Origin of the sequence: Streptomyces goshikiensis, assembly GCF_014650555.1 — a bacterium.
Lineage (GTDB): Bacteria > Actinomycetota > Actinomycetes > Streptomycetales > Streptomycetaceae > Streptomyces > Streptomyces goshikiensis.
The window spans coordinates 168,810-282,879 of record NZ_BMVE01000005.1 but is presented as its reverse complement, the minus strand read 5'-3'; the positions used below and the strand labels follow the sequence as shown (position 1 = coordinate 282,879).

The window sequence follows — 114,070 nt, the reverse complement described above, 5'->3', positions numbered from 1 at the left end:
GTACGTGACGCCGGGGTGCGCGGCCACGGCCGTGTTGGAGACCAGGGTCCAGGGGGTCGTCGTCCAGACCAGCAGGGCGGCCTCGCCCGCGAGGGGGCCGGAGGTCAGCGGGAAGCGGACGTAGACGGAGGGGTCCACGACCGTCTCGTAGCCCTGCGCCAGCTCGTGGTCCGAGAGGCCGGTGCCGCAGCGCGGGCACCAGGGGGCGACGCGGTGGTCCTGGGTCAGCAGGCCCTTGTTGAAGATCTCCTTGAGCGACCACCACACGGACTCGACGTACTCGGGGTCCATGGTGCGGTAGGCGTCGTCCAGGTCGACCCAGTAGCCCATCCGGGTCGTGAGATCGGTGAACGCGTCGGTGTGGCGGGTCACGGACTCGCGGCACTTGGCGTTGAACTCGGCGATGCCGTACGCCTCGATGTCCTGCTTGCCGTTGAAGCCCAGTTCCTTCTCGACGGCGAGCTCGACGGGCAGGCCGTGGCAGTCCCAGCCGGCCTTGCGGGCCACGTGGTAGCCGCGCATGGTGCGGAACCGGGGGAAGACGTCCTTGAAGACGCGGGCCTCGATGTGGTGCGCGCCGGGCATGCCGTTCGCGGTCGGCGGGCCCTCGTAGAAGACCCACTCGGGGCGGCCCTCGGACTGCTCCAGGGTCTTGGCGAAGGTCTTGCTCTCGCGCCAGAAGTCGAGGACGGCGTGCTCAAGGGCAGGCAGGTCGACCTGGGCGGGTACCGGGCGGTACTGCGGCGGTGTGGTCATGAGGCTGAACTCTTCCTCCGGCGGGATGTCACTTCCGTCCGGAGGGACGAGAGCCGCCCCCGATCAGGGACGTGCTGCTCCCGCGGTACCACCCTCCTTGGCCTCCGGACGGGTCCGGGGGCCCCCTCATTGGGGCGCGAAGCCGGTTCTACTCGCCCGACGGGACTCCGTACGGACTTTCTTCCGGCGGCTCCGGGGTGATCCTTCACATCGCGCTCGCCCCCGGGCTCTCACCGTCCCCGGGTCGCTCCTGGCCGCGTACGACGCTACTCGTCCCCATCCATGCCTTTCGCTGGGCCCAGTGTACGGGCCGGGGCGCCGCTCGGCAGACCGGTTTTCCGGCGCCGCGGGCGTGGCGCGGGAGGGGCGCGGGCCCGGCCGGGCCGTGACCCGAATGGGCCGACGGGCCGGTACGGGATCCGGTGGGGCCGGTGGGGCGGGTTACCGGGCTTCCCGCTGGGCACAACGGATGCAGGTTCACGGTGAGGGACGCGTGCCCCGTTGCCGCCGGGTCGGAGGCGATTTATCGTTCCGGCACGATTCGCGAGCAATATCACAGTATGTGAAGGGGCCGCGGCCATGGTGGCGAAGAAGACCGCCGGGAGTACTGCCGGGAGGACTGCCAGGAAGGCCGTCGGGAAGGCTGACGGGGAGCCCACCGGGGTTCCGGCCGCGGTGAAGGAGACCGTGGTGAAGGAGATCGTGGCGCAGGAGACCGCGGCGAAGCGGGCCGCGCCGAAGAAGGCGGCGACGAAGGCGACGAAGGCGACCAAGGCGGCGAAGGCGGCGAAGAAGGCCCCGGCCGTCAAGGACGCCGCCGCGAAGGCGGCGCCCGCCAAGACGGCCGCCGTCGCGAGGAAGGCCCCGGCGAAGAAGGCGCCGGCCGTGAAGAAGAAGGCGACCGCCGTCGGCAGGACGACCGCGGGGAAGGTCACGGCCAAGGCGGCCTGGGCCGAGGGGGCGGCCCAGGCCGCGCAAGAGACGGGAGCCGGGAAAGTGGTTGCCAAGAAGAGCACGGGTACGGCCAGGAAGACGGCGGCGGTCGCCACCAGCGGGCTGCCCAAGACGGCCGCCAAGGCCGCGGGCAAGACCGCCGGCAAGGCGGCGACGGCGGGCCTCGCGCCCGGCGAGCTCGCCGTACGGCCGGGGGAGGACCCCTGGACCCCGGCGGAGGTCACGGAGGCCCGTACCGAGCTGTACAGCGAGGTGCTGCGGCTGCGCGCCGAACTGGACGCCTCCGAGCAGGCCATCGCCGGCCTGATGCGGGACTCGGGCGACGGCGCGGGCGACGACCAGGCCGATACGGGCACCAAGAACATCACCCGGGAGTCGGAGCTGGCCCTCGCCGCGAACGCCACGCTGATGCTGGAGCAGACCGAGCGGGCCCTGGAACGGCTGGACGCGGGCACGTACGGGCTGTGCGAGAACTGCGGGCAGCCCATCGGCAAGGCCAGGATGCAGGCCTTCCCGCGGGCCACGCTGTGCGTGGACTGCAAGCAGAAGCAGGAGCGGCGCCACTAGCGCGGGCGGGGCGGCGGGGGTACTGGGCAGGCGCCGGCCGGGCGGCCTGACGTACTCTCGTGTCTCGTCAGGGTCCAGGAACCTGGCACGGCTGACTTCGGCAACCTGGTTCGAGCTAGTTCGAGGGACTCACGTGGCAGAGGCGGAGCGCATCATCGGTACGCCCGAGGTCGGGGACGACACCCAGCCGGAGCCCGCGCTGCCCAAGGGGCGGCGGCGGATCGTGGCGCTGCTGGTGGTCGCGGTCCTCGCGTACCTGCTGGACCTCGGCAGCAAGATGCTGGTCGTCGCGAAGCTGGAGCACCAGGCGCCGATCGAGATCATCGGCGACCTGCTGAAGTTCGAGGCGGTCCGCAACCCCGGCGCCGCGTTCGGCTTCGGCGAGGCCTTCACCATCATCTTCACCTGCATCGCGGCCGGCGTGATCGTGGTGATCGTCCGGCTGGCGCGGAAGCTCTACAGCCTGCCGTGGGCGATCGCGCTCGGTCTGCTGCTCGGCGGTGCGCTGGGCAACCTGACCGACCGGATCTTCCGTTCGCCGGGCGTGTTCCGGGGCGCGGTCGTGGACTTCATCGCCCCGGCCCACTTCGCCGTCTTCAACCTCGCGGACTCGGCGATCGTGTGCGGCGGGATCCTGATCGTCCTGCTCTCCTTCAAGGGCCTGGACCCGGACGGCACCGTCCACAAGGACTGATCGCGGGCCCTGAGCGGCCTTGAGCGGGCCTTGAGCGGGACGGCTCCTCCGTCGAGTCCTGCATACTCGACAGGTGAGTACGATTCCCGAGATCCGCACCCTGCCCGTTCCCGATGGCCTTGAGGGCGAGCGCGTCGACGCCGCCATCGCCCGTATGTTCGGATTTTCCCGGACGAAGGCGGCCGAACTCGCGGCCGCGGGGAAGGTGTCGGTCGACGGCAGCGTCGTCGGGAAGTCCGAGCGGGTGCACGGCGGCGCCTGGCTCGAAGTCGAGATGCCCGCGCCGCCGCGGCCGGTCGAGCTCGTCGCCGAGCCCGTCCCCGGCATGGAGATCGTCCACGACGACGACGACATCGTCGTCGTCATGAAGCCGGTGGGCGTCGCCGCCCACCCGAGCCCCGGCTGGACCGGCACCACCGTCATCGGTGGCCTGGCCGCCGCCGGCTACCGGATCTCCACCTCCGGCGCGTCCGAGCGCCAGGGCGTCGTGCACCGCCTCGACGTCGGTACGTCCGGTCTGATGGCGGTCGCCAAGTCGGAGCGCGCGTACACCTCGCTGAAGAACCAGTTCCGCGAGCGGGTCGTGGACAAGCGCTACCACGCGCTGGTGCAGGGGCACCCGGACCCGATGAGCGGCACCATCGACGCGCCGATCGGGCGGCACCCGAACGCGGACTACAAGTGGGCCGTGACCCAGGACGGCAAGGCGTCGGTCACCCACTACGACCTGATCGAGGCCTTCCGCGCGGCCTCGCTGCTGGACATCAAGCTGGAGACCGGGCGTACGCACCAGATCCGCGTGCACATGTCCGCGCACCGGCACCCGTGCGTCGGCGACCTCACCTACGGCGCCGACCCGACCGTCGCGAAGCGGCTGGGGCTGACCCGCCAGTGGCTGCACGCGGTGCGGCTGGGCTTCGAGCACCCCGCGGACGGCAGCTGGGTGGAGTTCGAGAGCACCTACCCCGCCGACCTCCAGCACGCGCTGGATGTGATCCGGGCGGAGAGCGAGTGACCGCCTTCACCGTCAGGGTCGCGGCCGGCGAGGCCGACCGGGCGGCGTGCTTCGCGGTGCGGACCGAGGTGTTCGTGATCGAACAGTCGGTGCCGGAGTCGATCGAGTACGACGCGTACGACGCGGTGGCGGTGCACGTGCTGGCCGAGGGGCCGGACGGGGCGCCGCTGGGCACCGGCCGGCTGCTGTACGGGCCGGAGGCCCTGGCCAAGACGGGGTCCCCGGAGGTCGGCTCGCTGGGCCGGCTGGCCGTGACCAAGGCCGCGCGCGGGCTGGGCGTCGGAGTGGCGCTGGTGCGGGCGATCGAGGCGGAGGCCGGGCGGCTGGGGCTGGCCGCGGTCGACCTCGGCGCGCAGACGCATGCGCTGGGCTTCTACGAGCGCCTCGGGTACGAGGCCTACGGGCCGGAGTTCCAGGACGCGGGCATCCCCCACCGCTCGATGCGGCGGCGCCTGCCGTAACCCTGGCCGGGTGACCGAAGGCCCCGCCGACGCCGCGGCGCGGGGCGGAGCCGCTGGAGCGGCGGGGCGTTGGTGTCCGCGGCCGGTGGTACGGCAGGGTGGTGGAGTGGATCAGCTCGCTCTGCTTTTCGTACTGCTGCTCGGCGCGGTCGTCACCGTCCCGCTCGGGGACCGGCTCCGGCTGCCCGCGCCGGTGCTCATGACCATCGTCGGGGTGGTGCTCGCGCTCCTCCCCGCCGTGCCGAACGTCGACATCCCGCCCGAGTACATCCTGCCGCTCGTGCTGCCGCCGCTGCTGTACGCCTCGGTGCAGCGCACCTCCTGGCGCCAGTTCGCGGCGAACGTCCGGCCGATCCTGCTCCTCGCCGTCGCACTGGTCTTCGTGACCACCGCCGCCGTCGCCTTCGCCGCGAACGCCGTCGTGCCCGGGCTGCCCGTCGCCGCCGCCGTCGCCCTCGGGGCGCTCGTCGCGCCGCCCGACCCCGTCGCCGCCACGGCCGTCGCCGGATCGCTCGGGCTGCCGCGGCGGATGGTGTCGATCCTGGAGGGCGAGGGCCTCTTCAACGACGTCACCGCCATCGTGCTCTACCACGTGGCCATCGCCGCCGCCGTCAGCGGGAGCTTCTCCTGGCCCGGCGCCCTCGCGGAGTTCGTGCTGTCGGCCGTGGTCGCCCTCGCCGTCGGCCTCGCCCTCGGCTGGGCCACGAACCGGCTCATGGGGCGGCTCGGCGACGCCACCCTCCAGATCGGGCTGACGCTGCTCGTGCCGTTCGTGGCCTACGTCGTGGCGGAGGAGCTCCAGGGGTCGGGGGTGCTGGCCGTGCTGACGACGGCCCTGTTCCTCGCCGAGTACGCCAACGACGCCGACGACGTCCTCGGGCGCCTCGCCGGGCACACCTTCTGGGAGGTCGTCGACACGCTGGTCACCGGCGTCGCGTTCGGCCTGATCGGGCTGGAGCTGCACAACGTCTTCGGGGTCGCGCGCGGCCGCGAGTGGGAGATGGCCGGCTGGGCCGCGATCGTGACCGCGGTGGTGATCGGCGTCCGGCTGCTGTGGCTGCTGCCCGCCGGCTGGCTGGCGAAGAAGCTGCACGACCGGCGCGACTACGACGAGGAGATCCCGCTGAGCTGGCGGGAGTCGGTGGTCATGTGGTGGGCCGGGATGCGCGGCGTGGCCTCGGTGGCGCTGGCGCTGGCCATCCCGCTGCGCACCGACGCCGGGGACCCCTTCCCCGGCCGCGACCAGATGGTGTTCATCGCTTTCGCGGTGATCATGGTGACCCTGGTGTGCCAGGGGCTGACCCTGCCCTGGCTGGTGGGGCGGCTCGGCGTCGAGGCCGACGTGGACGCGGACCGGGAGACCGAGCGGCAGCTGGCGATCCGCGCCGCCAAGGCCGCGAAGCGGCGGCTGAAGGAGATCGAGGGGGTGGAGGACCTCCCGGAGGACCTGGTCGAGACCCTGTACCGGCGCGCGTACGACGTGGGGGCCAGGATCAGCCCCGAGATGGTGGACGAGGAGCGCCGCGAGGCGTACGCGAAGCGGGTGGAGCGGATCCGGGACATCCAGCGCATCCAGCGGGAGATGATGTCGGCCGCCCGCCACGAGGTCCTCTCGGCGCGCAGCGAACCCGGCGCGGACCCGGAGATCGTGGACCGGGTGCTGCGCCACCTGGACGTGCGCAGCCTGCGCAGCTGACCCCGGCCGGGGGTGATTCCCGTCACATGCGGGGCGGGCTGGTGGCCTCCGAGGTGGCGACGCGGGGGAGGGCGTACGGGTGGTGTTCCACCAGCCAGGCGATCATGCGCTCGCGGACCAGGCAGCGCAGGGTCCAGAGGTCGTCGGCGTCCTTCGCGGTGACCATCGCCCGGATCTGCATCGTGTTCGGGGTGGTGTCCGTGACGACCAGGCCGGCGGCGCGGCCGTCCCACTCCGGGGTCTCCTTCAGGAGGTCCGCCAGCCACTCCCGCAGCAGCGCGACCGGCGCCGAGTGGTCCAGGTGCACGAACACCGTGCCCGTCAGCTCGGCGCCGCCGCGCGACCAGTTCTCGTACGGCTTGCTGGTGAAGTACGACACGGGCATCGTGATGCGGCGCTCGTCCCAGGTGCGCACCACCAGGAAGGTCAGGGTGATCTCCTCGACGGTGCCCCACTCCTTGTCCACGACCACCGTGTCGCCGATCCGGACGGTGTCGCCGAAGGCGATCTGGAGCCCGGCGAACAGGTTGCTCAGCGAGGACTGGGCTGCGATGCCCGCCACGATGCCGAGGACGCCGGCGGAAGCCAGCATCGAGGCGCCGACCGCCCGCATCGCGGGGAACGTCAGCAGCATCGCGGCCACCGCCACCACGGCCACGGCGGCCGTCACCGCCCGCTGGATCAGCGCGACCTGGGTGCGGACCCGGCGGACGCGGGCGGGATCGAGGGCGCCGGCGGCGTAGCGGGCGTACGCGGAGTCGACCACGGCCGCCGCGATCCGTACCAGCAGCCAGGCCGTTCCGGCGATCAGGACGAGGGTGAGGGCGCGGCCGACGCCGACCGGATGGTCGGGCAGCACCCGGGCCTGGCGGTACGAGCCTCTCAGCAGGAACGTGCACAGGGTGACCTGGAACGGCAGGCGGCACCGGCGCAGCAGCCCCCACAGCGGGGTTTCGCTGTGCCGGGCGTCGGCGCGGCGCAACAGCAGGTCGAGCAGCCATGCCGCGAGCAGCGTGACGACGACCGAGCCGCCGATGACGGTCAGCGGGCGCAGGACGGACTCCATCTCCATGGGTATGAACGTAACCGGAAGGGGCGTCCGGAAACTGGCACGATGGGATCCATGAACATCATGCTTTTCCACTCGACGTACGGGCTGCGGCCCGCGGTGCACGCGGCGGCCGACCGGCTGCGCGCGGCCGGACACCAGGTCCAGGTACCGGACCTCTTCGAGGGGCGCACTTTCGAGACCGTCGAGGAGGGCATGGCCCACCGGGACGAGATCGGCCGCGACGAGCTGCTGAGGCGCGCGGTGCTGGCCGCGGCCCCCTACTCGGACCGGGGCCTGGTGTACGCGGGCTTCTCCTTCGGCGCGTCCGTCGCGCAGCACCTGGCCCTGCACGACGAGAAGGCGCGCGGGCTGCTGCTCCTGCACGGCACGTCGGACCTGGAGGAGAACGCCTCGGCGGACGAGCTCCCGGTGCAGCTGCACATCGCGGACCCGGACCAGTTCGAGCCGCACGACTGGCTGACGGCCTGGTACCTGCGGATGCGGCGGGCCGGGGCGGACGTGGAGGTCCACAGCTACCCGGGCGCCGGGCACCTGTTCACCGACCCGGACCTCGACGACTACGACGCGGAGGCCGCCGAGCAGACCTGGAAGGTCGCGCTCGGCTTCCTCGACAGTCTGTGACCTGAGCGGGAAACGGGGGCGCGGCCCGGCGGATTCGCCGGGCCGCGCCCTCCTGCGTTGACGTGCTGACGTGCTGACGTGCTGACGTGCTGATGTGTCCGTGCGTGCGCGTCAGGCGCGGTAGGAGCTCCACATGGTCTTCATGCGGGACACCTGGCCGGCCGTGAACTGGTACATGCAGGAGTCGTACGTGTAGTCCATGAAGTTGTGGATCGGGTCGACGCCGGACTGGGCGGTGCAGGAGTCGCGGCCGGTCGGGCACTCGAACGCGGCGGTCTTCTCGGCCGGGGTGTCGGCGACGGAGTCACCGCTGCCCGTGCAGCCGCCCTGGAAGGTGTGGTAGAGGCCGAGCCAGTGGCCGACCTCGTGGGTGGCGGTGTCGCCCTGGTTGTAGTTGGCGGAGGAGCCGCCCGGCAGCGAGCTGTTGAGCACGACCACGCCGTCCATCTTGGGCTGCGAGGCGTAGGAGCTGGGGAAGGTGGCCCAGCCGAGCAGCCCGCCGCCGAGGTTGGCGGTGTAGAGGTTCAGCGCGTTCTTGCCGCCCTTGCGCAGGGCGGTCTTCATGTCCTTCTCGGCCTTGGTTCCGTCCGAGAGGTTGTACCAGGCGGCGTTGTCCGTGTAGTCCGTGCCGGCCAGGGTGAACTGGAAGCCGGAGTTCACGTTGCCGGTGCCCTGGCCGCCGTACGCGGCGTTCAGGACGGCCAGCTGCTTGCTGACGTCGGTGGCCGTCAGCTTTCCGGTGCTGCCGGAGTGGATGACGTGGACGTAGACCGGGATGCTCGTCGCGGCGGCGCTCTCGCCGGCGCGCATGAGTCTCTGTGAGCCGATCTGGCCGAGCTTCTTGCTCAGGTCGGCGTCCATCGCCTTGACCTGGGCGTCCGTCACCTCGTTGGGGTCGGCTGCCGTGGCGGCCTGGGGGCGGGCGACGCGCGCGGCGGCGGAGGCGGAGGCCGTGGCGGCCTGTTCGTTGCAGACCTCGGCGGGGGTCTTGGCCGCGGCCACGGTCGTGGGGGCCGCGATCGGGGCGAACGCCAGGGTTCCGGCCAGGACGGCCGTACCCATGAGGCGGCGGCGGAGCAGGGGGGATATGCGGGCGGAAGCGCGCACGTTGACTCCTCGCGAAGCGTGGTGTGGGGGGTGAGGTTCTCCTCACGCTGGCGCGAAGCTTACGTGTCCATGTCAGCCGATTGGCAAGATCCCGTAGGTAAAAGATTTGTTGCCGAAGCGACTGAAGGGGCGTCTGGTGTGAACCAAACGCCCCTTCTCGCAGTCGAATTGACGGTATGTCAGCGCACCGGCTGAGTCACCCGCTCCACCTTCTGCGTGCCGCTGAGCGTGCGGTACGAGCGCGCCCACGCGGCCGTCGCGTCCTGGCGGCGCTTGTCCGAGACCACGTAGTAGTCCATCTGCGAACGCTCGGCCGTGACGTCCAGGACGCCGTATCCGTGGGCGTCCATGTCCAGCCACTTCACGTGCCAGTTCGCGGCCTTGATGGCCGTTTCGGCCACCAGCGAGGCGGTGTCCGCCGGGACGTGCAGCATCTCGTCGAGGTTGTCGGAGGTCACCGAGGTGACGACGAACTCGGTCGCCGCCGTGCCCGAGCCCGGGTAGGTCGCCATGTTCACCGGGACGTCGTTGGCCCACGCCATGTGGATGTCACCCGTCAGGAACACCGTGTTCTTGATGTTCCGGTCCTTCAGGTGGCCCAGCAGCTCCTTGCGGTCGTCCGTGTACCCGTCCCACTGGTCCACGTTGATCGCTATGCCGCCTTCCGGCAGCCCGAGCAGCTTGGTGAGGGGCTTCAGCAGGTGCGCGGGCAGCGAGCCGAACGCCACCGGCGAGATCATCACCGAGGTGCCGACCAGCTTCCAGGTCGCGTTCGAGCTCGCCAGGCCCGACTTGAGCCAGTCCAGCTGGGCGCGCCCGGTGATGGTGCGCTCCGGGTCGTCCACCGAGCCGCTGCCCACCTTCGCCTGCTGCGAGCGGAAGCTGCGCAGGTCCAGCAGGTGCAGGTCGGCGAGGGTGCCGAACTGCAGCCGCCGGTAGACGGTGCCGGCGACGGAGGGCCGCACCGGCATCCACTCGAAGTACGCCTGCTTCGCGGCGGCCGCGCGGGCCGCCCACTCGCCCTCGGCGCCGGGGGTGTGGTTCTCCGCCCCGCCCGCCCAGGCGTCGTTGGCGAACTCGTGGTCGTCCCAGATGGCGATGATCGCGTGGGCCGCGTGCAGCGCCTGGAGGTCGGCGTCCGTCTTGTACTTGCCGTGCCGGACGCGGTAGTCCGCCAGCGAGACGATCTCGTGCTTCGGCTCGTGCTGGCGCACGACGTACTTCGCCTCCGGGTAACCCCCGCTCTGGTACTCGTAGATGTAGTCGCCCAGGTGCAGGACGGCGGTCAGGTCGCTGCGGGCGGCCAGGTGGCGGTACGCCGAGAAGTAGCCGGACTCCCAGTTGGCGCAGGAGACCACGCCGAACCGGACCCCGGCGGTGCTCACGTCGTGGGCCGGGGCGGTCAGGGTGCGCCCGGCCGGGGAGACGGTGTCCCCCGCGGTGAAGCGGTACCAGTACGGGGTCTGCGGGCGCAGGCCGCGCACGTCCGCCTTGACCGTGTGGTCGGCGGCGGCGGTCGCGGTCACCGAGCCGCGCGCGACGACCCGGGAGAAGGCCTTGTCCTCGGAGACTTCCCAGGCCACCTCGGTGGCCGGGCCGAGGCCGGAGCCCGGCGCCGCCTCGGGAACCGGGGTGACGCGGGTCCACAGCAGGATCCCGTCGGGCAGCGGGTCGCCGGAGGCGACGCCGTGCAGGAAGGCGGGGGCGGGGGCGGCGGCCGCCGCGTGGGCGGCCTGGGCGCCGAGTCCGGCGAGCGGGGCCAGCGCGGCCGTTGCCGCGGCTGCCAGGACGACCGTACGGCGGCGCGGAGCAGCCGGGTTGGCCGGAACGGGGGAGAGATGACTGGTCACGGGCGATGATATTACTGCCGGGTATAACCGCCGGTACATCCCTGGGAAGGCAACGGGCGGACGAACTCTGAGAGTTCGCCCGCCCGTGAAGCGGTGGCCGGAAGACGGTCCCTGGCGGACCGTCAGCGTCCGGCGCCGGTCAGCCCTTCAGGGCCGCGTCGATCGCCGTCGTGAAGGCGTCGGGGGTGGAGGGGGTGTCGATCTTCTTGCCGTCCATCTTCAGCGTCGGAGTGCCCGTCACCCCGGACTTGTCGAAGGACTTCGACATCTCCATCGCCCACCGGTCGTACGTGCCGTCCTCGACGGCCTTCTTGAACTCGGCGTTCCCCTTCAGCGCCGGGACGGTGTCCGCGACCTTGATGAGGTAGTCGTCCTTGGCGAAGCTGTCGACGGTCTCCTCGGGGTGCAGCTCCTTGGAGTACAGGGCCGCCTTGTAGTCGAGGAAGGCCTCCGGGCTGACGTTCAGCGCCGCGCCGAGCGCGCTCAGCGCGTTCTTCGAGCCCTCGCCCTTGGCGGCGTTGTCGATGAAGGTCGCGCCTATGTAGCGCAGCTTGTACTTGCCCGCGTCGACGTCCTTCTTGACCTGCTCGCCCACCGCCTGCTCGAACGCCGCGCACGCCGGGCAGCGCGAGTCCTCGTACAGCTCCAGGGTCTTCTTCGCGTCGGCCTTGCCGAGCACGACGGTGGTGCCGTCGTCGCCCGTGGTGTTCTTCGGCTTGACCAGCTCGGCCTTGGCGGCCTTCTCCCAGTACGTGGGCTCGTTGGCCTGCTTGACCAGGTAGGCGACGCCGCCGACCACGGCCAGCAGCAGGACACCCGCGCCGGCCACGATGACCTGGCGGCGCACCCGGTCCTTCTTGGCCTGCCGCTCGCGCTCCGCGCGCAGCTTCTCGCGGGCCGCCGCCTTGTTCGCCTGGCTGTTGCGTGAACTCATGGTGATCTCCGTGACGTGTGAAAGAGGGGGGACTGCCGTACGTACGCGTCTCAGGCGCTCGCGAGCGCCGCGCGTACGGGAGGTCCCCGCCGTCCCACGGAGTGTGCGGGGAATCGGGTACGGGCCCCCGTGCCCGGGCGGACCGGCGACGGCATCCGCCGCGCCGGGCCCGCGACCGCCGTCACCGAGGCCGCCACCAGCAGCAGCGGCCGGAACGCGAAGGCGGCCACCGCGCGCACCAGCCGGCCGAGCGCCCGCTCCCCGTGCCGCAGCCACAGCGCCGCGAGCAGCCCGACCGAGACGTGCGCCCCCAGCAGCAGCCAGGGGGTCCACGGCCCGGGCGCGACCGCCAGCGCGGCCGCGGGACCGCCCGCCGGCGCCGTCAGCGGGCCGCCCACCGGGGTCCCGCCGCACAGCTCCGCCAGGCCCAGGGCGCGCAGCGGGCCGGAGACCGGGCCGCCGGCCGGGCCGTAGCAGACGTGCTGCCCGGCGGTGAAGACGGTGTCGGCCGCCAGCTCCAGCGGCACCAGCAGCCCGGCGATCGGGCCGAAGCCCCGCTCCCGGCCGGCCAGCGCGTAGGCGATCAGGAACACCCCGGCGAAGGCCCCGCCCACCATGGCGGGCGGCAGCGGTGCCTGGGACATCAGCACGTGGGAGCCGGCCGAGAGCAGCACGACGAGCGCGCCGAACAGCGCGGCCCGCAGCCCCCGAAGCCCTACAGCTGATATGTCCATCGCCGCGAGTGTGCCACGACTCCCTGTGAAACCCGGCCCTGGGCCCCGGAGGGCCACGGAATCACGCCAGGGCGCGCTCGTTCATGATCCGGCCGTTGCGGAACAGGTCCACGAAGATCTGGTGGTCGGCGCGCGCCCGGGCCCCGTAGGCGTGGGCGAAGTCCACGAGGAGCTCCGCGAAGCCCGCCTCGTCGGCCGCGATCGCCGCGTCGATGGCCCGCTCGGTGGAGAACGGGACCAGCGTCTGCCCGCTCTCCGCCGCGTCGGCCGCGCCGTGCATGGTCGCCGTCGCCCGGCCCAGGTCCGCGACCACGGTCGCGATCTCCTCCGGGTCGTCCAGGTCCGACCAGTCCAGGTCCACCGCGTACGGGGAGACCTCCGCCACCAGCTGCCCGGAGCCGTCCAGCTCCGTCCAGCCCAGCCACGGGTCCGCGTGCGCCTGCAGGGCCCGCTGGGAGATCACCGTGCGGTGTCCCTCGTGCTGGAAGTACTCCCGGACCGCCCGGTCGGTGATGTGCCGGGACACCGCCGGGGTCTGCGCCTGCTTGAGGTAGATCACGACGTCGTTCTCCAGGGCGTCGCTGTGCCCCTCCAGCAGGATGTTGTACGAGGGCAGGCCGGCCGAGCCGATCCCGATGCCCCGGCGGCCCACCACGTCCTTGACCCGGTACGAGTCGGGGCGGACCAGCGACTCCTCCGGCAGGGTCTCCAGGTACCCGTCGAAGGCGGCCAGCACCTTGTACCGGGTCGCCGCGTCCAGCTCGATGGCGCCGCCGCCCGAGGCGAAGCGGCGCTCGTAGTCCCGGATCTCCGTCATCGAGTCGAGCAGGGCGAAGCGGGTGCGGGAGCGGGCCGAGCGCAGCGCCCCCAGCAGCGGGCCCTCGGCGGTGTCCAGGGTGAAGGAGGGCACCGCGTCCTCGTAGCGGTCCCCCGCGCCGGTCGCCAGGGCGTGGATCCGCTCCCGGTAGGCGGCCGCGTAGATCCGCACGAGCTCGCTGATCTGCTCGTCGCTGAGGGCCTTGGTGTAGCCGATCAGGGCGACGGAGGCGGCGAAGCGCTTCAGGTCCCAGGTGAAGGGGCCGACGTAGGCCTCGTCGAAGTCGTTGACGTTGAAGATCAGCCGGCCGTTGGAGTCCATGTAGGTGCCGAAGTTCTCGGCGTGCAGATCGCCGTGGATCCAGACCCGGCCGGTCCGCTCGTCCAGGTACGGGCCGCCGTGCCGGTCGTGCTCCAGGTCGGCGTAGAACAGACAGGCCGTACCGCGGTAGAAGGCGAACGCGGAGGCCGCCATCTTGCGGAATTTGACCTGGAAGGCAGCGGGGTCGGCGGCGAACAGCTCACCGAAAGCGGTGTTGAACACATCGAGTATCTGCTCGGCGCGCTGTTCGTTCGACGTCTCGGGAACCGCCATGGCGGGTGCCTCCTGGTGGCGCTTGTCTGGATCTTCTGCTGACCGGATTCCGGACAGGTGTCCTTGGGTCTGCAACGGATGACCGTACCCGTCGGTGCCCGGTTCCTGTCACTCGCCCGACGTAGACTTCGGGGCTGCCCCCCCTCTCTCCCCGCCGGAGGACTCCCACCGTGACCAAGACGCCGTTCACGCACCTGCACGTCCACACCCAGTACTCGCTGCTGGACGGTGCCGCGCGGCTGAAGGACATGTTCAACGCGTGCAACGAGATGGGCATGACGCACATCGCCATGTCCGACCACGGCAACCTGCACGGCGCCTACGACTTCTTCCACACCGCGCAGAAGTCGGGCGTCACGCCGATCATCGGCATCGAGGCGTACGTCGCCCCCGAGTCCCGGCGCAACAAGCGGCGCATCCAGTGGGGCCAGCCCCACCAGAAGCGGGACGACGTCTCCGGTTCCGGCGGTTACACCCACAAGACGATCTGGGCGGCGAACTCCACCGGCCTGCACAACCTCTTCCGGCTGTCCTCCGACGCCTACGCCGAGGGCTGGCTCACGAAGTGGCCCCGCATGGACAAGGAGACCATCAGCCAGTGGTCCGAGGGGCTCATCGCCTCCACCGGCTGCCCCTCCGGCGAGCTCCAGACCAGGCTGCGCCTCGGCCAGTTCGACGAGGCCCTGAAGTCGGCCTCCGAGTACCAGGACATCTTCGGCAAGGACCGGTACTTCCTGGAGCTGATGGACCACGGCATCGAGATCGAGCGCCGGGTCCGCGACGGGCTGCTGGAGATCGGCAAGAAGCTCGGCATCCCGCCGCTGGTCACGAACGACTCGCACTACACGTACGCGAGCGAGGCCACCGCCCACGACGCCCTGCTCTGCATCCAGACCGGCAAGAACCTCTCGGACCCGGACCGCTTCCGCTTCGACGGCACCGGCTACTACCTGAAGTCCACGGAGGAGATGTACGCCATCGACTCCTCGGACGCCTGGCAGGAGGGCTGCGCCAACACGAAGCTGGTCGCGGACCAGATCGACACCGAGGGCATGTTCAAGTTCCGGAACCTGATGCCGAAGTTCGACATCCCGGAGGGTCACACCGAGGTCAGCTGGTTCCGCGAGGAGACCATGCGCGGCATGCACCGCCGCTACCCCGGAGGCATCCCGGACGACCGGCTGAAGCAGGCCGAGTACGAGATGGACACGATCATCTCGATGGGCTTCCCCGGCTACTTCCTCGTGGTCGCCGACTTCATCATGTGGGCCAAGAACCAGGGCATCGCGGTGGGCCCGGGCCGAGGCTCCGCGGCCGGTTCGATCGTCGCGTACGCCATGGGCATCACCGACCTCGACCCGCTCACCCACGGCCTGATCTTCGAGCGCTTCCTGAACCCCGAGCGCGTCTCCATGCCCGATGTCGACATCGACTTCGACGAGCGCAGGCGCGTCGAGGTGATCCGGTACGTGACCGAGAAGTACGGCCAGGACAAGGTCGCCATGATCGGGACCTACGGCACGATCAAGGCCAAGAACGCGATCAAGGACTCCGCGCGTGTCCTGGGCTACCCGTACGCCATGGGCGACCGGCTCACCAAGGCCATGCCCGCCGACGTCCTCGGCAAGGGCATCCCCCTCTCCGGCATCCTCGACCCGCAGCACCCCCGCTACGGCGAGGCCGGCGAGATCCGCGGGATGTACGAGAACGAGCCGGACGTCAAGAAGGTCATCGACACCGCCCGCGGCGTGGAGGGCCTGGTCCGCCAGATGGGCGTGCACGCCGCCGGCGTGATCATGTCCAGCGAGACGATCACCGACCACGTGCCCGTCTGGGTACGGCACACGGACCAGGTGACCATCACCCAGTGGGACTACCCGAGCTGCGAGTCGCTCGGCCTGCTGAAGATGGACTTCCTCGGCCTGCGCAACCTCACGATCATGGACGACGCCGTCAAGATGGTGAAGGCGAACAAGGGGATCGACATCGATCTCCTCGCCCTCCCGCTCGACGACCCCAAGACCTTCGAACTGCTCGGCCGCGGCGACACCCTCGGCGTCTTCCAGTTCGACGGCGGGCCCATGCGCTCCCTGCTGCGCCTGATGAAGCCCGACAACTTCGAGGACATCTCCGCCGTCTCGGCCCTGTACCGGCCGGGCCCGATGGGCATGAACTCGCACACGAACTACGCCCTGCGCAAGAACAAGCAGCAGGAGATCACCCCGATCCACCCGGAACTGGAGGGACCCCTCGAAGAGGTCCTCGCGGTCACCTACGGCCTGATCGTGTACCAGGAGCAGGTGCAGAAGGCCGCCCAGATCATCGCCGGGTACTCGCTCGGCGAGGCCGACATCCTGCGCCGCGTGATGGGCAAGAAGAAGCCCGAGGAGCTGGCGAAGAACTTCGTCATCTTCGAGGGGGGTGCCAAGAAGAAGGGCTTCAGCGACCAGGCGATCAAGGCGCTGTGGGACGTCCTGGTGCCCTTCGCCGGCTACGCCTTCAACAAGGCGCACTCGGCGGCGTACGGCCTGGTCTCCTACTGGACCGCCTACCTCAAGGCGAACTTCCCGGCCGAGTACATGGCGGGACTCCTCACCTCGGTCAAGGACGACAAGGACAAGTCCGCGATCTACCTGAACGAGTGCCGCCGCATGGGCATCAAGGTGCTCCCGCCGAACGTGAACGAGTCCGAGCCGAACTTCGCCGCCCAGGGCGACGACGTGATCCTCTTCGGCCTCACCGCCGTCCGCAACGTCGGCAACAACGTCGTCGACTCGATCATCAAGACGAGGAAGGCCAAGGGGAAGTACTCGACCTTCCCCGACTTCCTCGACAAGGTCGAGGCCGTGGTCTGCAACAAGCGGACCGTCGAGTCGCTGATCAAGGCCGGCGCCTTCGACGAGATGGGCCACACCCGCAAGGGCCTGGTCGCCCACCACGAACCGATGATCGACAACGTGGTCGCGGTCAAGCGCAAGGAGGCCGAGGGACAGTTCGACCTCTTCGGCGCGATGGGCGACGAGGCCGGCGGCGACGAGCCGGGCTTCGGGCTCGACGTCGAGTTCTCCGACGTGGAGTGGGAGAAGTCCTACCTGCTCGCCCAGGAGCGCGAGATGCTCGGCCTCTACGTCTCGGACCACCCGCTGTTCGGCCTGGAGCACGTGCTGTCCGACAAGACGGACGCCGGTATCTCCCAGCTCACCGGAGGCGAGCACTCCGACGGCGCGGTCGTCACCATCGGCGGCATCATCTCGGGCCTCCAGCGCAAGATGACCAAGCAGGGCAACGCCTGGGCGATCGCCACCGTCGAGGACCTGGCCGGCTCCATCGAGTGCATGTTCTTCCCGGCGACCTACCAGCTCGTCTCCACCCAGCTCGTCGAGGACACCGTCGTGTTCGTCAAGGGCCGCCTCGACAAGCGCGAGGACGTGCCCCGCCTGGTCGCCATGGAGATGATGGTCCCCGACCTCTCCTCGGCCGGAACGAACGCCCCCGTGGTGCTCACCATCCCGACCGTCAAGGTCACTCCGCCGATGGTGACCCGACTGGGGGAGATCCTGCGCCACCACAAGGGCAACACCGAGGTGCGGATCAAGCTCCAGGGGCCCCGGACCACGACCGTGCTGCGGCTCGACCGGCACCGGGTGCAGCCCGACCCGGCGCTGTTCGGTGACCTCAAGGTGCTCCTCGGACCGTCCTGCCTGGCCGGATAACGGCCACGACGGCGGCCGCCGCACGGCCGCCGCACCCACGGAAGGGCGCACCCGGCAGCCGGGTGCGCCCTTCCGTGCTCGTGCGGGGAAGGTCAGTTGTGGCCGAACTTCTTTTCCTTGCGCTTGTGTGCCATGTCCATGGGACTCGGCGACGACGACGAGGACATCGACTCGGTTTCCGTCGAACCCTTGGCCGGCTCCTGCGCGGAGCGCGGCTGCTGCTTCGCGGGCTGCTGGCGGTTCTTGTTCTTGGCCATGGTGGAGCCTCCGTGAGGGTCTAGGTGCCAGGACCGCCTTCACACTCACACAGCACCACAAAACGCGCATTTTGGATCATTACTGCGCGTAGCCGGGGGACTCTTACCGGCCCCGTCGTGAGATCCGCCACGCCGATGATCGAGTTCCGGCCGTCAACACCCTTGCGGTCGGGCAGACTCGGGGAAAACCAGAGGACCCCCACGGAAGAGGGTGGAACGCGTGGACCGCTGCGTCGTCCTGGTGGACGCCGGCTATCTGCTGGGCGCCGCCGCAAGCCTTCTCGCGGGGGAGCCCTCACGCTCCCGCATCACCGTCGACCATGCCGCCCTCATCCAGGGCCTGCGCGAGCGGGCCGAGGCCGACACCGAACAGCCGCTGCTGCGGATCTACTGGTTCGACGGCGCCCCCGACCGGGTGCCGCAGCCCGAACACCGGCGGCTGCGCGTCATGCCCCGCGTCACCGTCCGGCTCGGCGCCCTGACCCGCAGCGACGGCCGCTGGGCGCAGAAGGGCGTGGACGCCGCGATGCACGCCGAGCTCACCGAGCTGGCCCGCAACCGCGCCTGCTCCGACGTCGTGCTCGTCACCGGCGACGGGGACCTGCTCCCCGGGCTGATGTCCGCGAAGGAACACGGGGTCGCCGTCCACCTCTGGGCCGTCCAGGCCGCCGACGGGGACTACAACCAGTCCGAGGACCTCGTCGCCGAAGCCGACGAACGCCGGGTCCTGGACCGCGCCTGGATCACCCGGGCCGTCCGCGCCAAGGACCTCTCCGGACTCTGCCCGCCGCCCCCCGCGCCCCGCCCCGAGATCGCCGCGATCCTCTCCGCCCCGCTCCCCGAGGCCGCGCTGGCCGAGGCCGCCCGCAACGGCTCCTCCGCCCCGGCCGCGCCGGACACCACCGAGCACGGGACCCCCGTACCGGCGCCCGCGAACGAGGGGGCCAAGCCCGTACCCACTCCCAAGGACCTCGCCACCCTGCGCGCGCCCGGGCAGCCGCTCACCCCCGCGCAGCCCTCGCACGCCCCCGCCGGCAGCAGCGCCCTGCGCTGGTCCTCCGACAAGGGCTGGATCGACCGGGCCGGGCCGCTGGGAGAACCCGCCGAGACCGCCTCCCTGCCCACCCTCGCCCAGCTCACCAGCGCCGAACAGCGCTGGGCCGACCGCGAGGAGGACATCACCACCGTCGGCGGCGACCCGTTCGAGGTCGGGCAGGTGTTCGCCAGGCGCTGGATGGAACGCCTCCCGGAGACCGTCCACCTGCAGAAACTGGCCACGATGTACCCGCGGATCCCGCACCGCATCGACGGGGAGCTGCTGCGCTACGCCGCCCGCTTCGGGCTGCTCGCGCACAAGGACGACCAGATCGACGAACACGATCGCTACGCCATCCGCGCCGGGTTCTGGCGGGAGATCGACGTCCGCGCCGCGGCCGAGCACGTGGGCGGTACACCGGCCCCCGTACCCGGAGCGCCGGGAGACCCCGGCGGCCGGGTGAGGGTGGAAGACGCGTAGGCTGCTCCCTCGTGAGTACGGGCACAGCACCAGCGGATCAGCACACGGCAGCGGCCGCGGAAGCGGCCTCGGACGTGGTCTGCGCGGTACGTGACCTGGTCAAGACCTACCCCGCCGTACGGGGCAGGCGCGGGGCTCCGGCCATGCCCGAGACCCGCGCCACCGACGGGATCTCCCTGGACGTCCGGCGCGGCGAGATCTTCGGCCTGCTCGGCCCCAACGGCGCCGGCAAGTCCACCCTGGTCCGCCAGCTCACCGGGCTGCTGCGGCCCGACACCGGCTCCGTGACCCTGCTCGGCCACGACCTCGTGGGCCACCCCGAGCGGGCGTCCCGGCTGCTCGCGTACCTGGGGCAGGAGTCCACCGCCCTGGACGAGCTCACGGTGGCGCTGGCCGCCGAGACCACGGGACGGCTGCGCGGGCTCGGCGCCCGGCAGGCGCGGGCCGCGCGGGACGCCGTACTGGAGGAACTCGGACTGACCGAGATCGCCGGGCGGCCCCTGAAGAAACTTTCCGGCGGGCAGCGGCGGCTGGCCTGCTTCGCCGCCGCGCTGGTGGGCGAGCGGCCCGTCCTCGTCCTCGACGAACCCACCACCGGCATGGACCCCGTCGCCCGGCGAGCCGTCTGGTCGGCGGTGGACCGGCGGCGCGAGCGGCACGGCGCCACGGTCCTGCTGGTCACCCACAACGTCATCGAGGCCGAGACCGTCCTCGACCGGGTCGCCGTCGTCGACCAGGGCAAGGTCATCGCCTGCGACACCCCGGCCGGACTCAAGGCCAAGGTCTCCGGCGAGGTCAGGCTGGAACTGGTGTGGCGGACCGGCGCGCCCCGGGAGGTGCCCGAGGTCGCGGCGCTGGCCCCGCTGGCCGTCGCGTCGGGGCGCCGGTGGGTGCTGCGGCTGCCGCCGGACGAGGCGAGGGCGGCCGTGGCGGCCGTCACGGGGGGCCCGGCGTTCGCCGCGCTCGACGATTTCACGTTGGCCACGCCCAGCCTGGAGGACGTGTACCTCGCGCTGGGCGGCCGTATGAAGGGGCTGGTCAAGGCGTGAGCGCCGGTGCCGTTGCCGTTGCCGAGCTCGCCCCGCGGGCGCGCTTCTTCCCCGCGCTGGCGGCCGTGTACCGGGCGCAGCTGTCCCGGGCGCGGGTCGCGCGGATCCCGCTGCTGTTCGTGGCGACCTTCCAGTCCGTCGGGATCATGATCCTGATGCGGGGCGTCGTGGACGGGGGCTCGGAGGCGCGGGCCGTCGTCGCCGGATCGTCGGTGCTGGTCGTCGCGTTCGTCGCGCTGAACCTGCTCGCCCAGTACTTCGGGCAGCTGCGGGCGAGCGGCGGGCTCGACCACTACGCGACCCTGCCGGTGCCGCCCGCGTCGGTGGTGCTGGGCGCGGCCGCCGCGTACGCCTCCTTCACCCTGCCGGGGACGCTGGTGACGGCCGTCTTCGGGTGCCTGCTGTTCGGGCTGCCGATGGGCGGCCTGTGGATCCTGGCCGCCGTGGTGCCGCTGGCGGGGGCCGCGCTGGCCGGGCTGGGCGCGGCGCTGGGCCTGCTGGCGCCGCGGCAGGAGCTGGCCACGCTGGCCGGGCAGCTGGGCATGTCGGCGGCGCTGCTGCTGGGCGTGCTGCCGCCGGAGCGGATGCCGGGCGTGATCGTATGGGCGCGGGACCTGCTGCCCTCCACGTACGGGGTGGAGGCGTTCGCGCGGACCTTCGCGCCGCATCCGGACTGGGCGACGGTCGCCTTCGACCTCGGGGTCTGCGGGGCCGTGGGCGTACTGTCCCTGGCCGTCGCCACGTGGGCCTACCGGCGGGCGGCGGTCGGCTGACGCCGATGCCGGCAGACCCGCCGCCCCGAACACCTGGCACGATGTGGGAGTGACCGAAGCCGTGACCCCGCCGTCTCCTTCTCCGTCCGACCCGCCGTCGGAGGCGTTGCCGCCCGAGAAGCCGGGCGGCTCTTCCGCCGACTCCGCCGCCGCCGAGAACGCGATCACTCCCGCGGACATCCGCGACGGGGCCGCCGTGGCCCTGCTGGTGGGTGTGGCCGGGGTGCTCCTCGGGGCGCTGTGGGTGTGGCTCGCGCCGCGGGTGCAGTACGTCTCCAACGGGGAGGCCGTTTTCCTGCGGAACACCGAGAGCGAGGGGCGGATCGGGTCCGACGGTACGTTTCTGCTGCTGTCGGCCGGGCTGGGCGCGCTGAGCGCGGTGGCCGTGTTCCTGTGGCGGCGCCGCGGGGGCGTGCCGCTGGTGATCGGGCTCGGGGTGGGCTCCGTGTTCGCCGCGCTGGTGGGGTGGCGGGTGGGGCTGTGGCTCGGCCCGACGTCCGACCTGGTGGTGGCGGCCGGGAAGGCGGGGAAGGGGGTGCCCTTCGACGCGCCGATGCAGTTGCTGGCGTACGGGGTGCTGCTGGGGTGGCCGATGGTGGCGATCCTGGTGCACCTGGGGCTCACGGCCGTCTGGGGTCCGAAGGACCCGCCGGCCGCCGAGCCCTGGGCCGGGGCCTACACCACCCCGGACGGCCTCCTGCCGAGGCCGCCGCAGGACTGACCCGGAGCTGCCGCTGCGCGGGGCCGTCCCCTACCCGCCCTTCCACCGTTCGCCGGGCTCTGCCCGGACCCGCGCCTCAAACGCCGGCGAGGCTGAACGGCCGGGGCCGCGCCTGAAACGCCGGCGAGGCTGAATCGGCCGGGGCCGCGCCTCAAACGCCGGCCAGGCTGAGGCGTCCGGACCCGCGCCTTGAACGCTGGCGAGGCTGAATCAGCCGGGGCCGCGCCTCAAGCGCCGGCGAGGCTGAAGTCGCGCCTCGGGAGCCGGCCAGGCTAAGGGCGGGATATGGGGGACGTCGTGGCCGAGGTGAGGGCTGCCAGGGTGGCCGGGGGGAGTTCGACCTCCAGGCCCCGGCGGCCAGCGGAGACGCAGATGGTCGGGTGGGCGGACGCCGACGCGTCCAGGACCGTACGCAGCCGCTTGCGCTGCCCCAGCGGGGAGATGCCGCCACGGACGTAGCCCGTGGTGCGCTCCGCCAGCGCCGGATCGGCCATCGCCGCCCGCTTCCCGGAGACCGCGGCCGCCAGCGCCTTCAGGTCGAGGCTGCCCGACACCGGGACCACCGCCACCACCAGCGCCCCGTCCACCTCCGCGATCAGGGTCTTGAACACCCGGTCGGGGGAGACGCCCATCGCCTGCGCCGCCTCCTCGCCGTACGAGGGGTGCGCCGGGTCGTGCTCGTACGCGTGGACCGTGAACTCGGCCCCGGCGGCGGTCAGCGCCACGATCGCCGGGGTGCCCGCCGGCTGCTTCTTCTTCGCCATCAGTTCGGGCTCGTCGGTGTGCGCGTCAGGTCCACCGCCGGCAGGGACGGCAGGTGGCGGATCACCGCGGTCTCCGCGCGCAGCAGCTTCAGTTCCTCCGCCAGCCGGGTCGCCGTGTCCGGGGCCTGGAGCAGCCGCTGCTTCGCCGGGATGTCCAGCACGGCCGCCGCCGCCACCAGGTACGACACGACCGACGGCTCGTCGGGGAGCTCGGTGCCCGCCAGGGACCGCTCACGGGCCCCCGCCAGCCGCTTCTGGTAGGTGCGGAACGCCCGCAGCACCCCCTCGGCGAGCGCGCCCGCGCCCTCGCCCGCGTCCTCGGGCAGCTCCTCCAGCTCGGCCACCAGGAACGGGCCCGACGCGTCCACGGAGAGCAGGCGGACCCGCGTCGTCCCCGTCGACATCACCTCGAAGCTGCCGTCCTCGCGCTCTCGGATCGCCGCCGCGTCCGCGACGCAGCCCACCCGGTGGAAGGCCTGGATCGGGTCCGCGCCGAAGCCCGCCGCCGGCCCGCGTTCGGGCAGCGCCGTCTGGTCGGGCAGGCCGGGCGCGGTCGGTGCGACCTCCCGGCCGTCGCGGATGGCGACGACCGCGAAACGCCGCGGCTCGTCCTCGCCCGCCTTCAGCAGCTCGCGCATCATGGCGCGATAACGCTCCTCGAAGATGTTCAGCGGTAGCACGAGGCCCGGGAACAGCACCTGGTTCAGCGGGAAGAGGGGCAGGCGAACGGTGGTCACGAGGCACAGGGTAATGGCCAGGACCCGGACCCCGTCACCCCCGCCTCAGCAGCCGTGACGCTCCCGCCGCCACCGTCGTGGCCAGGATCCACCCCAGCAGGACGAGGGCCGCCGCGCCCCACTGCCAGCCGCCCTCCAGCTGCCACTGGCCCTCCTGCCCCAGATCGATCACCGGCAGCAGCAGGTCCAGCGCGAACAGCGCCGCGCTCCACTGCGGGTGCTCGTCCGCCTTGATCGGCGGCGGGTCGTACTGGGAGAACAGCAGTGACCCCGCCGCCCACAGCACCGCCATCCACAGCGCGGCCCGCCCCGGGCGGTATCCGTACACCACCGTCCAGTCCTGGAGGTGGCCCCACGCCCGCGCCGCCGGGGGCAGCGTCGCCCGCCGGCGGCGCTGCTTGGCGAGCAGCACCTCGCGGGCGTCGGCGTCCTCGCCGCTGGCCCGCAGCACCGCCGCGAGGCGCTCGTACGGCTCCGGCGAGTACTCGGGCGTGGCCGCCTCCACCCACGCCACCCGGCGCGCCAGCGGGAAGTGCCCGCGGGGCGCGAGGTTCTCGTAGGCGAATCCCTCGATCGAGACCCCGCCCGGGCCCGGCCAGCTGGTCGAGGTGTCCACGAGCTTGACGACCTTCGCCCCGGACAGCACCACCCGCCCCCGCTCGGGCCGCTCGCCGACGAACCGCAGCTCCGGTGTCTGGATCCGGCGCAGCGACACCTCCTGCTCCTGCGCCAGGGTGAACCGCGCCCCGTAGAAGTCGACGGCGTCGCCGAAGCGGCCGTCGTCCAGGCGCAGCCCGCCCCGGCACTCGAAGCGCTGGGTCCGCTGCCCGGGCACCGGGGTCTGGGTGATCCCGTACGGGGGAGTGGAGGAGCCCGGGCCTCCGGGGACGTAGTCCATCGCGATGGAGGTCAGGTACAGGGTCCGCCCGACGGTCAGCTGCGGGGCGTTCAGCGCGCGCCGCCCGCCCGGGTTGCGCAGCCGGGCCCCGCGCAGGTTCATCGACACGCCGACGCTCGCCCCGCGCAGGCTGATCTCCCCGTACGTCTCCAGCAGCTCGCCCTGGAAGTCCTGCGCGACGGACAGGCCGTCGGCGGCGATCGCCCGGCCCTTGCCGTCCTGCCGCAGCTGGGCCTGGCTGACCAGCAGGTCCGTGCCGATCTGCGCGTCGGTGAGGCGGATCCCGCGCGCCACCCGGCAGCGCGGCAGGTGCAGGTCGCCCTCGGTGTGCAGCCGGGCCGCGTCCAGCCGGGGTATCGCGCAGTTCACCATCCGCAGGGTGGCGAACCGGGTCTCGGACAGCTGGATCTCGCTGTCGAAGCGGCAGGACTGGAACTCGACGTACGGCAGGACCGTGCCGCCGGACAGGTCGAGCCTCCCGCTGATCCGCACACCGCGCAGCTTCAGCGCGGCCACCCGGCCCGGCACCGGCGGCGGGCCGTGGAGCAGCAGCAGCGCGACCACGCGGGCGCGGACGGCGCGCTCGGGCCCCCAGACCCGCGCCCCGTGCGGATCGTCGGCCTCCGGGCTCCGCTCGCGGTTCGCCGCGCCGCCGCGCTGCCGTTCCCGTTCCCGGGCGGTGAGGTCGCAGACGTCACCGGTCCGGTACGAGCGCCACATCAGCCGCTCGGCCTCCGTGAGGTCCGCCGGTTCCTCGCCCGCGCGCGCCTCGGTCATCGCGGCCCCCCTCCGCTCCACCTGCGTGTAAGGGAACGCTAATGGGCGGCTGTGACACGCGGGGCGTGTATCAGCCAGTGATACGGGCGGACGGTGGCGCGAGGCGGTCTGAGAGAATTGGGAGGTGATCTCTCGTATCGACCTGCGCGGTGACGCCCTCCCCGAGGGCGGCGCCCTGCGCGATCTGCTGCCCCGTGCCGAGTTCGACGTAGAAGCTGCCCTGGAGAAGGTGCGGCCCATCTGCGAGGACGTCCATCATCGTGGCACCGCGGCGCTGATCGAGTACGCGCGGAAGTTCGACGGGGTGGAGCTGGAGCAGGTCAGGGTGCCCGCCGAGGCGCTCAAGACCGCCCTCGAAGAGCTGGACCCGGCCGTCCGCGCGGCCCTGGAGGAGTCCATCCGCCGGGCCCGGATCGTGCACCGCGAGCAGCGCCGCACCGAGCACACCACCCAGGTGGTCCCCGGCGGCACCGTGACCGAGAAGTGGGTTCCGGTCGAGCGCGTGGGGCTGTACGCCCCGGGCGGCCGTTCCGTGTACCCGTCGTCGGTCGTCATGAACGTCGTCCCGGCGCAGGAGGCGGGCGTCGAGTCGATCGCGCTCGCGTCCCCGCCGCAGAAGGAGTTCGGCGGCCTGCCGCACCCGACGATCCTCGCCGCCTGCGCGCTGCTCGGGGTCGACGAGGTGTACGCGGCGGGCGGGGCCCAGGCCGTGGCGATGTTCGCGTACGGCACCGAGGAGTGCGCGCCCGCCAACATGGTGACCGGCCCCGGCAACATCTGGGTCGCCGCCGCCAAGCGCTACTTCACCGGGAAGATCGGCATCGACACCGAGGCCGGCCCGACCGAGATCGCGGTCCTCGCGGACGCCACGGCCGACCCGGTGCACGTCGCCGCCGACCTGATCAGCCAGGCCGAGCACGACCCGCTGGCCGCCGCCGTCCTCGTCACGGACTCCGCGGAGCTCGCGGACGCCGTCGAGCGCGAGCTGGAGCCGCAGGTCGCGGCCACCAAGCACGTCGAGGACCGGATCAAGCCGGCGCTCGCGGGCAAGCAGTCCGCGATCGTGCTGGTCGACAGCCTGGAGGACGGGCTCAAGGTCGTCGACGCGTACGGCGCCGAGCACCTGGAGATCCAGACGGCCGACGCCGCCGCCTGGGCCGCCCGGGTGCGCAACGCCGGCGCGATCTTCGTCGGCCCGTGGGCCCCCGTCTCGCTCGGCGACTACTGCGCCGGGTCGAACCACGTGCTGCCCACCGGCGGCTGCGCCTGCCACTCCTCCGGCCTGTCCGTCCAGTCGTTCCTGCGCGGCATCCACATCGTCGACTACACGCGCGACGCCCTCGCCGAGGTCACCCACCACGTGGTCACCCTGGCCGAGGCCGAGGACCTGCCCGCGCACGGCGCCGCCCTGAAGGCGCGCTTCGGATGGAAGGTCCCGCGGTCATGACCGGCATCGACGACCTCCCCATCCGCGAGGAACTCCGGGGCAAGACCCCGTATGGCGCCCCGCAGCTCGACGTGCCCGTCCAGCTGAACACCAACGAGAACCCGTACGAGCTCCCCGAGGAGCTGGTGCGCCGCATCGCCGAGCGCGTCGCCGACGCGGCCCGCACCCTCAACCGCTACCCCGACCGGGACGCGGTCGAGCTGCGGACCGAGCTGGCCGCCTACCTCACCCGGACCGGCAAGCACCCGGTGGCGACGGAGAACGTCTGGGCCGCCAACGGCTCCAACGAGATCATCCAGCAGCTGCTCCAGACCTTCGGCGGGCCCGGCCGCACCGCGATCGGCTTCGAGCCCTCGTACTCCATGCACGCGCTGATCTCGCGCGGCACCGGCACGGGCTGGATCTCCGGCCCGCGCCGGGAGGACTTCCGCGTGGACGTGGAGGCGGCGGAGCAGGCGATCGCCGCGCACGCGCCCGACATCGTCTTCATCACCTCGCCCAACAACCCCACGGGCACCGCGGTCGAGGCGGAGACGGTCCTCGCCCTCTACGAGGCCGCGCAGGCGGCCAAACCCTCCCTGGTCATCATCGACGAGGCGTACGTCGAATTCAGCCACCGGGACTCCCTCCTTCCGCTGATCGAGGGCCGCCCGAACCTGGTGGTCTCCCGGACCATGTCCAAGGCCTTCGGCGCCGCCGGACTGCGCCTGGGCTACCTGGCCGCGCACCCCGCCGTGGTCGACGCCGTCCAGCTGGTGCGCCTGCCGTACCACCTGTCGGCCGTCACCCAGGCGACCGCGCTGGCCGCCCTGGAGCACACCGACACCCTGCTCGGCTACGTGGAGCAGCTCAAGGCCGAGCGGGACCGCCTCGTCGCCGAGTTGCGGGCCATCGGCTACGAGGTCACCGAGTCCGACGCGAACTTCATCCAGTTCGGGAAGTTCGAGGACGCGCACACCGCCTGGCAGAAGATCCTCGACCAGGGCGTCCTGGTCCGTGACAACGGCGTACCCGGCTGGCTGCGGGTCACCGCGGGCACCCCGGCAGAGAACGACGCGTTCCTTGAAGCGGTTCGCGCACTGAAGAAGGAGCAGCAGGCATGAGCCGCATCGGACGGGTCGAGCGCACCACGAAGGAGACCTCCGTCGTCGTCGAGATAAACCTCGACGGCACCGGCAAGGTCGACGTCTCGACGGGCGTCGGCTTCTACGACCACATGCTCGACCAGCTCGGCCGCCACGGCCTCTTCGACCTCACGGTCAAGACCGACGGCGACCTGCACATCGACACCCACCACACCATCGAGGACACCGCCCTCGCGCTCGGCGCCGCCTTCCGGCAGGCCCTCGGCGACAAGGTGGGCATCTACCGCTTCGGCAACTGCACCGTCCCGCTGGACGAGTCCCTCGCCCAGGTGACCGTCGACCTCTCCGGCCGCCCGTACCTCGTGCACACCGAGCCCGAGAACATGGCGCCGATGATCGGCTCGTACGACACGACGATGACGCGGCACATCTTCGAGTCCTTCGTGGCGCAGGCCCAGATCGCCCTGCACATCCACGTCCCGTACGGCCGCAACGCCCACCACATCGTGGAGTGCCAGTTCAAGGCCCTCGCCCGGGCCCTGCGCTACGCCGCCGAGTTCGACCCGCGCGCGGCCGGGATCCTGCCCTCCACGAAGGGCGCCCTCTAGTCGTGAACGGCCTCAACACCATCCTGATCGTCGTCGGCCTGTTCCTGGCCGGCGGCGTCTACTCCTTCCAGAAGCAGCAGATGCCGAAATCGGTCGTCATCCTGCTCGCCATCGGCTCCGCGATGTGTCTCGCCGCCGGAGTCCTGCGAATCCAAGGAATCTGGGAATGAGCTCAGCCCGCCCCACCAAGACGGTCGTCGTCTTCGACTACGGCTTCGGAAACGTCCGCTCCGCCGAGCGCGCCCTCGCGCGCGTCGGCGCGGACGTCGAGATCACCCGCGACTACGACAAGGCCATGGACGCGGACGGCCTCCTCGTCCCCGGCGTCGGCGCCTTCGACGCCTGCATGCGGGGCCTCAAGGAGGTCCGCGGCGACTGGATCATCGGCCGCCGGCTCTCCGGCGGCCGCCCCGTCATGGGCATCTGCGTGGGCATGCAGATCCTCTTCGAGCGCGGCATCGAGCACGGCGTCGAGACCGAGGGCCTCGACGAGTGGCCCGGCACGGTCGAGCCGCTGCGCGCCCCGGTCGTCCCCCACATGGGCTGGAACACCGTGGACGCCCCGGCCGACAGCCAGGCCTTCAAGGGCCTGGACGCCGACTCCCGCTTCTACTTCGTGCACTCGTACGCGGTCCGCAGCTGGGAACTGGAGGTCACCAACCCGGCGATCCGCGCCCCCAAGGTCACCTGGGCCACGCACGGCGAACCCTTCGTCGCGGCGGTGGAGAACCGGGCCCTGTGGGCCACCCAGTTCCACCCCGAGAAGTCCGGCGACGCCGGCGCCCAGCTCCTCACCAACTGGATCGAGACCCTCTGATGCCCGTCAACAAGCTGGAACTCCTCCCCGCGGTCGACGTCCGCGACGGGCAGGCCGTCCGCCTCGTGCACGGCGTGTCCGGGAGCGAGACCTCCTACGGCTCCCCGCTGGAGGCCGCCCTCGCCTGGCAGGCCTCCGGCGCCGAGTGGCTGCACCTGGTCGACCTCGACGCCGCCTTCGGCACCGGTGACAACCGGGCCCTGGTCGCCGAGATCACCGGCGCCATGGACATCAAGGTCGAGCTGTCCGGCGGCATCCGCGACGACGCCTCGCTCGCCGCGGCCCTCGCGACCGGCTGCACCCGGGTCAACCTCGGCACCGCCGCGCTGGAGACCCCCGAATGGGCCGCCAAGGCCATCGCCGAGCACGGCGACCGGATCGCCGTCGGTCTCGACGTACGCGGCACCACCCTCAAGGGCCGCGGCTGGACCAGTGAGGGCGGGGACCTGTACGAGACCCTGGCCCGCCTGGACTCCGAGGGCTGCGCCCGCTACGTCGTCACCGACATCGGCAAGGACGGCACGCTGACCGGCCCCAACCTGGAGCTGCTGAAGAACGTCTGCGCCGCCACCGACCGGCCCGTCGTCGCCTCCGGCGGCATCTCCTCGCTGGAGGACCTGCGGGCGCTGGCCGCGCTGGTTCCGCAGGGCGTCGAGGGCGCGATCGTCGGCAAGGCCCTGTACGCCAAGGCCTTCACCCTGGAAGAAGCCCTGAAGGTGGTCTCCGCATGAGTTCGGTACGTCGTATCTCCTCCGGCGGCGCCTACGAGGACGTCATCGGATACTCCCGCGCCGTGCGGCTCCCGAACGGGCTCGTCCTCGTCTCCGGCTGCACCGCGGCCGACGCGGGCGGCCCGTACGACCAGACCGTCGCGGCCTTCGACGTCGCCTTCAAGGCCCTCGCCCAGGCGGGCCTCGGCCCCGAGGACGTGGTGCGCACCCGCATGTACCTCACCCACGCCCGCGACGTGGACGAGGTGGGCCGCGCCCACAAGGAGCTCTTCGACTCCGTCCGCCCCGCCGCGACGATGCTCATCGTCTCCGGCTTCGTCGACCCCGGCATGGTCGTCGAGGTCGAGGTCGAGGCGTACGGGGAGGCGTCCGCATGAGCCTCTCCGTACGGGTGATCCCCTGCCTGGACGTGGACAACGGCCGGGTCGTCAAGGGCGTCAACTTCCAGAACCTGCGCGATGCCGGTGACCCGGTGGAGATGGCCAAGCTGTACGACGCCGAAGGCGCCGACGAGCTGACCTTCCTCGACATCACCGCGTCCTCCGGGAACCGCGAGACCACCTACGACGTGGTGCGGCGCACCGCCGAGCAGGTCTTCATCCCGCTGACCGTGGGCGGCGGCGTCCGCACCGCGGACGACGTGGACAAGCTGCTGCGGGCCGGCGCGGACAAGGTCGGCGTCAACACCGCCGCCATCGCCCGCCCCGACCTCATCCGGGAGATCGCCGAGCGCTTCGGCCGGCAGGTGCTGGTGCTGTCGGTGGACGCGCGGCGCACCGCCTCGGGTTCCTTCGAGGTCACCACGCACGGCGGCCGGCAGAGCGCCGGCATCGACGCGGTCGAGTGGGCGCACCGGGCGGCCGAGCTGGGCGCCGGGGAGATCCTGCTGAACTCGATGGACGCCGACGGCACCAAGGACGGCTACGACACCGAGATGATCGCGGCCGTCCGCAAGCACGTCACCGTCCCGGTGATCGCCTCCGGCGGCGCGGGCAGGCTGGAACACTTCGCGCCGGCCATCGACGCGGGCGCCGACGCGGTGCTCGCGGCGTCCGTGTTCCACTTCGGGGACCTGCGCATCGGGCAGGTCAAGGACACCCTGCGGGAGGCGGGCCACCCGGTCCGCTGACCCCGCACCACCGGCCGGGCCGGGGCCTGCTTCCCCGCCCCGGCCGGGGCGGGGCGCGGCCGGGACGGCCCGCGCCGCGGGTCGCCGGGCCGGGGACCGGGTCAGATGCCGAGTTCGGCCACCGTCAGCTTCGCGATCGCCTCCGGCGGGCCGTCCAGTTCGACCGCCGCCGCGTCCTGGCGGCCGAAGCAGAACAGGGTCAGCTCACCCGGATCGCCCGTGACCGTCACCACCGGGGTGCCCTTGTGCGCCACCGAGGTCTGGCCGTTCGGGCGGCGCAGCACCAGGCCGACCGGGGAGCGGCGGCCCGTCAGGCGGGCCAGCTTCTCCAGGCGGGACCACAGCGCGTCCGAGAACACCGGGTCCAGCTCCCGAGGCGACCAGTCCGGCTGGGCGCGCCGGACGTCCTCGGCGTGGACGTAGAACTCCACCGCGTTCGCCGCCTCGTCGATCTGCTTCAGCGCGTACGGCGACATCTTCGGCGGGCCGGTCCTGATCAGCCGGACCAGCTCCTCGTACGGCTTGGCCGTGTACTCCTCCATCGCCTTGTCCAGGCGCGCCTTCAGCACGTTCAGCAGCAGACCGCCCGCCGCGTCCGGGCGACGCTCCCGGACGACCACGTGCGCCGCCAGTTCCCGCGCCCGCCAGCCGTCGCACAGCGTCGGCGCCTGCGGCCCCACCGCCTCCAACAGGTCCGCCAGCAGGAGGCGTTCGCGCTTCGCATGGGTAGACATGCGGGCCAGCCTACGGCCGGGACCGCCGGGACGGCGCCCATCAGGCGGACGGAGATCCATGTCCCGCCCCGCGGCGCGGCACAATGTCCCTCATGAGTACGTCCTCCCTCGACCCCGCCATCGCCGCCCGCCTCAAGCGGTCCGCGGACGGTCTGGTCCCGGCCATCGCCCAGCAGTACGACACCGGTGAGGTGCTGATGCTCGGCTGGATGGACGACGAGGCCCTGCACCGCACACTGACCACCGGCCGCTGCACGTACTGGTCGCGCAGCCGCCAGGAGTACTGGGTCAAGGGGGACACCTCCGGCCACTTCCAGCACGTGAAGTCCGTCGCCCTCGACTGCGACGCCGACACCGTGCTCGTCAGGGTCGACCAGGTCGGAGCCGCCTGCCACACCGGCACCCGCACCTGCTTCGACGCCGATGTCCTCCTCAGCGACGCCGACTAGCCAGGGACCCGCACCATGGATCTTGAGACGTTCCGCAAGCTCGCGGTCGACCGCCGCGTCATCCCCGTCAGCCGCAAACTGCTGGCCGACGGGGACACCCCCGTGGGGCTCTACCGGAAGCTGGCCGCCGAACGCCCCGGCACCTTCCTGCTGGAATCCGCCGAGAACGGCCGCTCCTGGTCGCGCTACTCCTTCGTCGGCGTGCGCTCCGACGCGACCCTGACCGTCCGCGACGGGCAGGCGCACTGGATCGGGGCCGCGCCCGTCGGCGTACCCACCGACGGCGACCCGCTCGACGCCCTGCGCGCCACCGTCGAGGCCCTGCACACCCCCCGCGACCTCGCCGCGGTCCTCGGCGGGGCACTGCCCCCCTTCACCGGCGGCATGGTCGGCTACCTCGGCTACGACATCGTGCGCCGCCTGGAGCGCATCGGCGAGCACACCGAGGACGACCTCCAGCTGCCCGAGCTGACCATGCTCCTCACCTCCGACCTGGCCGTCCTGGACCACTGGGACGGCACCGTCCAGCTCATCGCCAACGCGATCAACCACAACGACCTCGACACCGGCGTGGACGAGGCGTACGCGGACGCGGTCGCCCGCCTCGACGCCATGGAGGCCGACCTCGCGCGGCCCGCGCCCTACGCGCCCACCCCGCTGCCCGCCTCCGAGCTCCCCGAGTTCTCGGCGCTGTGGGGCGGCGCGGAGTACCAGGCGGCAGTGGAGGACGTGAAGGAGCGCATCCGCGCCGGCGAGGCCTTCCAGGTGGTGCCCTCACAGCGGTTCGAGACCCCCTGCCACGCCTCCGCCCTGGACGTCTACCGGGTGCTGCGGGCCACCAACCCGTCCCCGTACATGTACCTCTTCCGCTTCGAGAACGGCTTCGACGTGGTCGGCTCCAGCCCCGAGGCGCTCGTCAAGGTCGAGGACGGGCGGGCCATGGTCCACCCGATCGCCGGTACCCGGCACCGCGGCGCCACCCCGCAGCAGGACCACGAGCTCGCCGAGGAGCTGATGGCCGACCCCAAGGAGCGCGCCGAGCACCTGATGCTCGTCGACCTGGGCCGCAACGACCTCGGCCGGGTCTGCGAGCCGGGCTCGGTGGAGGTCGTCGACTTCATGTCGATCGAGCGCTACTCCCACGTCATGCACATCGTCTCCACCGTCACCGGGCGGGTCGCCGAGGGCAAGACCGCCTTCGACGTCCTCACCGCCTGCTTCCCGGCCGGCACCCTCTCCGGCGCGCCCAAGCCGCGCGCCATGCAGATCATCGAGGAGCTGGAGCCCTCCCGCCGAGGCCTGTACGGGGGCTGCGTCGGGTACCTGGACTTCGCCGGGGACTCGGACACGGCCATCGCGATCCGCACCGCGCTGCTGCGCGACGGCACGGCGTACGTACAGGCCGGCGCCGGGGTCGTCGCCGATTCGGTGCCCGAGCTGGAGGACGCGGAGTGCCGCAACAAGGCGGCCGCCGTGCTCCGCGCCGTCGGAGCGGCGAACCGCCTCCACGGCGCCTGAGGGCGTAGGGGATAGTGGGGTACGTGAGTGCCGTACCCCCGCCCCGAAACGATGCCGCGCCCGAGCCGGACCCCGTGTCCGGGTCCGAGGCCGAGGCCACCGAGAGCCCGGCCGGCCGCGCCGGCCGCCGCAGCGTGGCCGTCGCCCTGCTGTGCGGCGCGCTGGGCGCCACCGTCGTCCTGCTCGCCTCCGGCCGGGTCTGGGCCCGGGGCAGCGCCGCCGTCGGCGACGGCTCGCTGCCGCTGGCGGCCGACGGGCGCGCCGTCACCGGGCTCCCGGCGGCGCTGGCCATCGTCGGCCTCGCCGCCCTCGTCGCGGTGTTCGCCGTCCGGGGCAAGGGCCGGCTGCTGGTCTCCGGGCTGCTCGCGCTGAGCGGCCTGGGCGCCGCCCTGGCCGCGGTGGCCGGGGCCGACGACCGCGAGGCGCTGGACGCCGAGGCCGCCCGCACCACCGCGGACACCGCCGCGCAGGTGATGGGACTGAGCCATACGGCCTGGCCGTACGTCACGGCTTCCGGCGCCGTCCTGATCCTGCTCGCGGGGCTGCTGGCCCTGCGGTTCGGCCGTGCCTGGCCCGCGATGGGCGGCCGCTACGAGCGTGACGGCAGCCCCCGGACGCGCAAACCGGTCGCGGTGGACCCGGACCGGCCGGAGGACTTGTGGAAGGCTCTGGACCGGGGTGAGGACCCCACCCGCCGCCCGGACGGTGCCTGACACCGTCCGCGACCCCCGTGGACGGCGACCCCGCCCCGTGCGGGACAATGACACCGAGCGTTCGACACAGCACGTGCGACAGATCAGACAGATCAACGAGGAGCAACTCATGGCGGGCACTAGCCACGGACACACCCCGGCCGCCTGGACCGGTGTCATCATCGCCTTCATCGGTTTCTGCGTCTCCGGCGCCTTCATGGTGCTCGCGAACCCGGTCGGCTTCTGGGCCGGCCTGGTCGTCGTCGCACTCGGCGGTGTCGTGGGCCTCGCCATGAAGGCCGCGGGCATGGGTGCGCCGAAGGCCGCCCACGACGACCTCGCCGTCGTCATCGCCGCCAACAAGGCCACCGCGAAGGTCTGAGTCCGCATTCGAAAGGCGCGGCCCGTCGGGCTGCGCCTTTTGTCATGACCGGAGAGAATCAGCTGGTGGACGCCTCCCCCCGCACCCCCGACGGCGCCCCGGTGCCGCCCGCGCCGGTGCCGCCCGTGCCCGCGCCGGCCGCGCCCGCGATGCCCGCGCCCGCCGCGGCGCCCGAGCAGGTCTCCAGGGCCCGGCGGCTCGCGCTCCCGGCGTTCACGCTGGCCTCGGTGGTGGGGGCCTTCGCGTACGTGGGCGCCGTCGACCCCAACGAGCCCGGCCACTACCCGGTCTGCCCGCTGTTCCGGCTGACCGGCGTGCTGTGCCCCGGCTGCGGCGGGCTGCGCAGCGCCCACGCGTTCGCCCACGGCGATCTCGTCACCGCCCTCGGGGCGAACGCCATGGCCGTCGTCGGCTACTTCGGTTTCGCCGCCTTCATGGCCCTGTGGCTCGTACGGGCCTACCGCGGCGCTCCCGCTCCCCGGTTCGCCCCGCAGCCGCGGTACTGGTGGGCCATCGGGGCGGCGGCACTGGTTTTTTCCGTCATCCGGAATCTTCCCTTCGGATCCGCCCTGGCGCCCTGAGCCCGGTCCCCGCCCGGGCAGGGCCCGGACGCGGAGCGGATCGCGGATGTCCAGTCACTGGGACACCGACACGTCCCGTGCGGAGGCCACGGCGACCTGCGGATACCATTTGAGTGCTGACCTTGCGGTGATACGTGTCCGCAAGGCGGCCGACCGTCATCGACCCGGAAGGGGGCCGCTCGCGTGAGTGTGCTCGACGAGATCATCGAAGGGGTCCGCGAAGACCTTGCCGAACGGCAGGCTCGCGTCAGCCTCGACGAGCTCAAGGAGCGTGCCGCCAAGGCGCCCCAGGCCAAGGACGGTGTCGCGGCCCTGCGCGGCGACAGCGTCAAGGTGATCTGCGAGGTCAAGCGCTCCAGCCCCTCCAAGGGCGCGCTGGCCGCCATCGCGGACCCGGCCGGGCTCGCCGCCGACTACGAGGCGGGCGGGGCGGCGGTCATCTCCGTCCTGACCGAGCAGCGCCGCTTCGGCGGCTCGCTGGCCGACCTGGAGGCCGTCCGCGCCCGCGTGGACATCCCGATCCTGCGCAAGGACTTCATCGTCACGGCGTACCAGCTGTGGGAGGCCCGCGCCTACGGCGCCGACCTCGCGCTGCTGATCGTCGCGGCCCTGGAGCAGGAGGCCCTCGTCTCCCTCATCGAGCGGGCCGAGTCCATCGGCCTCACCCCGCTCGTCGAGGTCCACGACGAGGAGGAGGTCGAGCGCGCGGTCGCCGCCGGCGCCAAGATCATCGGCGTCAACGCCCGCAACCTCAAGGACCTCAAGGTCGACCGCGCCACCTTCGAGCGCGTCGCCCCCGAGATCCCGGACCACATCGTCAAGATCGCCGAGTCCGGCATCCGCGGCCCGCACGACCTCATCGCCTACGCGAACGAGGGCGCCGACGCCGTCCTCGTCGGGGAGTCCCTGGTGACCGGACGCGACCCGAAGGCGGCCGTGGCCGACCTCGTCGCCGCCGGCGCCCACCCCGCCCTGCGGCACGGGCGGAGCTGACCCGTCCCATGGCCCCCCACCGCCCCTCCGTCCGCACCCGATCGGGCCACGGCCCGGCCGGCGTGCCGACGGCGCACGCGCCCCTGGCGCGCGGCTGCCGCCCCCGCGGCTGCCGCGCCCCGGCCCGGCGCGTCCACGGGCGGCGGGTGCGCTACGTGATCGGCTCCGAGCCCGGTCAGGTCAACGGCATGCGATGGCGCACCACGCGAAGCGCTGTGACGAGGGCTGTCCCGGCCCGGTACGCCGACTGACGTACCGCGCCGCGCGGCACCCCCGTACGGTCCGCCGTCCCGAGCCGCCGGCTCCGGACGCGGGCCGCCCTCCGGATACGCCCGCACCCGCTCCCGCAGCGGGGTGCGCGTACCGCGGACCGGCAGCGCAATACGGTGCATCCATCCCATCGCACCCGTAGGAGTACTGGCCATGTCCAGCAGCTCGTTCTTCATTCCGGACCCGGAGGGTCACACCCCCAACGCCGAGGGTTACTTCGGCGACTTCGGCGGCAAGTTCATCCCGGAGGCGCTCGTCGCCGCCGTGGACGAGGTCGCCGTCGAGTACGACAAGGCCAAGGACGACCCGGCCTTCGCGGCCGAGCTCAACGACCTGATGGTCAACTACACGGGCCGGCCCAGCGCCCTCACCGAGGTGCCCCGGTTCGCCGAGCACGCCGGCGGCGCCCGGATCTTCCTCAAGCGCGAGGACCTCAACCACACCGGCTCGCACAAGATCAACAACGTGCTGGGCCAGGCGCTGCTCACCAAGCGCATGGGCAAGACCCGCGTCATCGCCGAGACCGGCGCCGGCCAGCACGGCGTGGCCACCGCCACCGCGTGCGCCCTCTTCGGCCTCGACTGCACCATCTACATGGGCGAGATCGACACCCAGCGCCAGGCCCTGAACGTGGCCCGGATGCGGATGCTCGGCGCCGAGGTCATCGCCGTGACCTCGGGCTCGCGCACCCTCAAGGACGCCATCAACGAGGCGTTCCGCGACTGGGTCGCCAACGTGGACCAGACCCACTACCTCTTCGGCACCGTCGCCGGCCCGCACCCCTTCCCGGCCATGGTCCGCGACTTCCACCGGGTCATCGGGGTCGAGGCCCGCCGCCAGATCCTGGAGCGCGCCGGCCGGCTGCCCGACGCCGTCGCCGCCTGCGTCGGCGGCGGCTCCAACGCCATCGGCCTCTTCCACGCCTTCATCCCGGACGACGGCGTCCGCCTGGTCGGCTTCGAGCCCGCAGGGCACGGCGTCGAGACCGGAGAGCACGCGGCCACCCTGACCGCCGGCGAGCCGGGCATCCTGCACGGATCCCGCAGCTACGTCCTCCAGGACGAGGAGGGCCAGATCACCGAGCCGTACTCCATCTCGGCCGGCCTGGACTACCCCGGCATCGGCCCGGAGCACTCCTACCTCAAGGACTCCGGCCGCGGCGAGTACCGCGCGGTCACCGACGACGCGGCGATGCAGGCCCTGCGCCTGCTCTCCCGCACCGAGGGCATCATCCCGGCCATCGAGTCGGCACACGCCCTCGCGGGCGCCCTCGACCTGGGCAAGGAGCTCGGCAAGGACGGCCTGCTGGTCGTCAACCTGTCCGGTCGCGGCGACAAGGACATGGACACGGCGGCCCGCTACTTCGGGCTGTACGACGGCGAGGGGGAGTCGAAGTGAGCGGCAACATCCAACTGCTGAGCGACACCCTCGCCAAGGCGAAGTCCGAGGACCGCGCGGCCCTCGTCGCCTACCTCCCGGCAGGCTTCCCCACCGTGGACGGGGCCATCGAGGCGGTCAAGGCCGTCCTCGCGGGCGGCGCGGACGTCGTCGAGATCGGCCTCCCGCACAGCGACCCGGTCCTGGACGGCGCGATCATCCAGACCGCCGACGACATCGCCCTGCGCGGCGGCGTCAAGATCGCCGACGTGCTGCGCACCGTGCGCGAGGCGCACGAGGCCACCGGGGCCCCGATCCTGGTGATGACGTACTGGAACCCCATCGACCGCTACGGCGTCGAGCGGTTCGCCGCCGAGCTGGCGGCGGCGGGCGGCGCGGGCTGCATCCTGCCCGACCTGCCGGTCCAGGAGTCCGCGCCGTGGCGCGAACACGCCGCCCGGCACGGTCTCGCGACCGTCTTCGTCGTGGCCCCCAGCAGCAAGGACGAACGCCTGGCCACCATCACGGCCGCGGGTTCCGGTTTCGTCTACGCCGCCTCGCTGATGGGTGTCACCGGCACCCGCGAGTCGGTCGGCAACCAGGCCGAGGACCTGGTGCGCCGCACCCGCGCCACCAGCGACCTGCCGGTCTGCGTCGGCCTGGGCGTCTCCAACGCCGTCCAGGCGAAGGAGGTCGCCGGTTTCGCGGACGGTGTGATCGTCGGCTCGGCCTTCGTCAAGCTACTGCTGGAGGCGCCGGACCTGCCGGCCGGGCTGGAGGCCGTACGGGCGCTGGCGGGCGAGCTCGCGGACGGCGTGCGCAGGAGCTGACCTCCGCGTTCGATTGACGAGGGGCACCCCTGAGCGGGTTCCGTAGCCCGATCGGGTGGAAGTGGGGGCGGGGAGGCACGCGAGTGCCTCCCCGCTTCGTTTGGCCGAACGTGAGCGAGAAGAACGACGGTGCGAACCGCGATGCGACCAAACGATCGGCCCGGGAGCGACTCCAGGAGGAGCGCGAGCGGGAGAAGTCCCGGGAGAAGCGCCGGCGGACCCTCCTCGTGGCGGCGGCGGTGGTCGGCGTGCTCGGCCTCGCGGCCGTCGTCGGCCTGATCGCGGCCAACGCGGGCAAGGACGACGCGGACAAGGCCGGGCCCGTGGTCGCCCCCTCCGGGGCCACCGGCAAGGACGCGCTCGCGATCCGCACCGGCAAGGACGGGGCGAAGTCCACCCTGACCGTGTGGGAGGACTTCCGCTGCCCGGCCTGCAAGGCCTTCGAGGACAACTACCGGGCCACCGTCCACGAGCTGGAGGCCAAGGGCCTGCTCAACGTGGACTACCACCTGGTCACCCTGATCGACGGGAACATGGGTGGCAGCGGCTCCCTCAAGGGCGCCAACGCGGCCGCCTGCGCGCAGGACGCCGGCAAGTTCGCCGAGTACCACGACGTGCTGTTCCAGAACCAGCCGCAGGAGACCGACGACGCCTACGGCAAGAACGCCAAGCTGCTGGAGCTGGCGGGCAAGGTGCCGGGGCTGGACACCCCCGAGTTCCGCGCCTGCGTGGAGGAGGGGAAGCACAACAGCTGGGTGGCCAAGTCCTTCGCGGCCTTCTCCGCCGGGAAGTTCAAGGGCACCCCGACGGTGCAGCTGAACGGCAAGGACATCTTCGCGGACCAGGCCAACCCGCTGACCCCGCAGAAGCTGAAGGAGCAGGTCGAGGCCGCGGCGAAGGGCTCCGGCGGCGCCACCCCGAAGAGGAGCGGAAAGCCCTCGCCCTCCGGTTCCGCTTCCGCCTCGGCGGCGTCTTCGGCGCCGGGTGCCAGGGGGGCCGCGGGCCACTGAGGCCATGTGTCGATTTGACGGCAGGTTGCCGGGCGGGTTGCGGTCCGTACCGCCCGGCAGGGTAGCGTCGGGTCTGCCATGGACCTTGCTTACATTCCCAGTCCGTCGACCGGCGTGATCCATCTCGGACCGATCCCGCTGCGCGGCTACGCGTTCTGCATCATCATCGGCGTCTTCGTCGCCGTCTGGCTCGGCAACAGGCGATGGATCGCGCGCGGCGGAAAGCCGGGCACGGTCGCGGACATCGCCGTGTGGGCGGTGCCCTTCGGCCTCGTCGGCGGTCGCCTCTACCACGTGATCACCGACTACCAGCTCTACTTCGGCGAGGGCCGCAACTGGGTCGACGCCTTCAAGATCTGGGAGGGCGGCCTCGGCATCTGGGGCGCGATCGCGCTGGGCGCGGTCGGCGCCTGGATCGGCTGCCGGCTGCGCGGCATCCCGCTGCCGGCCTGGGCGGACGCGCTGGCCCCGGGGATCGCGCTGGCCCAGGCCTGTGGGCGCTGGGGCAACTGGTTCAACCAGGAGCTGTACGGCCGCGCCACGGACCTGCCGTGGGCCCTCAAGATCAGCGAGGGCCCGAACCGGGTCGCCGGCACCTACCACCCGACGTTCCTGTACGAGTCGCTGTGGTGCGTCGGTGTCGCCCTCCTGGTGATCTGGGCCGACCGCCGCTTCAAGCTCGGGCACGGACGGGCGTTCGCGCTGTACGTCGCCGCGTACTGCGTGGGCCGCGGCTGGATCGAGTACATGCGGGTCGACGAGGCGCACCACATCCTGGGCGTCCGGCTCAACGTGTGGACCTCGATCGTGGTCTTCCTGCTGGCGGTGACCTACCTGGTCCTGTCGGCGAAGCTGCGGCCGGGCCGCGAGGCGATCGTGGAACCGGACCGCGAGCCTTCCGGCGGCTCCGAGCCCGCCGCCGAGGCCGGTTCCGAGCCCGCCACCGCCAAGGCCGGCGCCGGGGCCGTCCCCAAGGCCGGGTCCGAGCCCGCCGCGAAGGCCGACGCCCCCAAGACCGGGGCCGATGCCGATCCCAAGGCGGGGGCCACGGCCGAGGACAAGACCACGGGCGGGGACGAGGCCGCCGGGGCTAAGGCCCCCGAGGCCAAGAAGCTCTGACCCCGGCAGCAGACACCGCCTGAGGGGCGCCGCGCATCCGCGCGGCGCCCCTCACGCGTTCCCGGCGGCCGGGTGCGCGCGGGCGGGCGGGGTCAGGAGGGGACCGGGGCCTCGCGGCGGGCCAGGGAGACCACGCGTTCGGCGCCGGCCAGGACCGCCGGGTCGACGAAGCGGCCGTCGGGGAGGGCGACCGCGCCCGGGGTGCGGCGCGCGGCGGCCACGATCTCCTCGGCCGCCGCTACCTCCTCCGGGCCCGGGAGGTAGGCCCGCTCGATCACCGGGAGCTGGCGCGGATGGATCGCCGCCCGACCCAGGAAGCCCAGCGCCCGCCCCCGCGCGCAGGACACGGCCAGCGCCTCCAGGTCCCGGATGTCGGGGAACACGGACTGCGCCGGCGGGGCCAGGCCGGCGGCGCGGGCCGCGACCACCACCCGGGAGCGCGGCCAGTCCAGCCCCGCCTCGATGGTGACGCCCAGGTCGGCCCGCAGGTCCGCCTCGCCGAGCGACAGCCCGCGCAGGGCCGGGTGCGCGCGGGCGATGTCGTAGGCGCGCTCCACGGCCAACGCGGACTCCAGCAGCGCGTACAGCGCGACCCCGCCGGTCCGGTCGGCGACGGCGGCGATCTGCTCGGGCGCGCTGACCTTGGGCAGCCGCAGCCCGGCGAGGCCCGGCAGCTTGGCGAGGGCGGTCAGATCGGCGCCGGCCCAGGGGGAGGCCAGCGCGTTGACGCGGACATGGACCGGGACCGGCGGCGGCTCGGTGAGCAGTTCGGCGGTGGCGGCGCGGGCGTACTCCTTCCGGGAGGCCGACACGGCGTCCTCCAGGTCGACGATCACGGCGTCGGCGCCGGAGCGCAGCGCCTTGGCGACCACCTCGGGGCGGTCTCCGGGTACGTACAGCCAGGTGAGGATCACAGGGCCCCCTCGGTGCGGAGCGCGTCGATCTCGGCCCGGGTCAGGCCGAGTTCGGTCAGGACGGCGTCGGTGTCGGCGCCGTGCGGCCGTCCGGCCCAGCGGATCGCGCCGGGGGTCTCGGACAGCCTGAACAGGACGTTCTGCATGCGGATCGGGCCGAGCTCGGGGTCTTCGACCTCGGTGACCGTGTCCAGCGCGGCGAACTGCGGATCGGCCATGACGTCCCGTACGTCGTAGACCAGGGCGACCGCCGCCTCGGCGTCCTCGAACAGGGCGACCACCTCCTCGGCCTTGTGGCGGGCGATCCAGTCGCCGACCGCCTCGTCGAGCAGGTGCGCGTGGGCCGCCCGGCCCGAGCCGTTCGCGAACCAGGGTTCGGCGATCAGCTCGGGCCGGCCGACCAGGCGCATCACGCGCTCGGCGATGGACTGCGCGGAGGTGGAGACGGCCAGCCAGCGCCCGTCCGCGCTGCGGTAGGTGTTGCGGGGGGCGTTGTTGGTGGAGCGGTTGCCGGTGCGGGGCTGGACGTAGCCGAGCTGGTCGTACCAGAGCGGGTGCGGGCCGAGCACGGTGAGGATCGGCTCGATGATGGCCAGGTCCACGACCTGCCCGTGCCCGGTGAGCTCCCGTCCGGCGAGCGCGGTCATCACGGCGTACGCGCAGGTCAGCGCGGCGATCGAGTCCGCGAGCCCGAAGGGCGGCAGGGTCGGCGGGCCGGCCGGTTCCCCGGTGATCGCGGCGAACCCGCTCATCGCCTCGGCGAGGGTGCCGAAGCCGGGGCGCCCGGCGTACGGGCCCTGCTGGCCGAACGCCGTGACGCGGGCCAGCACCAGCCGCGGGTTGGCGGCGGACAGCTCGGGCCAGCCCAGACCCCATTTCTCCAGGGTGCCGGGGCGGAAGTTCTCGATGACCACGTCGGCCGTCCCGGCCAGCCGCAGCAGGGTGTCCCGGCCGCCCGGGGTGGACAGGTCGAGGGTCATCGTCCGCTTGTTCCGGCCGAGCAGCTTCCACCACAGGCCGATGCCGTCCTTGGCGGGGCCGTGCCCGCGGGAGGGGTCGGGGCGGCCGGGGTGCTCGACCTTGACCACCTCGGCGCCGAAGTCGCCGAGCAGGGTCGCGGCGAGGGGACCGGCGAAGAGGGTGGCGAGGTCCAGGACGCGGAGCCCCCGCAGGGGGCCGGGCGCGGCGGCGGGGGCCGGGGCGGCGGTGCTCATGGGGTTCCTCCGGAGCGCCCGTCACCCCGCGCGGCCGCCGACCCGTGCGCGGGGCCGGTCAGGGCGAAGGCGTCGGCCTCGGCGCGGGTCGGCATCGAGTCCTGGGCCCCCCGGCGCCGCACCGACAGCGCGGCCGCGGCCGACGCCCAGCGCAGCGCCTCCGGCATCGGGCGGCCCTCCCCGAGGGCCACGGCCAGCGCGCCGGCGAAGGTGTCCCCGGCGGCGGTGGTGTCCACGGCCTGGACCACCGGCGCGGCCACCGTCAGCGGCTCCCCGCCGCGGACGGCGTGCAGCACCCCGGCCGCGCCGAGGGTGATCACCACCTCGGGCACGTCCTGGAGGAGGGCCTCGGCGGCCCGGCGGGGATCGGTGCGGCCGGTGAGGGCGGCCGCCTCGTGCTCGTTCGGGAGCAGCAGATCGGTGGCGGCGAGGAGTTCGGCGGGCAGCGGCCGCGCGGGGGCCGGGGTGAGGATCGTACGGACGCCGCGGGCGCGGGCGGCGAGCGCGCCGGCGAGGACGGCCGACAGCGGGAGTTCGAGCTGGAGCAGGAGCGAGCCGGCGGCGCCGATGCGGGCGTCGTCGCCCGCCTCCAGGCCGGTGACGGAGGCATTGGCGCCGGGGATGACGATGATGCTGTTGGCGCCCTCGTCGTCGACGGTGATGTGGGCGGTGCCGCTGGCGCCCTCCACGGTGCGCAGGGCGGCGGTCTCCACGCCGGCCGAGGTGAGCGCGGCGCGCAGCCGTACGCCGAACTCGTCGGCCCCGACCGCGCCGATCATCACCACCTCCGCGCCGAGGCGGGCGGCGGCGACGGCCTGGTTGGCCCCCTTGCCGCCGGGGACGGTGCGGAACGCGCGGCCGGTGACGGTCTCCCCGAGGCGGGGGGCCTTGGGGACGTAGGCGACGAGGTCCATGTTGGTACTGCCGAGCACGGCGATGGCCGTCATGGGCGGGCTGCCTCCTGTGCGGTGAGATGGGCGAGGGTGTCGAAGCCGATGCCGTCGAAGCCGGGGACGGTGGTGGCGAGGCGGTTCTTCAAGGGTGCGGTCCAGCGGTGCGGGATGTCTTCGGCGACGAGGGCGGCCAGGGCGCCGGCGGTGGCGCCGTTGGAGTCGGTGTCCCAGCCGCCGGACACGGCGCGGCACACGGAGTGCGTGAAGTCCCCGTCGGCGTGGGTGAGGGCGGCCGCGATCAGGGCGGTGTTCGGGATCGCGTGTACCCAGTGATAGTGGCCGTACCGCGCGTGGAGCCGGTCGACGACGAGGTCGAAGTCCGCGTCCCGGGCGGCGCGGGCGCTGCGGATCCCGAAGCCGACGGCCTCCGCGAGCCGCGAGCGGGGCGGTACGACGGCCAGCCCGGCCCGCAGCGCGGTGTGGATGTCGGATCCGGCGCGGCCGCCGGCCGCCTCGGCGGTCGCGGCGGCGATGAACAGCGCGGCGTAGATGCCGTTGCCGGTGTGGGTGAGGGTGGCGTCCCGGTACGCCTGGGCCGCGGCGGCGGCCGGGTCGCCGGGGTTGGTCCAGCCGTGCACGTCGGCGCGGATGAGGGCGCCGATCCACTCGCGGAACGGGTTGTGGTGGGTGGCGGTGGCGGGGGGCTCCAGGCCCTGGAGCAGGTTCCGGTACGCGACGCGTTCGGCGGTGAAGGTCCGGCCGGCGGGGAGCTCGTCGAGCCAGAGCCGGCCGACGTCGGCGGGGGTGAAGCGGCGGCCGTACCGCTGGAGGAGCAGCAGGTTCAGGAGCGGGTAGTTGAGGTCGTCGTCCTCGGGGGCGCCGTCGATGTTCTCGGCGAGGGAGGTGGCGGCGGAACGGCGGTTCCAGGGGTACGCGGCCAGGAGCTCCGCCGGGACGCGGCGTTCGGTGAACCAGTCGTCCAGCGGCCAGTTGCCGGCGGCGCGGGCGAGGGCCCTGATCCCGTCGAGCGGCAGCTTCTCGACGGGCTTGCCGAGCACGCACCCGACGGCGCGGCCCGCCCAGGCCCGCTCCAGCCGCCGCCGAAGCCCGGCCGGGACGGCGCGGCGCGCCGCGTGGGGGCGGGTGCCGCGGATGCTGCGGGGCCAGGTGGCGGTGACGGCCGGCCAGGACTGCGGCTCGGCCGCCGCCGGCGGGGACGGCAGCGCGGCGAGGTCGGCGAGGAGACGGACGGCCAGGTCCCGCAGCTCCGGCGCGGCCGCCGCGGGGGAGGCCCCGGCCCGGGCGGGCGCCTCGTGGCCGCCCGCCGCCAGCCAGACACGGCGCACCGGCTCCGGATCGCGTCCGTCCTGCGCCGCCTGGCGCAGCTCGTGGCCGATCAGATCCTCCGGCTGCACCCAGGTCAGCCGCCCGCCCCCGACCCGCCCGCCGGAGACGACCTCGCCGCCGGGGGAGGCCTCGCCGCCGGGCGCGGCCTCCCGGATGGGCCCGGTCTCTCCGCTCGGAGCGGCCTCCCGGCTGGGCACGGTCTCCCCGCCGCGGGCGGTGTTCCTGCCGTGGGCGGTCTCCCCGCCGCGGGCGGTTGCCCGGTCGGGGGTGGCCCCGTATGCCGGGTCCGGCGTGTGATGGGCGGGGGTTTCGGCCGGCGGGGCGGTTGCCCGGTCGGGGGTGGCCCCGTATGCCGGGTCCGGCGTGTGATGGGCGGGGGATCCGGCCCGTGGGGCGGTTGCTCCGCCGGGGAAGGCCCCGTACGGCGGGTCCGGTGTGTGGCGGGTGGGGGGTTCGGGCGGTGGGGCGGGTGCGCGGCCAGGGGTGGTGCCGTACGTCGGGGCGGGCGCCCCGCCGGGGGCTGGCGGGTGGGAGGTCATCGGGGGGACGCGATCGCGGTGAAGGCGGACTCGTGGGTGCGGCGGCGGGTGCGGTCGCGGGCGAAGACCTCCCGGGCCACCGCCGTCAGCGCCGCCGCCGGGGCGTGCAGGTCGAGGCGGCTGGCCTCGGCGACCTGCTTGGCCCAGGCGGCGGGGACCGCGCCCTCGCCGCCCAGCGCGCCCGCGATCGCGCCCGCCATGGTGGCGATGGAGTCGCAGTCGCGGCCGTAGTTGACGGCGCCGAGCACCGCGGCCTCGTACGCCCCGTCCGCGACGAGCAGCATGCCGAGCGCGACCGGCAGCTCCTCGATCGAGTGCAGGCGGGACGGGCGCCGTGCGCCCAGCGACGGCTTGCGGTAGTCCGCGCCGACCGAGTCGTACGGGGCGACGGCCGCCCGCAGCGGGGCCAGCGCGGATTCGACGTCGCGCTGCCCGAGCGCGACCTCGCGCACCGCCGCGATCGCCTCGCGGGTGCCGTCCTTGGCGAGGGCGAGCGCCGTCTCGACGACCGACCCGGCCGTCGCCCCCGGCGCGCACGCCGCCGCCACCGCCGCCGCGAAGACGCCCGCCGCCTCCCGGCCGTACGAGGACTGGTGCGCTCCGGCGATGTCCAGCGCCTCCGCGTACGCCCCCTCCGGGTTGCCCGCGTTGACGATGCCGACCGGCGCCATGTACATCGCCGCACCGCAGTTGACGATGTTGCCCGCGCCGGCCTCGCGCGGGTCGGCGTGCGCGTAGTGCAGCCGGGTCACGATCCACTTCTCCGCGAGGAAGATCCGCTGGAGGGGGAGGGCCTCGGCCTCCAGCTCCGGGATCCAGCGCGGGTTCGTCATGAGGTCCGGGACGAGGTGGTCGGCGACGGCGTACGCGTCCAGGTGGTCCCGTACGGCCTCGTAGACCCGTACCAGCGCGTGCGTCATGAGGGTGTCGTCGGTGACGTGCCCGTCGCCCTTGTGGTACGGGGCGATGGGGCGGGCGGTGCGCCAGTCCTCGTACCAGGGGCCGACGACGCCGTGGACGCGGCCGCCGTGCCGCTCCACGATCTGCTCCGGGGTCCAGCCCTCCACCGGGCCGCCGAGCGCGTCGCCGACGGCGGCCCCGATCAGACAGCCGGCCGCCCGGTCGTCGAGGGTGAGGGGGGTGAGGGTCATGTCCGAATCATCCCTTGGGTCTTGGGCGAGGTGAGTTCCGTACGGGAGAGCAGCGCGGCGAGTACCACGAGGTCGGTGCCGGCGAGGCGGGGCAGGGCGCAGCCGGAGAGGGTGCGGCAGGCCTCGCGCCAGGTGGCGGGGATCGAGTCGCCGCCGCCGAGGGCGCCGGTGAGGGCCCCGGCCAGGGCGGGCGCGGAGTCCGCGACGCGGGAGAGGCAGGCGGCGGAGGGGACGGCCTCGGCGACGCGGCCGCGGGCGGCGGTGGCGAGGGCGAGGGCGACGGGGACGGTCTCGGCGGCGGCGATCCCGTAGCTGTAGACGTGGTCGACGATTTGGTGTTCGAGGAGGGGGACGAGGGCGAAGGCGCCGCCGCTCTCCTGCGTTCGGGCGAGCTGCACGGCGTGGCGGGCGTTGCGGCCGATCTCGGTGGCGGCGGGGAGCTGGGCGAGGGCGGCCTCGACGGCGGCGTCGGTGTCCGGGTCGGTGAGGGCGGTGGCGATGGCGGCGGCCATGGCGCGGGCGCCGTGGACCCCGTCGCCGTCCTGGGTGTAGCGGGCGTCGAACTCGGCGAGGTCGGCGGCGGCGGCCGGGTCGCCGGGGTGGACGACGGCGAGGACGCAGGCGCGGACGCAGGCGGCGTCGTCGAAGTAGTGGGGGTTGTCGTGACCGGTGGCGGGCGGGCGCAGCCCGGCGGCGAGGTTGCCGAGACCGGCGCGGACGGAGATCCGGGCGCGCAGGGGCAGGACGGCCGACTCCACCTCCGGCGCGCGTTCCGCTGCCGCGGCGACTTCGGAGGCGAGGGCGTTCCAGGCGAGGTCGATGGCGGCGCGCATCCGGCGGGACCGGGAGAGGTCGCTGAGCAGCACACCGGCGGCGGTCAGGACGGACTCGGCGGCGAAGGCGGCCCACTCGGCGTCGTCGGAGGGCCCGAGGCGCAGGGGTTCGGGCGGCTGGTTGAGGGCGATGGGGACGGGGAGGGTGGTGGTGGCGTTCTGCTCGGCGAAGGTGTCGAGCTCGCGGGTGAGGCGGCGGGTCCACTCGGGCATCCGGATCGCCCGGTGGCGGGCCGCCGGCCACCCGGCCGCGTCGCCTGCGGCGAGCCCGAGCAGGAGCCCCTCGATCCGCCGCGCCCGGCCCCCTTCCGCCGTCGCCCCGGCTCCCGTCTCGGCCCGGGCCCCCGCCACCCGACGGGGTGCCGTAGGGATCCTCGCGGTCTCGGCGCCCGGTGCCGTACAGGTCTTCGCGGGGCCGGTGGCCGGGGCGGTGACGGGGCCGGGGCCGGGGGCTGTGGGGTTTTCGGCCGACACGGAGGGGTCGGTGGTCGTCATCGGGGGGCCTCGTATTCCGGGGTGAGGAGGTCCGCGATGTCCAGGACGTGGTAGCCCCGCATCGAGGGGAGGCAGCTGCCGCGGACCGGGCCGATGGCCGAGGACCAGGCGGCGGGGATCGCCGCGGCGCCGGCGAGGGCGCCGGAGAGGGCGCCGGCCACCGCGGCGGTGGTGTCCGCGTCGCGCCCCATGTTGACGGCCGTCAGGACCGAGGACGGGAAGTCGCCCCCGCACGCGGCGAACGCCCCGAACGCGAGGCCCACCGCCTCCGGGGCCAGGTCCGTCCACGGGTAGCCGCCGATGACGACCGCCGAGCGGACCGCGCGTTCGCCGCGCGGCGCCGCGGTGACCGCCCGGCGCAGGGAGCGGGCCGTCCAGGAGTCGGAGGGGATGACGGACAGGGCCGCCGAGACGACCGAGGCCGGGGAGCCGCCGGCCATCGCCGCCGCGACGCCCGCCGCGACGGCCTGGCCGCCGTAGATGCCCTCGCCGTCGTGGCTGACCGAGCCGTCGATGGCGACGAGCCGCGCCGCTTCCGCCGGGCGGCCCGCCGCGAAGACCCCGAAGGGCGCCGCCCGCATGGCGAGTCCGTCCGACCACGCGTGCCGGTGCTGCGCCGAGATGGGGGCGGCGAGGCCGCGGCGCAGGTTCTCCAGGGTGCCGCGTTCGCTGAAGCCCGCGCCGCGGAAGGGGCCTTCGTCCAGGTCCGCGATCCAGTGGTGCCACGCCCGCTCCACGTGGGCGACCGTCAGCGCCGACCCGTGCCGGGCCAGCAGCAGGCCGGAGAAGATCGCGTACTCCGTGTCGTCGGTGCCCGCCGGATCGTCGGACACGAAGCCCTCGATGCGGCCCCACTTCGCCCGGATCTGCGAAGGCTTCATGTTCTCCGCGGGGGCACCCAGCGCGTCACCCACCGCCAGTCCCAGAAGAGCGCCCCGGGCCCGTTCGAGGAGGACCTGCGGATTGCATGCAATCAGCTCCATGGCGCGCCTCTCCACTTGATGGGACTCATATTGAGCCCTTGGGGGATTTGTGCCATGACATGAGGTTTGTCGCTCGTCGCGAAACACCCCGCCCGCACCCCCGTCACCCGGTCGCCGACCCCCAAAACCCCAGGTAAGTACGGCCTACCTTGCTGGCGGGCGGCAGAAATCGTGCGTAGTTTCGAGGTGTTCAGGGGGAGCGGGACGCCTCACCGTGCCCGTTCATGCAAAAGGGGAGAAACTTCGCATGTCCATCATCGACACCGCAGCGCCGCTGCACACCGCCCACCGTGACAATCACAGCCACCGTGATGTCAACGGCGGCTGGCTGCGCCCGGCCGTGTTCGGCGCCATGGACGGCCTCGTCTCCAACATCGCCCTGATGACCGGCGTGGCCGGCGGCGCCGCCGCCCCGCAGACCATCGTCATCACCGGGCTCGCCGGCCTCGCCGCCGGCGCCTTCTCGATGGCGGCCGGCGAGTACACCTCCGTCGCCTCGCAGCGCGAACTGGTCCTCGCGGAACTCGACGTGGAACGCCAGCAGTTGCGCAAGCACCCCGTCGACGAGATGGAGGAGCTGGCCGAGCTGTACGTATCGCGCGGTGTCGAGCCGGCCCTGGCCCGCGAGGTCGCGATGCAGCTCTCGCGCGATCCCGAGCAGGCGCTGGAGATCCACGCCCGCGAGGAGCTGGGGATCGACCCCGAGGACCTGCCGTCGCCGCTGGTCGCCGCGGTGTCGTCCTTCGCCTCGTTCGCGCTGGGCGCGCTGCTCCCCGTACTGCCGTACCTGCTGGGTGCGACCGCCCTGTGGCCGGCGGTGCTGCTGGCGCTGGTCGGCCTCTTCGCCTGCGGGGCGGTCGTCGCCCGGGTCACCGCGCGGTCGTGGTGGTTCAGCGGACTCCGCCAGCTCGTCCTGGGTGGCGCGGCCGCCGGTGTGACGTACATCCTGGGAACCTGGATCGGCGGAGCCGTAGGCTGAGCGGCGCGGGAGTGAGACACTATGCACCGCACGACATAAGTAGTTCATTACTCGGCGGTTTCAACCGTGTGACCGCCGGGCATCACACCAGGACCCTCCCGACTCTCTCGCCGGGAAGGTACCTCCTGCGGGCAATGAGGCCCGCCAAGCACCCGTTCGGGTCCCTTCGCCCCATATTTTTCGATCGCTGACGACCGTCAAAACGGCAGCGAAGGTCCCGGCTTTCGTTTCGTGCGGTGTCCGCATGCTGGAATGACATATCCGCTTCTCGGGATTGCCGTCATCATGTAACCTGCACGAAATTTCGCAGAGGGCCAACGTCGTCCCTCGGCAACGCACATATGCCGCTACGACGACGGGAGAGCCGATGCGTTCCGCATCCACGCACTCCGCGACCGGCCCCAGCACCACCGCCTGGTCGCCCATGGACGGTCGCCCCGCCCCCCAGGGCATGTACGACCCGCGCAACGAGCGCGACGCCTGCGGCGTCGGCTTTGTGGCCAACCTCAGCGGCGAGGCCGGCCACACGCTGGTCGAGCAGGCGCTGACCGTATTGCGGAACCTCGAACACCGTGGTGCCACCGGCTCCGAGCCCGACTCGGGCGACGGCGCCGGAATCCTGTCCCAGGTGCCGGACGCCTTCCTGCGCGAGGTCGCCGGATTCGAGCTGCCCGAGGCCGGTGCGTACGCCGTCGGCATCGCCTTCCTCCCCGCCGACGGCACCGCACAGGCCGCCGCCGTGGAGCGGATCGAGGCCATCGCCGCCGAGGAGAACCTCACGGTCCTCGGCTGGCGCGAGGTCCCCGTCACCCCGGACCTGCTCGGCAACGGCGCCCGCGCCACCATGCCCGCCTTCTCGCAGCTGTTCGTGAGTGGGGGCACCTCCCGGACGGAGTCTGGGGGAGGCAGCACCGGCATCGAGCTGGACCGCAAGGCCTTCGTGCTGCGCAAGCGCGCCGAGCGCGAGGCCGGCGTGTACTTCCCGTCGCTCTCCGCGCGCACCATCGTCTACAAGGGCATGCTGACCACCGGCCAGCTGGAGCCCTTCTTCCCGGACCTCTCCGACCGCCGCTTCGCCTCGACGCTCGCGCTGGTCCACTCCCGGTTCTCGACGAACACCTTCCCCTCCTGGCCGCTCGCCCACCCGTACCGCTTCGTCGCGCACAACGGCGAGATCAACACGGTCAAGGGCAACCGGAACTGGATGAAGGCCCGCGAGTCCCAGCTGGCCTCCGACGCCTTCGGCGACGGCGCCCTGGACCGGATCTTCCCGATCTGCACCCCCGACGCCTCCGACTCGGCCTCCTTCGACGAGGTCCTGGAGCTGCTCCACCTCGGCGGCCGGTCGCTCCCGCACAGCGTGCTGATGATGATCCCGGAGGCATGGGAGAACCACGCCTCCATGGACCCGGCCCGCCGCGCCTTCTACCAGTACCACTCCACGATGATGGAGCCCTGGGACGGCCCGGCCTGCGTCACCTTCACCGACGGCACCCAGGTCGGCGCGGTCCTCGACCGCAACGGTCTGCGCCCCGGCCGCTACTGGGTCACCGACGACGGCCTCGTGGTCCTCGGCTCCGAGGTCGGCGTGCTCGACATCGACCCGGCCAAGGTCGTCCGCAAGGGCCGCCTGCAGCCCGGCAAGATGTTCCTCGTCGACACCGCCCAGAAGCGGATCATCGAGGACGACGAGATCAAGGCCGAGCTGGCCGGCGCCGCCCCGTACGCCGAATGGCTGGAGACCGGCGAGATCGAGCTGACGGACCTGCCCGAGCGCGAGCACATCGTCCACACCCACGCCTCGGTCACCCGCCGCCAGCAGACCTTCGGCTACACCGAGGAAGAGCTGCGCGTCATCCTCGCGCCGATGGCCCGCACCGGCGGCGAGCCGCTCGGCTCCATGGGCACGGACTCCCCGATCGCGGCCCTGTCCGCCCGCCCCCGGCTCCTCTTCGACTACTTCACGCAGCTGTTCGCGCAGGTCACCAACCCGCCGCTGGACGCCATCCGCGAGGAGCTCGTCACCTCGCTGCTGTCCTCGCTGGGCCCGCAGGGCAACCTGCTGGAGCCGACCTCCGCGTCCTGCCGCAGCGTCACCCTGCCCTTCCCGGTGATCGACAACGACGAGCTCGCCAAGCTGATACACGTCAACGCCGACGGCGACATGCCGGGCATGAAGGCCGCCACCCTCGCGGGCCTCTACCGGGTCTCCGGCGGCGGCGAGTCGCTGGCCGCCCGCCTGGAGGAGATCCGCGGCGAGGTCGACGCGGCCATCGCCGGCGGCGCCCACCTGATCGTCCTCTCGGACCGCCACTCCGACGCCGAGCACGCGCCGATCCCGTCGCTGCTGCTCACCTCCGCCGTCCACCACCACCTCATCGCGACCAAGCAGCGCACCCAGGTGGGCCTGCTGGTCGAGGCCGGTGACGTCCGCGAGGTCCACCACGTCGCGCTGCTCATCGGCTACGGCGCCGCCGCGGTCAACCCGTACCTCGCCATGGAGTCCGTCGAGGACCTGCTGCGCGCCGGTACCTTCCTGTCCGGCCTGGAGCCGGAGCAGGCCATCAAGAACCTGATCTACGCCCTCGGCAAGGGCGTCCTGAAGGTCATGTCCAAGATGGGCATCTCCACCGTCGCCTCCTACCGCGGCGCCCAGGTCTTCGAGGCCGTCGGCCTGAACGAGGAGTTCGTCGCCTCGTACTTCGAGGGCACCGCCACCAAGATCGGCGGCGCCGGCCTCGACGTCATCGCCAAGGAGGTGGCCGCCCGCCACGCCAAGGCGTACCCGGCCTCCGGCATCGCGGCCACGCACCGCGCGCTGGAGATCGGCGGCGAGTACCAGTGGCGCCGCGAGGGCGAGCCGCACCTGTTCGACCCGGAGACGGTCTTCCGCCTCCAGCACGCCACCCGCAACCGCCGGTACGACATCTTCAAGAAGTACACCGAGCGGGTGAACGAGCAGTCCGAGCGCCTCATGACGCTCCGCGGGCTCTTCGGGTTCAAGGCCGCCGAGGACGGGGGCCGCCCGTCGGTCCCGCTCGACGAGGTCGAGTCGGTCGCCGACATCGTCAAGCGCTTCTCCACCGGCGCCATGTCCTACGGCTCCATCTCGCGCGAGGCCCACGAGACCCTCGCCATCGCCATGAACCAGCTGGGCGGCAAGTCCAACACCGGTGAGGGCGGCGAGGACCCGGACCGCCTGTACGACCCGGCGCGCCGCTCCTCCATCAAGCAGGTCGCCTCCGGCCGCTTCGGCGTGACGAGCGAGTACCTGGTCAACGCGGACGACATCCAGATCAAGATGGCGCAGGGCGCCAAGCCCGGCGAGGGCGGCCAGCTGCCCGGTCACAAGGTCTACCCGTGGGTCGCCAAGACCCGGCACTCCACCCCGGGCGTCGGCCTGATCTCCCCGCCGCCGCACCACGACATCTACTCCATCGAGGACCTGGCCCAGCTGATCCACGACCTCAAGAACGCCAACCCGGTCGCCCGCATCCACGTGAAGCTGGTCTCCGAGGTCGGCGTGGGCACGGTCGCCGCCGGTGTCTCCAAGGCCCACGCGGACGTCGTCCTCATCTCCGGCCACGACGGCGGAACGGGCGCCTCCCCGCTGACCTCCCTCAAGCACGCGGGCGGCCCCTGGGAGCTCGGCCTCGCCGAAACCCAGCAGACCCTGCTGCTCAACGGCCTGCGCGACCGCATCGTGGTCCAGACGGACGGCCAGCTCAAGACCGGCCGCGACGTCGTCATCGCCGCGCTGCTCGGCGCCGAGGAGTTCGGTTTCGCGACCGCGCCGCTCGTCGTCTCCGGCTGCGTCATGATGCGCGTCTGCCACCTGGACACCTGTCCGGTCGGCATCGCCACCCAGAACCCGGTGCTGCGCGACCGGTTCTCCGGCAAGGCCGAATTCGTCGTGAACTTCTTCGAGTTCATCGCGGAGGAGGTGCGCGAGATCCTCGCCGAGCTGGGCTTCCGTACGATCGAGGAGGCCGTCGGCCACGCCGAACTCCTCGACACCAGCAAGGCCGTCACGCACTGGAAGGCGCAGGGCCTCGACCTGGAGCCCCTCTTCCACGTGCCGCAGCTGCCCGAGGGCGCGGTCCGCCACGCCCTGATCGAGCAGGACCACGGCCTGGAGAAGGCCCTCGACAACGAGCTGATCGAGCTCGCCTCCGAGGCCCTGAACGCCGACACCGCGGAAACGGCCCAGCCGGTCCGCGCCCAGGTCGCGATCCGCAACATCAACCGGACCGTCGGCACCATGCTCGGCCACCACGTCACCAAGAAGTTCGGCGGCGCGGGCCTGCCCGACAACACCATCGACCTGACCTTCACCGGCAGCGCGGGCCAGTCCTTCGGCGCCTTCCTGCCGCGCGGCGTCACGCTGCGCCTGGAGGGCGACGCCAACGACTACGTCGGCAAGGGCCTCTCCGGCGGCCGCGTCGTGGTCCGCCCCGACCGCGCCGCCGACCACCTCGCCGAGTACTCGACCATCGCCGGCAACACCATCGGCTACGGGGCGACCGGCGGCGAGATGTTCCTGCGCGGCCGCACCGGCGAGCGCTTCTGCGTCCGCAACTCGGGCGCGCTGGTCGTCTCGGAGGGCGTGGGCGACCACGGCTGCGAGTACATGACCGGCGGCCAGGCCGTGGTCCTGGGCGAGACGGGCCGCAACTTCGCGGCCGGCATGTCGGGCGGCGTCGCGTACGTCATCGACCTCGACCCGCACCACGTCAACGTCGGCAACACGGACGCGGTCGAGACCGAGCTGTCCGACACCGACAAGCAGTGGCTGCACGACGTCGTGCGCCGCCACGAGGAGGAGACCGGCTCGACCGTGGCCGCGAAGCTCCTGGCTGACTGGTCCGTCGCGGCGGACCGCTTCAGCAAGATCATCCCGACCACGTACAAGGCAGTGCTCGCCGCCAAGGATGCCGCTGAGCTGGCCGGACTCTCGGAGTCCGAGACCACGGAGAAGATGATGGAGGCGGCGACCCATGGCTGACCCGAAGGGCTTCCTCACCACCGGCCGCGAGACCGCCTGTTCCCGTCCGGTTGCCGAACGGCTGGGGGACTGGAACGAGGTCTACGTTCCCGGCTCGCTGCTCCCGATCATCAGCAAGCAGGCCGGCCGCTGCATGGACTGCGGCATCCCGTTCTGCCACAACGGGTGCCCGCTCGGGAACCTGATCCCGGAGTGGAACGACTTCGCGTACCGCGAGGACTGGTCCGCCGCGGCCGAGCGCCTGCACGCGACGAACAACTTCCCGGAGTTCACCGGGCGGCTGTGCCCGGCGCCCTGCGAGTCGGCGTGCGTGCTCGGCATCAACCAGCCCGCCGTCACGATCAAGAACGTCGAAGTCTCGATCATCGACAAGGCGTGGGACAACGGCGGCGTCACCCCGCAGCCGCCCGAGCGGCTGTCCGGCAAGACGGCGGCCGTCATCGGCTCGGGCCCCGCCGGCTTGGCCGCGGCCCAGCAGCTGACCCGGGCCGGCCACACCGTGGTGGTGTACGAGCGCGCGGACCGCATCGGCGGCCTGCTCCGCTACGGCATCCCCGAGTTCAAGATGGAGAAGGTGCACATCAACCGCCGCATCGAGCAGATGCGCGCGGAGGGCACCAAGTTCCGCACCGGCATCGAGATCGGCCGCGACCTGTCCGCGACCGACCTGCGCAAGCGCTTCGACGCGGTCGTCGTCGCGGCCGGCGCCACGGTCTCCCGCGACCTGCCGGTCCCGGGCCGTGAACTGGGCGGCATCCACTTCGCGATGGAGTACCTGCCCCTGGCCAACAAGGTCCAGGAAGGCGACTTCATGGCCCCGCCGATCACGGCCGAGGGCAAGCACGTGGTCGTCATCGGCGGCGGCGACACCGGCGCGGACTGCGTGGGCACCGCCCACCGCCAGGGCGCGGCCTCGGTCACCCAGCTGGAGATCATGCCCCGCCCGTCGGAGGACCGGCCCACCGGCCAGCCGTGGCCGACGTTCCCGATGCTGTACAAGGTCACCTCGGCCCACGAGGAGGGCGGCGAGCGGATCTACTCCGTCTCCACCACCCACTTCGAGGGCGACGAGGACGGCAACGTCCAGGCCCTGCACCTGGTCGAGGTCGCCTTCGAGGACGGCAAGCTGGTCCAGAAGGCGGGCACCGAGCGCGTCCTCCCGGCGCAGCTGGTCACCCTGGCGATGGGCTTCACCGGCACCGACCAGGCCAACGGCCTGGTGGAGCAGTTCGGCCTGGAGCTGGACGCGCGCGGCAACGTCGAGCGCGACGCCTCCTACGCGACCAACGTGGACGGCGTCTTCGTCGCCGGCGACGCGGGCCGCGGCCAGTCGCTCATCGTCTGGGCCATCGCGGAAGGCCGCTCGGCCGCCCGCGGCGTGGACCGCTACCTGACCGGCACCAGCGCCCTCCCGTACCCGGTCAAGCCGACGGACCGCTCCCTGATGGTGTAGCCCCAGCCTCCGGGCTCGCGCCGTTCGGCCGCGGGGCGGCCTCCCGGGCTTCGCCCGGCTGCGCCGGCCTCCGACCGGCGGCGCGTAGCCGGGGCAGCGTGCAGTAGCCCTCCCTTCCGGGGGGACCCCCCATTCGGTCCGTACAACGGTGTACGGCACTCCGACACAGCGCCCGTCATGTCCCCGACCAGGGATGACGGGCGCTGTGGCGTGTGCGGGGTCAGGGCTCGGGCGTGAACTCGTACCGGAGCTCGTAGAGGTGCCCGGCCTTCACCATCACGGTGACTTCGAGGGGGCGGTCGCCGTCGCCGTACACCGTGCGGAGGGTGCGCAGGACCGGCAGGTCGCGGGGGAGGCGCAGGGCGCCGCACTGCTCCTGCGTCGGGACGCGGGCGGAGACGCGGTCGACGCTCAGCCGGGGCGGGAAGCCCAGCTCGGTGAGCAGGGTCGGTGTGCCGCCCTTGATCCTGCGGGGCTCGGCCAGGGCCGTGCCGAGGGCGATCTCCAGCGGGTAGTAGGAGCAGACGAGTTCGGCGGGTTCGTCGTCGATGTGGAGGAGCTGCCGGCGCAGCAGCGTGGCTTGCGCGTCCTGGAGTCCGAGCGCCGCGGCCACGTCGGCGGGCGGCGTCACCTCGCCGACTTCCAGCAGGGTGCTGCGCGCCGTGCCGCCGTGTGCGGCCGCGCTCGCCAGCCAGGGGTACGCCGCACCGGTTGGCGCCGTCGTGAGGGACCCCGTCGGGTCGATGGTGCGCTGCCGGTTCTCCCGTACGGTCACGGCCGCACCCGCGCGGCCGATGACGAGCCGCTCCTCCTTGAGGAGTTGCAGTGCCTTCTGCACGGTCGCGCTCGACGCGTCGAACCGGGCCTTCAGATGGATGGTGGAGGGGAGTTTCGCGCCCGGCGCGAGGTCGCCGCTCATGATCTCGTCCCGCAGGTCGGCGGCGATGCGGGCGTGCAGTGACCTGCCGTCGGGCGCGTTGTCGTCCGTGGTCGGCATCATCCGATCCTGATCTCGTATCGCAGCTGCTGGCGTGCGGCCGGCATGACCATCACGTCCGCCTGGACCGGACGATCTCCCGCGTCCAAGGTGACGCGGGAGATCTGCAGGACGGGCTCGCCCGGCCCCATGCGCAGCTCATCGCGTTCGTCCGCCGACGGCATGCGAGCCGCCACCTTCTCGACCGCCCTCACGCCGACGTGTCCCAGCTCGGCCAGGAGGGTCACGGCGCCACCGCGGATCTTGCCGCTCGCCGCGAGGCGGGTGCCGGAGGCGATCGAGGAGGGGTAGTAGGTGTCGGTCAACTCCACGGGAATTTCGTCGAGTTCGATGACGCGCCGGCGGACGACGACGCTCTCGCCGACCGCTGTCCGCAGCATCTGCGAGACGTCGGCCGAGGCGGCTCGCTCGCCTGCGTACAGAATCCGCTGTCCGCCGCTGCGGCCGCGGGCCTTGGCCTCACTGGTCCAGGCGTCGGGCTCCCCGGTGGCGCGGGGCGTCAGGTAGGGCATCGACGTACTGGTCCACTCGCCGCTGCCCATGTCGTCCTCCCGTGCCGCTGGTTGGTGTCGGGTCCAACGGTATGCGACGGGGCGCCTGACCCCTAGAGCTCAACCTTGCTGCTTTTTCCGAATAGCGATACGGTCTGTGCGGCATTGGAAGCTCAGCGTTAAGGCGGTGGGGCGGCATGTCCCTGTCTCGGCAACAGCAGTTTCCCCGGGTGCGCGTCTCCGTACGTGCGGCCCGTCAGTTCGTCGGCGACACGCTCGGGGGGTGGGGGTTCGGCGACCGCCGCGACGACATGCGCCTGTGCGCCTCGGAGCTCGCGGCGAACGCCGTGCTGCACGGGGCGCCGCAGGGCCGGGAGTTCTCGGTCCGGCTCGTTCGGACAGCGGATGCGGTGAGCATCGAAGTACGGGACACAGGTCCTGGCATGCCGAAGGAGCGTCGTCCCGCGCCTGAAGAGTTCTGCGGCCGGGGCCTGTGGCTGGTCAAGGAGCTGGCGGACGAGTTCGGAGTCCGCGACGAAGTGGTGGGCAAGACGGTGTGGGCGCGGTTCAAGGTGGCGGGGCCTGAGCGGAAGCCCTCACACGGCGCCCGTCATGTCCCCGACCAGGCATTGTCGATCGAGAGGGGCCGCAGCGATGCAGTGGAAGGTTCACGGGGAACGTCCGATCTACGAGAACAAGTGGGTGAACCTGTGGCTCACCGATGTGGAGACGCCGGACGGGCACCGCTGGGAACACCACGTCGTCAAGCTCCGTCACCTGGCCGTGGCCGCCGTGCTCAATGACCGCCAAGAGGTCCTGATGATGTGGCGCCACCGCTTCATCACGGACGCGTGGGCCTGGGAACTGCCCATGGGCCTGGTGGAGGCGGACGAGACCCCCGGCGAGGCTGCCGCTCGTGAAGTCCTCGAAGAGACCGGTTGGCGTCCGGGCCCGATGAAGTCGCTGATCTACGCCGAACCGGCGAACGGCATCACGGACTCCCAGCACCACCTGTTCCGTGCCGACGGCGCCACGTACGACGGGCCGCCGACCGAGAAGAACGAGTCCGACCGCATCGAGTGGATCCCCCTGGCGAACATCCGGGGCATGATCGACCGCCGCGAGATCGTCAGCAGCGGCTCCCTCGTCGGCCTCCTCTACGTACTGATGGACGAAGGGGTGCGCTGACCCTGCGGGGAAGGCATCGCTCGCAGACGCGCCTCGAAGGAACCGCGGCCGCCACCTCGCGATAGCGCCCTCCCTCCTGCCGGCACGGCCCGCGCGGGGGTGTCGGGCGTTGTTGCGGGCGGCTTTTCACGGCAGGTGGCGGGCGGTGAGGGCGGCTAGGGCGGAGCGGGTGGTGACGCCGGTTTTGCGGAAGATGTGGGACAGGTGGGTGTCCACCGTGCGCGGGCTCAGGTAGAGGCGGGCCGCGATGGCCGGGGTGGTGAGGCCCTCGGCGACCAGGGTGGCGATCTCGTGCTCGCGCGGGGTGAGGCCCGGTACGCGGGGCGGGGGAGGGGGCGGGAGGAGGAGGTCCGCGAGGCCCGTCAGGAGCAGGGACCCGCCCGATTCGGCCAGGCGGCGGCCGCGCCGCCACATGGCCGACGCCGTCGCCGGGTCGCCCGCCTCCGCCGTCAGGGACGCGCCGATCAGCAGGGACTGCGCCTCCCACAGCACCGCGCCCGAGCGGCCCGCCTCCTCGGCGGCCCGCGCGAACCGCTCCGCCGCCGCGGCCGGACGGCCCGAGCCCGCCAGCACCTGCCCCGCGCAGCGCAGCGCCGCCGCGCGCTGGACGGGCAGGCCGAGCCTCTCCGCGTCCCGCCCGGCCAGCGCGGCCCACTCCTGCGCCCCGGCCAGGTCCCCCGTCGTGACGGCCGCGGTGACCAGGGCCTCCAGGAACAGCGGCCGCATCGACGGCTGCAGCCCCGCCAGATCCGCCCCGCCCGCCCGCAGCATCGCCGACCTGGCCCGCACCGGATCGCCGCCGTGCAGCGCGGCGTAGCTCATGACGCACCACACCAGCGAGGTCCACCAACTGGTCCGCGCGCCGGCCGCCGCGACCGCCTCCTCCGCCGCCGCGAGCGCGCTGACGTCCCCCGGCGGCCGGGCCGCGATCAGCACCTGCGCCTTGTTCGCGAGGACCAGCCCGAGCAGCTCGTCGCTGCCGATGCCCCGGGCGATGCTCTCCGCCTCGTCCACCAGGTCCAGCGCCGACGGCAGCCGGCACGCGTGCGTGTGGACGATCGCCTTGCACATCAGCAGGTGCGGCAGCAGGTGCAGCGGCCCGCCCCGACGGGCGATGGCCAGCCCCCGGTCCGCGTGCCGCTCGGCGTCCTCGTAGCGCTCCAGGTAGAACTCCGCCCACCCCAGCCGGGCCAGCGGCTCGCACTGGTCCGCCAAGTCCCGGTCCGTCAGCACGTCCACGCACGCGGCGGCCCGGTCCGCCAGCTCCCGCGCGGCGGCCGTGTTCCCCTCGTACGCCTCCCCGAGCGCCGACACCGCCAGCGCCCCCGCCGCGGCCGGCTCGTTACCCAGGGCCCGGGCCAGCTCCAGGGTGCGCAGCACCTCCGCGCGCACCGCCGGAAACGGCAGGGCGTGTGGCGCGGACGAGCCCAGCTCCAGGCCCAGCGCGACCGCGTCGGCCGGAGCGGGAGCGGGCCGCCGCGACAGCGCCCGGCGCAGCAGCGCGACCGAGGCCCGGTACTGACCGAGGTGGCGCTCCATCGACGCGCACAGCGTGACGGCGGCCGCGCGCACCCCGCTGCCGTCGTCGGCGGGGAGCCCCGCGATCACCTCGTGCAGCAGGTCCCGGCTCGCCCGCAACTCGCCGCACACGCTCAGCGCCCGCGCCCGCTTCAGCATCAGGTCCCGGCGGCGCGCCGCATGGCCGGGGGTGTCCGGGAGCACCCGCAGCACCACCTCCAACCAGTGCGCGCAGCTCGCCGGCGCGGTCGTCTCGGACTGCTCGGCCGCCTCCAGCAGGACGGCCGCGGCCTCCGGCTCCCAGTCGGTCAGCGCCCGCTCCACGTGATGGGCCCGTACGGTCGCGGGCGCGCCCGCCGCCGCCAGCGCGGCGGCCGCCCGCCGGTGCAGCGCGGCGCGCCGGCCGGGCCCGGTGTCCTCGTACACCGCGGCCCGCAGCACCGGATGGCGCAGCGACCAGACACCGCCCGGGCGCGGCCGTATCAGGTCGCGCCGGGCCAGGACGCCGAGGTCGGCGTCGAGCCGCTCGGAACCGGACGCGGACGCGGACACGGACGCGGGCTCGGTGAGCGCGAGCAGCAGTGGCGGCGTGGCCTGGTCGCCGAGGACCGCCACCGCCTCGGCGGTACGGCGCTGCGCGGCGCTCAGCGGCGTCAGCTCGTCGAGCAGCAGCGCGCCGAGGCCGCCCGGCGGCAGGGCCGGACCGCTACGGCCCTGCCCCTGGCCCTGGAGCAGCGTCAGGAAGTAGAGCGGGTTGCCCTCGCTGGCCGCGTACAGCCGGGCGGCCCGGTCCGGCGGCAGCCCGGGCGCGAGCTGCTCGACGCAGGCCCGCTCGGTCAGCGGCCCGAGGTCCAGGCGGAGCACGGCGCCCGCGTCGACGCCCCGGGTGAGCGCGGCGGCGAGCGACGGCGCGGTCTGCCGGTCCCGCCGGGCCACGACGATGACCACCGGGGCACGCAGGGGGTGGCGCACGAGGTGGTCGAGGAGCTCCAGCGAGGCCGGGTCCGCCCAGTGCAGATCGTCGAGGGCGATCAACAGCCCGGCCCCCGTCCGCCCGCCGAGCGCCGTGAGCAGCCGCGCGGTCGCCCGGTGCGCGGCGAACCGGTCCACGGCCGACACCCCGGCGCCGGCCCCCGCCCCCGCCTCGGCCCCGGTGGGGTCCACGGCGGGGTTCGCCGGGATCCCGTCCGCCGCCGCCCCGGCGGAGGCCGCCCAGGCCGCGCCCGGCGCGCCGAGGCCGCGCAGGAGTTCCGGGTCCAGATCCGCGAACGCGTCGCCGAACACCCGGAACGGAATGTGCCGTTCGTACTCGGTGGCCCGGCCGCGCAGCACCGTCAGCCCGCGTTCCTCGGCCCGCCCGCACACCTCGGTCAGCAGCCGGCTCTTGCCGATGCCCGCCGCGCCGGTCAGGTCGACGACACCCGGCGGGCCCCCCGGCCCGTCGAGTACCGCGTCCAGCCGGTCCAGTTCGGCCTCCCGGCCGACCAGTGGAGTCCTGTCCGTCATGGTCCCTCCCCAGCTGACCGGTACCCGCAACCGGCGCCGGGGATACGTAGGCGGTTCTACGGATACCGCCGCCGGACGCGGGCTGCCAGCATCGAAGCAGTCCCGGCTCCGCCCGAAGAGGAGGCCGTATGCGCCGATTACCTGGGCTGATCGTCCCGCTCCTGACCGTTCCGCTGCTCGCCCTCGCCGGGTGCGGGGGCGGCGGCCAGACACGGACCGCACCCCCGTCCGTACCCGCCTCGCCGAGCCCGCTCTCCCCGTCGCCGGACCCGGCGCCCTCGCCCTCGCCCTCGCCGTCTCCCAGCAGCACCCGCAACGGGCTGTGCGTGCCCACGATGTACATGAGCACGGCCGGCAGGCTCGCCTACCTCAAGGACCTCAGCGACAGCAGCCACGGAGCCTCGCCCGCGTTCTTCATGACCGACTCCGGGGTGTACCTCCTCGCGAAGGAGACGCAGCGGCCCTGCGAGGCGGTCCCGTTCCAGCTCAGCTGGTTCCGGGTCGAGATGACCCGCGCCGGGTCCGGATCGAGCGCCCGCTACTCCTTCACCTACGCGCCGATCGAGTCCACCACCCTCTCCGCCGGCCCGCGCGACGGCCGCGTCGTGGGCAGTGTGCCCCCGCCGCCGAAGGGCTGCTCCGGGACCCTGTCCGTCCTCTACGTCGGCGAGGAGATCACCGAGGACGACCTGCCGGACGGACTGAACATGCCGGGCGGCTCGCTGGACTGGAGCCTGGTCACGCTCGACGCCGACCGCGCCCTGAGCGCCGTCTTCAAGCCGCCGGCGGGGGCCTCCTCCTGCTGACGGGGCGGGGACCGGCGGTCGGTGCCCCGTGGGGGAGCGCACCGGCCGCCGTGACAGGGCCGGGGCGGCCTCACTCGTACGGGTGAGGCGGCCCCGGCCCGGGGGCGGGCGCGGCATCGGCCGTACGGCCCATCTGGGGCGTCCCGCAGCGAAGTTGAGGGCCGCCGCGCTCTGGTAACTGTGGGTCACATGCCCTCCCGAACGTCGCCCTCCCGAACGTCGCCTTCGTCGCCTTTCCGAACGTCGCCCTCCCGTGCCCCGCGCGCCCGTGTGCTGTCGGCGCGGCTGCTGTCGGCCGGACTGCTGGGCACCGCCCTGCTGGCGCCGGCCGTGCCCGCCGCCGCCGGTCCCGCTTCCCGTCCCGCCGCCGGTCCGACCGTCGACTACCGCGGGCTGCGGCTCACCCTCCCCGCCGGCTGGCGCGTCGTGGACCTCGACCGGAACCCCGACGCCTGCCTGCGCCTCGACCTGCCCTCCCTCTACCTAGGGCACGCCGGAACCCAGGCCGAGTGCACCGGCCGCGCCGTCCGCACCCGCGCCGACACCCTGCACCTGGAGCCCCTCGACGACACCCCGCCGCGCGCCGACATCCCGACCGTCGCCGCCGACGACCTGCGGGCGCTGCCCGCCACCCGGGCCGACAGCAACGAGGTGCGCTACGCCCTGCGCCGCTCCGGGGTGATGGCCACGCTCTCGTACGGGGCCGGTCCCGGCGTCGTACGGGGCCTGCTCGCGCAGCTCCGCACCGCCCCCGGCCCCGCTCCCGCCACTCCCGCCACTCCCGCCACTCCGGCCGCTCCGGCCGCTCCCGCCGCCGCCGCACGCACCGCCGCCGCCGCACGCACCGCGGCCACCGCGGCCGCCGGTGCGGTCCTCGCCGGCCCCCGCGGCGCCCAGGAGGCCTTCACCGGCCAGGGCTTCGACACCTGCACCGCCCCCACCCAGCGCGCCATGGACGCGTGGCAGGGCGCCTCCCCCTTCGGAGCCGTCGGCGTCTACATCGGCGGCCGCGCCCGCGCCTGCGCCCAGCCCCGGCTCACGGCGAACTGGGTCCGGCGCCAGATCGGCGCCGGCTGGCACCTGATGCCGATCTGGGTGGGCCCGCAGCCCTGGCACAACGCCGACACCGGCCTGTCCACCGACCCCTCCGAGGCCAACGAGCAGGGCAAGGAGGCCGCCGAAGGCGCCGCGCAGGCCGCCCGCTCCCTGGGCCTGGCGGGCGGCACGCTGCTCTACAACGACCTGGAGAACTACACCGACCGGGCCACCTGGGACGCTCCGGTCGTCGCCTACCTGACGGCCTGGACCGTACGGCTGCACGAGCTCGGCTACCGCTCCGCCGCCTACGTCGCGGCGAGCTCGGGCGTCAAGGCCCTGAGCGCCCATCACCACCAGGCTCCCGAAGCCATGCCGGACGTGATCTGGGTGGCCGTCTGGAACGGCCGGGCCTCGGTCGCCGACGTGGACATGGGGCTGCCCGCGGGGAAGAAGCTGTGGGCCGGGCGGCGCCGGGCCCACCAGTTCCGCGGGGACCACGAGGCCACGTACGGCGATGTCACCCTCAAGATCGACCGCAGCTGGCTGGACGTGGAGCCCGCCGCCCTCGCCCGCCCGGGCGGCCCCGGCCCCGGCCCCGGCCCCGGTCCCCGACCCGGACCCCTCAGCTAGTCGTCGGCTCCTCGTGCGGCGGCTCGTCGTCGTCGCCCCGGCGGACGGTGTGCACGCCGCCCGCCGGGGTCCAGGTCCGCAGCACCAGGTCGTCGCCGTCGATCCCGATGTGGACGACCTCGGTCAGATCGGCGTAGAAGAGGTGGAAGGGGTGCGGGGAGTCCCGCTCCTCCGCGTACCGGTGCAGCTCGGGCGGGTCCAGGAGCTCCACCGCGCGCCCCGAGACGCGCACGTCCCCGTCCGGCATCGTCTCGCCCTCGCCCGGGTTGGTGTGCAGCGCGAAGCGCGGGTCGCGCTCCAGGTCCCGAGCCTTCATCGAGCCCTGCATCATGCCGAGCCACAGCTCCCCGCCGCGGATGTCGACGTTGAGGCCGGCGACCCGGGGCGAGCCGTCCTTGCGGAGCGTGGCTAGGACATGGTGCGGGTACTGAGCGAAGCGGGCCTCGACGGCCGCCGCGAACTCCGGTTCCGCCTTCTCGAAGACGGCCCAGCTGGTGTGCGTCATACGTCCATGAAAGCGCCTGGCGGCGGCCCCGGGCGGTCAGGCGCGCACGATGCCCGCCCCGCGCGCGGCCGCCAGCCACGCCGGGAACTCGGCGACCAGCCGGTCGTACAGCTCCCCGTCCGGGACGGTGCGCGGGTCCGGCCCGGCGTGGAAATAGCCCGCGTTGTCCACCACCCGCCGGCCCGGCACGGGCAGCTCGTCCAGGCGGCGCAGGAAGTCGAACTGGGAGCTGCGGGTGTTGCCGAAGCCGACGAACTGCCAGAACAGCGGCAGCCGGGCCGCCTTGCAGAGGTACCGCTCCGCCGCGAGCTTGCTGACCGGGCCGCCGTCGGTCTGGAAGACGACCAGGGCCGGGTCCGTCGCCCCCGAGTCGAGGTAGTGGTCGATCACCGCGTCCATCGCCAGGTGGTAGGCCGTCTTGCCCATGTGGCCGAGCCCGGCGGCGATCTCGGTCACCCGCCCGGCGTGCCCGGCGAGGGAGATCTCCGCGACGGCGTCCACGTCGGTGGAGAAGAACACCACCGGCACCCGGCCGTCGTCGTCGAGGTGCGCGGACAGGCCCAGCACCTGGTCCGCGAGGGCCTGCACGCTGCCGTCCTCGTAGTACGGGCGCATCGAACCGGAGTAGTCCAGCACCAGGTAGACCGCCGCCCGGCCGCCCTCCAGGCCGTACTTGCGGAGGGAGACCCCGGCGCTCTTGTAGAGGCTCACCAGCGCCGGTGCGGTCTCTTCCACCTTGCGGAGGTCTATCGCGCTGCCCGTCATGGCCCGAGGGTACGTCAGCCCCGGTCCTCGCCGGGGCCGTTCTCCAGGGCGGCGAGGTCGTCGAGCATGGCCGCGGCGAGGTCGCGCTCGCAGGCGTAGTACCGCTCGGCCCACCGGAGGGTCAGCGCCGGGTACGCCCAGGCGGGCTCCTCCTTCGCCGCCTGCGCGTCGGCCACCGCCCGCAGCCGCATGTCCTCGGCGAACTCCTGCTGGCGGAGCAGTACTTCGCGCATCTGCTCCGGCTCCAGCAGGTGTCCCAGCCACAGCCGCAGCATCGGCCCGTGCTTGAGGACGGGCGGGTCGACCGGGGCCTCGCGGGCCCAGCGCCGTGCGGCGGCCATGCCGGAGCCGGTGATCCGGTAGACGCGCTTGTCGCGGGTACCACTGCCTTGGGCGACCGTCCGGGAGGAGGCGTATCCGGCCCGCTCCAGGCGCCCCAGCTCGCTGTAGATCTGGCTGAAGGAGGGGCTCCAGTAGAAGAAGCGCAGCGACCGGTCCGACCACTTCTTCAGGTCGTAGCCGGAGAGTTCCTCGCCGAAGGACAGCAGTCCGAGCACCGCCCAGCCGGTCGGGGGGAGGGCGCGCTCGTTCGTCTCGTCTGCCACGCGGCGCAGTCTACGACCGGCCCCCGCGACCGTTCCCCTCCCCGCCGCATGACTGCTAGAAGTATTCCGAATCAAAACGACCCGGAGGTCTGAGCCGTGATCTCGCTGGACGGAAAAGTCGTCGTCATCACCGGAGCCGGGCGCGGCCAGGGCGCGGCCGAGGCCCGGCTCTGCGCGGAGGCCGGCGCGCGCGTCGTGGTCACGGACGTACGGGAGGACGAGGGCCGGGCGGTCGCGGCGGAACTCGGCCCCCGGGGTCTGTTCGTACGGCACGACGTGGCCGACGCCGGGAGCTGGGCCGGGGTGGTGCGGGAGGCGGTGTCGGCCTTCGGCACGATCTCGGCCCTGGTCAACAACGCGGCGCTGTGGCGGACGGCGCACGTGGAGGAGCAGACGGCCGAGGACTTCGAGGCGCTGCTACGGGTCAACCTGCTCGGGCCGTTCCTCGGCATCCAGGCGGTGGCGCCGGTGCTGCGGGCGGCCGGCGGCGGCTCGATCGTCAACATCTCCTCCACGGCCGGGCTGGTCGGCATCCCGGGCCACGCGGCTTACGGCTCCACCAAGTTCGCCCTGCGCGGCCTGACCCGCTCGGCGGCGCTGGACCTGGCGGGGGACGGGATCAGGGTGAACTCGGTGCACCCGGGTGCGATCGACACCCCGATGGTCGCGGCGGCGGTCGGGGGCCGGGACTGGTCGCACGTCCCGCTGGGGCGGATGGGCCGGCCGGAGGAGGTGGGGGAGCTGGTGCTGTTCCTGTGCGCCGACGCCTCCGCGTACGTGACGGGGGCGGAGTTCGCGGTCGACGGCGGAATGACGGCGCGCTAGCGGCGCGGCCGGGCCCGGGGCGCGGCCGGGCTCGGGGGGTGGGGCGGCCGGATTCGAACCGGCGTCCTCCTCCATGCTGTGTAGGCGCACTGCCTCTGTGCTACGACCCCACCCTTGTGATCAACCCTACGACACGCCCGGCATGATGTGCTCATGCCCACGCTGCTCCGCAACCTCCTGCTCCTGGCGGTGGAGTTCGGCGCCGCGCACCTCCTGCGGAGCCCGGACCCGGCGCCCTGGATCCCGGTCCTGCTGGCCGTCTTCGTCGTCGGCTCCGGCGTACTGCACGGCACGGACGCCGAGTTCGTGCCGCGCTTCCTCCTCGCCTTCGTGGCGGTGGGCGTGGCCTGGCTGGGCGGCGCGGCCGGGGAGGCGACGGACTCCGTCCCCGCGGCCGGCGCGGTGACCCTGCTGGTGATCCAGACGGCCCTCCTGATCCGCTTCTCCCGGCGCGGAGGCTAGGCCGTCCTCTCCCGCCCCCGAAAGGCATTGGTGGCCGGCCCGGGATCGGGAAGGATGGGCCGATGACCACGAACCCCCGTGCGCGAGCGCGGTCCTTCGATGCCGCCGCCGCGCTGTACGCCGCCAGCCGGCCCGGGTATCCCGGCGGGCTGTTCGACGCCGTCGAGGAGCTCACCGGCCGGCCGCTCGCCGGGGCGCGGGTCGCGGACGTGGGGGCCGGGACCGGGATCGCCACCGGGCCGCTGCACGCCCGCGGGGCCCGGGTCGTCGCCGTCGAGCCCGGGGACGGCATGGCCGCCGAACTGCGCCGGGCGCACCCCGGGATCCCCCTCGTCCGCGGTGACGGCGACCGGCTCCCGCTCGCCACCGGCGCCTTCGACCTCCTCACGTACGCCCAGGCCTGGCACTGGACCGATCCCGCCCGCTCGGTCCCCGAGGCCCGCCGCGTCCTGCGCCCGGGCGGCGCGCTCGCCATCTGGTGGAACGACATCGACGCGTCCGTCGGATGGGTCGCGGACCAAGGCGCCCGGATCCGGGCCCTCTTCGACGCCACCGACGAAGGAGTCGCCTTCCGCACCCTGCCCCAGGGCCTCGACTCCGGCTTCCGTACGCGCACCGTCGCCTGGTCCCGCCGCGTTCCCCTCGACGACCACCTCGCCAACCTCGCCAGCCACTCCGCCTTCCTCCTCCTCGGCGAGCCCGGCACCAGCGCCTTCCTCCGCGAGGAGCGGGCCCGCCTCGCCCCGCTCTTCCCCGACGGGACGGTCGAGGAGCCCTACGTCGTCTCCCTCCACGTGGCCGTGCCCTAGGGCCTGCCCTCCGGACCGGGCGGCCGGGCTCGCGGCGGCGTCAGCGCCGGCCGGCCAGGACCGCCTCCCGGCACGCCGCCGGCGTGCCCCACGCGTCCCGCAGCGGCCGCGCCTTGCGCAGCCACAGGGAGAGGTCCAGCTCCTCCGTGTAGCCGATCGCACCGTGCAGCTGGAGCGCGGTCAGCGCCGCCCCGTACGCCGCCCCGCCCGCCGCGAGCTTCGCCGCCGCCACCTCCCCCGGGTCCAGGGACAGCGCCGCGGCGAACAGCAGCGGGCGGGCGAACTCCAGCGCCAGCAGCGTGTCCGCCAGCCGGTGCTTCACCGCCTGGAACGACCCGATCGGCGCCCCGAACTGGGTGCGCTCCTTCGCGTACGCCACCGTCCGCGCCAGCAGCGCCTCGCCAACGCCGAGGCACTGCGCCGCCGTCAGCAGCCGGGCCCAGTCCAGCGCCGCCCGCGCCGCCGCCGACACCGCTGCTCCCGCCGCCAGCGCGGGACCCGCCGCCACCGGAACCGACAGCCGGCGCGCCGGGTCCAGGGAGGCGACCGGCGCGCCCGCCCCCGCCGAGCGCAGCTCACCGGCCCGCGACACCGTCAGGCAGTACGCCGCCGCGTCCGCGTCGAGCGCGTACGGACTTCCGCCCGGCAGCGTCAGCGTGGCCACCGCCCCGCCGTCCGCCAGCCCGGGGAGGAGGCGCTTCGCCAGTTCCTCGTCCCCCAGCCGCCCCAGCAGCACGGCCGCCACCACCGTCTCCACCACCGGCCCCGGCATCCCCGCCCGCCCCAGCTCCACGAAGGCGACCGCCAGCTCCACCGGGAGCGGACCCGCCTCGTCGGCGGCGAGCGCGAACACGCCCGTGCGCGCCAGCCGCCCCCACACCGCCCTCCCCGGCCCGTGGTCCCCGGCCGACCAGGCCCGTACCACCGCCGGAACCTCCGCCGCCGCCAGCAGCCCCCGCAGGCTCCGCGCGAAGTCGCGCTGTTCCTCCGTCAGCAGGAATCGCATCAGCGGCGCCCCTTCGGCAGGCCGAGCAGCCGCTCGGCGATGATGTCGCGCTGGATCTCGTTCGTGCCCGCGTAGATCGGCCCGGCCAGCGAGAAGACCCACGGCTCGGCCCACGCTCCCCGCGCCAGCTCCGCGTCCGCGCCCAGCAGGTCCAGCGCCGTCTCGTGCAGCGCGATGTCGTACCGCGACCAGAACACCTTGTTCAGGCTGGACTCCGCGCCGATGGCCTCGCCCGCCGCGAACCGGGACGCGTTCGCCCAGGTGAACAGCTGGTACGCGCGCGCCCCCACCACCGCGTCCGCGACCCGGTCGCGCAGCGCCGTGTCCGCCGGATCCCCCGCCTCCCGCCACAGGGAGACCAGCCGGTCCGCCGCCGCCAGGAACCGCCCGGGGGAGCGCAGCGTCAGCCCCCGCTCGTTGCCCGTCGTCGACATCGCGATCCGCCAGCCCTGCCCCGGCTCCCCGATGACGTCCTCGTCCGGTACGAAGACCCCCTCCAGGAACAGCTCCGCGAAGGCCGGCTTCCCGTCGAGGCGCCCGATGGGCCGCACCGTCACCCCCGGCGCCCGCAGGTCGAACATCAGGTACGTCAGGCCGTGGTGCGCCTTCGCGGCCGCCGGGTCGCTGCGGAAGATCCCGAAGGCACGGTCCGCGAAGGCCGCCCGCGAGGACCAGGTCTTGTGCCCGGACAGCAGCCAGCCGCCCTCCGTCCGCACCGCCCGCGACGTCAGCGAGGCCAGGTCCGACCCGGCCTCCGGCTCCGACCAGGCCTGCGCCCAGATCACCTCGCCGCTCGCCATCGGCGGCAGCACCCGCGCCCGCTGCTCGGGCGTCGCGTGGTCGAACAGGGTGGGGGCCAGCAGGCTGATGCCGTTCTGCGAGACCCGGCCGGGCGCGCCGGCCGCCCAGTACTCCTCCTCGAAGACCAGCCACCGCTCGATGTCCGCGCCCCGGCCCCCGTACTCCTCGGGCCAGGACACCGCCGACCAGCGGTCCGCGTGCAGCAGCGCCTCCCACTCCCGGTGCGCCGCGAACCCGGCCTCCGTCTCCAGGGAGGGCAGGGGCTCGGCCGGGACGTGGGAGCGGAGCCAGGCGCGGGCCTCGGCCCGGAAGGCCGCCACCTCCGCCGACTGGGTCAGATCCATCGGGTGCCCGCCTCCCAGACCGTCAACCTTCCCTAACAAGTGTTTGGTAGGTTAACGTACGGCCATGAGCAGCGTCGAGGAGTGCGCATGAACGAGCCCCGTTACGTGGCCGGCCACCGCCTGCTGGAAGGCCGCTCCGCCGTCGTCACCGCCGCCGCCGGAGCCGGCATCGGCGGCGCCACCGCCCGCCGCTTCCTGGAGGAGGGCGCCCGCGTCCTGATCGGCGACGCCCACGCCCGCCGGCTGAAGGAGACCGAGGAGGCCCTCGCCGCCGAGTTCGGCGCGGACCGCATCTCCTCCCTGCCCTGCGACGTCACCGACGAGGAACAGGTCGGGGCCCTGTTCGCGCACGCCGAGCGGACCCACGGCCACCTGGACGTCGTCGTCAACAACGCCGGACTCGGCGGCACCGCCGCCCTCGTCGACATGACCGACGACCAGTGGGGCCGGGTCCTCGACGTCACCCTGAACGGCACCTTCCGCTGCACCCGCGCCGCCCTGCGCTCGCTCAAGGCCTCCGGCACCGGCGGGGTCATCGTCAACAACGCCTCCGTCGTCGGCTGGCGCGCCCAGACCGGCCAGGCCCACTACGCCGCAGCCAAGGCCGGGGTGATGGCCCTGACCCGCTGCGCGGCCCTGGAGGCCGCCGAATTCGGCGTACGGGTCAACGCGGTCGCCCCGAGCCTGGCCATGCACCCGCACCTGGTGAAGGTCACCAGCGAGGAACTGCTGGCCGAGCTGACGGCCCGCGAGGCCTTCGGCCGGTACGCCGAGCCGTGGGAGGTCGCCAACGTCATCGTGTTCCTGGCCAGCGGGTACGCGTCGTACATGACGGGCGAGACCGTTTCGGTCAGCAGCCAGCGCGCGTAGGCACAGAATGGGCGCGTGCCAACGAACAAGAAGAAAACCCAGGTGACGGCCTCACCGGAGCGACGCCGCGAACTCCTCGGCACCGCCGCCGAGGTCTTCGCCGCGCAGGGCTACAACGCCACCACCGTCCGCAAGATCGCCGACGCCGCCGGGATGCTCGCCGGCAGCCTCTACTACCACTTCGATTCCAAGGAATCGATGCTCGACGAGATCCTCTCGGCCTTCCTGACCGAGCTGTGGGAGGGGTACGACACCGTCCTCGCCGCCGGCCTCGGCCCGCGGGAGACCATCGAGGCCCTCGTCACCGAATCGTTCCGGGAGATCGACCGGCACCGCGCCGCCGTCGCGATCTACCAGAAGGAATCCCGGCACCTGTCCGCGCAGCCCCGCTTCCGCTACCTCTCCGACTCGCAGCAGAAGTTCGAGAAGGCCTGGCTGGGGACGCTGGAGCGGGGGGTCGCCGCCCGGGTCTTCCGGGCCGACCTGGACATCCGCCTCACCTACCGCTTCGTCCGCGACACGGTGTGGGTCGCGGCGTCCTGGTACCGGCCCGGCGGACAGCACAGCCCCGAGGAGATCGCCCGGCAGTACCTGTCGATGGTGCTGGACGGGATCGCCGTACGCGGCTGACCACCACCAACAGAGGAGTCCCGATGCCCGAGGCCTACATAGTCGACGCGGTACGCACCCCCGTGGGGCGCCGGGGCGGCGGCCTGTCGGCCGTCCACCCCGCCGACCTCGGCGCACACGTCCTGAAGGCCCTGGTCGCCCGCTCCGGAGTGGACCCGGCCGCGGTGGAGGACGTCGTCTTCGGCTGCCTGGACACCGTCGGCCCGCAGGCCGGGGACATCGCGCGGACGGCCTGGCTGGCCGCCGGGCTGCCCGAGGAGGTGCCGGGCGTGACCGTCGACCGGCAGTGCGGCTCCTCCCAGCAGGCCGTCCACTTCGCCGCCCAGGGCGTCCTCTCCGGCACCCAGGACCTGGTCGTCGCGGGCGGTACGCAGAACATGTCGATGATCCCGATCGCCTTCGCCTCACGGCAGGCGGCGGAGCCCCTCGGCCTCACCGAGGGCCCGTACGCCGGCTCCGAGGGCTGGCGCGCCCGGTACGGGGACGCGCCCGTGAACCAGTTCCACGGCGCGCAGCTCATCGCCGCGAAGTGGGGCATCGGCCGGCGCGAGATGGAGGAGTTCGCGCTCCGCTCGCACCGGCGGGCGGTCCGGGCGATCGACGAGGGCCGTTTCGAGCGGGAGACCGTCGCGTACGGGGACGTGCGCAGCGACGAGGGCCCCCGCCGGGACACCACCCTGGAGAAGATGGCGGGCCTGCGGCCCGTCGTGGAGGGCGGCACCATCACCGCGGCCGTCTCCTCGCAGGTCTCCGACGGGGCGGCGGCGATGCTGATCGCCTCCGAGCGGGCGGTCCGGGAACACGGCCTGACCCCCAGGGCCCGGATCCACCACCTGTCGGTACGGGGCGAGGACCCGATCCGGATGCTGTCCGCGCCGATCCCGGCTACGGCGTACGCTCTGAAGAAGACCGGCATGTCCCTGGCCGCCATCGACCTCGTCGAGATCAACGAGGCCTTCGCCCCGGTCGTACTGGCCTGGCTGAAGGAGACCGGCGCCGACCCGGAGCGGGTCAACGTCAACGGCGGCGCCATCGCCCTCGGCCACCCCCTGGGCGCGACCGGCGTCAAGCTGATGACCACCCTCCTCCACGAGCTGGAGCGCACGGGCGGGCGCTACGGCCTCCAGACCATGTGCGAGGGCGGCGGCCAGGCCAACGTGACCATCATCGAACGGCTCTAGCGCCCGCCGGCCGGGCCGCGCCCGCCCCGGGGGACGCAGGTCACAGGGGTGGGGCGGCACGCCGCGGCGGTCTGTGATAGCTTTGGGGAGTTGCAGTTGTGGTACCCATGAACTTTATGTGCGCCTGACGGGATTGCTCCGACAGGCGCTTTAATTGTTTTACCGGAGTCTCCGGATGGGGCCCTTGCCGCCTATTCAGGAGATTCAAAATGGCACTTGGCACCGTGAAGTGGTTCAACTCGGAAAAGGGCTTCGGCTTCATCGAGCAGGACGGTGGCGGTCCGGACGTGTTCGCCCACTACTCGAACATCGCCACCCAGGGCTTCCGTGAGCTCACCGAGGGTCAGCGCGTCTCCTTCGACGTGACCCAGGGCCAGAAGGGCCCCCAGGCGGAGAACATCCTCCCCGCCTAATTTCTTCAGCATGCCGGGGTCCGCACCGCGAGGTGCGGGCCCCGGCTTGTCTGCTGTTCCGACTCGCACCGCTCGTTTTACCTGCCGGTTTCAGGAGGGCTTTCTCGCATGACCAGCTCCAGCTCCGCACGACCCAGCCGCCGCCCCACCCGGGGTCGAGGTGCGGCCCAGGGGCGTCCGAAGTCTGGCGCGGGACGGCAGAAGTCCGCCCCCGTAGCCAGGCCCCAAGAGTTCACCATGCCCGAACCGCTGACCCCGGCGCTCCCGCCGGTCGCCGCGTTCGAGGACATGGACATGCCCGAGGCGCTGCTGAAGACCCTCGCCGCCCAGGGTGTCACCGAGCCGTTCCCGATCCAGGCCGCCACGCTGCCGAACTCGCTGGCCGGCCGTGACCTGCTCGGCCGCGGCCGCACCGGCTCCGGCAAGACCCTCGCCTTCGGCCTGGCCCTGCTGGCCCGCACCGCCGGGCACCGCGCCCAGCCCAAGCAGCCGCTCGCGCTGGTCCTCGTACCGACCCGCGAGCTCGCGCAGCAGGTCACCGACGCCCTGGCCCCGTACGCCACGTCCGTCAACCTGCGCATCGCGACCGTCGTCGGCGGCATGTCGATCAACCGGCAGTCCGGCGCCCTGCGCCGCGGCGCCGAGGTGCTCGTCGCCACCCCCGGCCGCCTCAAGGACCTCATCGACCGCGGTGACGCCGACCTCTCGCAGGTCGCCATCACGGTCCTCGACGAGGCCGACCAGATGACCGACATGGGCTTCATGCCGCAGGTCACCGCGCTGCTCAAGCAGGTCCGGCCCGAGGGCCAGACCATGCTGTTCTCGGCGACCCTCGACAAGAACATCGACAAGCTCGTCAAGATGTTCCTGCACGACCCGGTCGGCCACTCCGTCGACCCGTCGGCCGGCGCGGTCACCACCATGGAGCACCACGTCCTGTACGTCATGGACGAGACCGACAAGAAGGCCGTGGCGACGCGCATAGCCGCTCGCGACGGCCGGGTGATCATGTTCGTCGACACCAAGCGCGGGGTCGACCGCATGGTCAAGAAGCTCCTCGCGGACGGCGTCCGCGCCTCCGGCCTGCACGGCGGCCGCTCGCAGCCGCAGCGCAACCGGACCCTGGACTGGTTCAAGACGGGCGAGGTCACCGCGCTGGTCGCCACCAACGTGGCCGCGCGCGGCATCCACATCGACGACCTCGACCTCGTCGTGAACGTGGACCCGCCCACCGACCACAAGGACTACCTGCACCGCGGCGGCCGTACCGCCCGCGCCGGCGAGTCCGGCAGCGTGGTCACCCTGGTCCTGCCCGACCAGCGCCGCGAGATGACCCGCCTGATGTCGGACGCCGGCATCTCCCCGCGCACCGCGCAGATCAAGTCCTCCGACGAGGAGCTGTCCCGCCTCACCGGCGCCAAGGAGCCCTCGGGCATCCCCGTGGTGCTGGAGGTCCCGCAGCCGCCGCAGCCCAAGGCGCGCTCCGGCTCCGGCCGTTCCGGCTCCGGTTCCGGCGGCGCCCGCCGCCGCTCCGGTGGCGGCCAGGGCGGCGCCCAGGGTGCCTCCGCCCCGGCGGCCGGTACGGGCGAAGGCCGGCCGCGCCGGGCCCGCTCCGCCGGCGGTCAGGGTGGCGGCGGCCAGGCCGGCTCGCGCGGCCAGGGCGGCCAGTCCGCCGGGCGCGGCCAGGGCGGCGCCCGCGGCCAGGCGGGCGGCGGCCAGGGCGGTGCCCGCACCGGCGGCGCTCCGGCGGCCTCGCGCCGCCGCTCCGGTGGCGGTCGTCCCGCCGCGGGGCGCACCAGCTCCTGACCCCTCTCTCCACACGCCGCAACGCCGGGCAGCGCACACGCGCTGCCCGGCGTTGCGCTGTCCGGGCCCGTCGGCCCGTTACCCGACCAGCCTGGCCTGGAGCTTCGCCAGGGTCCTGAGGTCCAGGCCCAGACCGTCCGTCAGGTAGCCGTAGAAGCCGCCGAAATCGGCCTCCATCCGGGCCGTCGCGGAGTCCAGGTAGTCCGTACGGACCTCCTGGAGCGGGATCAGCAGGTCCGGGTTCAGCATCCGCCCGGACTGCTTCAGGCCCGCCCGCACCTGGGCGTCGTACGCGCCCCGGAAGGTGTTGGAGGCCAGGTAGTCGCGCTCGGCGGTGTCCTCGGGCACGGCCAGGGCGCGCAGCAGTACGTAACTCAGCCAGCCCGTCCGGTCCTTGCCCGAGGTGCAGTGGTAGAGCAGCGGCCCCCGGCCGTCCGCGATCTCCCGCAGGGTCGCCGCGAACTGCGCCCGGTTCTCGGGGCTCGTCACGAACGTGCGGTAGATGTCGCGCATGTACGCCTCGGCGCGGCCGCCGCCGAGCATCCGCTCCTGCTGGACGGGGTCGCCGCTGGCGATCGCGCCGACCAGGGTCGCGTACAGACCGAGGTCGCTGACGGGGCGTGAGGTGGCGGTGAGCCCGGCGGGCAGCCGGTCGGCGCCGTCGTACTGGAGCTCCGCCGGGATGCGGAAGTCGACGACCTCGGTGAGGCCAAGGCCGGCGACGGTGGTGACGTCGGCAGGGGTCAGCCTGCTCAGCGCGTCGGAACGGTAGACCAGGCCCCGGCGGACCTTGCCGCCCGTCCAGGTGCGGTAACCGCCCAGGTCACGGACGTTGACCGCGCCTTGGAGCGGGATCTGGCGAATCGTTTCCGCCTGCGGGTGCGCCGGGTACCGGTGCTGGGCGCCGGCGGTCGCGGGCGCCGTCCGCGCGAACGCGGAGGCGGGCAGGCCCGCCATGGCGAGGGCGGCGGCGAGCACCGCGGTCGCCAGGCGGATTCGGGCACGGCTCATCTGGGCGACTCCTGGGGAGGAGAAGGGGGATCACCCTGGTGGTGGCAGGGTGCCGAGCGGGTGCGGGGGGTTGAGTCCGTGCAGCCGTTCCAGCACGGTGTGCGCCTCGGCCATGACCCGGGTGACGAGCTCCGCACACGACGGGAGGTCCTCGATCACACCGGCCACCTGGCCCGATGCCATGACGCCGAGGTCCGTACGGCCCTCGACCATGGACGCCTTCAGGAGCATCGGGGTGTTCGCGGCGAGCAGGACCTGGCTCCAGGACAGCTCCTTGCCGTGTTTCATCGCGAGGCCGTCGCGCACCATCCGCGACCACGACAGCCCCGACAGCTTCCGGAACCCGGCCGCGTGCCGCACCGCCCTGGCCAGCGCCCGGGCCCGGCCCGCCCGCTCCAGGGAGGCGACCAGCTCGCTGCGGAGCATCCGGTGCGGCAGCCCGTCGACCGCCGTCGTCACGGTGACGTCCCGGACGCCCGCCTTCAGGTACTCGGCCTTCACCGCGTCCGGGACGGTGGAATCGGAGGTCAGCAGGAACCGGGTGCCCATCGCGACGCCCGCCGCCCCGAACGACAGCGCCGCGACCAGACCCCGGCCGTCGTGGAAGCCGCCCGCCGCGATCACGGGGATGTCCACGGCGTCGACCACCTGCGGCAGCAGCACCGTCGTCGCCACGTCCCCGGTGTGCCCGCCGCCCTCACCGCCCTGCACGATCACCGCGTCCGCGCCCCACGCCGCGACCTTCTCGGCGTGCCGGCGCGCCCCGACCGACGGGATGACGACCACGCCCGCGTCCTTGAGCCGCGCGATCAGCTCCTTCGAGGGGGCCAGCGCGAACGAGGCCACCCGTACGCCCTCGTCGGCGATCAGAGCGGCCCGCTCGGCCGCGTCCCCCGCGTCCGCGCGCAGGTTCACCCCGAACGGGGCGTCGGTCCGGGACGCGACCTCCCGTACCGCGGAGCGCAGCTGCTCCAGGGTCATCGTCGCCGAGGCCAGGATCCCGAGGGCGCCCGCGTTCGCGGCCGCCGACACCAGGCGGGGCCCGGCGACCCAGCCCATGCCCGTCTGCACGATCGGGTGCTCGACCCCGACCAGCTTCGTGAACGCCGTCTTCATCGCGTCATCCCCGTACTTCCCGCTCGCGCAGCCCCTCGGGATCGATCACCTCGCGGATCAGCGCCAGCTCGCGCGCCGTCGGCTCCCGGGTGTACGGGACCTCGCCGTCCGCGCCCGCCAGCTCGAACCCGGTCGCCGCCCGCACCTGCTCGACGGCGACCCCCGGGTGGCGGGAAACCAGCCGCATGCTGTGCCCGGGGCCGGTGAAATCGAAGACGCCGAGATCGCTCACCACCCGCGGCAGCCGGTGGAAGCGGGTCACCCCCGCCGCCTCGGCACGGTCGTAACCGACGCCGCTGACCATGTCGACCCGCTCGACGAAGACCCGCAGGGAATGCCGGGGCACCCAGTAACTCACCGGATTGTTCAGCGTGTTGACGGGCGCCCCGCGCACCCCGAGCAACTGGCGCGAAGGCCGCTCCCAGTCCCCGACGCAGGAGATGTTCTGGTTGCCGAACCGGTCGATCTGGCTCGCCCCCATCATCACGTGCCGCCTGCCGCCCGTCACCATCGTGAGGTGACGGCGGTACGGGAGCCAGCCCTCGGCGCTGCCGTCGAGCCCGACCAGCATCGCCTCCCCGTCGGTCAGCAGCAGATCGGGGGAGAAGGTCCGCTTCGCCAGCCGCGCCCCGAACGAGGGGATCAGCCCCATCGGACTGGCCAGCACCTCGCCGTTGTCCCGCCAGGCCTCGGCGCAGGCGACCACACAGTATTCGGCGCGGCTGACCGGCGCCGCCGCGCTCTCGCTTCTCCCGCTGCTCAACTCTGCTCCTCGTGCCAGGCCCGGACGGCGCGCTGGTAGTCCTGCTCGCTCGCGCCGCGGAGGAAGCGGGCGGCGAACTCCGCCCAGGGGGTGGACGCGTACAGCTTCTGGAACGCCTCGTCACGGCCGTAGTCGGGGACGCAGGAGGTGAAGTGCGCCCCGTTCGGGCACTCCACCACCCCGGTGACGCAATGCCGGCTGACCAGCAGCGACTGCGGCGGCCCCGCCTTGGCCAGCTCGGCGCTCTCCACGAGCTGCTCGCAGGAGACGTAGGCGGCGTCGGCCGCCTCGCAGAACAGGTCGTCGAAGTACGGGTCCGGGCCCAGGTACTGGGCGTTGCCGAGCCGGTCGGCGCGGTTGAGGTGGACGAGGGCCGCGTCCATCCGCAGCGCGGGCACGGCCACGAGCTCCTCGCCGTCGGCGTAGGGGGAGGTGACGGTGCGCAGCTCCGGGTTGACCCGCATCACGTCGGAGCCGAGGCCCGCGCGGACGGGGAGGAAGGGCAGCCGGTTCGCGGCGGCGTGCAGCCCCCACATGAACATGGCCTCGTCGAGCTCGGTCAGCTCGAACGCGCCGGCCTCGCGGGCGGCCCGGAAGTGCGGCTCCAGCGGGATCGAGTCGAGGGTGGCGAAGGGGGCGACGAGCCTTCGGATCCGGCCGGCGGCCGCCAGCAGGCCGACGTCGGGGCCGCCGTACGAGACCACGGTGAGATCGGTGATCTCGGACCGGAGCAGCGCCCGCACCAGGGCCATCGGCTTGCGCCGGGAACCCCAGCCGCCGATGCCGAGGGTCATCCCGCTGCGCAGCCGCCCGACCACGTCCTCGGGGGTCATGGACTTGTCGGTCATGAGCGCTCCTCCTCTCCGAAGGTGTCGCGGACCCGGGCCGCGACCCCGCTGAGGTTGGCCTCGAAGGTGAAGCCCTGCTCGAAGCGGTAGCTGCGGCGCACGTCCACGGGGTCGATGCCGTTGATGGCCGCCTTCGCGAGCCGGATCAGGTACCCGTCCTTCAGGGCGATCTCGGCGGCGAGCGCGAGGGCGGCGGACCGCAGCTCCGCGCGCGGCACCACCCGCCAGACCGAGCCGTGCGCGTGCAGTTCGGCGGCGGTGGCGGTGCGCGAGGTGTAGTACAGGGCGCGCATCAGGTGCTGGGGGACGAGCCGGGCCAGATGGGTGGCGGCGCCGAGGGCGCCCCGGTCGAGCTCGGGCAGTCCGAAGGTGGCGTCCTCGGAGGCGACGATCGCGTCGGCGTTGCCGACGAGCCCGATGCCGCCGCCCAGGCAGAACCCGTGCACGGCGGCCACGACCGGGACCTCGCACTCGTACACGGCCGCGAAGGCCTCGTAGCAGCCGCGGTTGGCGCCGATGAGGGCGCCGTGGCCGGAGTCGCGCCGCATCTCCTTGATGTCGACGCCGGCGTTGAAGCCCCGGCCCTCGGCGGCGAGGACGACGCAGCGGGTCTCGGGGTCGCGGCCGGCGGAGCGCAGGGCGTCGGCGAGCTCGTACCAGCCCTGTACGGGGAGCGCGTTGACGGGTGGGAAGTCGACTGTGACGAGTGCGATGCCCTTGCCCGGGCTTGAGGTGGAGACACCCATGAGCGGATCAGCTACCTTTCCACCAAACATTTGTTAGGTGAGGAAGGTAGCAGCCGATGGAGCTGGACGGGAGGGTCGTCGTCGTCACCGGCGGAACCCGGGGCGTTGGCGCCGGGATCGCGCGTTCGTTCCTCGCGGCGGGCGCGGAGGTGGTCGTCTGCGCCCGCCGTCCGCCGCGCGAACCGGTCGCCGCGGCGGGCCGCGCGGCCTCCTTCACCGCGCTGGACCTGCGCGACCCGGCCGCCGTACGGGACTTCTTCGCCGCGGTCGCGGCCCGCCACGGGCGGCTCGACTGCCTGGTCAACAACGCGGGCGGCACCCCGTACCGGCTGCTGGGGGAGGGCGAGGCCGAGCGCCACGCACGGGTCGTCGAGCTCAACCTGCTGGCCCCGCTGACCGCCTCGCTGGCCGCGTACCCGTGGCTGCGCGAGAGCCGGGGCTCGGTCGTGATGATCGGCAGCGTCAGCGGCACCCGGCCCTCGCCCGGCACGGCGGCGTACGGGGCGGCCAAGGCGGGGCTGGAGAACCTCGCCCGCTCGATGGCGGTGGAGTGGGCGCCGCGGGTACGGGTCAACTCGCTGGTGCTGGGAATGGTGAGGACCGAGCTCGCGCACCTGCACTACGGGGACGAGGCGGGGATCGCGGCCGTGGGAGCGACCGTACCGCTGGGGCGGCTGGCGGAACCCTCGGAGGTGGGGGAGGCGGCGGTGTTCCTGGCCTCCGACCGGGCCGGGTACGTCAGCGGGGCGAGCCTGCTCCTGCACGGCGGCGGGGAACGCCCGGCGTTTTTGGATGCGGCGACTGTGAACCAGGACGAGGGAGAGCTGAGATGACGGGAATCGCCGAGGGCCGCGTGGTCATCGTGACGGGCGCGGGGCGGGGACTGGGGCGCGCCCACGCGCTGGCGTTCGCGGCGGAGGGGGCCAAGGTCGTGGTCAACGACCTGGGCGTGGGGCTGGACGGACAGCCGGGCGAGGACAGCCCGGCCGGGCAGGTGGTCGCGGAGATCCGGGCACTGGGCGGCGAGGCCGTCGCCCACGGCAAGGACATCGCGTCGCCGGAGGGCGCGGCCTCGCTGGTCGGGGCGGCCCTGACGGCGTTCGGCCGGCTGGACACCCTCGTCAACAACGCGGGGTTCCTGCGGGACCGGATGCTGGTCAACCTGGAGGAGGCGGACTGGGACGCGGTGATGCGGGTGCACCTCAAGGGGCACTTCCTGCCGCTGAAGTACGCGGCGGCGCACTGGCGGGAGCAGGCCAAGGCGGGGCGCGCGGTGGCGGGCCGGGTGGTCAACACCTCCTCGGGCGCCGGGCTGCTGGGATCGGTCGGGCAGGGCAACTACAGCGCGGCCAAGGCGGGCATCCTCGGGATGACGCTGGTCGCGGCGGCGGAGATGGCGCGGTACGGGGTGCAGGTGAACGCGATCGCGCCGGCGGCGCGGACCCGGATGACGGAGCAGACGTTCGCGGACACCATGGCGGCCCCGGGGGCGGGCTCCTTCGACGCGATGGCCCCGGAGAACGTGTCGCCGCTGGTGGTGTGGCTGGGCTCGGACGCGTCGGCGGGGGTGACGGGCCGGGTCTTCGAGGCGGAGGGCGGCCGGATCACCGTGATGGAGGGCTGGCGGCCGGGCCCCACGGCCGACCGCGGCGCCCGCTGGACCCCGGCGGAGGCGGGCGAGGCGGCGGCCAAACTCCTCTCCCGCGCCGAGCCCCCGCACCCGGTGTACGGGGCCGAGTAGCGGGGCGGGCGACGGGGTGGGGCGGGGGGTGGAGGAGGCGGCGGGGCGCGTGCCGGGGCGGGTGGCGGCGGCCCCGGAAAACGGTCCGGGCCCGGCCCCCTGGCGAGGGGTCGGGCCCGCATCCCGCACTTGTGCGTGGGATATCTGTACCCACCCCCGACCCGCCCTGAACCGCCCCGGCCCCATCATGTTCCGGGCAATCCCGCGGACCGGTCAGGTGTCGCAGTCGAGCACCGTGTGACACAGCGCGCAGCGGGCCGTGAGCGGCCCCCGCACCGGCAGCCGCAGCCGCTGCGCGCACACCGGACAGGGGAACTCCACCCGCAGCCCGCCGCCGGCCTGGCGCTCGAAGCGGTACGAGGATCCGGGCGCGGCGGTTCCGGCCCGGCGGGCGGCCGCGTAGCGGCGGCGCTCGGGCCGGCCCGCGGCCGCCAGGGGAGCCCGGCGGTGGTCCCGGGCGGCCCGTTCCCGGCCGCGCACGTAGGCCTCGTAGGCCTGGGGGCTGGTGAACCAGGCGGAGAGGTCCTCGCCGAGCAGGCAGGCGCGCTTGGCGAGGACGTAGCCGAACTCCTCCGGGGTGAGGTAGCCGAGCTTCTGGTGGGTCAGCGCGTCCTCGCGGTAGGCGTCGAGGAGCAGCCAGCCGGGCCCGAGGCAGGCGGCGGCGGTGTCGGTGAGGATCTCGTTCTCCGCGGTGGTCGGGAAGCGCAGGTCCAGGCGGTGCAGCAGGACGTGGGTGACCTCGTGGGCGAGGGCCGCCGCCAGATCGCGGCGGTGCGTGCGGAAGCGGTCGTTGACCTCGATGAAGTACTCGGGGCCCGCGGTCAGTTCCACGGTCGCGGCGTGCTCCATCGCCCGGAAGCCGACCACCATCCGCGCGTCGGGCAGCCGCAGCGCCCGCACCATCGCGGAGGCCACCCGCTGGGCACCGAGGTAGAGGTCGTCGTCGGGCCCGAAGGCCGCGTCGGCGGGGGCGAACGGGGTGTCGTAGGCGCGGACCCCGTCGCCGGAGAGCCGCCGGAGCAGGGCGGTGAGGGACCGGCGGACCGTGTCCAGATGGGGAAAACCGTGCTCGATCGGGCTGCCCGGCCCGCGGTTCTCCGTGTTCTCCGTGTTCTTCGTGTTCTCCGTCATGACGTCCCCCTGGCCGCAAGGCCTGCCGGAAATTGGCCAAAAACGCGTTCTTGATGCCGGCCGCCCCTGCGATGTGTCATGGACGTGTCATTCACCCGATGACGCGCACGGCCCAACCCCCCACGAAAGGCAGTGTGTTGACTGTGTCCACCCTTGCCCAGGCCCTCAAGCGCACCCTCGCGGTCGGCGCGGTAGCCCTCGCCGCCGTCAGCCTCCAGCCCGCCAACGCGGGCGCCGCACCCGCCCCCGTCGTCGGCGGCACCCGCGCCGCCCAGGGCGAATTCCCCTTCATGGTCCGCCTCTCCATGGGCTGCGGCGGCGCCCTCTACACCCAGCAGATCGTCCTCACCGCCGCCCACTGCGTGGACGGCTCCGGCAACAACACCTCCATCACCGCCACCGCCGGAGTCGTCGACCTCAACAGCTCCAGCGCCGTCAAGGTCAAGTCCACCAAGGTCCTCCAGGCCCCCGGCTACAACGGCAAGGGCAAGGACTGGGCCCTCATCAAACTCGCCAAGCCCATCAACCTGCCCACCCTCAAGATCGCCGACACCAAGGCCTACGACAACGGCACCTTCACCGTCGCCGGCTGGGGCGCCACCCGCGAGGGCGGCGGCCAGCAGCGCTACCAGATGAAGGCCACCGTCCCCTTCGTCTCCGACGCCGGCTGTCAGAGCGCCTACGGCAGCGACCTCGTCCCCGGCGAGGAGATCTGCGCCGGCCTGCCCCAGGGCGGCGTCGACACCTGCCAGGGCGACTCCGGCGGCCCCATGTTCCGCCGCGACAACAACAACGCGTGGATCCAGGTCGGCATCGTCAGCTGGGGCGAGGGCTGCGCCCGGCCCAACTACCCCGGCGTCTACACCGAGGTCTCCACCTTCGCCACCGCCATCAAGAACGCGGCCGCCACGCTCTGACCCCGGCCCCGAAGACCCCTCGCCCCTCCGGCCGAGCGCGAACCGGCCGGAGGGCCGAGGCCCCACCCCCACGGCGGCCGCACCCCCGCCACCCCGGCCCCCGGCCACCGCTGCCCCGTCTGCGGCGACATCCCCGCCGCCCCGGCCCCCGGCCGCTGCTGTCCGGTGGCCGCCTGCCGCGCCCCGCGCCGACGCCCCGCCCCCGGCGACACCCCGGCGGGCCTGGCCCCTGGCCGCTCCCGCCCGGCGGCCGCCTGCTGCGCCCCGCGCCGGGGTCCCGCCCGCGGCGGCACCCCGGCAGCCCCGGCCCCCAGCGGCTGCTGCTCGGTGGCCGCCTGTCGCGCCGCGCGTCGGCGTCCCGTTTGCGGCGGGACCCCGGTGGGCCTTGACCCAGGCCGCCCCCGCCCGGCCGCCTGCCGTGCCGCGCGCTGATGTTCCGCCTGCGGCGGCACCCCGGCAGGCTCGGCCCCCGGCGGCTGCTGCCTGGCGGCCGCCTGCTGCGCCCCGCGCCGATGTCCCGTCTGCGGGGGCATTCCGGTGGGCCTGGCCCTCGGCCGCTGCTGCCCGGTGGCCGCCTGTCGCGCCGCGCGCCGATGTCCCGTCTGCGGGGGCATTCCGGTGGGCCTGGCCCTCGGCCGCTGCTGTCCGGTGGCCGCCTGTCGCGCCGCGCGCCGATGTCCCGTCTGCGGGGGCATTCCGGTGGGCCTGGCCCCTGGCCGCCGCCGCCCGGTGGCTGCCTGCCGCGTCCCGCGTCGGCGCCCCGTCTGCTGAGGCATCCCCGCAGCCCCGGCTCCCGGCGGCTGCTGGCCGGTGGCCGCCTGTCGGTGTCCCGCTTGCGGGGGCATTCCGGTGGGCCTGGCCCTCGGCCGCTGCTGCTCGGTGGCCGCCTGTCGCGTCCCGTGTCGGCGTTCCGCCTGCGGCGGCACCCCGGCCGCCCCGGCTTCCCGCCGCTCCTGCCCGGCGGGCACCTGTCGTACCGCGCGCCGATGTCCTGCGCGGGGCCGCGCTCGACTCCGCCGTCTCGTCCGGGGGCGCACTGTGCGTCGTAACGCGCGCCGCCGTCTCGGCCGGGGCCGCGCCCCGGGCCGGCGTGCCGTCCGCCGTCGAACCGCAGGCACGGCGTTCCGGCGTACCCGCCTCGCGGGCGGGCCCCGGGGATGGCGATGCGCCGCGTACCGTCATCGTCAGGCACCTCCGAGCGCGTCCACGCGGCGCTCCACGGCGGAGCCACCGGCCTCCCCCCGGAAAGACGCGAGCCCGGCCCCGCCGGTTGAGGCGGCCCGCCTGCCGCCACCACCGGCACGGGCGCCACCACCACCACCGCCCCCGCCTCCGCCCCCGAACGCGCCGGGCCCGGTCTCACAGGTCGACCGCCAGAGGAAGCGAACACTCCGGCCACGTATTCTCGGGGACCATGAACAGCAGCGACACCGACCACACCGACGACAACGTCACCGCCGAGCTGGCCCGCCTGCGCGACAGCATCGACAACATCGACGCGGCGGTGGTCCACATGCTCGCCGAGCGCTTCAAGTGCACCCAGCAGGTCGGCCACCTCAAGGCCAAGCACCAGCTGCCGCCGGCCGACCCCACCCGCGAAGCCAGCCAGATCGCCCGCCTGCGCCAGCTCGCCGAGAACGCCAAACTCGACCCGGCCTTCGCGGAGAAACTCCTCAACTTCATCATCGCCGAAGTCATCCGCCACCACGAGACGATCGCCGCCGGCGAGGAGTAACACCCCCTGGGGCCCGGCAGCCCTTTGCGGCAGCATGGGCCCCATGTCCGCACTGACACGCACCGAAGCGCAGCTCCGAGCCCAGGCACTCGACGTCCACCACTACGCCGTCGCCCTCGACCTCACCGTCGGCGACGACACCTTCGACTCCACCGTCGTCATCCGCTTCGGCGTCCGCGCCGACGCCGCCGCCGACACCACCGACACCTTCGTGGAGCTCAAACCGGACGAACTGCGCTCCGCCGAACTCGACGGCCACCCCCTCGACCCCACCGGCCTCGACGGCAACCGCCTCCCCCTCAACGGCCTGACCGAAGGCCCCCACGAGCTGCGCGTCGACACCCGGATGCGCTACTCCCGCACCGGCGAAGGCCTGCACCGCTTCACCGACCCCGCGGACGGGGAGACGTACGTCTACTCCCAGATGTTCATGGAAGACATCCAGCGCGTCTTCGCGGCCTTCGACCAGCCCGACCTCAAAGCCGTCTTCGAGTTCACCGTCACCGCCCCCGCCCACTGGACCGTCCTCGCCAACGGCATCACCGAACTCACCGGCCGCCGCGAGGACGACGGCGCCGGAATCTGGAAGTCCGCCCCGACGCCCGTCATCTCCACCTACCTCGCCGCCGTCGCCGCCGGCCCCTGGCACAGCATCCACACCCAGCACGCCGGACTGCCCTTCGGCATCCACTGCCGCCGCTCCCTCGCCCCCCACCTCGACGCCGACGCCGACGAAATCCTCTCCCTCACCACCGCCTGCTACGACCGCTACCACGAGAAGTTCTCCGAGCCCTACCCCTTCGACTCCTACGACCAGGCCTTCGTCCCCGAATTCAACGCGGGCGCCATGGAAAACCCCGGCCTCGTCACCTTCCGCGACGAATACGTCTTCCGCTCCGCCGTCACCGACACCGAACGCCAGCGCCGCGCCATGGTCATCGCCCACGAAATGGCCCACATGTGGTTCGGCGACCTCGTCACCCTGCGCTGGTGGGACGACATCTGGCTCAACGAGTCCTTCGCCGAGTACATGGGCTACCAGACCCTCACCGAAGCCACCCGCTTCACCGGCACCTGGACCGAATTCGCCATGGAACGCAAGCCCTGGGGCTACGACGCCGACCAACGGCCCTCCACCCACCCCGTCGCCCCCGACGCCGACGCCGTCCCCGACACCGCCTCCGCCCTCCTCAACTTCGACGGCATCTCCTACGCCAAGGGCGCCTCCGCCCTGCGCCAACTCGTCGCCTGGCTCGGCGAGAAGGACTTCCTCGCCGGCATCAACACCCACTTCACCCGCCACAAGTTCGCCAACGCCTCCCTCGCCGACTTCGTCGACTCCCTCGCCGCCCACACCGACCGCGACGTCCACGCCTGGGCCGACATCTGGCTGCGCACCACCGGCGCCGACACCCTCACCCCGCGCATCCAGGACAGCACCGACGGCCCCGCCGGCTGGACCCTCACCGTCGACCGCGCCGGCACCCGCCCCCACCACATCGCCGTCGGCGCCTACGACCGCCACCCCGACGACACCCTCGAAGCCCGCGAACCCCTCACCCTCGACCTCCCCACCGACGAGGTCGTCTCCGTCAGCGGCCCCCGCCCCGCACTCCTCCTCCTCAACGACGGCGACCTCACCTACGCCAAGGTCCGCCTCGACGACACCTCCGTGGCCACCGCCCTGAGCTCCCTGTCCCGCATCCCCGACCCGCTCACCCGCGCCGTCGTGTGGAACTCCCTGCGCGACATGGTCCGCGACGGCGAACTCGCCCCCGCCACCTACCTCGGCGCCGTCGAAGCCCACCTCCCGGACGAAACCGACCTCGCCGTCGTCCAGGGCGTCCTCGCCTTCGCCCGCGAACACATCGCCCTGCGCTACGTCACACCCGAGCAGCGCACCGCCGCCCTCGCCACCCTCACCGGCACCACCCGGGCCCTGCTACGGCGCACCGAGGACGGCTCCGACCCCGGCATGCGGCTCACCGCCGTACGCGTCTTCGTCGACAGCGCCACCCAGCCCGACACCCTCCTGGGCTGGCTCGCCGAAGGCACCGTCGCCGGCGGCCCCGAACTCGACCCCGAACTGCGCTGGCGCATCCTCGCCCGGCTCTGCGTACTCGGCGCCGCCGGCGAAGCCGAGATCGACGCCGCCCTCGCCGCCGACCCCAGCGCCACCGGCGAGGAAGGCGCCGCCCGCTGCCGCGCCGCCCTGCCCACCGCCGAGGCCAAGGCCGCCGCCTGGCAGCGCATGTTCCACGACGACACCCTGTCCAACTACCTCTTCAAGGCCGTCGCCCAGGGCTTCTGGCAGCCCGAACAAGCCGAACTCGTACGGGACTACGTGCCCCGCTACTACCCGGACGCCGTCGCCCTCGCCGCCCGCCGAGGCCCCGCCATCGGCCAGGCCGCCGGCCACTGGGCCTTCCCCGGCTACGCCATCGAGGAGGACACCCTCACAGCCGGCCGCGCCTGCCTGGAACACCCCGACATCCAGCCGTCCCTGCGCCGCAAACTCATCGACCAACTGGACGACCTCTCCCGAGCCCTCCACACCCGCACCCCCTAACCCCGCCACACGCCCCCGCGCCCGCACCGCGCCCCGGCCGGGGCCCGCGCTGCCCCGGGCTTGGGCCGCGCCCCGGGGGCGACACGCCCCCGGGCCCGCGCGGCGCCCGGGCCGGGGCCCAACACGCCACGCCCCAACACGACCCCCGCCCGCCCGATGTCCGGCCCGGGCCCGCCTACCTCCGCCCGGCCCCGGCCCCAGCGCGCCGGGACGTCCGACCGTCCCCGGCCTGGCCCCGGGCGCGGGCCCGCTCCGGCGCGGCCTCCGCCCGGTGCCCGGGGCGGGCACGCTGCCTCCGCCGGGCCTCGGCGCCCCCCGGCGGCCCCGGGCCCCGGCGGGCCCGGGCACGGCCCGGCTTTGGGTGCAGCCTGGGCTTGTCGTGGGGCCAACCTCCTCCGGGACTCGGAGCCTCCGGCGATCGGTTCCGGCCTCGGCGCGGGGTCGCCTCCGGCCGGGACTCGGAGCCTGCGGGATCGGTTCCGGTGGGGGCGGGGGCGAAGCCCGGCGGTTACCCCATTCGGGTCTGATCGTTGTACCCGTCGGGAGCCCGGCCCCGGCGCCGCCGTACGGAACCGCACCGGCCGTCGGACACCCGCACGGCACCGCCGCCACGCACCCGCGAGGACCCCGCATGAACGCGCCCCCCGGTACCCCCGGTACCCCCGCCCCGCTGCCCCCGCTCGCCGGAGGCCCCGGCGGCGCCGACGCGCTGCGGCCCCTCCTCGACACCGTCCTCGACGCACTCCGCACCGGTACCGCCGCCCGCCGCGGCCCCCTGCCCGCCGGCGGCCCCGACGCCGTCGCCGCCCGCGTCACCGCCGCGCTGGGCGACGTACTGCCCGAACACGGAACCGGCGACCACGAGGCGCTCCGGACCCTCGTACACACCCTCGCCGCCGGCGCCGCGGACCCCGCCGACCCCCTCTGCGCCGCCCACCTGCACTGCCCGCCCCTCGCCGTCGCGGCCGCCGCCGACCTCGCCGTCAGCGCCCTCAACCCCTCCCTCGACTCCTGGGACCAGGCCCCCGCCGCCTCCGCCATCGAGGCACTCCTCACCCGCACCCTCGCCACCGAGCTCTACGGCACCCCCCACGCCGACGCCCTCGTCACCACCGGCGGCACCGAAGCCAACCAGCTCGCCGTGCTCCTCGCCCGCGAACGCCACGGCCCCCGCCTCACCGTCCTGCACGGCGCCAACGCCCACCACTCCGTCCCCCGCGCCGCCTGGCTCCTCGGCCTGCCCCCCGCCCAATCCCTCCCCACCCCCACCGGCACCCTCGACCCCGCCCGCCTCGACGAGGCCCTCGCCCGCACCCCCCGCCCCGTCCTCGTCACCGCCACCGCCGGAACCACCGACGCCGGACTCATCGACCCCCTCGACGCCATCGCCGACCTCTGCGACCACCACCGCGCCGAACTCCACATCGACGCCGCCTACGGCGGCCTCCTCACCCTCAGCCCCCGCCACCGCCACAAGCTCCAGGGCCTGCACCGCGCCCACTCCATCACCCTCGACCTGCACAAACTCGGCTGGCAACCCGTCGCCGCAGGCCTGATCGCCGTACCCGACACCGCCCTGCTCGCCCCCCTCGCCCACCAGGCCGACTACCTCAACGCCACCGACGACACCGAAGCCGGCCTCCCCGACCTCCTCGGCCGCTCCCTGCGCACCACCCGCCGCCCCGACGCCCTCAAAATCGCCGCCACCCTCCGCTCCCTCGGCCGCGACGGCCTCGCCCGCCTCATCGACCACACCTGCGCCGCCGCCCACCACCTCGCCGAACTCCTCGACGCCCACCCCCGCTTCGAACTCCACTCGGCCCCCACCCTCACCACCGTCCTCTTCCGCCCCACCCCCACGGACGACGACCAGCTCGCCACCCTGCGCCGCACCCTCCTCCTCGACGGCAGCGCCGTACTCGGCCGCGCCACCGCCGACGGCCGCCTCTGGCTCAAAGCCACCCTCCTCAACCCCCACAGCACGGCCGGCGACCTGGACACCCTCGTCACCCTCCTGGAAGGCAGAACCCAGCCATGACCGCCCAACTCGACGCCCCCCAAGACCTCGTCGGAATCGGCATCGGCCCCTTCAACCTCTCCCTCGCCGCCCTCGCCCAGGGCCTGCCCCAACAAGGAGCCGGCGAACTCGCCACCGTCTTCTACGACCAGCGCCGCGACTTCCGCTGGCACCCCGGACTCCTCATCGAAGGCGCCACCCTCCAAGTCCCCTTCCTCGCCGACCTCGTCACCCTCGCCGACCCCGCCAGCCCCTGGAGCTTCCTCAACTACCTCAAGCACAAGGAACGGCTCTTCCCCTTCTACTTCGCCGAGCAGTTCCACATCCAGCGCGCCGAATACGACGCCTACTGCCGCTGGGTCGCCGGCCGCCTCCCCGGACTCCACTTCGGCCACCAGGTCGACGCCGTCCGCTGGAACCCCGAACGCGACCTCTTCGAAGTCGACTACACCCAACTCGACACCGACGGCGAAGCCGAAGCCCTCGGCCGCACCTACACCCGCAACCTCGCCCTCGGCATCGGCACCGCCCCCCACATCCCCGAACCCCTGCGCCCCCTCGCCGAAGCCCCCACCGTCCCCGTCATCCACTCCGCCGAATACCTCGACAACCGCGCACGCGTCCTCGGCGCCGAACACGTCACCATCATCGGATCCGGCCAGTCGGGCGCCGAGATCTTCCTCGACCTGCTCCGCACCCGCCCCCTCGGCCGCGAACGCCTCACCTGGCTCGCCCGCACCCCCTCCTTCGCCCCCATGGAGTACTCCAAGCTCGGCCTCGAACACTTCACCCCCGACTACAGCCGGTACTTCCACTCCCTGCCCGAACCCGTCCGCAACCGGCTCGTCCCCGCCCAATGGCAACTCCACAAGGGCATCGACGCCGGCACCATCGCCGCCATCCACGAAGAGCTCTACCGCCGCACCCTCGAAGGCGGCTGGCCCGACACCGTCCTCACCCCCGGAGTCACCGTCCGCACCGCCGGCCGCGTCGCCACCACCAAAGTCGAACTCCACCTCGAACACACCGAACAGGGCACCCGCAGCCGCCTCACCACCGACGCCGTCATCCTCGCCACCGGCTACCGCGAACGCCCCCTCGGCCGCCTTCTCGCCGGACTCGACCCCTACCTGCGCAAGGACTCCGAGGGCCGCCCCCGCATCGACGACCGCTACCGCATGAACCTCGACCCCGCCGTCACCGGCAGCGTCTTCGTCCAGAACGGCGAACGCCACAGCCACGGCGTCGGCGCCCCCGACCTCGGCCTCGCCGCCTGGCGCAGCGCCGCCATCCTCAACACCCTCACCGGCAAAGACCCCTACCCCCAGCCCGCCCGCACCGCCTTCACCACCTTCGGCCTCGACCAGCGCGAACACACCCGCCCCCGCCCGGCAGGCGAACTCCGCCCCCTCGCCGACCACCCCTGAGAGGCCGCCGTACCGCCCACGAGGAAAAACGACACCCCACCCCTGAGCGCGCCGAGGCCGTCACAGGGGCGGGGCCCGCACCCCGTACAACCATCCCCACAAGTCGAACGTCCCTTCTAACGAAGAAACGTTTCCAGGGGGTTTTGTCTGTGAAGTTTTCCCGGATCGCCGCAGCGGTGACCACCGCTGCCCTGGCTCCGGCCGTCCTCATCGCGTCACCGGCGTTCGCCGCCGGCACCGACGCCCCGGCCCAAGGCAACCAGCCGGCACCGACCACGCCGGACCGCACCGCACCCGGCCAGGCCGACGAGGACCGCAAGACCATCCTCGCGATCATCAACCACCCGATGGCCAGCGAGTACATGACGGAAGCCGGCCACAAGGCCATCGCCGACGGCCCGCAGGCCATGCGCAAGTTCATCGAGACCGACCAGCACAGGATCCGCGTCGACGACTACCGCATCGTGCTCCTCCGGCTCCTCCCCGACGCGGGCCCCGGCCTCAAGAGGGGCATCAACGAGATCCTCGACAGCGCGACCAAAGCCGAACAGCTCCGCCACTTCTACGAGGTGACCCAGCACGAGCTGCGCGACGACGACAACAAGGTCGCCATCTCCCGCCTCATCGGCACCGGCGGCCCGGCCGTCAAGGAAGCCGCCAAGAAGGCACTCGAAAGCAGCCCCGCCGGCCGCGCCGAGTTCCTGAAGACCGGCCGCTACCGCGCCCAGGCCTCCGACGACCTCGTCGAACTGGCCCGCATCGACGAAGGCTGGGACGGCCCCGGCCTCAGCGAGGCGATCAGCAAACTCATGAACGGATCGCCCACCCCGGCCGAACTGCGCCACTTCCTCGAAGTGACCCAGTACCAACTGCGCGACCAGGACAACCGCGTCACCATCGCCCAGATCATCAGCGTCGGCGGCCCCGAAATCCTCAAGGCGGGCCGCGCCGCCCTCGCCGGCACCCCCGCCGACCGCACCGAGTTCCTCAAGACGGGCCAGCACGAGGCCCGCGCCAAGGACAAGGACCAGGCAGCCAAGGACCAGGCGGCCAAGGACAAGGAGAAGCCCGCCCCCGGCAAGGACGGCCAGGAGCAGGGCAACGGCACCGGAACGGGCACCGGAACCGGCGGCAAGACCACCGGCAGCGGTACCGGAACGGGCACCGGCACCGGCAACACCGCCGTCGCCGCCCAGGGCCACAACGGAACGCCCCTCGCCACCACCGGCGCCGGCGACAACACCACCCTGATCGCCGGCGGCGCGGGCACCGCGCTCATCGCCGGCGCCGGAGCACTGCTCGCCGCCCGGATGCGCCGCGCCGGCGCACGGAACTGACCGGACCCGCACCAACGAAGGGTGGCCGGCCGCCACACACCACGGCCGGCCACCCCCACCGCCTAGAACACCGCGACCCCGGCCCGCGTCAGACGCCAGTCCACCGAAGCGAACTGCGCCGGATCCACCGTCCCCTTCGCCTTCACCCAACCGATGATCGTGTTCCGGATCTCCTCCGAGTTCGACCACAACTGCTTGGCCTGCGCCACATGCGGGAAGTTGCCCCCACCCGACGCCCGGTAATTGTTCACCGCGAACACGAACCGCGCCGCCGGATCCACCGGCTTCCCCTGGAACGACAACCCCGTGATCCGCGACCCCACCGGCTGCGCGACATCAATGTCGTACACCAGCCCGTACACCGCGTCATAGTTGTAATCCGGAATGCTCTCCGCATTCGTCAGCTTCGCCGGATCCACCACATCACCCGGCGCCGTCCGCACGAAATACCGCGCCGAGAACTCCAGATAATCCTTCAGCTGCGCACCCGTCAGCAGCCGCGCCTCCAGCGTGTTCTCGAACGGATACAGCCCCGCCGCATCCTTGATCGTGACCTGCCCCGCCGGAATCGACGCCGTCCGCGAGAAACACGAAGCCTGCGACAGCACCGGCAGCGCCGCCCACTCCGTACCCGCCAGCGCCCCCTTCACCGTCTCCGCCTGCACATGGTTGATCAGATCGATGATCGCCACGTCCTTGACCGGACCCTCAGCCGAAGACATCGCCTGCGTCGACGTACCGATCACCTGGTTCACATACGCCACGACCTTGCGGTGCTCATCCGACAACAGCCGCGTGATCTTCGGATCCTCCGCCACCGCGTTCGAGTTCAGCACCTTCGCCGACACCTTCGCCACCGACCAGCAGCCCTTCGACCACGTCAGCTCGAAGTCGAACAGCGTAAGCCGCTGACCCCACTTCAGCGGCTCCGACAACACCACGTCCTTGCCGGTCGCCTTGTTCTTCACCCGGTACTCCGGGATCTCCGTATGCGCGTGCCCCACCAAAATCGCATCGATCCCCGGCACCTGCTCCGCCACCAGCCCCGCCGCGTTCTCCACGTACGGCAACTGGTCCCCGTAGCTCGACGTACCGCTCGAACCCGAATGCGCCGACACGATCACCACGTCCGCACCCAGCGCCCGCAGCCGCGGCACGTACTTCGCCGCCTGCTCCTCCAGACCCGGGAACGTCATCTTCCCCTGCACGTTCGCCTTGTCCCAGATCGCGATCCCCGGGTTCGTCAGCCCCAGCACCGCCACCTTCACATCCCGCCCGAACGGCGTCCGCAAGCAGTGCACGCTGTACGGAGGGAACGCCGGCCGCAGCGTCTTCGCATCCAGCGCGTTCGCCCCCAGCAGCGGGAAATCACACTGCTCCTCGAACTTCCGCAACACCGGAATGCCGTAGTTGAACTCGTGGTTCCCCAGCGCCGCCGCGTCATACCCGATCGCGTTCATCGCCTGCGCCATCGGGTGCACCGGACCCCGCCGCGCGGTGATCGGATCCACCTTCGCGTAGTAGTACGACAACTGCGTGCCCTGGATCGTGTCACCGGCATCGATCAGCAGCGTATTGCGCCGCCCCTTCTCCGCCCGCACCTGGTTCACCAGCGTCGAGATCTTCGCCAGACCGACGTCGTTGTGCGCCTTGTCGTCGAACTCCTTGTCCGTGAAATAGTCCCAGTTAAAGACATTCCCGTGCAGATCGGTCGTACCCATCACCGTGAACGAGTACGTCCGCGGCCGCGACTCCGAGTGCGCGGCAGCCGGGGAGCTCGTGGCCCCCGCCAACGCCACGGCCGCACCCGTCGCAGCCGTGGTCCCCAGAAAAGCCCTGCGGTCGAACGTCATGCCATCTCCCCTTTTGAGGCCTGAACAACGCGCGTAGATTCTGACCCACGAGTAACAAGCAGCAACACCCCCAACAGGTTTCGATCCGATGACCCCGACCCCCACAGACGGCAGTGCGACAGTGAAGACATGACTCAGGACGCAGCGCACCAGCCCTACGGAACCCCCGAAGTACCCCGCGTCGCAGTCCGCGGCGAAGCCCGGATCGAAGTCGACCCCGAGATCGCCCGCATCGGCATCAGCGTCAGCGCCCGCGGCACCGACCGCCGCACCGCCCTCGAAGACCTCACCCGCCGCAACAACTCCGTACTCGAACTCATCAAGAGCTACGGCGAACCCGTCGAAAAACTCGAAACCGGCTCCTTCTCCATCACCCCCGAACTCACCCGCCACGGCCGCGGCGAACGCATCCGCGCCTACCACGGACGAGTGCACATCACCGCCGAACTCAACGACTTCACCGCTCTGGGTGAACTCACCACCCGCCTCGCCGACCTCGAACTCACCCAGGTCGACGGCCCCTGGTGGGCCCTGCGCCCCACCTCACCCGCCCACGGCCAAGCCCGCCGCCAAGCCGTACTCGAAGCCGTCCAACGCGCCCGCGAATACGCCGAAGCCCTCGGCGCCCGCCTCGCCGCCCTCGTCGAACTCGCCGACCTCGGCGCCGAGAACGCCGCCCCCTTCGCCCAAGCCACCCCCGGCTCCATGCGCACCATGGCCTTCAGCACCTCCGAAGACGCCGGCGCCCCACCACTCGACCTCGAACCCCAACGCCAGACCGTCTACGCACAAGTCAACGCGCGGTTCACCATGACCCCTCCCGAGCTCTGAAACCCCCACGAATTCACACTCCGGGGGTGCTCATCAGAGCACCCCCATGCACATTCAACAATTGTCAACAACCTTTCGCCCAAAGGTCGTTGAGCCGACACCCTGAACCAATTTCCTACTGCCTGGTAGGGGCATACCCTCGCCCCATGCGCCGAGCGAAAATCGTATGTACCCTGGGCCCCGCCACCGACTCATACGACCAGATCAAAGCCCTGGTCGAAGCCGGAATGGACATCGCCCGCCTCAACCTCAGCCACGGCACCTACGCCGAACACGAGGAGCGCTACCAACGCGTGCGCAAGGCATCCGACGAAACCGGCCGCAGCGTCGGCATCCTCGCCGACCTTCAAGGCCCGAAGATCCGACTCGGCCGCTTCCACGAAGGCCCCGTACTCCTTGAACGCGGCGACGAGTTCACCATCACCACCGAAGACCACCAAGGCGACCGCCACACCTGCGGCACCACCTACCCCGGCCTCGCCGCCGACGTCACCCCCGGCGAACGCATCCTCGTCGACGACGGCCGCGTCACCCTCCAAGTCACCACCGTCGAAGGCCCCCACGTCCACACCACCGTCATCGAAGGCGGCATGGTCTCCGACCACAAGGGACTCAACCTCCCCGGAGTCGCCGTCTCCGTCCCCGCCCTCTCCGACAAGGACATCGAAGACCTCCGCTGGGCCCTGCGCACCGGCGCCGACGTCATCGCCCTCTCCTTCGTCCGCAGCGGCCGCGACATCGAAGACGTCCACCGCATCATGGACGAAGAAGGCCGACGCCTCCCCGTCATCGCCAAGATCGAAAAACCTCAGGCCGTCGAGAACATCGACGAAATCGTCGCCGCCTTCGACGGCATCATGGTCGCCCGCGGCGACCTCGGCGTCGAAATGCCCCTCGAACAAGTCCCCATCGTCCAAAAGCGAGCCGTCAAACTCGCCAAGCGCAACGCCAAACCCGTCATCGTCGCCACCCAGATGCTCGACTCGATGATCGACAACTCCCGCCCCACCCGAGCCGAAGCATCCGACGTCGCCAACGCCATCATCGACGGCACCGACGCCGTCATGCTCTCCGGCGAAACCAGCGTCGGCAAATACCCCGTCGAAACCGTCAAAACCATGTCCCGCATCGTCGAAGCCGCCGAAGAAGACATCCTCGCCAAGGGCCTCCCACCCCTCACCGACCGCAACAAACCCCGCACCCAAGGCGGAGCCGTCGCCCGCGCCGCCGCCGAAATGGGCGACTTCCTCGAAGCCAAATTCCTCGTCGCCTTCACCCAGAGCGGAGACACCGTCCGCCGGCTCTCCCGCTACCGCTCACCCATCCCCCTCCTCGCCTTCACCCCCGACCCCGCCACCCGCTCCCAGCTCAACCTCACCTGGGGCGTCGAAACCTTCCTCGGCCCCCACGTCGACTCCACCGACGCCATGGTCGCCCAAGTCGAAGAAGAACTCCTGCGCATCGGCCGCTGCGGACCCGGCGACATCGTCGTCATCACCGCCGGCTCACCCCCCGGCGTCACCGGCAAGACCAACCTCGTCCGCATCCACCACATCGGCGACCCCGTCCACTGACGCCCCCGGCACCACCCACCGCGTCGGGCCCCGCCCCGCCCGACGCGGCCACCCGGGGCCTCAGTACTTCGGCCCGATGTGCGCGTCCATCAGCGCGACCGAAGCCTTACGGGCGACGGACACGTTGAAGGGGTCCACACCGCGCGCGAGGACGGTCCACTCGACACCGACCTTGGTCAGCGTGTCCGTACAGAGGCGACGGATGTCATCGGACTTGTTGGTGAAGAAGTACCGCGGATACTCGTAGCGCTTCCCGTTGCGGACGGTCCAGTTGGTGATCCGACACCCGTCGGAATGGATCAGCCCCCGCAGGAACGCCCATGGGTGCGCGTCCACGATCTCCTGCTGCCACTCTTCGAGGACGATCCGCCGCTCGTGCTTCCTGCCGGGCCCGTGCTGCGGGAACAGGCAGGTCCAGTGCCGCCCGTAGCTGGTGACGGCCACGCAGCCCTGCTTCTGCAGCAGGTACACCTTGTCGTGAGGCCGTACGGCGGTGATCGCGGCGCGGCACTGTTCGATGAGGCCGGGCCAGGCGTCCGCGCAAGCGATCCGGAGGTGATGTCCACCCCGGGGGTGCGGACTGATGCAGCCGTCGCCGAGGTAGAGGCCCAGGAGGTACGCGTACGAGGGTCTGTCGGTGGGCGCCGCGCACGGTGCGGCCTGGTTGAGCAACCGGGGGAGGGGTTCCACCCGGGATCGCCATGCCCGGATGGCGGAGCGGGATATCCCGGTCTCCTTGCTGACGGAGTTCATGCTGCGCCCCTCGGCGAGCAAGTCCAGGGCGCGGGCGCGGGTGGCCAAGTCGTACATGCGCTCGACGCTGCCGTGTGGAATTCGCTCACGCGGTGCATTTCGGCGGACTTCGCTGGAAAGAGTGATGGTCACGCGATGAGCGCGTGACCATGGAATCGAAGCAAAGTGCCCCAGGTGGGATTCGAACCCACACTGTCCGCTGTTTGAGAGCGGCCTCTCTGACCAGTTGGAGTACTGGGGCCTAAGAAACAAAGGCTCAGGGGAGCCCTGCGGGACACCACCTTACAGGAGCTGGGTAGGCTCAGGGGAGCTGTAATGCCCCGCAACGAGGAGCCATCCGTGACCGCCGAGCATGAGTCGACGCCCACGCCCGACGCCGACCAGTCGCACGTTCCGCCGCTGACGACGCGGGTCGTCATCGCCGAGGACGAGGCGCTCATCCGTCTCGACCTCAAGGAGATGCTCGAAGAGGAGGGGTACTCCGTCGTCGGTGAGGCCGGAGACGGGCAGACGGCCGTCGAGCTGGCCCGGGAGCACCGCCCGGACCTGGTGATCCTGGACGTGAAGATGCCCGTCCTGGACGGGATCTCCGCCGCCGAGAAGATCGCGGAGGAGTCCATCGCCCCCGTGCTGATGCTGACCGCGTTCTCGCAGCGCGACCTGGTCGAGCGGGCGCGGGACGCCGGGGCCATGGCGTACCTGGTGAAGCCGTTCAGCAAGAGCGACGTGGTGCCGGCCATCGAGATGGCGGTGTCGCGGTTCGCGGAGCTGCGGGCGCTGGAGAAGGAGGTCGCGGACCTTTCCCTGCGGCTGGAGACGCGCAAGCTGGTGGACCGGGCGAAGAGCATTCTGCAGACGCAGTACGGGCTGACGGAGCCGGCGGCGTTCCGGTGGATCCAGAAGACGTCGATGGACCGGCGCATGTCGATGCAGCAGGTCGCGGAGGCGGTCATCGAGGACGCCGAGGAGAAGAAGAACGCCGCGAAGGGCTGAGTGGTCCTGGTGCAACGCGTGAGGCCCGCCACCGGGTTCCGGTGGCGGGCCTCACGCGTGGTGTGGGATCAGTCTTCGCCGAGGTAGGCCTTGCGGACGTCCTCGTTGTGGAGGAGGTCCTGGCCGGTGCCGGAGAGGACGATCTTGCCGATCTCCATGACGTGGGCCTGGTCGGCGAGGGAGAGCGCCGCCTGGGCGTTCTGCTCGACGAGCAGGATGGTGGTGCCCGTTGCCTTGAGTTCGGCGATGGTCGCCATGATCTTCTGCATCATGAGGGGGGAGAGGCCCATGGAGGGCTCGTCCAGCATGAGCAGCTTGGGGCGGGACATGAGCGCGCGGCCCATGGCGAGCATCTGCTGTTCGCCGCCCGAGAGGGTGCCGGCGGCCTGCTTGCGGCGTTCGCCCAGGATGGGGAACATCTCGTAGGCGCGCTGGACGTCCTTTTCGATGCCCTCTTTGTCGGTGCGCAGGAAGGCGCCGAGCTGGAGGTTTTCGGTGATCGTCAGCCGGGGGAAGATGTGGCGTCCCTCGGGGGAGTGGGCGAGGCCCAGGGAGACGATCTTGTGGGCGGGGACCTGCGTGAGGGGCTTGCCGTCGAAGGTGATGGTTCCGCCGGCGGGCTTGAGGAGCCCGGAGAGGGTGCGCAGGGTGGTGGTCTTGCCGGCGCCGTTGGTGCCGACGAGGCAGACGATTTCGCCTTCGTTGACTTCGAAGGAGATTCCCTTGACGGCTTCGATCTTGCCGTAGGCGACCTTGAGGTCTTCGACCTTGAGCAGTGCGGTCATTTGGCCTCTCCTTCCGTGCTGGTGGTGCTGGTGGTGCCGGTGCCGGGGGTGGTGTCGTCCGGCTCCGTGGTGGCTTCTGCGGCCGGGGTTTCCTCGGCCGTGTCGGCTTCGGTGGTCGCCGGCTCCGGCTCGGCCTCCGCTGCTGCGGGGGCGGTCTCCGGCTCGGCCTCGGCGGCGGCCTCGGCCTCGGTGGCGGCGGGCGCCGGCTCGGCTTCGGCGGCTTCGGCGGCGTTCTGCTCGGCGGCTTCGACGGCGGCGGCTTCCGCGGCGCCCGGGTCGCCCTCGAAGGGTTCGCCGAGGTAGGCGGCGATGACGCGCTCGTCGCCCTGGACTTCGGAGGCGGTGCCTTCGATGAGCTTCTCGCCCTGGACCAGGCAGGCGACGCGGTCGCAGAGGTTGAAGATGAACCGCATGTCGTGCTCGATGACGAGTACGGCGATGCCCATGTCGCGGATGGCGAAGATGAGCTCTTCGGCGGCGCGGGTTTCCTGCGGGTTCATGCCGGCGGTCGGCTCGTCCAGCAGGATGAGGCCGGGGTCGCTGGCGAGGGCGCGGGCGATTTCGAGCTTGCGCTGTTCGCCGTAGGGGAGGTTCTTGGCGAGGTGCTGTGCCTTGTTCTCCAGCCCGATGAACTGCAGGAGTTCCATGGCGCGCGCTTCGCTGGCGGCTTCGGCCTTCTTGAAGCCGGGGCCGCGCAGGAGGGCGGACCAGAGGCCTTCCTTGGTGCGGGTGTGGCGTCCGACGAGGACGTTCTCCAGCACGGTCATGTTGTGGAAGAGCCGGATGTTCTGGAAGGTGCGGGCGACGCCTGCTGCGGTGACCTTGTGGGGTGTGGGCGGCAGGACGGTGCCCTTGTAGCTGACGGTGCCCTCGGTGGGGACGTACAGCCCGGTGAGGCAGTTGAAGAAGGTGGTCTTGCCGGCGCCGTTGGGGCCGATGAGGCCGACGATCTCGCCGGCGTTGACCTTGAGGTCGACGCCCTTGACGGCGGTGAGGCCGCCGAAGCGCATGGTGACGCCGCTGGCTTCGAGGACGGTGGTCTTCGTCGTGGTGGTGGTGTCCGTGGTGGTCATGGTGTTCACGCCCCCGCCTTGGCGGTGGCCAGGTCCGTGGGGGCCTGGTCAGCGGTGTCGTCGTGGAACTCAAGCTGCGCGCGCTTGTTGGCGATGAGGCCTTCGGGGCGGAAGCGCATGAGGAGGATGAGGGCGATGCCGAACGCGAGGAGCTGGTAGTCCTGGAGGAAGGCCAGCTTCGCGGGGATCAGGAAGAGCAGTGCGGCGCCGAGGATGGGGCCGCGGATGGTGCCCATGCCGCCGAGGATGACGGCGGCGAGGAGGAACGCGGAGTTCGGCGGGACGGGCCCGGCGAAGACGTAGTTCTCGGGGACGACCGTGCTGTTGACGTGTGCCTGGACGGTGCCGGCGAGGCCGGCGAGGGTGGCGCCGAGGGCGAAGGCGATGAGCTTGACCTTGAAGCCGTTGATGCCCATGGCTTCGGCGGCGGTCTCGTCTTCGCGGATGGCGACCCAGGCGCGGCCGATGCGGCTGTTGCCGGCGCGGGCGAAGACCAGGATGACCAGCGCCATGACGAGCAGCATCAGGAAGTAGTAGTTGGCGTAGGCGCCGAGGACGATGCCGCCGACGTTGTGCGACTCCCCGAAGTTCCACCCGAAGAGTTCGAGGTGGGGGATGTTGGGGATGCCGTTGGGGCCGTTGGTGATGTCGGGGCCGGAGGTGCCGTCGAGGTTGCCCATGGCGATGCGGAAGATTTCTCCGAAGCCGAGGGTGACGATGGCGAGGTAGTCGCCGCGCAGGCGGAGGGTGGGTGCTCCGATGACCACGCCGAAGATGAGCGAGGCGAGGGCGCCGACGATGACCGCTGCCCAGAAGGGGAGCTGGAAGCCGAAGGCGGAGGCGGTGCTTCCGGAGACCAGGGCGGCGGCGTAGGCGCCGACGCCGAGGAAGGCGACGTAACCGAGGTCGAGGAGTCCCGCGAGGCCGACGACGACGTTGAGGCCGAGGGCGACGGTCGCGAAGATCAGGATGTTGACCGCGATGAGCGTGTAGGTGTCGCCGCTCTGCTGGATGAACGGGAAGGCGATCGCGGCGGCGGCGGACCCGATGAGGGTGACCTGGCGGTTGTTCGCGGTGAGGAGGCCGAGCCGGTCGAAGAGGCCGGACTTGAGCAGGGCGATGGCCGCGAAGCCGACGATGATCAGGTAGGTGACGAAGAGCTGGGGCTCTTTGTCGTCGGTGTCGATGCCGAAGGTGATCACGAAGAGGCCGACGGCGAAGGCGGCCGCGATGATGACGATCTCGGCCCAGGAGGGCAGCTTCTTGGCGGGGGCCGCCTTGTGGCTGTCGTCGGGGAGCTTGTACGCGGCGAGGGCCGGGATGAGCGATCCGACGAGGGCGACGTAGGCGCCGGGCTCCAGGTGGACGACTCCGCCGAGGACCCAGACGATGGCGAGGACGGTGAACCAGGTGCCGGCGAGGGTGCCGAGGGAGAGGATCCACACGGGCTTGCGGGCGCCGGTGGGGGTGAGCCAGCGCAGGCCCTTGACGCCGAGCGCGGAGAGCGCGTGGGCGGCGGTGAGGAGGGCGGCGACGAGGCTCAGGAACTGGATGGGCGCCGGGCTGCCGTAGTAGGTGAGGTCGCCGGGGAACTCGTCGGTCCAGGTCCAGGCGAGGAAGGCGCTGACGATGGTGAGGAGGCTGCCGCCGATGACCGCGTAGAGCAGTGCGGTGGGGCGGGGTGCCTGCTTGACCGCGTCGGTCTGGGGAGTGGTGTTGGTGGTCATGGTTCTCACGCCCGATCCGCGACGCGCTCACCGAGCAGGCCTTGTGGCCGCACGAGGAGGACGACGATGAGGAGTACGAACGCCCAGACGTTGGACCAGGCTCCACCGCCGAGCTGCGACATGCCGGGGATGTCTTCGATGTATGCGATCGACAGGGCTTCGGCGAGGCCGAGGACGACGCCGCCGACCATGGCTCCGTAGATGTTGCCGATGCCGCCGAGGACGGCTGCGGTGAACGCCTTGAGGCCGAGGATGAAGCCCATTTCGAAGTTGATCTGGCCCTTGTCGAGGCCGTAGGCGACGGCGGCGACGGCGGCGAACGCGGCACCGATGGCGAAGGCCATGACGATGATGCGGTCGGTGTTGATGCCCATCAGCTTCGCGGTGTCGGGGTCCTGCGCGGTGGCCTGCATGGCGCGGCCGCTGCGGCTCTTCTGGACGAAGACGCCGAGGGCGAGCATGCAGAGCGGGGCGAGGATGAGGACGAAGGCGTCCGCGCGCTGGATGGCGAGGCTGTCGGTGATCTTGAAGGCTGCGCCCTTGAATTCGGGGAAGCTGACGGCCTTCTTGGCATCCGGGTAGAACTGCCAGACGAGCTGCTGGAGCGCGATCGAGAGGCCGATTGCGGTGATGAGCGGGGCGAGCCGGGGTGCGCTGCGCAGGGGGCGGTACGCGAAGCGTTCGGCTGCGGTGGCTACGGCGACGGAGGCGAGTGCGCCTCCGACGATCATGATGGGTATCGCGATCAGCAGGGAGGTGCCGGTCGGGAGGGCGGCGTAGGCGGTGAGCGCGCCGAAGCCGCCGATCATGAAGATCTCGCCGTGGGCGAAGTTGATGAGCTGGACGATGCCGTAGACCATGGTGTACCCGATGGCGATGAGGCCATAAAGGGCACCGAGGGCAAGGCCGTTGGCCAGCTGTTGCGGCAGTTCGTGCACCGCAGGGCCTCCGATGAGCGTGTCGGATAAGACTCCGCGCGAGGGCGCTGTTGCGCCCTCGCGCGGTGGTGTGGTTCAGGTGGTGCTGGTGGTGCGTGGTGGTGCTAGGGGATTACTGGTTGAAGGTGTCGCTCTTGACGTCGACCCACTTGCCGCCCTCGACCTTGTAGACCGTGAGCTGCTTGTTGGTGGTGTCGCCGAACTCGTCGAAGGCGACCTTGCCGGTCACGCCTTCGAAGGAGACCTTGGAGAGGGCCTCGACGACCTTGGCGCGGGCGTCGTCGGGGAGCTTGCCGCTGTTGGCGGCGACGACGGCCTTGACGGCCTGGACGACGGACCAGCCGGCGTCGTAGGAGTAGCCGCCGTAGGCCGCGTACGGGTCCTTGTAGCCGCCGGCCTGGTAGTCGGCGATGAAGGTCTTGGCGGTGGGGAGCTTCTCGACCGGGTAGCCGATGGAGGTGGCGAGGTCGCCCTCGTTGGCCTCACCGGAGGCGGAGATGAAGGCGGGGTCCTGGATGCCGTCGCCGCCCATGAGCGGGATGTTGGCGCCGGTCTTCTTGATCTGGTCGGCGAGCAGGCCGCCCTCGGGGTACTGGCCGCCGAAGTAGACGGAGTCGGCGCCGGAGGACTTGACCTTGTCGGCGGTGGAGGAGAAGTCGGTCTCCTTCACGGTGACGTGGTCGGTGCCGACGACCTCGCCGCCGAGCTTCTTGAACTCGTCGGAGAAGATCGCGGCGAGGCCGGCGCCGTAGGTCTGCTTGTCGTCGACGACGAAGACCTTCTTCTTGCCGGCGTCCTTGAAGAGGTACTGGGCGGCGAACTTGCCCTGGACCACGTCGGTGGCGGCGGTGCGGAAGTAGGTCTTGAAGGGGCGCTTGTACTCGCCCTTGCCCCAGTTGTCGCCCTGGCTGAGCGCCGGGTTGGTGTTGGCGGGGGAGACCTGCGCCAGGTTGGCGGAGGCGAAGACGCCCTGCATCTGCTGGGCGACGCCCGAGTTCAGGGGGCCGACGACGCCGACGACGTCCTTGTTGCCGACGAGCTTGGTGGCGTTGGCCTGGCCGGAGGCGGGAACGGCCTGGTCGTCGAGGGCTTCGACCTTGAACTCGATGCCCGGGACCTCGTTGTTCTTGTTGGCCGTCTTGGCCGCGAGGTCGACCGAGTTCTTGATGCCCTGGCCGAGCGCGGAGAGCGAGCCGGTGAGCGGGGCGTCCACGCCGATGACGACGACGGTCTTCTTGCCGTCGGACTTGTCCCCGGTCTTCGCCTCATCGCGCGATCCGCAGGCGGTGAGGGTCAGTGCTCCCGTGGTGATCACGGTGGTGAGGACGAGCAAAGAACGGTGTCGCACGATTCTTCCTTTCCCTGGCGCGGCCGCCTCATGTGTAGAGGTGCCGATGGGTCGCCGGGCCGCACTGGGATGTCCACGGCCGTGCTGAGTCGCGCCTTTGCGGCGCGGTGACTGGCCGTGACTCTAGGCCCGAGGTGGTGAATGCGGGGAGCGGAGAAAGGAGGATGTGACGCTCTTGTTATGCCAAGGCCAAGAATGTGTGGCGGGAGTGCGGACAGAACGGACTTTTAGTGACGTCGGCGTGTGACCACATGCTGAGAATTCCCCGTTTCTCTAAGGGGCTTGAGGCCTCCATGGTCCTGTCATTGATCAATTTCGCTCAAATGTCGCTGGCTGTGTCCGAAAGCCTCCACCGGGTGGTATTCCGCAGGGGAAAAAGGGCGATTACGTAGGGCGTGGGCATTACGGAGCGTAATGGAATGCCTTGATCCACTTCTCTGTGGTGGATCTTGGAGCGCTGTCGTAAGGGCGTGCGACCTGCGGTTCGGCCCCTCACGGGCGGGTGCCCGGAAGCCGGACAGCGCGTACGGGAATCCGGTCACCGCCGTCATGTCGGGGGTCGCCAGTTCTCCGAGCTCCAGGTGGCGCCGTCCGCGGCGGCGCAGCGCCGTGCCACGAGCTGGTCGATCAGCTCAAGTGCCTTGTCCCGTCCGGCAGTTCGCTCCTCGGTGCGGCCGGCGGCGACCGCTTCCTCGTGGATCTCGTACTGCTGGTTGGACAGGCCCTTCTGTTCCCAGTCGAGACCGGACCAGTAGGTGCCCTTGAGGGTCTCCTTGGCCCAGTAGGACACGAGGCTCGTGCAGACCTGTGCCGGTGAGGACGGGCCGGACGCGGGGGTGGGCGTCGGGTGGGGCGCGGCGGGGGCGGAAGCGGAGCATCCGGACAGGGCGAGCGCCACGAGGAGGGCGGCGAGCGCGGGTCGGACCGAGGCGGGTGGCAGGGTCCCCATGCAGGGAAGGTAGGACGTCACCATCGGTGACACAACAGCCGTCCGCGGAATCTTCCCGGACTGGCGGATTCCGGGCGCTTTCCGGACCGGGTCGGGCCGGGCCGGGCCGGGTCTGGAGGCCGTGGCGGCTCCGCGCGGCGCGGGGCGCGGGGTGCGGGGTCCGGGAAACGCCGCGGGCCCGGACCGCGCGGGGCGGTCCGGGCCCGCGGGGGGCCGTGCGGGGGCGTACGCGGGTCGTACGGGCCGTGCGCCGGCTCGTACGGGCCCGGCCGTGGTCAGGAGGCGGCGGGGACGCCGCCCGTGCCTTCGGCGTCGCGCAGCAGGCAGGTCAGGCGGGCGGTGCAGACGCGGCGGTCCTGCTCGTCGCTGATGACGATCTCGTAGCTGGCGGTGGAGCGGCCCAGGTGGAGCGGGGTGGCGACGCCGGTGACGAGGCCGGAGCGGGCGCCCCGGTGGTGGGTGCAGTTCAGGTCGACGCCGACGGCGATCTTGTTGATGCCGCAGTGGAGCATCGCGCCGACGGAGCCGAGGGTCTCGGCGAGCACCGCGGAGGCGCCGCCGTGCAGCAGTCCGTAGGGCTGGGTGTTGCCCTCGACGGGCATGGTGGCCACGAGGCGCTGCGGGGAGGCCTCCAGGATGCGGATGTCCATGCGCTCGCCGAGGTGGCCGGCGGAGAACAGCTTGGGCAGGTCGATGCCCAGGGCCGCGTACTCGTCGAGGATCTCCTGCGGGAACTTCACAGCGTGCTGCTCGCCCATGGGGCCGGCTCCGTTCGTCAACGTTCGTTAACCGTCTTGTCCTGAGGTCGTTTTATCAGGCCGGTTCGAAGCGCACGACGACGGACTTGCTCGCGGGGGTGTTGCTGGTGTCCGCCGTGGAGTCGAGGGGGACCAGCACGTTGGTCTCCGGGTAGTAGGCGGCCGCGCAGCCGCGCGCGGTCGGGTAGTGCACGACGCGGAAGCCGGGCGCGCGGCGCTCGACGCCGTCGCGCCATTCGCTGACGAGGTCGGTGTACGAGCCGTCGGCGAGCCCGAGCTCGGCGGCGTCCTCGGGGTTGACCATGACGACGCGGCGGCCGCCGGTGATGCCGCGGTAGCGGTCGTCGAGGCCGTAGATCGTGGTGTTGTACTGGTCGTGGCTGCGCAGGGTCTGCAGGAGCAGCCGGCCTGCCGGGACGCGGGGGTACTCGACGGGCGCGCCGGTGAAGTTGGCCTTGCCGGTCTTGGTGGGGAAGCGGCGCTCGTCGCGCGGGGCGTGCGGGAGCCGGAAGCCCTCGGGGCGGGCGGCGCGGGCGTTGAAGTCCTCGAAGCCGGGGACGACGCGGGAGATCCGGTCGCGGATGGTGGCGTAGTCCCGCTCGAACTCCTCCCACGGGGTGGCGGAGCCGGCGCCGAGGACGGCGCGGGCCATGCGGGCCACGATCGCGGGTTCGGAGAGCAGGTGCGGGGAGGCGGGGGCGAGGTTGCCGCGGGAGGCGTGGACCATGCCCATGGAGTCCTCGACGGTGACGAACTGCTTGCCGGCGGCCTGGAAGTCCTTGTCGGTGCGGCCGAGGGTGGGCAGGATCAGGGCGCGCCGGCCGGTGACCGCGTGGGAGCGGTTGAGCTTGGTGGAGACGTGCACGGTCAGGGAGGCGCGGCGGATCGCGGCCTCGGTGACGGTGGTGTCGGGGGTGGCGCCGACGAAGTTGCCGCCCATGGCGAAGAGGACCTTGGCCTTGCCGTCGCGCAGGGCCTCGATGGAGCGGACGACGTCGTAGCCGTGGCCGCGCGGCGAGGTGATGCCGAATTCCTTGTCGAGGGCGTCGAGGAAGGCGGGCGCGGGGCGTTCGAAGATCCCCATGGTGCGGTCGCCCTGGACGTTGGAGTGGCCGCGGACGGGGCAGACGCCGGCGCCGGGGCGGCCGATGTTGCCCCGCAGCAGGAGGAGGTTGACGACCTCGCGGATGGTGGCGACGGAGTGCTTGTGCTGGGTGAGGCCCATGGCCCAGCAGACGATGGTGCGCTTCGAGGCCAGGACCATGGCGAGCGCGCGCTCGATGTCGGGGCGGGTGAGGCCGGTGGCGGTGAGGGTCTCGTCCCAGTCGGTGTCCTTGGCGGCGGTGACGAGGTCCTCGTACCCGTGGGTGTGCTCGCGGATGAAGGCCTGGTCGGTGGCGCCCTCGGTCGCGATGACGAGCTTGTTGAGGAGGCGGAAGAGGGCCTGGTCGCCGCCGATGCGGATCTGGAGGAAGAGGTCGTTGAGGGCGGTGCCCTTGAGCATGCCGAGGGGGGTCTGGGGGTTCTTGAACCGCTCCATGCCGGCCTCGGGCAGCGGGTTCACCGAGATGATCTTCGCGCCGGCGGTCTTGGCCTTCTCCAGGGCGGAGAGCATGCGCGGGTGGTTGGTGCCCGGGTTCTGTCCGGCGACGATGATCAGGTCGGCCTGGTGGAGGTCTTCGAGGGAGACGCTGCCCTTGCCGATGCCGATGGTCTCGTTCAGCGCGGAGCCCGAGGACTCGTGGCACATGTTGGAGCAGTCCGGCAGGTTGTTGGTGCCGAATTCGCGGGCGAAGAGCTGGAAGAGGAACGCGGCCTCGTTGCTGGTGCGGCCCGAGGTGTAGAAGAGGGCCTCGTCGGGGGAGGCGAGGGCGGTCAGCTCCTCGGCGATGATCTCGAAGGCCCGCTCCCAGGAGACGGCCTCGTAGCGGTCGGCGCCCTCGGGCAGGTACATGGGCTCGGTGATGCGGCCCTGCTGGCCCAGCCAGTAGCCGGAGCGGCCGGCGAGGTCGGCGAGCGGGTGCTCCGCGAAGAACTCCGGGGTGACCCGGCGCAGCGTGGCTTCCTCGGCGACGGCCTTGGCGCCGTTCTCGCAGAATTCGGCGGTGTGTCGTTTGTCGCCTTCGGGCCAGGCGCAGCCCGGGCAGTCGAAGCCGTCCTTCTGGTTGACCTTGAGCAGGGTGCGCGCGGTGCGTGCGAGGCCCATCTGCTGCTGGGCGATCCGCAGGGTGTGCCCGATCGCGTGCAGGCCGGCGGCCGCGTGCTGGGGCGGCGCGACCTGCGGCGCGTCCTGTACGGGATCACCTGCGGGCGGCTTGGTGGCCATGTCGCTCCCCTTCGAGCAGTTGAGCAGTCGAGCGGTCGAGCATCGCAGCGGCGGGCCGCCGCGGGTATGCGCGTGCGCGACAGATCCTGTCACGCCCTGCGGAACTGGCCGACGCCGGAATTGTCACTGGGGCCGCCTAGGATCGGGGGCGTGGCAGATTCAGCATCGAAGAAGACCGACCAGACGACCGCAGCGGACCGCCCCCGCCTGATGCTCATGGACGGGCACTCCCTGGCGTACCGGGCGTTCTTCGCGCTGCCCGCGGAGAACTTCACGACCGCGGGCGGCCAGCCGACCAACGCCATCTACGGCTTCGCGTCGATGCTGGCGAACACGCTGCGCGACGAGGCGCCCACGCACTTCGCGGTGGCGTTCGACGTGTCCCGCAAGACGTGGCGTTCGACGGAGTTCCCCGAGTACAAGGCGAACCGTTCCAAGACCCCCGACGAGTTCAAGGGGCAGGTGGAGCTGATCGGCGAGCTCCTCGACGCGATGAGCGTGCCGCGGTTCGCGGTCGACGGCTTCGAGGCCGACGACGTGATCGCGACGCTGGCCACGCAGGCGGAGGCGCTCGGGTTCGATGTGCTGATCGTCACGGGTGACCGGGACTCCTTCCAGCTGGTGTCCGAGCACACCACCGTGCTGTACCCGACGAAGGGCGTCTCCGAGCTGACCCGGTTCACCCCGGAGAAGGTCGAGGAGAAGTACGGGCTCACCCCGCAGCAGTATCCGGACTTCGCGGCGCTGCGCGGCGACCCGTCCGACAACCTGCCGGGCATCCCGGGCGTCGGCGAGAAGACGGCCGCCAAGTGGATTACCCAGTTCGGGTCGTTCGCGGAGCTGGTGGAGCGCGCCGAGGAGGTCAAGGGCAAGGCCGGGCAGAACTTCCGGGACCACCTGGAGGCCGTGAAGCTGAACCGGGTCCTGACCGAGATGGTCAAGGACGTGGAGCTGCCGAAGACGCCGGCCGACCTGGAGCGCGCCCCCTACGACCGCACGGCCGTGACCGGTGTGCTGGACGTGCTGGAGATCCGCAACGCCTCGCTGCGCGAGCGGCTGCTGGCGGTGGACCCGGGTGCGGCCGAGGAGGAGGCGCCCGCTCCGGTGGCGGGCGTGGAGCTGGACGCGTCCGTGCTGGGCGCGGGCGAGCTCGCGCCGTGGCTGGAGGCCCGCGCGGGAGCGCCGCTCGGCATTTCCACCGTGGACAGCTGGGCCCTGGGCCAGGGCAACGTCAGCGAGATCGCGCTGGCCGCGGCCGACGGGGCCGCCGCCTGGTTCGAGCCGTCCGCGCTGGACGAGGCCGACGAGCGGGCCTTCGCGGCCTGGGCGGCCGATGCGTCGAAGCCGAAGGTGGTGCACAACGCCAAGGGCCTGATGCGGGTCTTCCCCGAGCACGGCTGGTCGCTGGCCGGCGTCGCCATGGACACGGCGCTCGCCGCGTATCTGGTCAAGCCGGGCCGCCGTTCCTTCGCGCTGGACGTGCTGTCGATGGAGTACCTGCACCGCGAGCTGCAGCCCGCCGCGCAGGACGGCCAGCTGGCCTTCGGCTCCGATGACACGGCCGAGGCGGAGGCGCTGATGGCGCAGGCCCGCGCGGTCCTCGACCTGGGTGACGCCTTCACCGGCCGGCTCGCCGAGGTCGGCGCGGCCGAGCTGCTCCACGAGATGGAGCTGCCGACGTCCGAGCTGCTCGCCCGGATGGAGCGGGCCGGCATCGCCGCCGACCGCGACCACCTGGAGGCCATGGAGCAGCAGTTCGCCGGTGCCGTGCAGCAGGCGGTGAAGGAGGCGCACGCCGCGGTCGGGCACGAGTTCAACCTCGGCTCGCCCAAGCAGCTCCAGGAGGTGTTCTTCGGGGAGCTGGACCTGCCGAAGACGAAGAAGACCAAGACCGGCTACACCACCGACGCGGACGCGCTGGCCTGGCTGGCCACGCAGACCGACCACGAACTGCCCGTGATCATGCTGCGGCACCGGGAGCAGGCCAAGCTGCGCGTGACCGTCGAGGGCCTGGTCAAGACGATCGGCGCCGACGGCCGGGTCCACACCAGCTTCAGCCAGATCGTCGCCGCGACCGGCCGGCTGTCCTCCACCGACCCCAACCTGCAGAACGTGCCGGTGCGCACCGACGAGGGCCGGGCGATCCGCCGCGGCTTCGTCGTCGGCGAGGGCTTCGAGTCGCTGATGACCGCCGACTACAGCCAGATCGAGCTGCGCGTCATGGCACACCTCTCCGAGGACGAGGGCCTGATCGAGGCGTTCCTGTCCGGTGAGGACCTGCACACCACCGTCGCCTCCCAGGTGTTCGGCGTGGAGCGCGGCGAGGTCGATCCGGAGATGCGCCGCAAGATCAAGGCGATGTCGTACGGGCTGGCGTACGGGCTGTCCGCGTTCGGTCTCTCCCAGCAGCTGAACATCGATCCGGGCGAGGCCCGCGGTCTGATGGAGACGTTCTTCGAGCGGTTCGGCGGGGTGCGGGACTACCTCCAGCGCGTCGTGGAGGAGGCCCGCGCCACCGGCTACACGCAGACGGTGCTCGGTCGCCGCCGCTACCTGCCCGACCTCAACAGCGACAACCGGATGCGCCGCGAGGCCGCCGAGCGGATGGCGCTGAACGCCCCGATCCAGGGCACCGCCGCCGACATCGTCAAGGTCGCGATGCTGCGCGTGGACAAGGCGATCACCGAGGCCGGGCTGAAGTCGCGGATGCTGCTCCAGGTCCACGACGAAATCGTGCTGGAGATCGCCCCGGGCGAGCGGAAGAAGGTGGAGGAGCTGGTGCGCCGCGAGATGGGCGCCGCCGTCGAGCTCCGCGCCCCGCTGGACGTGTCCGTCGGCGTCGGGCCCGACTGGGAGTCCGCCGCGCACTGATCCGCGTACCGCCCCGGCAGGGGCAGCGCCCGTCCTTCCCGCTATGCGGTGGGGACGGGCGTTCGCGTCTCGGCGTCGGTGCCCGTGTCGGTGTGGGCGCCGGGGCCCCGGCGCTTGCGCAGGCGGACGAGCGCCCCGTACAGCAGCAGTGCCACGGCGAGGCCGCCGCCCGCGCCGAAACAGACGGTCGGGATGATGTCGAACGGGGTGCGGACCCGGTCGAAGAACGTGAAGAAGCGCACCACGCGCATCGTGACGCCCACCGTCACGCACACCACCAGCAGGGCGAGCGCCGCGCAGATCTCCACGCGGCCGAGCACCGGCACCGCCGCGGGCGCAGCGGAGCGCGGCAGCCGGCGCAGCGCCGTCCCCGTGAACCAGACCAGGACACAGGCGGCGAGCGCCGAACTGCCGTACTGGAGGAACGAGTACAGGGGCAGCCCGAGGGCGAACGGCCGGCCGAGGGCGGGTACGGCGTTGGTGCCCCAGCGGTCCAGGTGCGTGAAGCTGTCCCAGGCGATGTGGGTCAGCGACCCGATGACCGCCGAGAGGTAGAACCAGAGCGCCAGCGAGGGAAGCCGGCGGGTACGCCAGTCCTCGCCGCGCACCAGCCCGTACACCCTGCCCCGCCAGCCGGGCGGCAGCAGCGCGACCAGCGGCTCGCGCAGCAGCAGCCAGCACGCGGCGAGGGCGGCGGTGAGTACGGCGTCGGCCGTCACCACGCCGGTGGGGGAGTGCGTGAACTCGCCGTACCCCATGACGCCTTCGACGACCGCGTCCAGGAAGTAGAACGTGTCGGGTGCGAAGGAGCCGAGGACGAGCGCCGAGGCGACCAGCGGCCCCCGCGCGCGGCCGGTCCGGCGGATCGCGGGCAGCACGGCGGCCGCATGGCTGAGGGTGAACGGCATGGCGCCTCTCCTTGATGTCCGGGGTGATGGCGGGGGTGATGTCCGGCCACCGTCCGAGGCCCTCTTCAGGACTTCCTTACTTCGGCCCAATGCGTCTCGAACGGGTCCGGACAGTATGCGTGAGCTGCGCGAGACGTGGGGAAGTCGTGAAATCCGGGTACGAATGCGTGCTGTGCACAGGGAGTTGACGTAGGGTCACGCGGACGTCGAGGGGGAGGGGGCCCGGCCCATGCCGGCTCGAATATCGGCTCGATACGTCCGCAGGCTGCGCAGGGGCGGGTCCGCCGCCGTGATCTCCGCTCTGGTGGTCGCCGCCGTGACCGCCTCCCAGGGCCCGGCCGCCGTGCGCGAGGAGCTGGCCGCCGCGGCCGGCGAGGCGCAGGCGGCGCCGCCCGTCGCCTCCGGCGGTGACGGCAGCTACCTCGCCGAACTCCCGCCGCAGACGAGCCCCGAGCCGCCGGTCGCCCCGTCGGCGGCGCCGCCGACCGCGCCCGCGCGGCCCGCGACGGCGGTGGAGCGGGAACGCCCGGCCGGCGAGCTGCTGCTCACGGGCTCCGGAGAGGGCGCGCAGGGGATACCGGTCACCGTGCTGGCCGCGTACCGGCGCGCGGAGCAGGCGGTGGGGCGGACCGACCCCGGGTGCGGGCTGCGCTGGCAGCTGCTCGCGGCGATCGGGAAGGTCGAGTCCGGGCAGGCGCGCGGCGGCCAGGTCGACGCCGCCGGAACCACGCTCCGGCCGATCCTGGGGCCCGTGCTCGACGGCAACGGCTTCGCGAACATCCGGGACACCGACCGCGGGGCGTACGACGGGGACCCGGTGTACGACCGGGCCGTCGGGCCGATGCAGTTCATCCCGTCCACGTGGGCGGCGTGGGGCCAGGACGCGGACGGCGACGGCCGGCGCGACCCGAACAACGTCCACGACGCGGCCCTCGCCGCCGGGCGCTACCTGTGCGCGGGCAGCCGCGACCTGCGGGTGGGGGCGGACCTGGACCGGGCGGTGCTGTCGTACAACCAGTCCGGGGAGTACCTGAGGACGGTGCGGTCCTGGTTCACGTACTACCTGAAGGGCGCGTACGAGGTCCCGAACACCCCGGGAACCGCCACCCCGCCACCCCGGCCCCCCAGCCCGACGCCCACTCCGACTCCGAGCACGAAGCCCACCCCGAGCCCG

101 protein-coding genes, 2 tRNA genes and 1 pseudogene (2 of these 104 only partly in view) are annotated in these 114,070 nt (G+C 72.5%); 58 read left to right on the top strand and 46 right to left on the bottom strand.

Annotation, left to right across the window (positions count from 1 at the left end):
- Positions 1-756, bottom strand: partial view of an isoleucine--tRNA ligase gene (gene ileS, locus IE248_RS17555; protein ID WP_190031119.1) — the 5' portion only. The gene continues 2,403 nt to the left of window position 1, outside the view; the window shows 756 of its 3,159 coding nt (coding positions 1-756); it begins with the start codon at positions 754-756; its stop codon lies off the left edge, out of view.
- Positions 757-1,446: 690 nt separating this feature from the next.
- Between ileS and IE248_RS17550 the strand changes: the two genes are divergently transcribed.
- The 5 genes from IE248_RS17550 to IE248_RS17530 all read left to right on the top strand — a co-directional run bounded on the left by IE248_RS17550 (position 1,447) and on the right by IE248_RS17530 (position 6,143).
- The gene (locus tag IE248_RS17550) at positions 1,447-2,277 is read left to right on the top strand and encodes a TraR/DksA family transcriptional regulator (RefSeq protein WP_308438156.1); all 831 of its coding nucleotides are present in this window, start codon (positions 1,447-1,449) and stop codon (positions 2,275-2,277) included.
- 133 nt (positions 2,278-2,410) lie between these two features.
- A complete protein-coding gene (gene lspA / locus IE248_RS17545) occupies positions 2,411-2,971 on the top strand; it encodes a signal peptidase II (protein ID WP_008738674.1) in 561 nt (186 codons plus the stop codon).
- Between the two features lie 73 nt (positions 2,972-3,044).
- Complete coding sequence (locus IE248_RS17540) at positions 3,045-3,986, top strand: RluA family pseudouridine synthase (RefSeq protein ID WP_008738672.1); 942 nt, start codon at positions 3,045-3,047, stop codon at positions 3,984-3,986.
- Positions 3,983-4,447: a GNAT family N-acetyltransferase gene (locus IE248_RS17535; RefSeq protein WP_008738670.1), complete on the top strand. Its 465-nt coding sequence runs from the start codon at positions 3,983-3,985 to the stop codon at positions 4,445-4,447. The genes IE248_RS17540 and IE248_RS17535 overlap by 4 nt, the downstream gene beginning before the upstream one ends.
- A gap of 106 nt (positions 4,448-4,553) precedes the next feature.
- Complete coding sequence (locus IE248_RS17530) at positions 4,554-6,143, top strand: Na+/H+ antiporter (RefSeq protein ID WP_073798955.1); 1,590 nt, start codon at positions 4,554-4,556, stop codon at positions 6,141-6,143.
- Positions 6,144-6,165: 22 nt separating this feature from the next.
- Here IE248_RS17530 and IE248_RS17525 read toward each other — a convergent pair whose 3' ends face one another.
- Entirely contained in the window at positions 6,166-7,209 is a 1,044-nt protein-coding gene (locus IE248_RS17525; protein WP_037791558.1) for a mechanosensitive ion channel family protein, read from the bottom strand.
- 48 nt (positions 7,210-7,257) lie between these two features.
- On the opposite strand from IE248_RS17525, the gene IE248_RS17520 reads away from it, so the two are divergent.
- Positions 7,258-7,836, top strand: coding sequence for a dienelactone hydrolase family protein (locus tag IE248_RS17520; RefSeq protein ID WP_078489019.1), 579 nt, complete (start codon positions 7,258-7,260; stop codon positions 7,834-7,836).
- Between the two features lie 111 nt (positions 7,837-7,947).
- Here IE248_RS17520 and IE248_RS17515 read toward each other — a convergent pair whose 3' ends face one another.
- The 5 genes from IE248_RS17515 to IE248_RS17495 all read right to left on the bottom strand — a co-directional run bounded on the left by IE248_RS17515 (position 7,948) and on the right by IE248_RS17495 (position 13,872).
- Positions 7,948-8,898, bottom strand: a complete 951-nt coding sequence (locus IE248_RS17515) for a zinc metalloprotease (RefSeq protein ID WP_073799029.1) — start codon at positions 8,896-8,898, stop codon at positions 7,948-7,950.
- Between the two features lie 224 nt (positions 8,899-9,122).
- The gene (locus IE248_RS17510; protein ID WP_100583258.1) at positions 9,123-10,832 is read right to left on the bottom strand and encodes an alkaline phosphatase D family protein; all 1,710 of its coding nucleotides are present in this window, start codon (positions 10,830-10,832) and stop codon (positions 9,123-9,125) included.
- 100 nt (positions 10,833-10,932) lie between these two features.
- On the bottom strand, positions 10,933-11,727 hold the full coding sequence (locus IE248_RS17505; RefSeq protein ID WP_008738659.1) for a DsbA family protein: 795 nt from the start codon (positions 11,725-11,727) through the stop codon (positions 10,933-10,935).
- 50 nt (positions 11,728-11,777) lie between these two features.
- Positions 11,778-12,461 carry a hypothetical protein gene (locus tag IE248_RS17500; RefSeq protein WP_190031117.1) on the bottom strand — a complete coding sequence of 228 codons (684 nt, stop codon included), beginning with the start codon at positions 12,459-12,461 and terminating at the stop codon, positions 11,778-11,780.
- 61 nt (positions 12,462-12,522) lie between these two features.
- Entirely contained in the window at positions 12,523-13,872 is a 1,350-nt protein-coding gene (locus IE248_RS17495; protein WP_008738653.1) for a DUF2252 domain-containing protein, read from the bottom strand.
- A gap of 170 nt (positions 13,873-14,042) precedes the next feature.
- Here IE248_RS17495 and dnaE point away from each other — a divergent pair, with 170 nt between their 5' ends.
- Complete coding sequence (gene dnaE, locus IE248_RS17490) at positions 14,043-17,585, top strand: DNA polymerase III subunit alpha (RefSeq protein ID WP_008738652.1); 3,543 nt, start codon at positions 14,043-14,045, stop codon at positions 17,583-17,585.
- Positions 17,586-17,677: 92 nt separating this feature from the next.
- Here the strand turns inward: dnaE and IE248_RS17485 are convergent, their stop codons facing one another.
- Positions 17,678-17,842, bottom strand: a complete 165-nt coding sequence (locus tag IE248_RS17485) for a hypothetical protein (protein ID WP_008738650.1) — start codon at positions 17,840-17,842, stop codon at positions 17,678-17,680.
- Positions 17,843-18,053: 211 nt separating this feature from the next.
- On the opposite strand from IE248_RS17485, the gene IE248_RS17480 reads away from it, so the two are divergent.
- From IE248_RS17480 to IE248_RS17465, 4 genes are read left to right on the top strand one after another with little or no spacing between them, the layout of a single operon-like run.
- Complete coding sequence (locus tag IE248_RS17480; protein WP_229895368.1) at positions 18,054-19,358, top strand: NYN domain-containing protein; 1,305 nt, start codon at positions 18,054-18,056, stop codon at positions 19,356-19,358.
- Positions 19,359-19,369: 11 nt separating this feature from the next.
- Positions 19,370-20,407: an ABC transporter ATP-binding protein gene (locus IE248_RS17475; protein ID WP_373301535.1), complete on the top strand. Its 1,038-nt coding sequence runs from the start codon at positions 19,370-19,372 to the stop codon at positions 20,405-20,407.
- On the top strand, positions 20,404-21,180 hold the full coding sequence (locus IE248_RS17470; protein WP_037791488.1) for an ABC transporter permease: 777 nt from the start codon (positions 20,404-20,406) through the stop codon (positions 21,178-21,180). Before IE248_RS17475 ends, IE248_RS17470 begins: the two co-directional genes overlap by 4 nt.
- 49 nt (positions 21,181-21,229) lie before the next feature.
- Positions 21,230-21,901 carry a DUF2567 domain-containing protein gene (locus IE248_RS17465; RefSeq protein ID WP_229895367.1) on the top strand — a complete coding sequence of 224 codons (672 nt, stop codon included), beginning with the start codon at positions 21,230-21,232 and terminating at the stop codon, positions 21,899-21,901.
- 272 nt (positions 21,902-22,173) lie between these two features.
- Here the strand turns inward: IE248_RS17465 and ybaK are convergent, their stop codons facing one another.
- Genes ybaK through IE248_RS17450 form a run of 3 tightly spaced genes read right to left on the bottom strand, consistent with a single transcriptional unit; the run spans position 22,174 to position 25,077 of the window.
- Positions 22,174-22,665: a Cys-tRNA(Pro) deacylase gene (gene ybaK / locus IE248_RS17460; protein ID WP_037791485.1), complete on the bottom strand. Its 492-nt coding sequence runs from the start codon at positions 22,663-22,665 to the stop codon at positions 22,174-22,176.
- Entirely contained in the window at positions 22,665-23,402 is a 738-nt protein-coding gene (locus IE248_RS17455) for an LON peptidase substrate-binding domain-containing protein (RefSeq protein WP_008738638.1), read from the bottom strand. Before IE248_RS17455 ends, ybaK begins: the two co-directional genes overlap by 1 nt.
- 34 nt (positions 23,403-23,436) lie before the next feature.
- The gene (locus IE248_RS17450) at positions 23,437-25,077 is read right to left on the bottom strand and encodes an oxidoreductase (RefSeq protein WP_073798951.1); all 1,641 of its coding nucleotides are present in this window, start codon (positions 25,075-25,077) and stop codon (positions 23,437-23,439) included.
- Positions 25,078-25,201: 124 nt separating this feature from the next.
- Between IE248_RS17450 and hisD the strand changes: the two genes are divergently transcribed.
- From hisD to hisF, 8 genes are read left to right on the top strand one after another with little or no spacing between them, the layout of a single operon-like run.
- Positions 25,202-26,524, top strand: a complete 1,323-nt coding sequence (hisD, locus tag IE248_RS17445) for a histidinol dehydrogenase (protein ID WP_008738634.1) — start codon at positions 25,202-25,204, stop codon at positions 26,522-26,524.
- Entirely contained in the window at positions 26,521-27,627 is a 1,107-nt protein-coding gene (locus IE248_RS17440; RefSeq protein ID WP_190031116.1) for a histidinol-phosphate transaminase, read from the top strand. Before hisD ends, IE248_RS17440 begins: the two co-directional genes overlap by 4 nt.
- Complete coding sequence (hisB, locus tag IE248_RS17435) at positions 27,624-28,217, top strand: imidazoleglycerol-phosphate dehydratase HisB (RefSeq protein ID WP_008738630.1); 594 nt, start codon at positions 27,624-27,626, stop codon at positions 28,215-28,217. The genes IE248_RS17440 and hisB overlap by 4 nt, the downstream gene beginning before the upstream one ends.
- A 2-nt stretch (positions 28,218-28,219) precedes the next feature.
- Positions 28,220-28,387, top strand: a complete 168-nt coding sequence (locus IE248_RS17430) for a CG2302 family histidine operon protein (protein WP_037791482.1) — start codon at positions 28,220-28,222, stop codon at positions 28,385-28,387.
- Positions 28,384-29,034: an imidazole glycerol phosphate synthase subunit HisH gene (gene hisH / locus IE248_RS17425; RefSeq protein WP_008738626.1), complete on the top strand. Its 651-nt coding sequence runs from the start codon at positions 28,384-28,386 to the stop codon at positions 29,032-29,034. Before IE248_RS17430 ends, hisH begins: the two co-directional genes overlap by 4 nt.
- Positions 29,034-29,765, top strand: a complete 732-nt coding sequence (gene priA / locus IE248_RS17420; protein WP_008738616.1) for a bifunctional 1-(5-phosphoribosyl)-5-((5-phosphoribosylamino)methylideneamino)imidazole-4-carboxamide isomerase/phosphoribosylanthranilate isomerase PriA — start codon at positions 29,034-29,036, stop codon at positions 29,763-29,765. The genes hisH and priA overlap by 1 nt, the downstream gene beginning before the upstream one ends.
- Complete coding sequence (locus IE248_RS17415; protein ID WP_008738614.1) at positions 29,762-30,142, top strand: RidA family protein; 381 nt, start codon at positions 29,762-29,764, stop codon at positions 30,140-30,142. The genes priA and IE248_RS17415 overlap by 4 nt, the downstream gene beginning before the upstream one ends.
- Positions 30,139-30,894, top strand: coding sequence for an imidazole glycerol phosphate synthase subunit HisF (gene hisF / locus IE248_RS17410; protein ID WP_008738612.1), 756 nt, complete (start codon positions 30,139-30,141; stop codon positions 30,892-30,894). Before IE248_RS17415 ends, hisF begins: the two co-directional genes overlap by 4 nt.
- Before the next feature lie 101 nt (positions 30,895-30,995).
- Here hisF and IE248_RS17405 read toward each other — a convergent pair whose 3' ends face one another.
- Positions 30,996-31,628 carry a TIGR03085 family metal-binding protein gene (locus IE248_RS17405; protein ID WP_008738610.1) on the bottom strand — a complete coding sequence of 211 codons (633 nt, stop codon included), beginning with the start codon at positions 31,626-31,628 and terminating at the stop codon, positions 30,996-30,998.
- 83 nt (positions 31,629-31,711) lie between these two features.
- Between IE248_RS17405 and hisI the strand changes: the two genes are divergently transcribed.
- The 11 genes and pseudogenes from hisI to lgt form a co-directional block, all read left to right on the top strand.
- A complete protein-coding gene (gene hisI, locus IE248_RS17400) occupies positions 31,712-32,077 on the top strand; it encodes a phosphoribosyl-AMP cyclohydrolase (RefSeq protein ID WP_008738608.1) in 366 nt (121 codons plus the stop codon).
- A gap of 15 nt (positions 32,078-32,092) precedes the next feature.
- A complete protein-coding gene (locus tag IE248_RS17395) occupies positions 32,093-33,595 on the top strand; it encodes an anthranilate synthase component I (RefSeq protein WP_008738606.1) in 1,503 nt (500 codons plus the stop codon).
- 14 nt (positions 33,596-33,609) lie between these two features.
- Positions 33,610-34,308, top strand: coding sequence for a TIGR02234 family membrane protein (locus tag IE248_RS17390; protein ID WP_037797445.1), 699 nt, complete (start codon positions 33,610-33,612; stop codon positions 34,306-34,308).
- Between the two features lie 109 nt (positions 34,309-34,417).
- Entirely contained in the window at positions 34,418-34,669 is a 252-nt protein-coding gene (locus tag IE248_RS17385; protein WP_037797444.1) for an HGxxPAAW family protein, read from the top strand.
- A gap of 44 nt (positions 34,670-34,713) precedes the next feature.
- A complete protein-coding gene (locus IE248_RS17380) occupies positions 34,714-35,250 on the top strand; it encodes a DUF2752 domain-containing protein (RefSeq protein ID WP_100583265.1) in 537 nt (178 codons plus the stop codon).
- 183 nt (positions 35,251-35,433) lie between these two features.
- A complete protein-coding gene (trpC, locus tag IE248_RS17375; RefSeq protein ID WP_037797442.1) occupies positions 35,434-36,243 on the top strand; it encodes an indole-3-glycerol phosphate synthase TrpC in 810 nt (269 codons plus the stop codon).
- 8 nt (positions 36,244-36,251) lie between these two features.
- Entirely contained in the window at positions 36,252-36,494 is a 243-nt protein-coding gene (gene trpM / locus IE248_RS37410; RefSeq protein ID WP_073798949.1) for a tryptophan biosynthesis modulator TrpM, read from the top strand.
- A 172-nt stretch (positions 36,495-36,666) separates the two neighbouring features.
- On the top strand, positions 36,667-37,911 hold the full coding sequence (trpB, locus tag IE248_RS17370) for a tryptophan synthase subunit beta (RefSeq protein WP_190031115.1): 1,245 nt from the start codon (positions 36,667-36,669) through the stop codon (positions 37,909-37,911).
- The gene (gene trpA / locus IE248_RS17365; RefSeq protein ID WP_073774406.1) at positions 37,908-38,720 is read left to right on the top strand and encodes a tryptophan synthase subunit alpha; all 813 of its coding nucleotides are present in this window, start codon (positions 37,908-37,910) and stop codon (positions 38,718-38,720) included. Before trpB ends, trpA begins: the two co-directional genes overlap by 4 nt.
- A gap of 110 nt (positions 38,721-38,830) precedes the next feature.
- Positions 38,831-39,730 (top strand): DsbA family protein, encoded by a 900-nt coding sequence (locus tag IE248_RS17360; protein ID WP_079196349.1) that lies wholly within the window; start codon positions 38,831-38,833, stop codon positions 39,728-39,730.
- A 78-nt stretch (positions 39,731-39,808) separates the two neighbouring features.
- Positions 39,809-40,615: pseudogene (lgt, locus tag IE248_RS17355) on the top strand (prolipoprotein diacylglyceryl transferase); the annotation flags it as partial.
- A 326-nt stretch (positions 40,616-40,941) separates the two neighbouring features.
- Here the strand turns inward: lgt and IE248_RS17350 are convergent.
- The 7 genes from IE248_RS17350 to IE248_RS17320 all read right to left on the bottom strand — a co-directional run bounded on the left by IE248_RS17350 (position 40,942) and on the right by IE248_RS17320 (position 49,218).
- Complete coding sequence (locus IE248_RS17350; RefSeq protein ID WP_100583266.1) at positions 40,942-41,763, bottom strand: HpcH/HpaI aldolase/citrate lyase family protein; 822 nt, start codon at positions 41,761-41,763, stop codon at positions 40,942-40,944.
- On the bottom strand, positions 41,760-42,977 hold the full coding sequence (locus IE248_RS17345; protein WP_037797428.1) for a CaiB/BaiF CoA transferase family protein: 1,218 nt from the start codon (positions 42,975-42,977) through the stop codon (positions 41,760-41,762). The genes IE248_RS17350 and IE248_RS17345 overlap by 4 nt, the downstream gene beginning before the upstream one ends.
- Positions 42,974-43,924 carry a ribokinase gene (rbsK, locus tag IE248_RS17340; protein WP_073798944.1) on the bottom strand — a complete coding sequence of 317 codons (951 nt, stop codon included), beginning with the start codon at positions 43,922-43,924 and terminating at the stop codon, positions 42,974-42,976. Before rbsK ends, IE248_RS17345 begins: the two co-directional genes overlap by 4 nt.
- A complete protein-coding gene (locus IE248_RS17335) occupies positions 43,921-45,285 on the bottom strand; it encodes an ADP-ribosylglycohydrolase family protein (protein ID WP_190031212.1) in 1,365 nt (454 codons plus the stop codon). The genes rbsK and IE248_RS17335 overlap by 4 nt, the downstream gene beginning before the upstream one ends.
- 467 nt (positions 45,286-45,752) lie before the next feature.
- Entirely contained in the window at positions 45,753-46,907 is a 1,155-nt protein-coding gene (locus IE248_RS17330; RefSeq protein ID WP_037797422.1) for an ADP-ribosylglycohydrolase family protein, read from the bottom strand.
- Positions 46,904-48,235 carry an ADP-ribosylglycohydrolase family protein gene (locus IE248_RS17325; protein WP_229895366.1) on the bottom strand — a complete coding sequence of 444 codons (1,332 nt, stop codon included), beginning with the start codon at positions 48,233-48,235 and terminating at the stop codon, positions 46,904-46,906. The genes IE248_RS17330 and IE248_RS17325 overlap by 4 nt, the downstream gene beginning before the upstream one ends.
- The gene (locus IE248_RS17320) at positions 48,232-49,218 is read right to left on the bottom strand and encodes an ADP-ribosylglycohydrolase family protein (protein ID WP_037797419.1); all 987 of its coding nucleotides are present in this window, start codon (positions 49,216-49,218) and stop codon (positions 48,232-48,234) included. Before IE248_RS17320 ends, IE248_RS17325 begins: the two co-directional genes overlap by 4 nt.
- A gap of 247 nt (positions 49,219-49,465) precedes the next feature.
- Here IE248_RS17320 and IE248_RS17315 point away from each other — a divergent pair, with 247 nt between their 5' ends.
- From IE248_RS17315 to IE248_RS17305, 3 genes are all read left to right on the top strand, one after another.
- Positions 49,466-50,197 (top strand): VIT1/CCC1 transporter family protein, encoded by a 732-nt coding sequence (locus IE248_RS17315; protein WP_037797418.1) that lies wholly within the window; start codon positions 49,466-49,468, stop codon positions 50,195-50,197.
- A gap of 424 nt (positions 50,198-50,621) precedes the next feature.
- Positions 50,622-55,202, top strand: a complete 4,581-nt coding sequence (gene gltB, locus IE248_RS17310) for a glutamate synthase large subunit (RefSeq protein ID WP_190031210.1) — start codon at positions 50,622-50,624, stop codon at positions 55,200-55,202.
- Complete coding sequence (locus tag IE248_RS17305) at positions 55,195-56,655, top strand: glutamate synthase subunit beta (protein WP_008743988.1); 1,461 nt, start codon at positions 55,195-55,197, stop codon at positions 56,653-56,655. The genes gltB and IE248_RS17305 overlap by 8 nt, the downstream gene beginning before the upstream one ends.
- A 220-nt stretch (positions 56,656-56,875) precedes the next feature.
- Here the strand turns inward: IE248_RS17305 and IE248_RS17300 are convergent, their stop codons facing one another.
- Entirely contained in the window at positions 56,876-57,652 is a 777-nt protein-coding gene (locus IE248_RS17300; protein WP_190031113.1) for a GntR family transcriptional regulator, read from the bottom strand.
- Complete coding sequence (locus IE248_RS17295) at positions 57,652-58,194, bottom strand: GntR family transcriptional regulator (protein ID WP_190031112.1); 543 nt, start codon at positions 58,192-58,194, stop codon at positions 57,652-57,654. Before IE248_RS17295 ends, IE248_RS17300 begins: the two co-directional genes overlap by 1 nt.
- Before the next feature lie 146 nt (positions 58,195-58,340).
- On the opposite strand from IE248_RS17295, the gene IE248_RS38410 reads away from it, so the two are divergent.
- Entirely contained in the window at positions 58,341-58,946 is a 606-nt protein-coding gene (locus IE248_RS38410; protein ID WP_308438155.1) for an ATP-binding protein, read from the top strand.
- The gene (locus IE248_RS17285) at positions 58,846-59,331 is read left to right on the top strand and encodes an NUDIX hydrolase (protein WP_308438154.1); all 486 of its coding nucleotides are present in this window, start codon (positions 58,846-58,848) and stop codon (positions 59,329-59,331) included. The genes IE248_RS38410 and IE248_RS17285 overlap by 101 nt, the downstream gene beginning before the upstream one ends.
- Before the next feature lie 126 nt (positions 59,332-59,457).
- On the opposite strand, the gene IE248_RS17280 is transcribed toward IE248_RS17285, so the two are convergent.
- Positions 59,458-62,355: a helix-turn-helix transcriptional regulator gene (locus IE248_RS17280; protein ID WP_190031110.1), complete on the bottom strand. Its 2,898-nt coding sequence runs from the start codon at positions 62,353-62,355 to the stop codon at positions 59,458-59,460.
- 128 nt (positions 62,356-62,483) lie between these two features.
- On the opposite strand from IE248_RS17280, the gene IE248_RS17275 reads away from it, so the two are divergent.
- Entirely contained in the window at positions 62,484-63,161 is a 678-nt protein-coding gene (locus IE248_RS17275) for a hypothetical protein (RefSeq protein WP_190031109.1), read from the top strand.
- 270 nt (positions 63,162-63,431) lie between these two features.
- A complete protein-coding gene (locus IE248_RS17270) occupies positions 63,432-64,829 on the top strand; it encodes a DUF1906 domain-containing protein (RefSeq protein WP_190031108.1) in 1,398 nt (465 codons plus the stop codon).
- Here the strand turns inward: IE248_RS17270 and IE248_RS17265 are convergent.
- The 3 genes from IE248_RS17265 to IE248_RS17255 are packed head-to-tail and all read right to left on the bottom strand — an operon-like array spanning position 64,822 to position 66,704.
- Positions 64,822-65,334: a pyridoxamine 5'-phosphate oxidase family protein gene (locus IE248_RS17265; RefSeq protein WP_073774393.1), complete on the bottom strand. Its 513-nt coding sequence runs from the start codon at positions 65,332-65,334 to the stop codon at positions 64,822-64,824. The two genes, IE248_RS17270 and IE248_RS17265, sit on opposite strands and share 8 nt — an antisense overlap.
- 36 nt (positions 65,335-65,370) lie before the next feature.
- Entirely contained in the window at positions 65,371-66,099 is a 729-nt protein-coding gene (locus IE248_RS17260) for a VWA domain-containing protein (RefSeq protein ID WP_073774392.1), read from the bottom strand.
- 14 nt (positions 66,100-66,113) lie between these two features.
- Positions 66,114-66,704, bottom strand: coding sequence for a PadR family transcriptional regulator (locus tag IE248_RS17255; protein ID WP_190031107.1), 591 nt, complete (start codon positions 66,702-66,704; stop codon positions 66,114-66,116).
- 96 nt (positions 66,705-66,800) lie between these two features.
- On the opposite strand from IE248_RS17255, the gene IE248_RS17250 reads away from it, so the two are divergent.
- Complete coding sequence (locus IE248_RS17250) at positions 66,801-67,529, top strand: SDR family NAD(P)-dependent oxidoreductase (protein ID WP_079196347.1); 729 nt, start codon at positions 66,801-66,803, stop codon at positions 67,527-67,529.
- A 38-nt stretch (positions 67,530-67,567) separates the two neighbouring features.
- Here the strand turns inward: IE248_RS17250 and IE248_RS17245 are convergent.
- Positions 67,568-67,640 (bottom strand) — tRNA-Ala (locus IE248_RS17245).
- 42 nt (positions 67,641-67,682) lie between these two features.
- Here IE248_RS17245 and IE248_RS17240 point away from each other — a divergent pair.
- Both IE248_RS17240 and IE248_RS17235 read left to right on the top strand, forming a co-directional pair.
- Complete coding sequence (locus tag IE248_RS17240; RefSeq protein WP_073774390.1) at positions 67,683-67,991, top strand: hypothetical protein; 309 nt, start codon at positions 67,683-67,685, stop codon at positions 67,989-67,991.
- 62 nt (positions 67,992-68,053) lie between these two features.
- Positions 68,054-68,800, top strand: a complete 747-nt coding sequence (locus tag IE248_RS17235; protein WP_190031106.1) for a class I SAM-dependent methyltransferase — start codon at positions 68,054-68,056, stop codon at positions 68,798-68,800.
- A gap of 40 nt (positions 68,801-68,840) precedes the next feature.
- On the opposite strand, the gene IE248_RS17230 is transcribed toward IE248_RS17235, so the two are convergent.
- Both IE248_RS17230 and IE248_RS17225 read right to left on the bottom strand, forming a co-directional pair.
- A complete protein-coding gene (locus IE248_RS17230) occupies positions 68,841-69,806 on the bottom strand; it encodes an acyl-CoA dehydrogenase family protein (protein WP_190031105.1) in 966 nt (321 codons plus the stop codon).
- On the bottom strand, positions 69,806-70,951 hold the full coding sequence (locus tag IE248_RS17225) for an acyl-CoA dehydrogenase family protein (RefSeq protein WP_073798932.1): 1,146 nt from the start codon (positions 70,949-70,951) through the stop codon (positions 69,806-69,808). The genes IE248_RS17230 and IE248_RS17225 overlap by 1 nt, the downstream gene beginning before the upstream one ends.
- 87 nt (positions 70,952-71,038) lie before the next feature.
- On the opposite strand from IE248_RS17225, the gene IE248_RS17220 reads away from it, so the two are divergent.
- The 5 genes from IE248_RS17220 to IE248_RS17200 all read left to right on the top strand — a co-directional run bounded on the left by IE248_RS17220 (position 71,039) and on the right by IE248_RS17200 (position 75,851).
- Positions 71,039-71,821, top strand: coding sequence for an SDR family oxidoreductase (locus IE248_RS17220; protein WP_037795435.1), 783 nt, complete (start codon positions 71,039-71,041; stop codon positions 71,819-71,821).
- A gap of 15 nt (positions 71,822-71,836) precedes the next feature.
- Positions 71,837-72,451: a TetR/AcrR family transcriptional regulator gene (locus IE248_RS17215; RefSeq protein WP_008743914.1), complete on the top strand. Its 615-nt coding sequence runs from the start codon at positions 71,837-71,839 to the stop codon at positions 72,449-72,451.
- Positions 72,452-72,474: 23 nt separating this feature from the next.
- A complete protein-coding gene (locus IE248_RS17210; RefSeq protein WP_008743913.1) occupies positions 72,475-73,632 on the top strand; it encodes an acetyl-CoA C-acetyltransferase in 1,158 nt (385 codons plus the stop codon).
- Between the two features lie 209 nt (positions 73,633-73,841).
- The gene (locus IE248_RS17205; protein ID WP_008743912.1) at positions 73,842-74,045 is read left to right on the top strand and encodes a cold-shock protein; all 204 of its coding nucleotides are present in this window, start codon (positions 73,842-73,844) and stop codon (positions 74,043-74,045) included.
- 108 nt (positions 74,046-74,153) lie between these two features.
- Positions 74,154-75,851, top strand: a complete 1,698-nt coding sequence (locus tag IE248_RS17200) for a DEAD/DEAH box helicase (RefSeq protein ID WP_073798929.1) — start codon at positions 74,154-74,156, stop codon at positions 75,849-75,851.
- A 78-nt stretch (positions 75,852-75,929) separates the two neighbouring features.
- Here the strand turns inward: IE248_RS17200 and IE248_RS17195 are convergent, their stop codons facing one another.
- From IE248_RS17195 to IE248_RS17175, 5 genes are read right to left on the bottom strand one after another with little or no spacing between them, the layout of a single operon-like run.
- Positions 75,930-76,862: a tyrosine-protein phosphatase gene (locus IE248_RS17195; RefSeq protein ID WP_073798928.1), complete on the bottom strand. Its 933-nt coding sequence runs from the start codon at positions 76,860-76,862 to the stop codon at positions 75,930-75,932.
- A 30-nt stretch (positions 76,863-76,892) separates the two neighbouring features.
- Positions 76,893-77,978, bottom strand: a complete 1,086-nt coding sequence (locus IE248_RS17190) for an NAD(P)H-dependent flavin oxidoreductase (RefSeq protein WP_100583286.1) — start codon at positions 77,976-77,978, stop codon at positions 76,893-76,895.
- Between the two features lie 4 nt (positions 77,979-77,982).
- On the bottom strand, positions 77,983-78,741 hold the full coding sequence (locus tag IE248_RS17185) for a CoA-transferase subunit beta (protein WP_190031104.1): 759 nt from the start codon (positions 78,739-78,741) through the stop codon (positions 77,983-77,985).
- Positions 78,738-79,589 carry a CoA transferase subunit A gene (locus IE248_RS17180; RefSeq protein ID WP_190031103.1) on the bottom strand — a complete coding sequence of 284 codons (852 nt, stop codon included), beginning with the start codon at positions 79,587-79,589 and terminating at the stop codon, positions 78,738-78,740. The genes IE248_RS17185 and IE248_RS17180 overlap by 4 nt, the downstream gene beginning before the upstream one ends.
- A complete protein-coding gene (locus IE248_RS17175; protein WP_190031102.1) occupies positions 79,586-80,335 on the bottom strand; it encodes an enoyl-CoA hydratase family protein in 750 nt (249 codons plus the stop codon). The genes IE248_RS17180 and IE248_RS17175 overlap by 4 nt, the downstream gene beginning before the upstream one ends.
- A 56-nt stretch (positions 80,336-80,391) precedes the next feature.
- Here IE248_RS17175 and IE248_RS17170 point away from each other — a divergent pair, with 56 nt between their 5' ends.
- Both IE248_RS17170 and IE248_RS17165 read left to right on the top strand, forming a co-directional pair.
- Entirely contained in the window at positions 80,392-81,168 is a 777-nt protein-coding gene (locus tag IE248_RS17170; protein WP_190031101.1) for an SDR family oxidoreductase, read from the top strand.
- Complete coding sequence (locus IE248_RS17165) at positions 81,165-82,076, top strand: SDR family oxidoreductase (protein ID WP_008743904.1); 912 nt, start codon at positions 81,165-81,167, stop codon at positions 82,074-82,076. The genes IE248_RS17170 and IE248_RS17165 overlap by 4 nt, the downstream gene beginning before the upstream one ends.
- Positions 82,077-82,289: 213 nt before the next feature.
- Here IE248_RS17165 and IE248_RS17160 read toward each other — a convergent pair whose 3' ends face one another.
- On the bottom strand, positions 82,290-83,207 hold the full coding sequence (locus tag IE248_RS17160; protein WP_190031100.1) for a hypothetical protein: 918 nt from the start codon (positions 83,205-83,207) through the stop codon (positions 82,290-82,292).
- Positions 83,208-83,305: 98 nt separating this feature from the next.
- Here IE248_RS17160 and IE248_RS17155 point away from each other — a divergent pair, with 98 nt between their 5' ends.
- From IE248_RS17155 to IE248_RS17130, 6 genes are all read left to right on the top strand, one after another.
- Positions 83,306-84,124, top strand: a complete 819-nt coding sequence (locus IE248_RS17155) for a serine protease (protein WP_373301533.1) — start codon at positions 83,306-83,308, stop codon at positions 84,122-84,124.
- Positions 84,125-85,538: 1,414 nt separating this feature from the next.
- The gene (locus IE248_RS17150) at positions 85,539-85,859 is read left to right on the top strand and encodes a chorismate mutase (RefSeq protein WP_037797402.1); all 321 of its coding nucleotides are present in this window, start codon (positions 85,539-85,541) and stop codon (positions 85,857-85,859) included.
- 43 nt (positions 85,860-85,902) lie between these two features.
- Positions 85,903-88,428 carry an aminopeptidase N gene (pepN, locus tag IE248_RS17145; RefSeq protein WP_190031099.1) on the top strand — a complete coding sequence of 842 codons (2,526 nt, stop codon included), beginning with the start codon at positions 85,903-85,905 and terminating at the stop codon, positions 88,426-88,428.
- Between the two features lie 631 nt (positions 88,429-89,059).
- Complete coding sequence (locus IE248_RS17140) at positions 89,060-90,466, top strand: pyridoxal phosphate-dependent decarboxylase family protein (protein ID WP_190031098.1); 1,407 nt, start codon at positions 89,060-89,062, stop codon at positions 90,464-90,466.
- Positions 90,463-91,872, top strand: a complete 1,410-nt coding sequence (locus IE248_RS17135) for a lysine N(6)-hydroxylase/L-ornithine N(5)-oxygenase family protein (RefSeq protein WP_037797400.1) — start codon at positions 90,463-90,465, stop codon at positions 91,870-91,872. The genes IE248_RS17140 and IE248_RS17135 overlap by 4 nt, the downstream gene beginning before the upstream one ends.
- A 176-nt stretch (positions 91,873-92,048) precedes the next feature.
- Positions 92,049-93,209 carry an ALF repeat-containing protein gene (locus tag IE248_RS17130; protein WP_190031097.1) on the top strand — a complete coding sequence of 387 codons (1,161 nt, stop codon included), beginning with the start codon at positions 92,049-92,051 and terminating at the stop codon, positions 93,207-93,209.
- Positions 93,210-93,271: 62 nt separating this feature from the next.
- Here the strand turns inward: IE248_RS17130 and IE248_RS17125 are convergent, their stop codons facing one another.
- The gene (locus IE248_RS17125) at positions 93,272-95,062 is read right to left on the bottom strand and encodes a bifunctional metallophosphatase/5'-nucleotidase (protein WP_073798917.1); all 1,791 of its coding nucleotides are present in this window, start codon (positions 95,060-95,062) and stop codon (positions 93,272-93,274) included.
- 129 nt (positions 95,063-95,191) lie between these two features.
- Here IE248_RS17125 and IE248_RS17120 point away from each other — a divergent pair, with 129 nt between their 5' ends.
- Together IE248_RS17120 and pyk are read left to right on the top strand one after the other, a co-directional pair.
- The gene (locus IE248_RS17120; RefSeq protein ID WP_008744046.1) at positions 95,192-95,893 is read left to right on the top strand and encodes an SIMPL domain-containing protein; all 702 of its coding nucleotides are present in this window, start codon (positions 95,192-95,194) and stop codon (positions 95,891-95,893) included.
- A gap of 146 nt (positions 95,894-96,039) precedes the next feature.
- A complete protein-coding gene (pyk, locus tag IE248_RS17115; protein ID WP_100583427.1) occupies positions 96,040-97,467 on the top strand; it encodes a pyruvate kinase in 1,428 nt (475 codons plus the stop codon).
- Between the two features lie 60 nt (positions 97,468-97,527).
- Here pyk and IE248_RS17110 read toward each other — a convergent pair whose 3' ends face one another.
- Positions 97,528-98,277, bottom strand: a complete 750-nt coding sequence (locus tag IE248_RS17110; protein WP_190031096.1) for a helix-turn-helix domain-containing protein — start codon at positions 98,275-98,277, stop codon at positions 97,528-97,530.
- Between the two features lie 109 nt (positions 98,278-98,386).
- Positions 98,387-98,461, bottom strand: a tRNA-Leu gene (locus tag IE248_RS17105).
- Between the two features lie 98 nt (positions 98,462-98,559).
- Here IE248_RS17105 and IE248_RS17100 point away from each other — a divergent pair.
- Positions 98,560-99,213: an ANTAR domain-containing response regulator gene (locus IE248_RS17100; protein WP_008744043.1), complete on the top strand. Its 654-nt coding sequence runs from the start codon at positions 98,560-98,562 to the stop codon at positions 99,211-99,213.
- Between the two features lie 68 nt (positions 99,214-99,281).
- Here IE248_RS17100 and IE248_RS17095 read toward each other — a convergent pair whose 3' ends face one another.
- The 8 genes from IE248_RS17095 to IE248_RS17060 all read right to left on the bottom strand — a co-directional run bounded on the left by IE248_RS17095 (position 99,282) and on the right by IE248_RS17060 (position 109,117).
- A complete protein-coding gene (locus IE248_RS17095; RefSeq protein WP_008744042.1) occupies positions 99,282-99,998 on the bottom strand; it encodes an ABC transporter ATP-binding protein in 717 nt (238 codons plus the stop codon).
- Complete coding sequence (locus IE248_RS17090) at positions 99,995-101,071, bottom strand: ABC transporter ATP-binding protein (RefSeq protein WP_190031209.1); 1,077 nt, start codon at positions 101,069-101,071, stop codon at positions 99,995-99,997. Before IE248_RS17090 ends, IE248_RS17095 begins: the two co-directional genes overlap by 4 nt.
- Before the next feature lie 5 nt (positions 101,072-101,076).
- Positions 101,077-102,798, bottom strand: coding sequence for a branched-chain amino acid ABC transporter permease (locus IE248_RS17085; RefSeq protein ID WP_073798914.1), 1,722 nt, complete (start codon positions 102,796-102,798; stop codon positions 101,077-101,079).
- Positions 102,799-102,803: 5 nt separating this feature from the next.
- A complete protein-coding gene (locus IE248_RS17080; protein WP_008741124.1) occupies positions 102,804-103,736 on the bottom strand; it encodes a branched-chain amino acid ABC transporter permease in 933 nt (310 codons plus the stop codon).
- A gap of 112 nt (positions 103,737-103,848) precedes the next feature.
- Positions 103,849-105,084 (bottom strand): branched-chain amino acid ABC transporter substrate-binding protein, encoded by a 1,236-nt coding sequence (locus IE248_RS17075; protein ID WP_037792907.1) that lies wholly within the window; start codon positions 105,082-105,084, stop codon positions 103,849-103,851.
- A 547-nt stretch (positions 105,085-105,631) separates the two neighbouring features.
- Positions 105,632-106,033, bottom strand: coding sequence for a hypothetical protein (locus tag IE248_RS17070; protein ID WP_229895365.1), 402 nt, complete (start codon positions 106,031-106,033; stop codon positions 105,632-105,634).
- A 275-nt stretch (positions 106,034-106,308) separates the two neighbouring features.
- On the bottom strand, positions 106,309-106,791 hold the full coding sequence (locus IE248_RS17065; RefSeq protein ID WP_190031094.1) for a PaaI family thioesterase: 483 nt from the start codon (positions 106,789-106,791) through the stop codon (positions 106,309-106,311).
- A 55-nt stretch (positions 106,792-106,846) separates the two neighbouring features.
- Positions 106,847-109,117 (bottom strand): FdhF/YdeP family oxidoreductase, encoded by a 2,271-nt coding sequence (locus IE248_RS17060; protein WP_190031093.1) that lies wholly within the window; start codon positions 109,115-109,117, stop codon positions 106,847-106,849.
- A gap of 150 nt (positions 109,118-109,267) precedes the next feature.
- Here IE248_RS17060 and polA point away from each other — a divergent pair, with 150 nt between their 5' ends.
- Complete coding sequence (polA, locus tag IE248_RS17055; RefSeq protein WP_073798912.1) at positions 109,268-111,988, top strand: DNA polymerase I; 2,721 nt, start codon at positions 109,268-109,270, stop codon at positions 111,986-111,988.
- A 41-nt stretch (positions 111,989-112,029) separates the two neighbouring features.
- Here polA and IE248_RS17050 read toward each other — a convergent pair whose 3' ends face one another.
- On the bottom strand, positions 112,030-112,896 hold the full coding sequence (locus IE248_RS17050; protein ID WP_229895364.1) for a DUF4184 family protein: 867 nt from the start codon (positions 112,894-112,896) through the stop codon (positions 112,030-112,032).
- 229 nt (positions 112,897-113,125) lie between these two features.
- Between IE248_RS17050 and IE248_RS17045 the strand changes: the two genes are divergently transcribed.
- Positions 113,126-114,070: the 5' portion of a lytic transglycosylase domain-containing protein gene (locus tag IE248_RS17045; RefSeq protein WP_190031092.1), read on the top strand. 309 nt of this gene lie beyond the right edge of the window; the window shows 945 of its 1,254 coding nt (coding positions 1-945); the start codon lies at positions 113,126-113,128; its stop codon lies beyond the right edge, outside the window.

What these genes read in the sequence shown, in the direction of transcription:
- IE248_RS17520 (WP_078489019.1), top strand. Translation starts at nt 7,258, where the DNA reads ATGGGATCCATGAACATCATGCTTTTCCACTCGACGTACGGGCTGCGG.
- IE248_RS17090 (WP_190031209.1), bottom strand. Translation starts at nt 101,071, where the DNA reads ATGACCACCACGGACACCACCACCACGACGAAGACCACCGTCCTCGAA.
- trpM (WP_073798949.1), top strand. Translation starts at nt 36,252, where the DNA reads ATGGCCCCCCACCGCCCCTCCGTCCGCACCCGATCGGGCCACGGCCCG.
- IE248_RS17125 (WP_073798917.1), bottom strand. Translation starts at nt 95,062, where the DNA reads ATGACGTTCGACCGCAGGGCTTTTCTGGGGACCACGGCTGCGACGGGT.
- IE248_RS17070 (WP_229895365.1), bottom strand. Translation starts at nt 106,033, where the DNA reads ATGGGGACCCTGCCACCCGCCTCGGTCCGACCCGCGCTCGCCGCCCTC.
- IE248_RS17150 (WP_037797402.1), top strand. Translation starts at nt 85,539, where the DNA reads ATGAACAGCAGCGACACCGACCACACCGACGACAACGTCACCGCCGAG.
- IE248_RS17510 (WP_100583258.1), bottom strand. Translation starts at nt 10,832, where the DNA reads ATGTACCGGCGGTTATACCCGGCAGTAATATCATCGCCCGTGACCAGT.
- IE248_RS17190 (WP_100583286.1), bottom strand. Translation starts at nt 77,978, where the DNA reads ATGAAGACGGCGTTCACGAAGCTGGTCGGGGTCGAGCACCCGATCGTG.
- IE248_RS17505 (WP_008738659.1), bottom strand. Translation starts at nt 11,727, where the DNA reads ATGAGTTCACGCAACAGCCAGGCGAACAAGGCGGCGGCCCGCGAGAAG.
- pepN (WP_190031099.1), top strand. Translation starts at nt 85,903, where the DNA reads ATGTCCGCACTGACACGCACCGAAGCGCAGCTCCGAGCCCAGGCACTC.
- IE248_RS17450 (WP_073798951.1), bottom strand. Translation starts at nt 25,077, where the DNA reads ATGACCGAGGCGCGCGCGGGCGAGGAACCGGCGGACCTCACGGAGGCC.
- gltB (WP_190031210.1), top strand. Translation starts at nt 50,622, where the DNA reads ATGGACGGTCGCCCCGCCCCCCAGGGCATGTACGACCCGCGCAACGAG.
- hisI (WP_008738608.1), top strand. Translation starts at nt 31,712, where the DNA reads ATGTCCCTCATGAGTACGTCCTCCCTCGACCCCGCCATCGCCGCCCGC.
- IE248_RS17260 (WP_073774392.1), bottom strand. Translation starts at nt 66,099, where the DNA reads ATGACGGGCAGCGCGATAGACCTCCGCAAGGTGGAAGAGACCGCACCG.
- hisF (WP_008738612.1), top strand. Translation starts at nt 30,139, where the DNA reads ATGAGCCTCTCCGTACGGGTGATCCCCTGCCTGGACGTGGACAACGGC.
- IE248_RS17395 (WP_008738606.1), top strand. Translation starts at nt 32,093, where the DNA reads ATGGATCTTGAGACGTTCCGCAAGCTCGCGGTCGACCGCCGCGTCATC.
- IE248_RS17195 (WP_073798928.1), bottom strand. Translation starts at nt 76,862, where the DNA reads ATGAGCCGTGCCCGAATCCGCCTGGCGACCGCGGTGCTCGCCGCCGCC.
- rbsK (WP_073798944.1), bottom strand. Translation starts at nt 43,924, where the DNA reads ATGACGGCCATCGCCGTGCTCGGCAGTACCAACATGGACCTCGTCGCC.
- IE248_RS17140 (WP_190031098.1), top strand. Translation starts at nt 89,060, where the DNA reads ATGAACGCGCCCCCCGGTACCCCCGGTACCCCCGCCCCGCTGCCCCCG.
- IE248_RS17320 (WP_037797419.1), bottom strand. Translation starts at nt 49,218, where the DNA reads ATGGAGCTGATTGCATGCAATCCGCAGGTCCTCCTCGAACGGGCCCGG.
- IE248_RS17235 (WP_190031106.1), top strand. Translation starts at nt 68,054, where the DNA reads ATGACCACGAACCCCCGTGCGCGAGCGCGGTCCTTCGATGCCGCCGCC.
- IE248_RS17500 (WP_190031117.1), bottom strand. Translation starts at nt 12,461, where the DNA reads ATGGACATATCAGCTGTAGGGCTTCGGGGGCTGCGGGCCGCGCTGTTC.
- IE248_RS17385 (WP_037797444.1), top strand. Translation starts at nt 34,418, where the DNA reads ATGGCGGGCACTAGCCACGGACACACCCCGGCCGCCTGGACCGGTGTC.
- IE248_RS17330 (WP_037797422.1), bottom strand. Translation starts at nt 46,907, where the DNA reads ATGACCCTCACCCCCCTCACCCTCGACGACCGGGCGGCCGGCTGTCTG.
- pyk (WP_100583427.1), top strand. Translation starts at nt 96,040, where the DNA reads ATGCGCCGAGCGAAAATCGTATGTACCCTGGGCCCCGCCACCGACTCA.
- IE248_RS17525 (WP_037791558.1), bottom strand. Translation starts at nt 7,209, where the DNA reads ATGGAGTCCGTCCTGCGCCCGCTGACCGTCATCGGCGGCTCGGTCGTC.
- IE248_RS17405 (WP_008738610.1), bottom strand. Translation starts at nt 31,628, where the DNA reads ATGTCTACCCATGCGAAGCGCGAACGCCTCCTGCTGGCGGACCTGTTG.
- IE248_RS17180 (WP_190031103.1), bottom strand. Translation starts at nt 79,589, where the DNA reads ATGACCGACAAGTCCATGACCCCCGAGGACGTGGTCGGGCGGCTGCGC.
- IE248_RS17305 (WP_008743988.1), top strand. Translation starts at nt 55,195, where the DNA reads ATGGCTGACCCGAAGGGCTTCCTCACCACCGGCCGCGAGACCGCCTGT.
- trpB (WP_190031115.1), top strand. Translation starts at nt 36,667, where the DNA reads ATGTCCAGCAGCTCGTTCTTCATTCCGGACCCGGAGGGTCACACCCCC.
- IE248_RS17315 (WP_037797418.1), top strand. Translation starts at nt 49,466, where the DNA reads ATGTCCATCATCGACACCGCAGCGCCGCTGCACACCGCCCACCGTGAC.
- IE248_RS17060 (WP_190031093.1), bottom strand. Translation starts at nt 109,117, where the DNA reads ATGGCCACCAAGCCGCCCGCAGGTGATCCCGTACAGGACGCGCCGCAG.
- IE248_RS17240 (WP_073774390.1), top strand. Translation starts at nt 67,683, where the DNA reads ATGCCCACGCTGCTCCGCAACCTCCTGCTCCTGGCGGTGGAGTTCGGC.
- priA (WP_008738616.1), top strand. Translation starts at nt 29,034, where the DNA reads ATGCCCGTCAACAAGCTGGAACTCCTCCCCGCGGTCGACGTCCGCGAC.
- IE248_RS17155 (WP_373301533.1), top strand. Translation starts at nt 83,306, where the DNA reads ATGACGCGCACGGCCCAACCCCCCACGAAAGGCAGTGTGTTGACTGTG.
- IE248_RS17295 (WP_190031112.1), bottom strand. Translation starts at nt 58,194, where the DNA reads ATGGGCAGCGGCGAGTGGACCAGTACGTCGATGCCCTACCTGACGCCC.
- IE248_RS17225 (WP_073798932.1), bottom strand. Translation starts at nt 70,951, where the DNA reads ATGGATCTGACCCAGTCGGCGGAGGTGGCGGCCTTCCGGGCCGAGGCC.
- IE248_RS17205 (WP_008743912.1), top strand. Translation starts at nt 73,842, where the DNA reads ATGGCACTTGGCACCGTGAAGTGGTTCAACTCGGAAAAGGGCTTCGGC.
- IE248_RS17415 (WP_008738614.1), top strand. Translation starts at nt 29,762, where the DNA reads ATGAGTTCGGTACGTCGTATCTCCTCCGGCGGCGCCTACGAGGACGTC.
- IE248_RS17345 (WP_037797428.1), bottom strand. Translation starts at nt 42,977, where the DNA reads ATGAGCACCGCCGCCCCGGCCCCCGCCGCCGCGCCCGGCCCCCTGCGG.
- IE248_RS17515 (WP_073799029.1), bottom strand. Translation starts at nt 8,898, where the DNA reads ATGGGTACGGCCGTCCTGGCCGGAACCCTGGCGTTCGCCCCGATCGCG.
- IE248_RS17265 (WP_073774393.1), bottom strand. Translation starts at nt 65,334, where the DNA reads ATGACGCACACCAGCTGGGCCGTCTTCGAGAAGGCGGAACCGGAGTTC.
- IE248_RS17065 (WP_190031094.1), bottom strand. Translation starts at nt 106,791, where the DNA reads ATGGGCGAGCAGCACGCTGTGAAGTTCCCGCAGGAGATCCTCGACGAG.
- IE248_RS17110 (WP_190031096.1), bottom strand. Translation starts at nt 98,277, where the DNA reads ATGTACGACTTGGCCACCCGCGCCCGCGCCCTGGACTTGCTCGCCGAG.
- IE248_RS17495 (WP_008738653.1), bottom strand. Translation starts at nt 13,872, where the DNA reads ATGGCGGTTCCCGAGACGTCGAACGAACAGCGCGCCGAGCAGATACTC.
- IE248_RS17380 (WP_100583265.1), top strand. Translation starts at nt 34,714, where the DNA reads ATGACCGGAGAGAATCAGCTGGTGGACGCCTCCCCCCGCACCCCCGAC.
- IE248_RS17220 (WP_037795435.1), top strand. Translation starts at nt 71,039, where the DNA reads ATGAACGAGCCCCGTTACGTGGCCGGCCACCGCCTGCTGGAAGGCCGC.
- IE248_RS17485 (WP_008738650.1), bottom strand. Translation starts at nt 17,842, where the DNA reads ATGGCCAAGAACAAGAACCGCCAGCAGCCCGCGAAGCAGCAGCCGCGC.
- hisH (WP_008738626.1), top strand. Translation starts at nt 28,384, where the DNA reads ATGAGCTCAGCCCGCCCCACCAAGACGGTCGTCGTCTTCGACTACGGC.
- IE248_RS17300 (WP_190031113.1), bottom strand. Translation starts at nt 57,652, where the DNA reads ATGCCGACCACGGACGACAACGCGCCCGACGGCAGGTCACTGCACGCC.
- IE248_RS17085 (WP_073798914.1), bottom strand. Translation starts at nt 102,798, where the DNA reads ATGACCACCAACACCACTCCCCAGACCGACGCGGTCAAGCAGGCACCC.
- IE248_RS17175 (WP_190031102.1), bottom strand. Translation starts at nt 80,335, where the DNA reads ATGGGTGTCTCCACCTCAAGCCCGGGCAAGGGCATCGCACTCGTCACA.
- IE248_RS17135 (WP_037797400.1), top strand. Translation starts at nt 90,463, where the DNA reads ATGACCGCCCAACTCGACGCCCCCCAAGACCTCGTCGGAATCGGCATC.
- IE248_RS17200 (WP_073798929.1), top strand. Translation starts at nt 74,154, where the DNA reads ATGACCAGCTCCAGCTCCGCACGACCCAGCCGCCGCCCCACCCGGGGT.
- IE248_RS17210 (WP_008743913.1), top strand. Translation starts at nt 72,475, where the DNA reads ATGCCCGAGGCCTACATAGTCGACGCGGTACGCACCCCCGTGGGGCGC.
- IE248_RS38410 (WP_308438155.1), top strand. Translation starts at nt 58,341, where the DNA reads ATGTCCCTGTCTCGGCAACAGCAGTTTCCCCGGGTGCGCGTCTCCGTA.
- IE248_RS17275 (WP_190031109.1), top strand. Translation starts at nt 62,484, where the DNA reads ATGCGCCGATTACCTGGGCTGATCGTCCCGCTCCTGACCGTTCCGCTG.
- IE248_RS17165 (WP_008743904.1), top strand. Translation starts at nt 81,165, where the DNA reads ATGACGGGAATCGCCGAGGGCCGCGTGGTCATCGTGACGGGCGCGGGG.
- IE248_RS17170 (WP_190031101.1), top strand. Translation starts at nt 80,392, where the DNA reads ATGGAGCTGGACGGGAGGGTCGTCGTCGTCACCGGCGGAACCCGGGGC.
- IE248_RS17325 (WP_229895366.1), bottom strand. Translation starts at nt 48,235, where the DNA reads ATGACGACCACCGACCCCTCCGTGTCGGCCGAAAACCCCACAGCCCCC.
- IE248_RS17280 (WP_190031110.1), bottom strand. Translation starts at nt 62,355, where the DNA reads ATGACGGACAGGACTCCACTGGTCGGCCGGGAGGCCGAACTGGACCGG.
- hisB (WP_008738630.1), top strand. Translation starts at nt 27,624, where the DNA reads ATGAGCCGCATCGGACGGGTCGAGCGCACCACGAAGGAGACCTCCGTC.
- IE248_RS17230 (WP_190031105.1), bottom strand. Translation starts at nt 69,806, where the DNA reads ATGCGATTCCTGCTGACGGAGGAACAGCGCGACTTCGCGCGGAGCCTG.
- IE248_RS17095 (WP_008744042.1), bottom strand. Translation starts at nt 99,998, where the DNA reads ATGACCGCACTGCTCAAGGTCGAAGACCTCAAGGTCGCCTACGGCAAG.
- IE248_RS17440 (WP_190031116.1), top strand. Translation starts at nt 26,521, where the DNA reads ATGACCGGCATCGACGACCTCCCCATCCGCGAGGAACTCCGGGGCAAG.
- IE248_RS17160 (WP_190031100.1), bottom strand. Translation starts at nt 83,207, where the DNA reads ATGACGGAGAACACGAAGAACACGGAGAACACGGAGAACCGCGGGCCG.
- IE248_RS17120 (WP_008744046.1), top strand. Translation starts at nt 95,192, where the DNA reads ATGACTCAGGACGCAGCGCACCAGCCCTACGGAACCCCCGAAGTACCC.
- IE248_RS17050 (WP_229895364.1), bottom strand. Translation starts at nt 112,896, where the DNA reads ATGCCGTTCACCCTCAGCCATGCGGCCGCCGTGCTGCCCGCGATCCGC.
- ybaK (WP_037791485.1), bottom strand. Translation starts at nt 22,665, where the DNA reads ATGGCGAAGAAGAAGCAGCCGGCGGGCACCCCGGCGATCGTGGCGCTG.